The sequence below is a fragment of the Shewanella vesiculosa genome (genome assembly GCF_009994065.1).
Lineage (GTDB): Bacteria > Pseudomonadota > Gammaproteobacteria > Enterobacterales > Shewanellaceae > Shewanella > Shewanella vesiculosa.
Genome location: NZ_JAACSD010000003.1, coordinates 1 through 115,343, shown reverse-complemented (window position 1 = coordinate 115,343; position 115,343 = coordinate 1). Strand labels below are relative to the sequence as shown.

General features: G+C 41.1%; 88 protein-coding genes and 5 tRNA genes (1 of these 93 running past the window's edge). 52 read left to right on the top strand and 41 right to left on the bottom strand.

Going from position 1 to position 115,343, the window contains the following annotated elements; genetic code table 11:
- Window positions 1-1,056, top strand: the 3' portion of a protein-coding gene (locus tag GW828_RS00585) for a lactate utilization protein B (RefSeq protein WP_273057268.1). Its footprint begins 333 nt before the window's first position; only the last 1,056 of its 1,389 coding nucleotides appear in the window; its start codon lies beyond the left edge, outside the window; the stop codon is at window positions 1,054-1,056.
- A 1-nt stretch (window position 1,057) separates the two neighbouring features.
- The gene (locus tag GW828_RS00580) at window positions 1,058-1,621 is read left to right on the top strand and encodes a LutC/YkgG family protein (RefSeq protein WP_273057270.1); all 564 of its coding nucleotides are present in this window, start codon (window positions 1,058-1,060) and stop codon (window positions 1,619-1,621) included.
- Between the two features lie 229 nt (window positions 1,622-1,850).
- Here GW828_RS00580 and GW828_RS00575 read toward each other — a convergent pair whose 3' ends face one another.
- Complete coding sequence (locus tag GW828_RS00575) at window positions 1,851-2,750, bottom strand: LysR family transcriptional regulator (protein WP_124015012.1); 900 nt, start codon at window positions 2,748-2,750, stop codon at window positions 1,851-1,853.
- Between the two features lie 302 nt (window positions 2,751-3,052).
- Between GW828_RS00575 and GW828_RS00570 the strand changes: the two genes are divergently transcribed.
- From GW828_RS00570 to GW828_RS00545, 6 genes are all read left to right on the top strand, one after another.
- A complete protein-coding gene (locus GW828_RS00570; protein ID WP_371698450.1) occupies window positions 3,053-3,697 on the top strand; it encodes a GntR family transcriptional regulator in 645 nt (214 codons plus the stop codon).
- Between the two features lie 55 nt (window positions 3,698-3,752).
- Complete coding sequence (gene prpB, locus GW828_RS00565) at window positions 3,753-4,631, top strand: methylisocitrate lyase (RefSeq protein ID WP_124015010.1); 879 nt, start codon at window positions 3,753-3,755, stop codon at window positions 4,629-4,631.
- A 105-nt stretch (window positions 4,632-4,736) separates the two neighbouring features.
- A complete protein-coding gene (gene prpC / locus GW828_RS00560) occupies window positions 4,737-5,861 on the top strand; it encodes a bifunctional 2-methylcitrate synthase/citrate synthase (protein ID WP_124015009.1) in 1,125 nt (374 codons plus the stop codon).
- 129 nt (window positions 5,862-5,990) lie between these two features.
- The gene (gene acnD, locus GW828_RS00555) at window positions 5,991-8,585 is read left to right on the top strand and encodes a Fe/S-dependent 2-methylisocitrate dehydratase AcnD (RefSeq protein ID WP_273057274.1); all 2,595 of its coding nucleotides are present in this window, start codon (window positions 5,991-5,993) and stop codon (window positions 8,583-8,585) included.
- Between the two features lie 78 nt (window positions 8,586-8,663).
- Window positions 8,664-9,833, top strand: coding sequence for a 2-methylaconitate cis-trans isomerase PrpF (gene prpF / locus GW828_RS00550; protein ID WP_273057276.1), 1,170 nt, complete (start codon window positions 8,664-8,666; stop codon window positions 9,831-9,833).
- 435 nt (window positions 9,834-10,268) lie between these two features.
- Window positions 10,269-12,422: a cation:proton antiporter gene (locus GW828_RS00545; protein WP_124015006.1), complete on the top strand. Its 2,154-nt coding sequence runs from the start codon at window positions 10,269-10,271 to the stop codon at window positions 12,420-12,422.
- A gap of 133 nt (window positions 12,423-12,555) precedes the next feature.
- Here the strand turns inward: GW828_RS00545 and bcp are convergent, their stop codons facing one another.
- Window positions 12,556-13,023, bottom strand: a complete 468-nt coding sequence (gene bcp, locus GW828_RS00540; RefSeq protein ID WP_273057278.1) for a thioredoxin-dependent thiol peroxidase — start codon at window positions 13,021-13,023, stop codon at window positions 12,556-12,558.
- 83 nt (window positions 13,024-13,106) lie between these two features.
- Window positions 13,107-13,643 carry a glycine cleavage system transcriptional repressor gene (locus GW828_RS00535; RefSeq protein ID WP_182697227.1) on the bottom strand — a complete coding sequence of 179 codons (537 nt, stop codon included), beginning with the start codon at window positions 13,641-13,643 and terminating at the stop codon, window positions 13,107-13,109.
- A gap of 282 nt (window positions 13,644-13,925) precedes the next feature.
- On the opposite strand from GW828_RS00535, the gene dapA reads away from it, so the two are divergent.
- From dapA to GW828_RS00515, 4 genes are all read left to right on the top strand, one after another.
- The gene (gene dapA, locus GW828_RS00530; protein ID WP_273057279.1) at window positions 13,926-14,810 is read left to right on the top strand and encodes a 4-hydroxy-tetrahydrodipicolinate synthase; all 885 of its coding nucleotides are present in this window, start codon (window positions 13,926-13,928) and stop codon (window positions 14,808-14,810) included.
- A 4-nt stretch (window positions 14,811-14,814) separates the two neighbouring features.
- A complete protein-coding gene (bamC, locus tag GW828_RS00525; RefSeq protein ID WP_124015002.1) occupies window positions 14,815-15,912 on the top strand; it encodes an outer membrane protein assembly factor BamC in 1,098 nt (365 codons plus the stop codon).
- 443 nt (window positions 15,913-16,355) lie between these two features.
- Window positions 16,356-17,438, top strand: coding sequence for an efflux RND transporter periplasmic adaptor subunit (locus GW828_RS00520; RefSeq protein ID WP_182756513.1), 1,083 nt, complete (start codon window positions 16,356-16,358; stop codon window positions 17,436-17,438).
- On the top strand, window positions 17,435-20,530 hold the full coding sequence (locus GW828_RS00515) for an efflux RND transporter permease subunit (protein ID WP_182697230.1): 3,096 nt from the start codon (window positions 17,435-17,437) through the stop codon (window positions 20,528-20,530). Before GW828_RS00520 ends, GW828_RS00515 begins: the two co-directional genes overlap by 4 nt.
- A 308-nt stretch (window positions 20,531-20,838) precedes the next feature.
- Here the strand turns inward: GW828_RS00515 and GW828_RS00510 are convergent, their stop codons facing one another.
- Together GW828_RS00510 and fadE are read right to left on the bottom strand one after the other, a co-directional pair.
- Complete coding sequence (locus GW828_RS00510) at window positions 20,839-21,270, bottom strand: PaaI family thioesterase (RefSeq protein ID WP_124014998.1); 432 nt, start codon at window positions 21,268-21,270, stop codon at window positions 20,839-20,841.
- 93 nt (window positions 21,271-21,363) lie between these two features.
- Window positions 21,364-23,811, bottom strand: a complete 2,448-nt coding sequence (gene fadE / locus GW828_RS00505) for an acyl-CoA dehydrogenase FadE (protein ID WP_124014997.1) — start codon at window positions 23,809-23,811, stop codon at window positions 21,364-21,366.
- Window positions 23,812-24,057: 246 nt separating this feature from the next.
- On the opposite strand from fadE, the gene GW828_RS00500 reads away from it, so the two are divergent.
- Window positions 24,058-24,834, top strand: coding sequence for a class II glutamine amidotransferase (locus GW828_RS00500; RefSeq protein WP_124014996.1), 777 nt, complete (start codon window positions 24,058-24,060; stop codon window positions 24,832-24,834).
- Here the strand turns inward: GW828_RS00500 and GW828_RS00495 are convergent.
- The 3 genes from GW828_RS00495 to trhA all read right to left on the bottom strand — a co-directional run bounded on the left by GW828_RS00495 (window position 24,820) and on the right by trhA (window position 27,031).
- Window positions 24,820-25,626, bottom strand: a complete 807-nt coding sequence (locus GW828_RS00495) for a DUF3108 domain-containing protein (RefSeq protein WP_182756732.1) — start codon at window positions 25,624-25,626, stop codon at window positions 24,820-24,822. The two genes, GW828_RS00500 and GW828_RS00495, sit on opposite strands and share 15 nt — an antisense overlap.
- A gap of 229 nt (window positions 25,627-25,855) precedes the next feature.
- On the bottom strand, window positions 25,856-26,200 hold the full coding sequence (locus GW828_RS00490) for an MGMT family protein (protein WP_182697231.1): 345 nt from the start codon (window positions 26,198-26,200) through the stop codon (window positions 25,856-25,858).
- Between the two features lie 147 nt (window positions 26,201-26,347).
- A complete protein-coding gene (trhA, locus tag GW828_RS00485; protein ID WP_124014994.1) occupies window positions 26,348-27,031 on the bottom strand; it encodes a PAQR family membrane homeostasis protein TrhA in 684 nt (227 codons plus the stop codon).
- Window positions 27,032-27,285: 254 nt separating this feature from the next.
- Here trhA and GW828_RS00480 point away from each other — a divergent pair, with 254 nt between their 5' ends.
- Window positions 27,286-27,900, top strand: a complete 615-nt coding sequence (locus GW828_RS00480) for a hypothetical protein (protein WP_273057280.1) — start codon at window positions 27,286-27,288, stop codon at window positions 27,898-27,900.
- 116 nt (window positions 27,901-28,016) lie between these two features.
- On the opposite strand, the gene rrtA is transcribed toward GW828_RS00480, so the two are convergent.
- Window positions 28,017-28,646: a rhombosortase gene (gene rrtA / locus GW828_RS00475; protein ID WP_273057281.1), complete on the bottom strand. Its 630-nt coding sequence runs from the start codon at window positions 28,644-28,646 to the stop codon at window positions 28,017-28,019.
- Between the two features lie 183 nt (window positions 28,647-28,829).
- Window positions 28,830-29,537: a 7-cyano-7-deazaguanine synthase QueC gene (gene queC / locus GW828_RS00470; RefSeq protein ID WP_124014991.1), complete on the bottom strand. Its 708-nt coding sequence runs from the start codon at window positions 29,535-29,537 to the stop codon at window positions 28,830-28,832.
- 209 nt (window positions 29,538-29,746) lie between these two features.
- On the opposite strand from queC, the gene queE reads away from it, so the two are divergent.
- Complete coding sequence (gene queE / locus GW828_RS00465) at window positions 29,747-30,415, top strand: 7-carboxy-7-deazaguanine synthase QueE (protein WP_273057282.1); 669 nt, start codon at window positions 29,747-29,749, stop codon at window positions 30,413-30,415.
- Between the two features lie 86 nt (window positions 30,416-30,501).
- On the opposite strand, the gene GW828_RS00460 is transcribed toward queE, so the two are convergent.
- The 4 genes from GW828_RS00460 to GW828_RS00445 all read right to left on the bottom strand — a co-directional run bounded on the left by GW828_RS00460 (window position 30,502) and on the right by GW828_RS00445 (window position 32,273).
- On the bottom strand, window positions 30,502-31,563 hold the full coding sequence (locus GW828_RS00460; protein ID WP_124014989.1) for a PLP-dependent cysteine synthase family protein: 1,062 nt from the start codon (window positions 31,561-31,563) through the stop codon (window positions 30,502-30,504).
- Window positions 31,564-31,900: 337 nt separating this feature from the next.
- A tRNA-Tyr gene (locus GW828_RS00455) sits at window positions 31,901-31,985 on the bottom strand.
- Window positions 31,986-32,014: 29 nt separating this feature from the next.
- A tRNA-Tyr gene (locus GW828_RS00450) sits at window positions 32,015-32,099 on the bottom strand.
- Between the two features lie 89 nt (window positions 32,100-32,188).
- A tRNA-Tyr gene (locus GW828_RS00445) sits at window positions 32,189-32,273 on the bottom strand.
- 125 nt (window positions 32,274-32,398) lie between these two features.
- Here GW828_RS00445 and GW828_RS00440 point away from each other — a divergent pair.
- The 3 genes from GW828_RS00440 to GW828_RS00430 all read left to right on the top strand — a co-directional run bounded on the left by GW828_RS00440 (window position 32,399) and on the right by GW828_RS00430 (window position 35,884).
- Window positions 32,399-32,896, top strand: a complete 498-nt coding sequence (locus GW828_RS00440; RefSeq protein ID WP_124014988.1) for a VC2046/SO_2500 family protein — start codon at window positions 32,399-32,401, stop codon at window positions 32,894-32,896.
- Between the two features lie 128 nt (window positions 32,897-33,024).
- On the top strand, window positions 33,025-33,312 hold the full coding sequence (locus tag GW828_RS00435; protein ID WP_124014987.1) for a DUF406 family protein: 288 nt from the start codon (window positions 33,025-33,027) through the stop codon (window positions 33,310-33,312).
- Window positions 33,313-33,652: 340 nt separating this feature from the next.
- Window positions 33,653-35,884 carry a bifunctional diguanylate cyclase/phosphodiesterase gene (locus tag GW828_RS00430; protein ID WP_273057283.1) on the top strand — a complete coding sequence of 744 codons (2,232 nt, stop codon included), beginning with the start codon at window positions 33,653-33,655 and terminating at the stop codon, window positions 35,882-35,884.
- Window positions 35,885-36,098: 214 nt separating this feature from the next.
- On the opposite strand, the gene GW828_RS00425 is transcribed toward GW828_RS00430, so the two are convergent.
- The 3 genes from GW828_RS00425 to GW828_RS00415 all read right to left on the bottom strand — a co-directional run bounded on the left by GW828_RS00425 (window position 36,099) and on the right by GW828_RS00415 (window position 39,227).
- Window positions 36,099-37,814: a methyl-accepting chemotaxis protein gene (locus GW828_RS00425; RefSeq protein ID WP_273057284.1), complete on the bottom strand. Its 1,716-nt coding sequence runs from the start codon at window positions 37,812-37,814 to the stop codon at window positions 36,099-36,101.
- A 355-nt stretch (window positions 37,815-38,169) separates the two neighbouring features.
- Window positions 38,170-38,661, bottom strand: coding sequence for a YchJ family protein (locus GW828_RS00420; protein ID WP_182756493.1), 492 nt, complete (start codon window positions 38,659-38,661; stop codon window positions 38,170-38,172).
- Window positions 38,662-38,666: 5 nt separating this feature from the next.
- On the bottom strand, window positions 38,667-39,227 hold the full coding sequence (locus tag GW828_RS00415) for a YybH family protein (RefSeq protein ID WP_182697239.1): 561 nt from the start codon (window positions 39,225-39,227) through the stop codon (window positions 38,667-38,669).
- A 146-nt stretch (window positions 39,228-39,373) separates the two neighbouring features.
- Here GW828_RS00415 and smrA point away from each other — a divergent pair, with 146 nt between their 5' ends.
- The 3 genes from smrA to GW828_RS00400 all read left to right on the top strand — a co-directional run bounded on the left by smrA (window position 39,374) and on the right by GW828_RS00400 (window position 43,996).
- Window positions 39,374-39,976: a DNA endonuclease SmrA gene (gene smrA, locus GW828_RS00410; RefSeq protein ID WP_182697240.1), complete on the top strand. Its 603-nt coding sequence runs from the start codon at window positions 39,374-39,376 to the stop codon at window positions 39,974-39,976.
- Window positions 39,977-41,066: 1,090 nt separating this feature from the next.
- On the top strand, window positions 41,067-41,708 hold the full coding sequence (gene psrA, locus GW828_RS00405) for a TetR family transcriptional repressor PsrA (protein ID WP_124014981.1): 642 nt from the start codon (window positions 41,067-41,069) through the stop codon (window positions 41,706-41,708).
- A gap of 11 nt (window positions 41,709-41,719) precedes the next feature.
- Window positions 41,720-43,996: an acyl-CoA dehydrogenase gene (locus tag GW828_RS00400; RefSeq protein ID WP_182697241.1), complete on the top strand. Its 2,277-nt coding sequence runs from the start codon at window positions 41,720-41,722 to the stop codon at window positions 43,994-43,996.
- A gap of 250 nt (window positions 43,997-44,246) precedes the next feature.
- On the opposite strand, the gene pyk is transcribed toward GW828_RS00400, so the two are convergent.
- Complete coding sequence (gene pyk, locus GW828_RS00395; protein ID WP_124014979.1) at window positions 44,247-45,686, bottom strand: pyruvate kinase; 1,440 nt, start codon at window positions 45,684-45,686, stop codon at window positions 44,247-44,249.
- 406 nt (window positions 45,687-46,092) lie between these two features.
- Window positions 46,093-46,947 (bottom strand): MurR/RpiR family transcriptional regulator, encoded by an 855-nt coding sequence (locus GW828_RS00390; protein WP_124014978.1) that lies wholly within the window; start codon window positions 46,945-46,947, stop codon window positions 46,093-46,095.
- Between the two features lie 338 nt (window positions 46,948-47,285).
- Here GW828_RS00390 and zwf point away from each other — a divergent pair, with 338 nt between their 5' ends.
- The 6 genes from zwf (at window position 47,286) to GW828_RS00360 (ending at window position 55,991) form a co-directional block, all read left to right on the top strand.
- A complete protein-coding gene (gene zwf / locus GW828_RS00385) occupies window positions 47,286-48,755 on the top strand; it encodes a glucose-6-phosphate dehydrogenase (RefSeq protein WP_273057298.1) in 1,470 nt (489 codons plus the stop codon).
- Between the two features lie 9 nt (window positions 48,756-48,764).
- Window positions 48,765-49,463: a 6-phosphogluconolactonase gene (pgl, locus tag GW828_RS00380; protein ID WP_182697243.1), complete on the top strand. Its 699-nt coding sequence runs from the start codon at window positions 48,765-48,767 to the stop codon at window positions 49,461-49,463.
- Between the two features lie 11 nt (window positions 49,464-49,474).
- Window positions 49,475-51,301 (top strand): phosphogluconate dehydratase, encoded by a 1,827-nt coding sequence (gene edd / locus GW828_RS00375; RefSeq protein ID WP_182697244.1) that lies wholly within the window; start codon window positions 49,475-49,477, stop codon window positions 51,299-51,301.
- Between the two features lie 20 nt (window positions 51,302-51,321).
- Entirely contained in the window at window positions 51,322-51,966 is a 645-nt protein-coding gene (locus tag GW828_RS00370; RefSeq protein ID WP_124014974.1) for a bifunctional 4-hydroxy-2-oxoglutarate aldolase/2-dehydro-3-deoxy-phosphogluconate aldolase, read from the top strand.
- 205 nt (window positions 51,967-52,171) lie between these two features.
- The gene (locus GW828_RS00365; RefSeq protein ID WP_273057301.1) at window positions 52,172-55,249 is read left to right on the top strand and encodes a DUF3857 domain-containing transglutaminase family protein; all 3,078 of its coding nucleotides are present in this window, start codon (window positions 52,172-52,174) and stop codon (window positions 55,247-55,249) included.
- 34 nt (window positions 55,250-55,283) lie between these two features.
- Window positions 55,284-55,991: an aspartate/glutamate racemase family protein gene (locus GW828_RS00360; RefSeq protein WP_182742421.1), complete on the top strand. Its 708-nt coding sequence runs from the start codon at window positions 55,284-55,286 to the stop codon at window positions 55,989-55,991.
- A gap of 109 nt (window positions 55,992-56,100) precedes the next feature.
- On the opposite strand, the gene adhE is transcribed toward GW828_RS00360, so the two are convergent.
- Complete coding sequence (adhE, locus tag GW828_RS00355; RefSeq protein WP_124014971.1) at window positions 56,101-58,698, bottom strand: bifunctional acetaldehyde-CoA/alcohol dehydrogenase; 2,598 nt, start codon at window positions 58,696-58,698, stop codon at window positions 56,101-56,103.
- A 704-nt stretch (window positions 58,699-59,402) separates the two neighbouring features.
- On the opposite strand from adhE, the gene GW828_RS00350 reads away from it, so the two are divergent.
- The 5 genes from GW828_RS00350 (at window position 59,403) to GW828_RS00330 (ending at window position 65,625) form a co-directional block, all read left to right on the top strand.
- Window positions 59,403-60,086 (top strand): HAD family hydrolase, encoded by a 684-nt coding sequence (locus GW828_RS00350; protein WP_273057304.1) that lies wholly within the window; start codon window positions 59,403-59,405, stop codon window positions 60,084-60,086.
- Between the two features lie 20 nt (window positions 60,087-60,106).
- A complete protein-coding gene (locus GW828_RS00345; protein WP_124014969.1) occupies window positions 60,107-61,069 on the top strand; it encodes a sugar-binding transcriptional regulator in 963 nt (320 codons plus the stop codon).
- A gap of 286 nt (window positions 61,070-61,355) precedes the next feature.
- Window positions 61,356-63,116 carry a purine-cytosine permease family protein gene (locus GW828_RS00340; RefSeq protein ID WP_273057306.1) on the top strand — a complete coding sequence of 587 codons (1,761 nt, stop codon included), beginning with the start codon at window positions 61,356-61,358 and terminating at the stop codon, window positions 63,114-63,116.
- A gap of 59 nt (window positions 63,117-63,175) precedes the next feature.
- A complete protein-coding gene (locus tag GW828_RS00335; RefSeq protein WP_420542410.1) occupies window positions 63,176-64,705 on the top strand; it encodes a mannitol dehydrogenase family protein in 1,530 nt (509 codons plus the stop codon).
- Window positions 64,705-65,625, top strand: coding sequence for a carbohydrate kinase family protein (locus tag GW828_RS00330; protein ID WP_273057310.1), 921 nt, complete (start codon window positions 64,705-64,707; stop codon window positions 65,623-65,625). Before GW828_RS00335 ends, GW828_RS00330 begins: the two co-directional genes overlap by 1 nt.
- 124 nt (window positions 65,626-65,749) lie before the next feature.
- Here GW828_RS00330 and GW828_RS00325 read toward each other — a convergent pair whose 3' ends face one another.
- The 9 genes from GW828_RS00325 to GW828_RS00285 all read right to left on the bottom strand — a co-directional run bounded on the left by GW828_RS00325 (window position 65,750) and on the right by GW828_RS00285 (window position 73,166).
- The gene (locus tag GW828_RS00325; protein ID WP_273057312.1) at window positions 65,750-67,126 is read right to left on the bottom strand and encodes an anti-phage deoxyguanosine triphosphatase; all 1,377 of its coding nucleotides are present in this window, start codon (window positions 67,124-67,126) and stop codon (window positions 65,750-65,752) included.
- Between the two features lie 9 nt (window positions 67,127-67,135).
- A complete protein-coding gene (yfbR, locus tag GW828_RS00320) occupies window positions 67,136-67,723 on the bottom strand; it encodes a 5'-deoxynucleotidase (RefSeq protein ID WP_124014965.1) in 588 nt (195 codons plus the stop codon).
- 105 nt (window positions 67,724-67,828) lie between these two features.
- Window positions 67,829-69,043 (bottom strand): pyridoxal phosphate-dependent aminotransferase, encoded by a 1,215-nt coding sequence (locus GW828_RS00315; protein ID WP_182697430.1) that lies wholly within the window; start codon window positions 69,041-69,043, stop codon window positions 67,829-67,831.
- A 277-nt stretch (window positions 69,044-69,320) separates the two neighbouring features.
- A complete protein-coding gene (efp, locus tag GW828_RS00310; RefSeq protein WP_124014963.1) occupies window positions 69,321-69,881 on the bottom strand; it encodes an elongation factor P in 561 nt (186 codons plus the stop codon).
- A gap of 49 nt (window positions 69,882-69,930) precedes the next feature.
- Complete coding sequence (gene earP, locus GW828_RS00305) at window positions 69,931-71,118, bottom strand: elongation factor P maturation arginine rhamnosyltransferase EarP (protein ID WP_273057316.1); 1,188 nt, start codon at window positions 71,116-71,118, stop codon at window positions 69,931-69,933.
- Window positions 71,119-71,212: 94 nt separating this feature from the next.
- Window positions 71,213-71,740 (bottom strand): flavodoxin FldA, encoded by a 528-nt coding sequence (gene fldA / locus GW828_RS00300; RefSeq protein ID WP_124014961.1) that lies wholly within the window; start codon window positions 71,738-71,740, stop codon window positions 71,213-71,215.
- A gap of 51 nt (window positions 71,741-71,791) precedes the next feature.
- Entirely contained in the window at window positions 71,792-72,064 is a 273-nt protein-coding gene (ybfE, locus tag GW828_RS00295) for a LexA regulated protein (RefSeq protein ID WP_011637372.1), read from the bottom strand.
- 8 nt (window positions 72,065-72,072) lie between these two features.
- A complete protein-coding gene (locus GW828_RS00290) occupies window positions 72,073-72,294 on the bottom strand; it encodes a DUF2788 domain-containing protein (protein WP_124014960.1) in 222 nt (73 codons plus the stop codon).
- Between the two features lie 98 nt (window positions 72,295-72,392).
- Window positions 72,393-73,166 carry an alpha/beta fold hydrolase gene (locus GW828_RS00285; protein WP_182723787.1) on the bottom strand — a complete coding sequence of 258 codons (774 nt, stop codon included), beginning with the start codon at window positions 73,164-73,166 and terminating at the stop codon, window positions 72,393-72,395.
- 301 nt (window positions 73,167-73,467) lie between these two features.
- Between GW828_RS00285 and seqA the strand changes: the two genes are divergently transcribed.
- From seqA to GW828_RS00270, 3 genes are all read left to right on the top strand, one after another.
- Window positions 73,468-74,094 (top strand): replication initiation negative regulator SeqA, encoded by a 627-nt coding sequence (gene seqA / locus GW828_RS00280; RefSeq protein WP_273057327.1) that lies wholly within the window; start codon window positions 73,468-73,470, stop codon window positions 74,092-74,094.
- Between the two features lie 53 nt (window positions 74,095-74,147).
- Window positions 74,148-75,791, top strand: coding sequence for a phosphoglucomutase (alpha-D-glucose-1,6-bisphosphate-dependent) (gene pgm / locus GW828_RS00275; RefSeq protein ID WP_182723785.1), 1,644 nt, complete (start codon window positions 74,148-74,150; stop codon window positions 75,789-75,791).
- A gap of 142 nt (window positions 75,792-75,933) precedes the next feature.
- A complete protein-coding gene (locus GW828_RS00270) occupies window positions 75,934-76,341 on the top strand; it encodes a hypothetical protein (RefSeq protein ID WP_273057330.1) in 408 nt (135 codons plus the stop codon).
- A 116-nt stretch (window positions 76,342-76,457) separates the two neighbouring features.
- Here the strand turns inward: GW828_RS00270 and katG are convergent, their stop codons facing one another.
- The 3 genes from katG to dacB form a co-directional block, all read right to left on the bottom strand.
- A complete protein-coding gene (katG, locus tag GW828_RS00265) occupies window positions 76,458-78,644 on the bottom strand; it encodes a catalase/peroxidase HPI (protein ID WP_273057332.1) in 2,187 nt (728 codons plus the stop codon).
- Between the two features lie 633 nt (window positions 78,645-79,277).
- The gene (locus GW828_RS00260; RefSeq protein WP_124014954.1) at window positions 79,278-80,690 is read right to left on the bottom strand and encodes a TonB-dependent receptor; all 1,413 of its coding nucleotides are present in this window, start codon (window positions 80,688-80,690) and stop codon (window positions 79,278-79,280) included.
- A 231-nt stretch (window positions 80,691-80,921) separates the two neighbouring features.
- Window positions 80,922-82,493, bottom strand: a complete 1,572-nt coding sequence (gene dacB, locus GW828_RS00255) for a D-alanyl-D-alanine carboxypeptidase/D-alanyl-D-alanine endopeptidase (protein WP_273057334.1) — start codon at window positions 82,491-82,493, stop codon at window positions 80,922-80,924.
- A 722-nt stretch (window positions 82,494-83,215) separates the two neighbouring features.
- Between dacB and pssA the strand changes: the two genes are divergently transcribed.
- From pssA to GW828_RS00230, 5 genes are all read left to right on the top strand, one after another.
- Entirely contained in the window at window positions 83,216-84,556 is a 1,341-nt protein-coding gene (pssA, locus tag GW828_RS00250; protein WP_124014952.1) for a CDP-diacylglycerol--serine O-phosphatidyltransferase, read from the top strand.
- Between the two features lie 71 nt (window positions 84,557-84,627).
- Complete coding sequence (locus tag GW828_RS00245; protein ID WP_182741809.1) at window positions 84,628-85,437, top strand: tRNA-uridine aminocarboxypropyltransferase; 810 nt, start codon at window positions 84,628-84,630, stop codon at window positions 85,435-85,437.
- Window positions 85,438-85,586: 149 nt separating this feature from the next.
- Window positions 85,587-85,940 (top strand): hypothetical protein, encoded by a 354-nt coding sequence (locus tag GW828_RS00240; RefSeq protein WP_124014950.1) that lies wholly within the window; start codon window positions 85,587-85,589, stop codon window positions 85,938-85,940.
- 105 nt (window positions 85,941-86,045) lie between these two features.
- Window positions 86,046-88,049, top strand: a complete 2,004-nt coding sequence (locus tag GW828_RS00235) for a RecQ family ATP-dependent DNA helicase (RefSeq protein WP_273057339.1) — start codon at window positions 86,046-86,048, stop codon at window positions 88,047-88,049.
- Window positions 88,046-88,321, top strand: coding sequence for a hypothetical protein (locus GW828_RS00230; RefSeq protein ID WP_124014948.1), 276 nt, complete (start codon window positions 88,046-88,048; stop codon window positions 88,319-88,321). Before GW828_RS00235 ends, GW828_RS00230 begins: the two co-directional genes overlap by 4 nt.
- Window positions 88,322-88,520: 199 nt before the next feature.
- On the opposite strand, the gene eco is transcribed toward GW828_RS00230, so the two are convergent.
- The gene (gene eco / locus GW828_RS00225) at window positions 88,521-89,087 is read right to left on the bottom strand and encodes a serine protease inhibitor ecotin (protein ID WP_182741811.1); all 567 of its coding nucleotides are present in this window, start codon (window positions 89,085-89,087) and stop codon (window positions 88,521-88,523) included.
- 222 nt (window positions 89,088-89,309) lie between these two features.
- Between eco and GW828_RS00220 the strand changes: the two genes are divergently transcribed.
- The gene (locus GW828_RS00220; protein WP_182697419.1) at window positions 89,310-90,332 is read left to right on the top strand and encodes a GGDEF domain-containing protein; all 1,023 of its coding nucleotides are present in this window, start codon (window positions 89,310-89,312) and stop codon (window positions 90,330-90,332) included.
- A gap of 139 nt (window positions 90,333-90,471) precedes the next feature.
- Here the strand turns inward: GW828_RS00220 and GW828_RS00215 are convergent, their stop codons facing one another.
- From GW828_RS00215 to GW828_RS00205, 3 genes are all read right to left on the bottom strand, one after another.
- Entirely contained in the window at window positions 90,472-93,180 is a 2,709-nt protein-coding gene (locus GW828_RS00215; RefSeq protein WP_273057342.1) for a bifunctional acetate--CoA ligase family protein/GNAT family N-acetyltransferase, read from the bottom strand.
- Between the two features lie 305 nt (window positions 93,181-93,485).
- Window positions 93,486-96,671, bottom strand: coding sequence for an efflux RND transporter permease subunit (locus GW828_RS00210; protein WP_182697418.1), 3,186 nt, complete (start codon window positions 96,669-96,671; stop codon window positions 93,486-93,488).
- Window positions 96,672-96,676: 5 nt separating this feature from the next.
- A complete protein-coding gene (locus GW828_RS00205; protein ID WP_182697417.1) occupies window positions 96,677-97,864 on the bottom strand; it encodes an efflux RND transporter periplasmic adaptor subunit in 1,188 nt (395 codons plus the stop codon).
- Between the two features lie 148 nt (window positions 97,865-98,012).
- On the opposite strand from GW828_RS00205, the gene GW828_RS00200 reads away from it, so the two are divergent.
- Window positions 98,013-98,573: a GNAT family N-acetyltransferase gene (locus tag GW828_RS00200; RefSeq protein WP_273057345.1), complete on the top strand. Its 561-nt coding sequence runs from the start codon at window positions 98,013-98,015 to the stop codon at window positions 98,571-98,573.
- A 76-nt stretch (window positions 98,574-98,649) separates the two neighbouring features.
- Here GW828_RS00200 and trxB read toward each other — a convergent pair whose 3' ends face one another.
- Entirely contained in the window at window positions 98,650-99,603 is a 954-nt protein-coding gene (gene trxB / locus GW828_RS00195) for a thioredoxin-disulfide reductase (protein WP_124014941.1), read from the bottom strand.
- Window positions 99,604-100,154: 551 nt separating this feature from the next.
- Here trxB and GW828_RS00190 point away from each other — a divergent pair.
- Both GW828_RS00190 and GW828_RS00185 read left to right on the top strand, forming a co-directional pair.
- On the top strand, window positions 100,155-101,183 hold the full coding sequence (locus tag GW828_RS00190; protein ID WP_273057347.1) for a hypothetical protein: 1,029 nt from the start codon (window positions 100,155-100,157) through the stop codon (window positions 101,181-101,183).
- 10 nt (window positions 101,184-101,193) lie between these two features.
- A complete protein-coding gene (locus tag GW828_RS00185) occupies window positions 101,194-101,556 on the top strand; it encodes a hypothetical protein (RefSeq protein WP_124014939.1) in 363 nt (120 codons plus the stop codon).
- Window positions 101,557-101,767: 211 nt separating this feature from the next.
- Here the strand turns inward: GW828_RS00185 and msrA are convergent, their stop codons facing one another.
- Window positions 101,768-102,247, bottom strand: a complete 480-nt coding sequence (gene msrA, locus GW828_RS00180; RefSeq protein ID WP_273057350.1) for a peptide-methionine (S)-S-oxide reductase MsrA — start codon at window positions 102,245-102,247, stop codon at window positions 101,768-101,770.
- 220 nt (window positions 102,248-102,467) lie between these two features.
- Here msrA and astE point away from each other — a divergent pair, with 220 nt between their 5' ends.
- From astE to nadA, 5 genes are all read left to right on the top strand, one after another.
- On the top strand, window positions 102,468-103,496 hold the full coding sequence (gene astE / locus GW828_RS00175; protein WP_273057352.1) for a succinylglutamate desuccinylase: 1,029 nt from the start codon (window positions 102,468-102,470) through the stop codon (window positions 103,494-103,496).
- 156 nt (window positions 103,497-103,652) lie between these two features.
- A complete protein-coding gene (locus GW828_RS00170) occupies window positions 103,653-104,831 on the top strand; it encodes a thiamine pyrophosphate-dependent dehydrogenase E1 component subunit alpha (protein ID WP_124014936.1) in 1,179 nt (392 codons plus the stop codon).
- 3 nt (window positions 104,832-104,834) lie between these two features.
- Window positions 104,835-105,812 (top strand): alpha-ketoacid dehydrogenase subunit beta, encoded by a 978-nt coding sequence (locus tag GW828_RS00165; protein ID WP_124014935.1) that lies wholly within the window; start codon window positions 104,835-104,837, stop codon window positions 105,810-105,812.
- Between the two features lie 9 nt (window positions 105,813-105,821).
- On the top strand, window positions 105,822-107,459 hold the full coding sequence (locus GW828_RS00160; protein WP_273057355.1) for a dihydrolipoyllysine-residue acetyltransferase: 1,638 nt from the start codon (window positions 105,822-105,824) through the stop codon (window positions 107,457-107,459).
- Window positions 107,460-107,562: 103 nt separating this feature from the next.
- Window positions 107,563-108,630: a quinolinate synthase NadA gene (nadA, locus tag GW828_RS00155; protein WP_124014933.1), complete on the top strand. Its 1,068-nt coding sequence runs from the start codon at window positions 107,563-107,565 to the stop codon at window positions 108,628-108,630.
- A gap of 100 nt (window positions 108,631-108,730) precedes the next feature.
- Here nadA and GW828_RS00150 read toward each other — a convergent pair whose 3' ends face one another.
- From GW828_RS00150 to GW828_RS00140, 3 genes are all read right to left on the bottom strand, one after another.
- Window positions 108,731-110,647: a methyl-accepting chemotaxis protein gene (locus GW828_RS00150; protein WP_273057357.1), complete on the bottom strand. Its 1,917-nt coding sequence runs from the start codon at window positions 110,645-110,647 to the stop codon at window positions 108,731-108,733.
- Between the two features lie 467 nt (window positions 110,648-111,114).
- Window positions 111,115-112,125 carry a type I glyceraldehyde-3-phosphate dehydrogenase gene (gene gap / locus GW828_RS00145; RefSeq protein WP_124014931.1) on the bottom strand — a complete coding sequence of 337 codons (1,011 nt, stop codon included), beginning with the start codon at window positions 112,123-112,125 and terminating at the stop codon, window positions 111,115-111,117.
- Between the two features lie 229 nt (window positions 112,126-112,354).
- A complete protein-coding gene (locus GW828_RS00140) occupies window positions 112,355-113,185 on the bottom strand; it encodes a DUF2989 domain-containing protein (protein WP_273057360.1) in 831 nt (276 codons plus the stop codon).
- A 201-nt stretch (window positions 113,186-113,386) separates the two neighbouring features.
- On the opposite strand from GW828_RS00140, the gene GW828_RS00135 reads away from it, so the two are divergent.
- The 3 genes from GW828_RS00135 to GW828_RS00125 all read left to right on the top strand — a co-directional run bounded on the left by GW828_RS00135 (window position 113,387) and on the right by GW828_RS00125 (window position 115,326).
- Window positions 113,387-114,823 (top strand): glyceraldehyde-3-phosphate dehydrogenase, encoded by a 1,437-nt coding sequence (locus GW828_RS00135; protein WP_273057362.1) that lies wholly within the window; start codon window positions 113,387-113,389, stop codon window positions 114,821-114,823.
- 311 nt (window positions 114,824-115,134) lie between these two features.
- A tRNA-Gly gene (locus GW828_RS00130) sits at window positions 115,135-115,210 on the top strand.
- Between the two features lie 42 nt (window positions 115,211-115,252).
- A tRNA-Cys gene (locus GW828_RS00125) sits at window positions 115,253-115,326 on the top strand.
- Window positions 115,327-115,343 lie beyond the last annotated feature (17 nt).

Here is a 115,343-nt window from a genome sequence, read left to right as displayed (position 1 = left end):
CTGGTTAAGTCTAAGTCGATGTTAACTGAAGAATGCCATATGAATCCGTATCTAGAACGTCACGGCATTGAAGTGGTTGATACCGATTTAGGTGAACGGATTATACAGCTAGCGCATATGCCACCATCGCATATTGTGGTGCCGGCCATTCACATGAAAAAAGAAGAAGTGGGTGAGTTATTTCACCAACAATTAGGCACTAAGGCTGGTGAGTCGGATCCCTTATATTTAACCCGTGCTGCTCGTGCGCATTTGAGAGAGAAATTCCTCAGTGCCGATGCGGCCATGACGGGGGTGAATATGGCGATTGCCGATCAAGGCGCTATTGTGGTGTGCACCAACGAAGGTAACGCAGATATGGGCGCTAACTTACCTAAGCTACAATTGCACTCAATGGGCATTGATAAAGTACTGCCTGATATGGATTCTGCTGGGGTGTTATTGCGCACCTTAGCCCGAAATGCCACTGGGCAACCGATCACCACTTATTCTTCATTTTATCGCGGTCCGCAAGATGGCGGCGAGATGCATGTGATTATTGTTGATAATGGCCGTACTGAGATGATGAAGGATAAAATTTTAGCCGAATCGCTAAAGTGTATCCGTTGTGGCGGCTGTTTAAATACTTGTCCGGTATATCGCCGTTCAGGTGGGTATAGCTATAACTATACGATTCCTGGTCCCATTGGCATTGCTGTGGGGGCTAAGCATGATGATACCAACTCTATCCCTTGGGCATGTACTTTGTGTGGTAGTTGTACCTATGTGTGTCCAACAATGGTGCCATTAGATAAGATTATTGCTCATCATCGTCGTTTAAAAGCCCAGGCTAAGACCTTGCCTTACGGAAAAGGTGGCTATATGCCGTTAGTGGGGCGCTTTATGGCCAGTGAAACCTTAATGAATACCTCTATGTCGGCAGCAAGGTTAGCCTTACGGGTGTTACCGGGGAGTTTACTTAAGCCATTTAGTGGTGCATGGGGTAAGTATCGCGAATTACCAGTGGCACCAGAATCAAGCTTTGCTAGCTGGTATAACAAGAATCGGAGACGTTAATATGTCGAGTAAACAAACCATTTTATCAGCATTATCACTGTCGGCATTGGATAATCATGCCATGCCTGAGATCGATGTTGTGGCAAATAATGATGATCTTGTCGGCCAGTTTAATGCCAGTTTACAGTCTGTTGCAGCTACGCTTCACACTGACGGCGGTTTAGCCTCGCTCCAGCAAGCTGTAGATGATCTGATAAAGCAAAATATGCAGGTGATATCATTAATTGAGGGTATTAAAGGTAATCGTTCAGTGCCAACAACTGCGCATCTTTTAGCGGATATTGATTATGCTGTGATTCCAGGCGATCTCGGTGTGGCCGAAAACGGCGCGATTTGGGTCAATCAACCGAGTCATAGAGTGACTCCGTTTATTTGCGAAAACCTGATCTTGGCATTATCCAAAGACAATATTGTCGCCAATATGCATCAAGCCGTTAAACAGGTATCGCTGCAACAAGGTGATTTAGGATTATTTATATCGGGTCCGTCTAAAACGGCTGATATTGAGCAAGCATTAGTGGTGGGCGCTCATGGTGCCTGTAGCTTAAATGTGTATTTGTATTAATTTATATGAGCCAAGAGTCGTGAGTAATGTTTAACTCATGACTCATTAACACTAGCTTGCCGTGATGCCATTGACTAAGTCAGTGGCATCACTGTAACTGTTTGTCAGATTGAATCGATATCATCAAGCCATTGCAACAGCAAAAACCGCAACTCAAATCAGTAAAAATAGCCATCTACTGCCTTATAAAAGCGTTCAATCATTCCAAGTAGTTAAACCCAAGTACAGCTTAAAAATAGTCGAAAATACTCGCGGCTCGCTGCTGCAGAAACTCAATAAACAATTTTACCTTTAATGGCTGTTGTCGGCGTTGATGATACAAGATGCTGATACGGCGATGCTCGCCGGCCCATTGTGGTAATACTGTGATCAGCTCACCGTGTAAAAGCTGTTGTTTAACGAATAACTCAGGTCCGTATAAAATCCCGCCATCACCAACGGCTGCCCGCACTGCGCCGTGTAAATCACCTAAGGTTAACTTTGCCGGTCCATCATAATAATATTGCTCACCGTCGCAATGTTTTAAGCTCCAGTTAAACAATGGCCATACTTTAATTAATTGGTAATCAACCAGCTGCTGCGGATGCTGTAGTTCAATCAGTTGCTTGGCATAAGTTGGCGATGCGTAGAGTCCGTAGTTCAACACCCCTAATGATGTTGACACCCAAGATGAGTCTGGTTGCGCACCACCTACTATCGCGACGTCGACACCTTCATCGATTAAATCAATGGTGCTGTTATTCTGGGTGATATGCAGTTGAATGTGCGGATGTTGTTTTGAAAAGTCATTAATCGCTTCAATTAAGATCATCGAGGTAATAGAGACGGGTGTTGATATCCGCAAAGTGCTTTGGGGTTCATTGAGCGCTTGGCCACAAATCGTATCGAACTGTGCCACCACATGATGGTAACGGTCGAATAACGCTCCGCCTTCTTCTGTTAATCGCAGCTTACGTGTGCTGCGCATAATTAACTGAGTATTGAGGCTCTGTTCTAGTTTACTGATTTTGCGACTAACGGTGGCAATAGGTAACTGTAATTCTTGCGCAGCAGACGAAAACCCTCCGGCATTGACCACATGAACAAATAGATGGATCAATTCAAGATGACAGGCTAAATGTTGGCTCATTAAGAAACCCTTATTTTATTATTCGACTTATCCATTGTTTGCTCAGCACTGAGTAAAACGGACAGTTGGGTGAGCATCTGGGCATCATATTGATATCAGTAATGCCATTTTGGCTAATATTAGCATGGGCTGACTTAAGGCATTACCGACTGATTGCATAAATTAGTGATAGGTAACACTTTAGGAGGGGATTTCATTTATTGTCGACAAAAAGTCTATTTTGGGGTTGTTATACGCCTTAAAGGTGCTATATTGTCGACAACTTGTTTTGATTTATCCCATTTTATATTCAAGGTATGAGCATGATCCAGCCGATTACTTCAGCAGATAAGACCTTTATAGCCCTAAGAGACGATATCGTCGAAGGTCGTATTGCAGCGGGTTCTAAGTTGAGTGAAACTGAATTGTCGACAAAGTATGCCGTCAGCCGTGCGGTGATCCGTGAAGCCATTAATCGCTTAGAGTCGTGCCATATTGTTGAGCGTAAAGCGAACGTCGGTGCCAGAGTCGTAGCCTTGTCACCTCAGGGACTTATCGAATTATACCAAGTGCGTGAATCACTTGAAGGAATGGCAGCACGGTTAGCGGCAAAGAACATGACCGACGATGAAATAGCCGATTTAAACCAGTTATTGCAATCTCACTTTGACGAGGTCAAAGGTGGCGAGTCTTATTATCAAGAAGCTGGCGATGTTGATTTTCATTACCGCATCATCTTAGGCAGTAAAAATAAACACCTAATTTCAATGCTATTTGATGGCATTTATCATTTGGTACGCATGTATCGAGTGCAACTTGGCATGGCGGGTCCGCGTGTAACGACCGCTTATGATGAACACAAACATATTGTTCAGGCCATTTTAAATCGTGACGCAGAATTAGCCGAAATGCTGATGCGCCGCCATATTTTGTATTCTAAAAATAGTATCGAACATAAATTATCGTAACGACTATTCTGTAGCGTTTCGCGTTTACATTATTAATTGCAGAGAGGGAAATATCATGAGTGCAGGTAAAAAATTTCGTCAAGCATTAGCCAATAACAAACCACTGCAAATAGTGGGTGCCATTAATGCTTATTCAGCAATGATGGCTAAGCAAATTGGCCATCAAGCCATTTACTTATCCGGTGGTGGCGTGGCTAACGCCTCTTATGGTTTACCAGATTTAGGCATGACATCATTAAATGATGTGTTGGTTGATGTGCAACGTATTACATCTGCTTGTGATTTACCTTTGCTGGTGGACATTGATACTGGTTGGGGCGGGGCATTTAATATTGCCAAAACTATTCGTGATATGGAAAAAGCGGGCGCAGCCGCTGTGCACATGGAAGACCAAGTAGCGCAAAAGCGTTGTGGCCATCGTCCTAATAAAGAAATTGTCCCAGTAGAAGAAATGGTTGACCGCATTAAAGCGGCTGTTGATGCCCGCACAGATCCTGACTTTTTCATTATGGCGCGCACAGACTCATTTGCTCAAGAAGGCCTTGAAGCAGCAATTGAACGTGCTAAAGCCTATGTTGCAGCGGGTGCTGACGGTATTTTTGCTGAGGCAATTAAAACCGAAGAGCATTATCGTGCTTTTGCAGCAGCACTTGATGTGCCTATTTTGGCTAACATTACCGAGTTTGGCCAAACTGAACTGTGGAATAAGCAGCAATTAGGCGAGTGGGGCGCATCTATGGTGTTGTACCCATTGAGCGCATTCCGTGCGATGAATAAAGCAGCCGAAAATGTCTACAACGCTATTTTAGTTGATGGCGACCAAAAAGCGGTGGTTGATACCATGCAAACGCGGATGGATTTGTATGACTATTTAGGCTACCACGATTATGAACAAAAATTAGACAGCCTATTTGCCGAAGGCAAAAACAAATAGCCAGCCACTCTTAGAGTGTGGACTGCTTTTATAATCAAAATAAAAATACCCTACAATCGCGATTAAGTACTGCTCAATCGCGACAAGCATAATAAGGAAGAGATCATGGTTGACAAGAAATTATCAGGCGCAGGATTACGCGGTCAGAGTGCAGGCGAAACTAAATTATGTACTGTGGGTAAATCAGGTTCAGGTCTGACTTATTGCGGTTACGATGTATCAGATTTAGCCGATAATGCGACCTTTGAAGAAGTCGCGTATTTGTTATTTAATGGTGAATTGCCGACTCAAGCACAATTAAGTGCTTATAAAGCCGAATTGAAAGCGCAGCGTGATTTACCCGCTGCCCTTAAAGCCGTATTAAAACTGATCCCTGCTGATGCACATCCGATGGACGTGATGCGTACAGGTTGCTCGTTTTTAGGTAACCTTGAACCAGAAGTTGATTTTACTCAGCAACATAAGGCCTCGAACCGCTTGCTTGCCGCGTTCCCAGCTATCATGTGTTATTGGTACCGTTACAGCCATGACGGTGTTGAAATTGATTGCACTACAGATGAAGACTCTCTTGGTGGCCATTTCCTTAAGTTACTTCGTGGTGAAACGCCGTCAGAGCAACATCGCCGTGTAATGGATGTGTCGTTGATTCTTTATGCAGAGCATGAGTTTAATGCATCTACCTTTACTGCGCGCGTATGTGCATCAACCTTATCAGATATGTATTCGTGTGTGACTGGCGCGATTGGTTCATTACGCGGTCCGCTGCACGGTGGTGCGAACGAAGCCGCGATGGAGATGATCCAAAAATTTAGCTCGCCTGCCGATGCTAAAGTGCAAATGGCCTTGATGCTTGAACGCAAAGAAAAAATCATGGGCTTTGGTCATGCTATTTATAGCGTGTCAGATCCACGTAATGTGATCATTAAAGCATGGTCTGAAAAATTGGCTCATGAAAACGGTGATACATCTTTATATGACATTTCTGTCGCCTGTGAAGAGTTTATGTGGGACACCAAAAAGCTATTTTGTAATGCCGATTTCTTCCATGCCTCTGCTTATCATTTTATGGGTATTCCAACTAAGTTATTTACGCCAATCTTTGTTTGTTCACGTTTAACAGGTTGGGCGGCACATGTAATGGAACAGCGTTCGAACAATCGCATTATTCGTCCAAGTGCTGATTATGTTGGTAGTGAGCCACGTAAAGTGGTTGCTATCAGCCAACGTTAATCTGATTAGCCGAGTATCAATATGATGGCTCGGCTTTTTTCAATTAACGCATATCAAATGCGGTGATGTCTTAACTTAGCTGATATCAACAACCGCTCACCGATCACCAAATTTACTGTGGGTCTTACTATGAATACTGATTATCGTAAACCTTTACCCGGCACAACTTTAGACTACTTTGATACCGAAGAAGCCGTTGATGCCATTGAGGCGGGCGCTTATGCCAAACTGCCTTATTGTTCTCGCGTGTTTGCCGAGAACTTAGTGCGTCGCTGTGCGCCAGAGACGTTGACTGATTCGTTAAAACAGCTGATTGAGCGTAAAAATGACCTCGACTTTCCGTGGTATCCCGCTCGCGTGGTGTGTCACGATATTTTAGGTCAAACCGCTTTAGTTGATTTAGCCGGTTTACGTGATGCCATTGCAGAAAAAGGCGGTGACCCATCAAAGGTTAACCCTGTTGTACCGACTCAATTGATTGTCGATCATTCGTTAGCGGTAGAACATGCCGGCTTTGATAAAGACGCGTTTGAGAAAAACCGCTCAATTGAAGACCGTCGTAATGAAGACCGTTTTCATTTTATCAACTGGACTAAAACGGCGTTTAAAAATGTTGATGTTATCCAACCGGGTAACGGCATCATGCATCAAATTAACTTAGAACGTATGTCACCAGTGGTGCATGCTCAAAATGGTGTGGCGTTCCCTGATACCCTAGTCGGCACCGACAGCCATACACCTCATGTAGATGCGTTAGGTGTTATAGCCATTGGCGTAGGTGGTTTAGAAGCGGAAAGCGTGATGCTCGGCCGCGCATCTTACATGCGTTTACCGGAAATTGTTGGTGTTGAAATTACCGGTAAACCACAACCAGGCATTACCGCTACCGATATTGTATTAGCTTTAACCGAATATTTACGGGCGCAAAAAGTCGTGTCATCGTATCTTGAGTTTTATGGTGAAGGTACCACTCATTTAACTTTGGGCGATCGCGCCACCATTACCAACATGACACCTGAATACGGTGCCACCGCAGCGATGTTTTATATCGATAAGCAAACCATTGATTATTTGACACTAACCGGTCGTGAAGACGCACAAGTTAAATTAGTCGAAACCTACGCCAAACAAGCCGGTTTATGGGCTGACACCTTAACGAATGCTGTGTATGAGCGTGTTCTGCACTTTGATTTGTCATCGGTTGGCCGTAACATTGCCGGTCCTTCAAATCCGCATTCTCGGGTTCCAACCTCTGAGCTTGCTGCTCGCGGCATTAGCGGCGTAGTTGAAAACGAGCCAGGTAAAATGCCCGATGGTGCCGTGATTATTGCCGCCATTACTAGCTGTACTAACACCAGCAACCCTCGCAATATGATTGCCGCGGGGTTATTAGCACGAAATGCCAATGCACGTGGTTTATTACGTAAACCTTGGGTGAAATCATCGCTTGCGCCTGGCTCTAAAGCGGTGCAGTTATATTTAGAAGAAGCGGGCTTGTTACCTGAGCTCGAAAACTTAGGTTTTGGCATTGTCGGCTTTGCCTGTACCACTTGTAACGGCATGAGTGGCGCACTCGATCCGGTTATTCAACAAGAAGTGATTGATCGCGATTTATACGCAACGGCTGTGTTATCGGGTAATCGCAATTTCGATGGACGTATTCACCCATACGCTAAACAAGCGTTTTTAGCCTCGCCGCCATTGGTGATAGCTTACGCGATTGCCGGTACCATTCGTTTTGATATTGAAAAAGATATCTTAGGTATCGATAACCAAGGTCAAGCGGTTACATTAAAAGACATTTGGCCTACCGATGAAGAAATCGATACGGTTGTTAAAGCTAGCGTTAAACCTGAACAGTTCCGTAAAGTTTATGAGCCTATGTTCGACATCAAAGTAGAATATGGCAGTCACGTTAATCCACAATATGAATGGCGTCCACAAAGTACTTATATTCGTCGTCCACCTTATTGGGATGGAGCCTTAGCGGGTGAGCGTTCGATGAAAGGTATGCGCGCATTAGCGGTATTGGGCGACAACATCACTACAGATCATTTATCGCCATCAAACGCAATTATGCTCGACAGTGCCGCAGGCGCCTATTTACATAAAATGGGTTTACCGGAAGAAGACTTTAACTCTTATGCCACTCACAGAGGCGATCACTTAACCGCCCAGCGTGCGACATTTGCCAATCCAAAACTGTTTAACGAAATGGTGCAGGAAAACGGAAAAGTGAAACAAGGATCGCTGGCGCGCCTTGAGCCAGAAGGCCAAGTCACTCGCATGTGGGAAGCCATTGAAACCTATATGGAGCGTAAACAGCCACTGATTATTATTGCTGGTGCTGATTATGGTCAAGGGTCATCTCGTGACTGGGCAGCAAAAGGCGTGCGCCTTGCGGGTGTTGAAGTGATTGTTGCTGAAGGTTTTGAGCGTATTCACCGTACCAACTTAGTCGGTATGGGCGTGTTACCGCTCGAGTTCACAGCAGGTCATAACCGTCATACTTATCAGATTGATGGCACAGAAACCTATGATGTGGTTGGCGAGCGTAAGCCAGGTGCTATGTTAGATGTGATCATGACGCGTAAAAACGGTGAGCAAGTGACAATTGCGGTGAAGTGTCGTGTCGACACGGCTGAAGAGCTGTCGATTTATGAAGCTGGCGGTGTATTACAACGTTTTGCGCAAGACTTTTTAGCCAATGAAGTGGCTAACTAGCCTCATATTCGTCTAGCTTAATCGGTAGTTTATAACGCATAAGCTACCGATTTTTATGTTTTATAATAGGATGAAGTTATGGCACATTTACCACAAATAAAGATCCCCGCAACCTATATGCGTGGCGGCACCAGTAAAGGGGTGTTTTTCAGCTTAACTGACTTGCCAGCAGCGGCCCAAGTGGCAGGTGCAGCGCGTGATGCATTGTTGCTGCGCGTGATTGGCAGCCCTGATCCTTACGGTAAACAAACCGATGGCATGGGCGGTGCAACCTCTAGCACCAGTAAAACGGTAATCTTATCTAAAAGTACTCAAGCCGATCACGATGTTGATTATTTATTTGGTCAAGTGGCTATTGATAAACCGTTTGTCGATTGGAGTGGTAACTGCGGTAATTTAACCGCAGCAGTTGGCTCATTTGCAATCAGCAACGGTTTAATTGATCCCAGCCGCGTGCCACACAATGGCACTGCTGTTGTGCGGATTTGGCAAGCCAATATTCATAAAACCATTATTGCCCATGTGCCGATAACCAATGGTGAAGTGCAGGAAACGGGCGATTTTGAACTGGACGGAGTGACATTTCCTGCCGCCGAAGTTCAAGTTGAGTTTTTAGACCCCGCAGATGGTGAAGGCGCTATGTTCCCAACGGGTAATGTGGTCGATGAACTTGAGGTACCTGGTGTGGGAACGTTTAAAGCCACCATGATTAATGCCGGTATTCCTACCATTTTCATCAATGCTGCTGACATTAATTATCTTGGCACTGAACTACAAGATGACATTAATAATGATGATAAAGCCTTAGCCATGTTTGAAACTATTCGAGCTTATGGTGCTGTTAAAATGGGGTTAATTAACCATATTGAAGAAGCCGCTGCTCGTCAGCATACCCCAAAAGTCGCCTTTGTTGCACCGCATGCTGAGTATGTTTCTTCCAGCGGTAAAACCGTGACCAAAGATGATATTGATTTAGTTGTACGTGCGTTGTCTATGGGGAAATTACATCACGCTATGATGGGCACTGCTGCTGTTGCAATTGGCACGGCTGCGGCAATTCCTGGCACCTTAGTTAATTTAGCTGCTGGCGGTGGCGAAAGAACCGCAGTCCGTTTTGGTCACCCTTCAGGCACGCTCAGAGTCGGGGCACAAGCGCAGTTGCTTGATGGGCAATGGCAGGTTAAAAAAGCCATAATGAGCCGCAGTGCTCGAGTATTAATGGAAGGTAATGTAAGAATACCGCAATAGCCAATATGACTATGTTTTGTGTCAAATAGAAAAAGCCTTGGTCATGCCAAGGTTTTTTTTGTCGATAATTTAGCCTGTAAGATTAATCTAATATCGTTTACAGACATAAAAATTTAACAATTAAATTATAGACTTAATATGTTACTTTGTTATAGGTATAAAATGTGATGACCGTCAAAAACGCTTGATCCTACAGTTAAAGTAGTATGTTATATGCTGAATTTACGACAACAATAAGTATTGTTAGCCTGACTAGATACTATTTTGGCGCCGTGAATTAACAAGATTCAGACTTCGATTACTCGTCAACATCTGAATAACTTTTGGGTTAGGTTATAAAATATTAAGCCTGATGGATATTACAGTTCACGTATGATCGTGAAGCGCATTGCATAGATGTTATCTTGTGGTGTATCGAAAAAGAAGGAAACAAATATGGTTGAACACATTACAGGCATGCTGGCATTAATCGGTGTGTTGTCGCTTTTGTGTCAATGGATAGGTTGGAAATTACGTCTGCCAGCAATTTTACCACTGTTGTTGTGTGGTCTATTACTCGGGCCCGGATTAGGCATATTAGATCCAGATGAAATTTTTGGCGATTTATTGTTTCCTATCATTTCCCTCGGTGTTGCTGTCATCTTGTTTGAAGGTGCATTAACACTTAACTTTAAAGAAATTAAAGAACACGGACGAATGGTGACGCATCTCGTGACCATTGGCGCTTTCATTACTTGGGCGTGTATTGCCCCAGCAGCCCATTATCTGCTCGGTTTTGATTGGGCAATAGCCATGTTGTTTGGTGCATTGGTGGTCGTGACAGGACCAACCGTTATTGTGCCTATGTTGCGTACCGTGCAACCCAAATCCAATTTAGCCAGCATTTTGCGTTGGGAAGGTATTGTTATTGATCCCATTGGCGCTCTATTGGCCGTACTGGTGTTTGAGTATATTGCCGTGGCTGCCGATCCCACCACTCATGTATTAAATGCCTTAGGCCTGACCTTACTCCTTGGTTTTGGTTTAGGCGCAGCAGCAGGGTATTTAACCGGTCTGGCGATACGTAAGAACTTGTTTCCACATTATTTACGTAATACCGCAGTACTTACCATTATGCTGGGTATCTTTGTTGGTTCAAATATTATTCAGGAAGAGTCTGGTCTATTAACTGTGACCGTAATGGGTATTTGGCTCGCCAATATGCGCGGGGTTGATATTGCTGACATTCTCGAATTTAAAGAGACCCTTACAGTACTGTTAATTTCGGCATTATTTATCCTACTGGCGGCGCGTCTTGATTCTGGTGCTATGCTCGACCTTGGTTTCGGTGGCCTTGGCGTGTTGTTGGTGGTGATGTTTATTGCACGGCCATTGAGTATATGGGTTTCAGGTTTAGGCACGAATTTATCATCTAATGACAAGTGGTTTTTAAGCTGGGTTGCCCCTCGCGGTATCGTTGCGGCAGCGATTTCATCCTTGTTTGCGATAAAATTAGAGTCAGTGGGTTTAGAAGGGGCCAGTTCAATCGTGCCGCTAGTGTTCTTAATCATTATCGGCACTGTGGTTATTCAGAGTTTAACCGCGGGCCGTTGGGCTAAGTTTTTAGGGGTAAAAGAAGGTTCTAACCAAGGGTTATTAATCTTTGGTGCATCTAAGTTTTCCCGTGAATTGGCATCAATTTTAATGTCTAAAAATATTAAAGTTATTTTAGCTGATAACAACTGGGACAGTATTCGCCAAGCTCGAATGGAAAACATTCCTGTGTATTTTGGTAATCCGGCATCGGAGCATGCTTCAAATTACATGGATTTAAGCGGTATTGGCCGAGTATTAGTGATGTCACCATATCGTCAGTTAAATCCTTTAGTAACATTTCATTTTCAAGATTTAATGGGCACTGAAAAAGTATATGGTTTAAACAATGCCGACAGCGCCAGTGCGCGTCATCAACTATCTGAATCTTATCTAAAGCGTTTATGTTTATTTGGTGAGAATATTTCTTACGCTAAAATTGCTACGTTAATGGCAAAAGGTGCGGTACTCAAAATTACCAACATTACTGAAAACTTCACCTTTGAGCATTTTAAAAAACGCTATGGTGAAACCGCTTTGCCGCTGGTTTATTTAACCAAAGAAGGTAAGGTTAAAGTGCTATCAGGTGTTGAAGCAATTGTGTTGCCAGTGGGCATAGAGCTTATTAGTTTATTACCACAAGAGGCGCAAGATCAGGCGGTTATTCAACGTGCATTAGACGATGAAGCTGATCGCCAAGCGAAAGCTCTAGCAGAGGCAGAAGCCAAAGCAGCCGCTGAAGCAAGAGCTATTCGAGAAGCGCAAGAAGCTGAGCAACGTGCCATTGAAAAAGCCCGCCGTAAAGAGGAAGAACTTGCACTGTTTGAAGAACAGGAAAAAGCGCGCTTATTAGCCGAGGAGGAGGCCACACTGATTAAGCAAGAAACCTCTGAATTGGCGAAAGAGCTGGCTGCAAATGAGAAAGCCAAAGCTGCCATGGCATCGGCCTCAACAGACAAAGAGCCGCAATCGACTGACACTATGTCTGAAGAAAAATCAGATCCTAAAACTCTTTAAGCCTTAGCGCTATTTGAGTCGTCATTGAGTTAATGGTAAATACGAAAAAGGCTTAGCAATTAAATGCTAAGCCTTTTTATTGTCTACTGAGTGATACAGGCTAATGTCGATAGAGGCCTGTTAACTCAATCCACTATTCAGCAAGAGTGTCTAACACAACTTGGTGATGATCTTTGGTTTTAAACTTATTGAGTAAATGGCTAATTTTGCCATCAGTACCAACGATAAAACTCAAACGGTGAATCCCGTCATAAGTTTTACCCATAAATTGCTTTTCGCCCCATACACCGAAGGCGTCGGCAACGGCATGGTCTTCATCACTTAGCAGAGTAAAGTTGAGCGCTTGCTTTTCAGCAAATTTGGCCAGTTTCGCCACAGGATCAGGACTAATACCAAAAACAGTTACATTTAAGCCATCAAGTTGTGCTTTGATATCGCGCAGACCTTGAGCTTGTACTGTGCAGCCTGGCGTTGCCGCTTTAGGATAGAAATAGACTAAGACAGGGCCTTTGGTGAGTGTGTCTTGCAAAGAAATGGTTTCGCCAGCTTGATTTTGTAATGAAAAATTTGGTGCTGTATCACCAACTTGTAGTGTGTTCATCATGTTTCCTTTAGCGGATAAAAGTGAGCTTATTACGTCAATGTTAGTAACAAAGTTCACTACTATCTGATGTGAATATTGGATTAAGGTGCAGCAATGCCCTGCATACGCTTAATGCTGCACTCTAACGACATCGATTCTGCCAGTTCATGAATACCCTGTTCAAGTTTTAATAGGTCGACTTTTTCTGGAATATTAATGGCTAATAAAATCGACTGGGTTTTAAGACTATCGTTATCATCAGCGTGGGAGCGGACGGCCGCTAAATCGAGGCCTCTTTCTGCTAAAAACTGAGTAATACTCTTCATGGTTCCACGTTGGTCTTCGCCATTAAAAATGACTTCAATACGTGAGACAAAGTTTTTCGGCGTATGTTTTGATGTTCGTTTCATGACGGTCATGAGTTCAAGTTCAACACTCAATGCCGGTAACAAGCTTTCAATTTTTGTTATCGCTGTCCAAGAGCCCGATATCATCATAATTAGGGTAAATTCATTACCAAATAATGCCATACGACTATCTACAATATCGCAATCACATTCACTTGCTAAACGTGCTAGGCGACTCACTAACCCCGGACGGTCTGCGCCCATTGCCGTAACGACCAGGTAATTGGTCATGGATTTTCCTCACTTGTCGATATCTTTGAGCGAAAACTTACGCTAAGCATGTAAGTTTTGGTGCGGGTGTTTATGTTATCATTTTTCATTAAAACACCTCAATATACTAACCTATATCACTCACATAAATATGATTATTTTTTAGCGCAATGGCTCTAAAGATGCTAGGTTACGTGCATTAAATAGCATAAATGACTTATTTCAGTTTATGGTTACCGAAGAGCTTGTCATTAGTGGTTGGCATCAGTAACATAGCGAATCCTGAAACCGTGGGGAAGATAGATGATAAACGGAAGCATCGTAGCCTTAATCACTCCAATGAACAGTGATGGCACAGTAGATTATGCAAGTCTTGAACGACTTGTTGAGTTTCATATTGAACAAGGTACTGATGCCATTGTCGCGGTCGGTACTACAGGTGAGTCAGCAACATTGCCTATGTCAGAGCACGCCGCTGTTGTCAGCCAAACTGTTAAGTTTGCCGCAGGTCGTATCGCCGTTATTGGTGGTAATGGCGCCAATGCAACGGCTGAAGCTATTGACTTAACCAAAGCCATGCAAAAATCAGGTGTTGTCGCCATGTTGGGTGTCACGCCTTATTATAATAAGCCAACGCCTAAGGGCTTAATTGCCCATTATACGGCCGTTGCGGCAAGTACTGATATTCCTCAAATTCTATATAACGTACCAGGTCGAACTGCAGTTGATATGAAGCCTGAAACTGTGGCTGAGTTATCAAGTGTCAGTAACATTATTGGTGTAAAAGAAGCCACTGGTGACTTGAGCCGTGTGGCACGTTTACGTGAATTGTGTGGTGATGACTTTTTACTTTATAGCGGCGATGATGCCACTGCCCGCGAGTTTTTATTGTTGGGTGGTAATGGTGTGATTTCCGTAGCAAATAATATTGTTCCACATGCGTTTAAAGCCATGTGTGATGCTGCGTTAGCCAAAAATACACAATTAGCTGAATCAATCGATAAACCACTCATGGGCATCTATAGCTCGTTATTTTGTGAAGCCAACCCTATCCCTGTGAAATGGGCTGTTCATAGAATGGGTTTGATTGCTAATGGCCACATTCGTTTACCTTTAACTGAACTTTCTGAGCAGTTTCATGGTCTGTTAATAGAAACAATGAAACAAGCTCATATTGAGGTAAAATAAATTCATGTTAAAGAAAGTCACTCCGTTACTCCTTGTTGCAGCTGTTTCAGCTTGCTCTACGCCATTAGACCGCCGTCAGGCAAATGGTAATGATGATTTCATTAATGCTGAAACTGCACCATTATTGACTATCCCACAAGGGCTAAATACGCCAACTTATAGCAAGGAATATGATATTCCTGCGGTAAGTAACAAGGTCAATAAACAACTCGTTGGTAAAAATCTTGATATCCGTGCGCCATTACAAGTGTTACCTATGGCCGAAGGTACTCATATCGAAGAAAGCAGTGACAATATTCGTGTTGTGATTGAATCGATTGAAAGCACCACAGATTTAAAACAAGAAATTTATGACGTCATCAACGGTTATCTAGCGAAGAGCAATATCCCTGTTCGTAGTGAAGATATGAATGCCGGTTTTATTGAAACAGATTGGATTGAAAATGATGAAATCATTGAGTCTAATTGGTGGAGCAGTGACAAAGTGTATCAACTGCGTCAGCGTTACCGTTTTCAAATAGACGTAAAACCCCACGGTCGTTCAGGTACTGTAGCGATAGATTTAATTGAACACCAAGAGTTCTATGACGATAAAGATCAGCAAATCTTATTAAGCGGTGAAGATAAGCGTCGTTATACCACTGACATGCTTAATAATGCTATTGCTTACATGAGCATCAAACGTGATCAAGCGATTCGTGCTGCACGAATTGAGCAAAGCCTTGGTATTAAGGTCGACTTAGTCACAAATGCTGACGAAGCGGCTTATTGGTTAGCTGACGCAAGTTACAAGTCAGTATGGGATCGTTTGCGTTTAGTATTACCGGAAATGGGTTTTGATGTTGTTGATACCGATAACAGCCAAGGTTTGTTTTACATTAATCTAGAAGAAAGTGGTGGTTTCTGGAGCTCGTTGTGGAGCGAAGAGAAATTAACACTGAAAAAAGGCAATTATCGTTTATTGCTTAAAGAAACAGATGATGTCAATCAGACTAAAATTTTACTTCGTGATGCAGAAGACAAACCTCTTCCTGATGAGTCTATTACTGAAGTGTACAAAATTATCTCTGACTTAATGCAAGAAGACCGAAAAGTTCGTTAAGTTTCATGCATAGCTTGGACCAAAAAAAGAGACGCTTAAAGCGTCTCTTTTTTTTGCTCTTCACAAGCCCTCAATACCATTTTTTTGCCTAGGCGTTGGCAAGTTGTTAATTGTTGTTTTGACAGTTAACGCAGCAATTTTGCAAATTTGAGCCTGAACAATGGCGTCATTATGTTAAGCAATTTGTCACAGCATGTGTCGACAATCAGGCTGTAATACTTTTTTTACTCAAATACTGCCTAAAATATTCATAAAGCGCTTAAATCTTGGTTAAAACAGCCAATTAAGTGAATATGGAAAGGATATGATCTAATTGTTGGATATGTTCGTAATTTGTAAGCAAAAGTAAAACGACTTGATGTGGAATCATTGCTAAGTACAATCACATAAGCTCATTAATCCTATACATAATTCATTTAGCCTTTAATGGTTTTGGACTCAAAATGAAAAAGATAATCGTACTGATCGTCATAGTGCTAGCGGCACTGTTGGCGTACAACTTAATGTCTCCTGAAGAAGCTATTGTTCAACGTCCACGGCCTATACCAAACGTGGTTGTTGCTAAAGTGGCGATTATGCCTATTCGTGATGAAGTAGAAGCTTTGGGTACTGGTAAAGCGTACGAGTCTATTATCGTGACATCCAAAGTTACTGAAATTGTCACTAAGATTGATTTTAATGACGGTGATTTGGTCGAAAAAGGTGCACTGCTCGTGCAGCTCAGAAACGAGGAACATAAAGCCAAGCTGGCCGTAACCGAAATCAAGCTAGTTGAAAATTTACGTGAATTAGATCGAATCCGCTCATTGGTCACCAGTAAAACCATTGCCGAGTTAGAGCGTGACCGTTTACAAAGTTTAATTGATACCACTCGTGCAGAAGTGCAACAGGCAAAAGCGGCCCTAGAAGACCGTGCAATTAAAGCTCCATTTGCGGGTAAACTTGGTTTACGTCAAGTCAGTGTGGGCAGCTTAGTTACCCCGGGCGAGCAAATCAGTACTCTGGATGATGTGAGCAAAATTAAATTAGACTTTTCTGTACCAGAACGTTTCATTCAAGAATTACAGCCAGGTAAACTCGTTGAAGCTCGAGCTGTAGCTTACCCAGAGCAGATATTTAAAGGTGTTGTTACCTCAATAGACACCCGTGTTAATCCAGATACTCGCGCGGTAATCGTACGTGCTGTTATGCCAAATGATGATTATAAATTACTGCCCGGCATGTTAATGAAGGTGCGTTTAATTAAGCAAAGTCGTGAAGCATTATTGTTACCCGAAGCTGCTATTATCCCAATTCAAAACAAGCACTTTGTTTATTTCGTTAATGCAGAAAACAAAGTAGAACAAATTGAAGTGACTTTAGGTACACGTTCTCGAGGTTGGGTTGAAATAGCTAAAGGCCTTGACGTGGGCCAACAAATTATCATTCGTGGCATTCTCAAAGTTCGTCCTGGTGATACTGTTAAAGTGCAGCAAGCCGAAAACTTCACCTTCGCTCAAGTCGAAGGAATGGAGACATCGGCATGATATTAACTGACTTATCGGTTAAAAGGCCGGTCTTAGCATCTGTAATCAGTATTTTGCTGATTGTATTGGGTCTGGTGTCTTTTGGTAAATTACCGCTGCGTGAATATCCCAATATCGATCCACCGATTGTGTCGGTGGAAACCAGTTATCGTGGTGCCAGTGCATCGGTAGTCGAAAGCCGGATTACACAGCTTATTGAAGATCAAATTAGTGGCGTAGAAGGCATTCGTCATATCAGCTCGTCCAGTAGTGATGGGCGCTCAAGTGTGACCATTGAGTTTGATATTAATCGTGATATTGAGGCCGCAACCAATGATGTGCGGGATCGCATTTCTGGTTTACTTGAAAGGCTACCTATAGAAGCGGACGCGCCATCGATTTATAAAGCAAACGGCGGCGATGAAGTGATCATGTGGCTCAATTTGGTATCAGACCAAATGGATATTTTGCAGCTCACTGATTATGCCAACCGTTATCTAGTGGATCGTTTTTCGGTGATTGATGGCGTATCAACACTGCGCTTAGGTGGCGGTAAGGTATATGCCTTACGGATCTGGATTGACCGTCAGGCATTAGCCTCGCGTAACTTAACGGTATCAGACGTTGAAGCAGCATTGCGGGCAGAAAACGTAGAATTACCCGCCGGTTCAATTGAATCAAAAGAACGTATTTTTACCGTGCGTTTAGACAGAGTATTCAAAACCGCAGAAGATTTTTCAAACTTGGTGATAACCCAAGGTGAGGATGGCTACTTAGTTAAACTTGGCGATGTGGCTAAGGTCGATATTGGTTCTGAAGAAGAACGGATTATGTTCCGGGGCAATAAAGAAGCAATGATTGGTTTAGGTGTCAGTAAGCAATCAACAGCCAATACTTTAGAAGTGGCGCGAGCGGCCAATGCCTTGGTCGATAAATTAAATCCAACCCTGCCAGCAGGGATGCACATTAAACGCTCCTACGACAGTTCAGTGTTCATTGAAGCTTCCATCGATGAGGTGTATCAAACCCTCTTTATCGCCATGGTGTTAGTTATTGTGGTGATTTATTTATTCTTAGGTTCGGTCAGGGCCATGCTTATTCCTGCCATTACGGTACCGGTATCTTTATTGGCTACCTTTATTGTGCTGTATGCCCTTGGTTATACCATCAATTTATTAACCTTACTGGCGATGATATTGGCGATTGGTATGGTGGTCGATGATGCCATCGTCATGCTGGAAAATATTCACAGGCGTATTGAAGATGGCGATTCACCATTGAAAGCCGCTTTTTTGGGTGCTCGTGAAGTTGCTTTTGCTGTGGTGGCGACAACTTTGGTGCTGGTTGCTGTGTTTATGCCGATCACCTTCCTCGAGGGCGATTTAGGCAAGCTATTTAAAGAGTTTGCGGTCACCATGAGTGCTGCGGTGATTTTTTCCAGTGTTGTTGCATTAACACTGACGCCGATGATGTGTTCCAAGTTACTTAAACCGGCCGACCAAGATCCGTGGTTAGTTAAACAAGTCGATAAGATGATGAATATTTTATCTGGCTGGTATTTGACCACCCTGAAAATAGGCATGAAAAGTCCTGTTCTAGTATCGCTGGTTGTATTAATTGCCTTTGCATTTAGTGGTTTTTTACTCAATAAAGTGCCACAAGAGTTCGCGCCGCAAGAAGACCGTGGTTCCATGTTCTTGATGGTTAATGGTCCGCAAGGGGCGAGCTTTGAATATATTGAAAAATATATGGATGAAGTAGAAGGACGCTTAATGCCATTGGTTGAAAGCGGTGAAATTAAGCGTTTATTGATCCGTGCTCCGCGTGGGTTTGGAGGCTCCTCTGATTTCTCCAATGGTATGGCGATTATTGTTCTTGAAGATTGGGCGGAACGTCGTAGTGCAAACGAAATCATTGTTGATATTCGCAGTCGTTTATCTGACTTAGCCGGTATAAGGGCGTTTCCTATCATGCGCCAAGCATTTGGCCGTGGTGTGGGTAAACCGGTGCAGTTTGTGATTGGTGGCCCTAGCTATGAAGAACTGGCTCAGTGGCGCGATATCATGATAGAAAAAGCCAAAGAAAATCATAAGCTCATTGGCTTAGATCATGATTATCAAGAGACTAAACCACAGTTGCGAGTAGTGATAGATCGTGAACGAGCAGCAGACTTAGGTGTGTCAATCTCTCATATTGGTAGAACACTCGAGTCGATGTTAGGTTCTCGTTTAGTGACCACCTTTATGCGCGATGGTGAAGAGTACGATGTTATTGTAGAAGGTAATCGTGAGAATCAAAGCACGGCTACCGATATGGAAAATATCTACGTGCGTTCAGATCGTTCTCAAGAATTGATCCCTTTATCTAATTTAGTTTCAATTGAAGAGTTCGCCGATGCCAGTTCGTTGAACCGTTATAATCGAATGCGATCAATTACCTTAGAAGCTAATTTGGCAGAAGATTATAGTTTAGGGGAAGCGTTAGACTACCTGAATGATTTGGCTGCAACCTATTTGCCTGCCGAAGCGGTCATAAGTTACAAAGGTCCATCACTTGACTACCAAGATTCTGGTAGCTCAATGAACTTCGTCTTTTTATTGGCGTTAGGGATTGTATTTTTGGTTTTGGCGGCTCAATTTGAGAGCTTTATTCATCCCATGGTCATTATGTTAACCGTGCCACTAGCCACCTTAGGTGCACTCGTGGGGCTTTGGTTAACAGGTCAAAGTCTGAATATATACAGCCAAATTGGTATTATTATGTTGATAGGATTAGCGGCTAAAAATGGTATTTTGATCGTTGAGTTTTCAAATCAGCTGCGCGATCGCGGAGTTGAATTTCAACAAGCCATTTTACAAGCATCAACACAACGACTCCGACCTATCCTAATGACAGGTATTACGACAGCAGCAGGTGCGATTCCGTTAGTGATGGCGTCTGGAGCCGGTGCTGAAACTCGCTTTGTTATTGGTGTTGTTGTGTTATCGGGGATTTTATTAGCAACATTCTTTACCTTGATTGTCATCCCGGTTGCATACAGCTTATTTGCCCGTAACAGTAGCTCTCCTGAAGCGGTGGCCAAACAGTTGGAAATAGAATTACAAGACGATTGATCCTCGTTTGACACGATAATAAGCACAACAAAAAGCCAGTCATTTTCATGACTGGCTTTTTGTTTACTCATCTCAGAATAATCTAGTCTATTGTAAGTTGATTCAAGGTGGTTGGAGGTGCAAGCTACTGTTTTAAAAAGTGTTTTAATACTAACTTGAGGTGGCTTATTGTATTAGGTTACATTGGCTGGTGTGAACAGTTCAGTACACCTTGCCAGCATGAATATCCGCGCGGCTATAGATTAAACCCAAGTGAAGTAATATGTTGAGTTTAACAATCTGTTCATCCTAACGCGGTCAAATATTGACTATTTGCCACGAAGAATAAGGCAGCTTGCGGTGGCTGTGGCCAATAGTTTACCGTCTTCGGTGGTTAAGGTTGCTTCTGCAATGCCCAGAGATGTAGACAAGTTCATTACGCTACCTTTAGCCAATAAGCGTTGCTTTTGAGGCACAGGGCGGACCATTTTAATATTTAAATCTATGGTTGAATAACCGACACCTGCGGGTAATGCAGAGTGCACAGCACATGCTGTAGCTGAATCAAGAACCGTTGCAGCAAAACCCCCATGCACGCCGCCCATTGGGTTGAGATGGCGCTCATCAGCGAAAGCTTCAAAGGTGACACTGCCTTCGCTTACCGCAATCGCGTTCATTGGCATAGTTTGGGTGATTGAAGGGGCAGGGATGTCGCCATTAAGCATGGCTTGCATCAATTGTAATCCAGTAAGGTGTTTCATCTTAGTCCTTTAGTTATCTGAATAATTTATTACTATAAAAAAGGGTAAAGCTTATGCTTTACCCTTTTTATTTTTAGGTTTTAAACCTAGCAGCTAAGCTGCTTTCTCTTGCTTAGCTTTTGGTGCAAGTTGTGCTTGAAGCTCATTGGTATCGAAGTCATCAACGTTAATTGATTTCAAACGTCCAATTTCAGCTCGTTCAAGTAAAGCGATTTCGCTGTCGCTTAACACACCAAGCGCTTTACCTTCTGCAGCAACTTTATCTAACCACATAAATGGTAGACGTTTACCGGCAGCTTTACAGACTTTGTCATAGAGTGGTTCTGCCGCTAGGATATCTTTGAACGTTTGTTCTTGGATACCGACTGGATTGAACTCTGAAGCAGTCCAGAACTGGCCTTTACCTAAACGGTCACGACTCGCACAAGGCGTTTGCATGATCTTAGCCACTTTATGATCTAACACATCACTAGGACGCTTAATTGGGCGACCGAATGGGAAGATTACCGCACGTAGTGCAATGCCTAAACCCATTGGGAAGTTGTTAAGCAAGTCATCTAATGAATCTTGTAACTTGTATAATGAATCTTCAACAGCCCATTGCACTAAAGGTAAATCTTCAGTTAAACGGCCATCGTCCTCATAACGCTTAAGCGTGGCAGAAGTTAGATACAATTGGCTCAGTAAGTCACCTAAGCGGGCAGAAATACGTTCTTTGCGCTTTAGGTTGCCACCCAGTGTCGCCATGGCCAAATCAGATAATAGCGCTAAGTTTGCACTGAAACGGTTCATCTGTTGATAATAACGTTTTGTTTTATCTGAGTAAGGGCTATTGGTGAAGTAAGATGAGGTAACACCCATCCAGAAACTACGAATAAAGTTCGAGGTTGCAAAACCAATATGACCAAAGATAGCTGAATCAAAGTTAGCTAAGCCACGGTTTGCATCAGTATCAAACGCTGATTCCATTTCGGCCAATACATATGGATGACAGCGGATAGCACCTTGTCCATAAATAATCATTGAACGCGTTAGAATGTTTGCACCTTCAACAGTAATGGCGATTGGAGCAGCTTGATAGCCACGACCTAAATAGTTATTTGGGCCAAGACAGACGCCTTTACCACCATGAATGTCCATTGCATCAATAATACATTTCTGCATTCTGTCGGTTAAGTGATACTTAACGATGGCAGAGATAACTGAAGGTTTTTCACCTAAATCGATGGCAGTTGTGGTTAAGGTTGCAACGGCATCCATTAAATATGCGTTACCGCCGATACGGGCCATTGGCTCTTCTATACCTTCTAATTTACCGATAGGTAATTTAAATTGGCGACGAATACGTGCATAAGCACCTGTAGCAACAGCGGCAGTTTTAACGCCACCGGCTGAGTTTGAAGGTAAGGTAATACCACGACCAACAGACAGACACTCAACCAACATTCTCCAACCTTGGCCGGCCATTTCTGGGCCACCAATAATGAAGCTTAATGGTACAAACACTTCGTTACCGCGTGTAGGACCATTTTGGAACATACAGTTCAATGGGAAGTGACGACGACCGGTTTCAACACCTGGAATGTCAGTTGGAATAAGGGCACAAGTAATGCCTAATTCTTCTTTATCGCCTAGTAGGTGCTCAGGGTCGCGTAGTTTAAAGGCCAGGCCTAATACAGTCGCGACTGGTGCTAAGGTAATATAACGTTTGTTCCATGTTAGCTTCATACCAAGCACTTCTTCGCCTTGGAATTCACCTTTACACACCACACCAAAATCTGGAATTGAGCCAGCATCACTACCTGCTTCAGGGCTAGTCAGTGCAAAACATGGCACGTCTATACCTTTAGCTAAACGAGGTAAATAGTGATCTTGCTGCTCTTTGGTACCATAGTGCTGTAAAAGCTCGCCAGGGCCTAATGAGTTAGGAACACCAACAGTAGAGGCTAATTCACTGCTGACGCCAGCAAGCTTTTGTAATACGCATGACTGGGCATAAGCTGAATATTCAAGACCACCAAATTTCTTCTTGATGATCATCGCGAAGAAGCCATGATCTTTTAAGAATTGCCAGATTTCTGGAGGCAAATCGCCTAATTGATGTGATACCTGATGTTGATTAGTCATTTTACAGACTTCTTCAACAGGACCATCTAGGAATGCTTGTTCATCGGCAGTTAAACGCGCTTTAGGATAGTTGTGTAATTTGCTCCAGTTAGGGTTACCGGCAAATAAATCAGCTTCCCACCACGTTGTACCTGCTTCAATGGCTTCTTTCTCTGTAGAAGACATTTCAGGCATGATACCGCGATACACTTTTAGCAGCGGACGACTGATAAAGTTTTGTCTGAATGATTTAATATTGAGTGGCAGCGCAATAACAAGGAATACAATCCATGTAATTACACCAATAATGTCCAAGGTGCTACCGACGACTAACACAATTGCCGCAGCAATCGTGGTTGATAATAGCGATACTCTTAAGTATGCCATAGCGCCGAGCACAAAGATCATCGCGATGATCCAAAGTAGGGTGGTCACTGTACTTCTCCTTAAAGCTATATGTAGGCAAAATAGCTTATTTATTGTTGATCTCATTCACAGGAATGATCGTGGTCGGACCTGTGTCACATAAAAGTTAACCTTATGCCGCCTCGATTACAAGCCTTTTTCAAACAATTGTTTAAATATTTGTGTGTCAGAAATATTCCACTCAATTGGCTTACTCGATACAATACGCTTATGAAAAGTGTTTAGCTCAATATAGCAACAGAAAAGGCAAGGCTAATGTGTGAATTACTGGCGATGAGCGCGAATGTGCCAACGGATATTGTTTTTAGTTTTACAGGCTTAGCTGAGCGTGGTGGGGTAACGGGTCCTCATGTTGATGGCTGGGGAATTACCTTTTATGAAGGTAAAGGAAACCGCACATTTAAAGACGCTTGTCCTAGTAGTCAATCACATATTGCACAGCTGATAAAGTCATATCCAATTAAAAGTGAAATTGTCATTAGTCATATTCGCCAAGCGAATCGAGGCTGCGTATCCTTAGTCAATACCCATCCTTTTAGCCGTGAGTTATGGGGCCGTTATTGGACTTATGCCCACAATGGCCAATTGACGGATTACCACTCAAGATTCATCGTTTCTCGATTTCAACCTGTCGGTGATACAGACAGTGAATTAGCTTTTTGCTGGATTTTAGAATCTGTGGTCAATAAGTTTGGTGAGCATGAGCCAGATAATCTCGATGATGTGTTTGATTATATCAGTCAACTTGCTGATGAAATAAGACAGTTAGGCGTGTTTAATATGTTGTTGAGTAATGGCATTGATTTGATGACATATTGTACCAACAACTTATGCCATATCACGCGCCGTGCACCGTTTGGAAAGGCAACTTTAATTGATACCGATGTGGTCATTGATTTTAGTCAAGAAACCACGCCAAACGACGTGGTAACCGTTATTGCAACTAGGCCACTGACCAATAACGAAAATTGGGTTGTGTTACAGCCAGGTGAGTGGAAGTTATTTAGAAAAGGTGAGTTAATCCTCCGCTAATTGCTTTATTTCATCTAATTCTGACTCTGTGATTTGAGCACTAGTTTCAGGGTCTGTATGCAGTTCATCTACCGCCGTTGAACTTTGCTTGTTAGGGCCATCAATGAGTGTCGGTGTCATAGGTGGTAGAGGTTGCTCAAATTGGTAGCTCGCTAGCTGAATATCCAGTTGTTTACTGCCTTTTGAGAAATGGCTTAACCTCACTGGCAGATACGCTAAAGTCGGTGCCATCCAGAAAAAGGTTTGTCTTTTAGTACTGTCGCGGACAACTTCAACTTTTACGGTATCGTAAGTACCGCTTTCTATCGTGACTTTTTCTTTACCTAAGACTCGAAACTGATAGTCATCAATTTCTTTTTCTTTAACCATTTTATAATCTAGTGGTCGAATATTGGCCGCTAAATCCATTCTAAATTGTAATTGCACCATCAAAGGGTCAAATACTTTCTCTTGGTATGGCAGCTTTAATGCTTCTTGCTTGTAGATGGTGTGAATAAATTGTTGCCCTTTGACAAAGGCGGTTTGTTCAGTGTAATCACTACCTGTACCAGTGCGTTCTTGTATGTATCGAAATGGCACTAATTTACCGTTTTCTAGGGTAAATTCGCTTTTAAGGTGGCGTTGATCAGATAGCATTAATAAGCTGACATCGCTGTCGAAATGATAGCTGTAAAAACCGCTATCGGTTGCAGGTAAGCGATAATTTGCTACACCTAACTCGAAGCTACCATAAAACACCTTATAGCTAGCAGTATGGGCTGTTAAGGGCGATAAAATGGCTGCTTGTTCCATGTCACTTAATACCGCAGCTGGATTAACTTGTGCAAATTTTTCTGTTGTGACGGCGGTTTCTGACTGATGTAATTTAGGCGTGGTTTCGCTATCAGCAATAGTTTGTTGATTGTCAGTTGCGTGTGCGTGGATCACCGGGCTAATACACAAGATTAACGTGGATAAGCGAGTTAATTTATTGACCAAAGTATTGTTACCTTCAAATTTGATAATAGTTAATAGCTTGATATTAAAAGGGTAAAGTCATTACTAGGGTGGCGATATCAGGTTTCCATTGATATTGAGACAATGAAATCTTGCCTGCGTTCACTTCTATTCCATCTAATCTTAGTAATTGTTGTTGAGTTTGAAAAGCATCAGTGTTGTTAGCAAACGAGATTTTACCCTGGCTATTAATCACTCGATGCCAAGGTAAGGTTAGATTCTGTGGTGCTAATTTTAACGCCCTAGAAACGTAACGTGCTCTGCCTGGTAATCCTGCAAAGTCAGCAACAACGCCATAAGGTAACACATTGCCTTTTGGGATAAGGTTAACAACAAACCAAATGCGCTCAATTGAAGATAGGGTAGACATTAGATCCCGAATAAACCCACTATAGACACAATAGTGATTAGATGTTGAATATTAGGCAAGGATAATAAAACATTTTCAAAAGTACAATCGTAATCAAGCTGATTACGATTGTAGTGTATTTTAGTTGGCGATTACCTTAGCTCACTTTTACAGTACTGTTAAGTAGATACACAAAAAGTGACTAATCGCACCACCAAGAACAAATAAGTGCCATATAGCATGATTATATGGGATACGTTTACCTACATAAAATACCACACCTAAACTGTAAAATAAGCCGCCTGCGAATAATAAGCCCAAGCCTAAATCACTCATTTTAGTGTTTAAGTCGCTTATTATGGTGACACATAACCACCCCATGGATAAATACAGCAGCACACTAAAAGCTTTAAATCGGCCAATGAACAAGGTTTTAAATATAATTCCTCCTAGCGCTAATGTCCAAATAGCCACAAGGATAATCGTGGCCTGAGAACTTTGAAGGCTAATCAGCATCATTGGAGTGTAGGTGCCTGCTATGAGCGCATAAATGGCGCAATGATCAGCCATTTTAAAGCGTTTTCGCCACAGCGCGCTTTTACTTGAGTGATACAAGGTCGATGCTAAAAATAACGCAATAATACTGACCCCATAAATCGTTACACCTGTGATTTGTAGCAAGGTTAAATGATCTGGAGCTTTTATAAGCATCAGAATTAACCCAACAATACCTGCTATCACGCCAAGCGCATGCGATAATGCATTGGCTTGTTCTTCCCTATGGCCGTAATCTGAGCCAGAAGAAACGGTAGATGTTTGCTCTGATGTCGAGATGTTTGATAGTGAATTCATAATATCCTGTGAATAACGCTAAAAGGATTTTGAGCAAATTGAGTTTATCAGCCCTAATATTAAATAGCTATATTTAGGTGAACACGTGTAAGCTGAAATTTAAGTCTCATACATCATGGCGTAGATCGTCTTTTTACGCTTTATTGGGTTAAGCTTTATTAATTTCATTGAGGGGTTAACCGCATAAATAAGGTGCTATTCAATAAGGCGGTTGACGTTATACTTAGGCAATCATTATTGGCAGATTAGACTTTATGTTTAAAAATAACCAACAATCCCATTCGAGTATTTCAGCATCAACTCGCCACCACTCGCGTTGGGGAAATAAATCATTACCGCAAGCAGATGCTGTTAGTATTGATTTTGACAAAAACGTGACACCTTTTGTAGAGTCAGAAGATGATGTTGTGGATGAACATGAGTTACAACAGCATCGCCAGCAAGTCGCTGATGATATCCAACTGCAGTTAACGGGTGTAACAAGTTCAGTCAATCGCAACGGACCTTTGTTACAGCCTGATGAGCCAAATGCTAATGCCTTGCAACGGGCTTTGGCTGTTGTAAGTAGGAGTCCTTATCTTGCTTTACTCGTGGTATTTGTCCACCTGCTTGTGATTACACTAGTGGTGTTATTTGGACGAGTTGATATTAGTGGTATGTCAGATATTCCCGTGACTGAACCGGCGACAAAATCGTTACCCGCCTTAAAAAGTTATCTTATTACCCAAGCAGAATACGATAAATTAGTTGAGCGAGCACAAGCAAATGCGGCGAGCCAGGTGACACAACCCGATGCTGGGATAGCTGCAGAAATGGATCAATCCGAGGTTACGCCCGTATCAGAAGTTGAGCCAATAACGACACAATGAGTACCTTAGTGTACTCATTGTTTATCATTAATGTCTGATAGTGAAACGATTGTCTGTGAAACTATTGTCTGTGAAGATATTGTTAGTGAGATTATTGCAGTAAAACAGACACAAGCTTATGCCTCATTATGGTGTTTTAAGCGATTATCCATCATCGACCAACACAACACGCACAATAGACCGCTTATAAGGCCAATAAGATGTGATTCAGTGGCAACCCGTGCATTGATTAATTGAGTCACGCTGTCACTGGCACCAAATACTTGCTCATAACCGACTTTTAACATGACTCCTATCACGAGTAAGTATCCCGACTTGTAGCCTTTACGTATATCCATCACAGCACCAAATACAAATAATCCGTGCAATACGCCACTTAGACCCACATAGGCCTTTAAGGTAGGGTAGAACAGGTATAAACCTATGCCTTCAAATAAACATAAGCTTAAAAACAGTAGCAACAACTTGCCTGAATGATTTTTGTAATGTACTTCATGTAAAAAAACAATTACCCAAAATCCAGCTAAATTCATTAGCAAATGCCATAAATTGGTATGCAACAGGTTTCCAGTGACTAAGCGCCAAACCTGACCACTGGCAATTAAGTCATACTGATAGCTAAAATACTGATCAATAGGTAAAAATGCAGGAGAGGGAATATCTGCTGCAAACAGAGCAATACAAATAAGACTGATCACCACAAGAAAATGATACAGACCAATTGTGTTTGAATTATGTTTTAGCAAAATATCCTCTATATACTTCTGTTCACGACTAATTAAGCCGATTTACCTCAACACAGAATTAACTGTAGACTAAAAAGACTTCACTAGGCTAATAGTGTGTTTTCATATTGATTAAGCAATCTTAAAGAAAATAAAAAATCAGATGGTTAACTTTACACTACAGGCTAAATATCAATAATAGGCTTACAGCTTACTGTTTAACGAGTCCATCACGACTTGACTGTTTTGTAAATAATCATCTAAACCACGTTGACGAAGTACACAAGCAGGGCAATCGCCACATCCTTTGCCTACTATTCCGTTATAGCAAGTTAAGGTTTGATGTTGCACTAAAGCCAATTGGTGATATTTGTCTGCCAATGCCCATGTTTCTGCTTTATTGAGCCACATTAAAGGTGTAATAATTTTCAGGGGTTTATCCATGCCTAATGCTAATGAATGTTGCATAGATTGCACAAACTCATTGCGGCAATCTGGATAACCAGAAAAATCGGTTTCACATACGCCAGTAATAATGTCATTACAGCCTAATTGATACGCGTAAATTCCTGCTAAGGTTAAAAATAAAATGTTACGGCCAGGAACAAAAGTATTTGGTAAACCATTGTTCATCAATTCATGTGAAACCGGAATTGCATCACGCGTTAGCGCCGAAATAGCTAATTCGTTTAATAAGCTAGTATCCATGACTTTATGACTGGCTAATTTCAACTCAATTGCCAATGATTTTGCCACTTCTATTTCTTGTCTATGACGTTGGCCATAATCAAAGGTGATCCCATGTACTTCATCGTACTGTGATAATGCTTGGATAAGACAAGTGGTTGAATCTTGACCACCACTGAAAACAACAAGGGCTTTAGTCGGTGTGTTTAGCTTTGTATCTGACATGGATATACTCTTAACGTACTGAACTGACTTGCAAGATCGGGGTGATCAACGCCCAGTGGTTCAGGAAATAGAATGGATATTTTACCTAAGGCAGGCTCAACTGCAAAGCCATAGCGGTAAATACTTGCAGCTAATGGCAAAATACTCTATAAATGCCGGCCCGTAATTCGTCAGCCGGTTACTGCTGGTCACTACAAGTAAGGTAAACAATGAAATATCCCGTTAACGAAGTATTTGAAACCATACAAGGCGAGGGTACATATACTGGTGTTCCTGCGCTGTTCGTTCGCTTGCAGGGTTGCCCTGTTGGGTGTTCATGGTGCGATACCAAGCAAACGTGGGATGTATTACCTGAGAATAAGGTGACCGCAGAGCAAGTGATTCAGGTCGATGGCACCATAGGACGTTGGGCTGATCATAATGGTCACACATTACTGCAAGCATTTCGGGACAAAGGTTTTACCGCAAAACATATCGTGTTAACTGGTGGTGAGCCGTGTTTGTATGACCTAACGGAATTAACTAACGATTTTGTTGAGGCGGGTTATCAGATCCAGATTGAGACCAGTGGTACGTTTGAAGTGAAATGTCATCCTGATGTGTGGGTGACGGTATCACCTAAAATTAATATGAAAGGTGGCTACAAGGTACTTGATCAAGCCTTAAATCGTGCTAACGAAATTAAACATCCTATTGCGACAGAACGGCATATTGAAGAATTAGATGAGCTGTTACAACACATAGATATCAGTGCCAAAACGATTTGTTTACAACCGATTAGTCAAAAGGCGCGGGCAACCGATCTTGCAATGAAAGTGTGTATTGCGCGTAATTGGCGTTTATCGATTCAAACTCACAAATATTTGAATATCGACTAATGTGTATTTAGCAACGTTTCCCCTTGATGCTGAGCCAATAATGAAAGCCGTTGAATCCAGATCCAACGGCTTTTTTTAATGTTTAGTTAACTGATTAAACCACAAACATTAAAGGCAGACAGTTTCTCGCGATAGTGCTGAAAACAACCGATATTATTTTCGATCCACTCGGGGTTGTAGTAGGTATCGAGATAACGTTCACCAGCATCACAAATTAACGTCACAATTGAACCGGTTTGGCCTGCATGTCGCATCTGTGTTGCCAGCAATAACGCCCCATACAAGTTTGTGCCAGTGGACGCGCCCGTTTTACGACCAATTAATTGTTCTAGCCATTGAATGGTTGCGATTGACGCGGCATCTGGGATTTTAATCATGCTATCAACCACCCCTGCAATAAACGATGGTTCAACCCGAGGTCGGCCAATACCTTCAATTTTACTGTATTTATCACTCACAATCGTTGCATCACCACTGTGAAAATAATCATAAAAGACTGAGTTTTCTGGGTCAACGACGCACAGTTGGGTTTTTTGTTGTTGATAGCGAATATAGCGACCAATAGTGGCACTGGTGCCGCCAGTTCCTGGACTCATCACAATCCAGCTTGGGATTGGATGTGGTTCGCGTTCCATTTGGTTAAAAATAGAATCAGCAATATTGTTGTTACCCCGCCAATCTGTTGCACGCTCAGCATAAGTGAATTGGTCCATATAGTGACCTGTTAACTCAGCAGCCAATCTTTCTGATTCTGCGTACATCTGACTGCCATTATCAACAAAGTGGCATTTAGCCCCATAAAATTCAATTTGTTCAATTTTCTTTTTAGCGGTGTTTTTAGGCATTACCGCAATAAAAGGTAAACCGAGTAATCGAGCGAAATAGGCTTCTGAAACGGCAGTGCTGCCAGAGGATGACTCAATGATTGGGGTATCTTTTTTTATCCAGCCATTACAAAGGGCATATAAAAATAATGATCGAGCCAAACGGTGCTTTAAGCTGCCTGTAGGATGTGTACTTTCATCTTTTAGATAAATGTCTATGCCATCAAGTTGTGGCAAGTCTAATTTGATTAGATGTGTATCAGCAGAACGTTGATAATCGGCTTCTATTTTTGCAATGGCCTGATTGACCCAAGATGATGACATGCAATAATACTCGTTATTCCAAAAAGGAATAAATAATAACTAAAATACAAAGTTAAGAGTAGTGTTTATCGACCCATATAGGTATTTATTGTTCAATAATGGCAGTAAAGGATGAAATAGAGCAGATAAAGACAAAATACCGTAAATAATGGCATCAATAATGTTGACCGGCTAAATAGCCAATTAACAGCAGCAGAAAAGATTAAGCAAAAAATAGTACCGTTAGGGGGTAAAACTTGTCGTGTAGGAATTGAAAAAATCGATGCTTGATAACGAGGAATTATGGACAGATATTTAGCTAGTATCACGATATAAATTGATAAAACAAAATGTAAAATGGTGGAGGGAGAAGGATTCGAACCTTCGAAGGCTGAGCCGTCAGATTTACAGTCTGATCCCTTTGGCCACTCGGGAACCCCTCCACAGCAAGATAATATGAATAAAAGAAAGATGGTGGAGGGAGAAGGATTCGAACCTTCGAAGGCTGAGCCGTCAGATTTACAGTCTGATCCCTTTGGCCACTCGGGAACCCCTCCACATATTTTCTTTTTTTCTTACTCTCTTTTTACATTCTAACGCTTTACAATTTTAACGCTTCACAACAAACACTTTATAACAACGCAAATGGTGGAGGGAGAAGGATTCGAACCTTCGAAGGCTGAGCCGTCAGATTTACAGTCTGATCCCTTTGGCCACTCGGGAACCCCTCCTCAATTGCGGTCGCCATAGTAGTCAGAAACCTTTTGTATGTAAAGTGTAAAGTTGAATAAATTACTAAAGTTTATGACTGTTTGGTCGATAAAATAGCATCGAGCAGTAGTTGTGATGTTTTTATATGCAAATTGAGTCAACATTAGTCAATGAATTACAAATAGGGAACCGATTAAACGTCGCGATTGAGCATAATCGTCGCGGTGAATTTGGCTTGCTATTGGCTATGCTGTCTGTAGATGCTCGTGATATGGCACAGTTTCAATTAGAAACTGACACTGATAACACGCAAAAGTTACGCAACAAATTTTCTGTACCGCAACCGCAGTTATTAGTTGATGATATTTCTGTCCATCCAGACACCTTTGATCACGCGATGATATTTCAGCAACAAGGTGCCAGACAGTTTCAACTGCAACAAGCATTAACACCTGAAGCTCTGGTCATCAGAGGGTCGCAATCTGATGCTATGGTCGAAGTATTAAGTAACTGTGATTATCTCACTAAAAATAAAGCGATTAATGCCTACCAGCAACATACTCCCATAGAAGACATGCATTTTTTAGATCAACTCAGCACGCAGCGTAAGATATCAAACACGTTAGCACTTCAGCTAGCATAAGCCTGTAATGCGGTGATCTTGTTTAGATTAAGTGAATACTTTTAGGATTTGTGAGCATGGCAAATAAATGGCTGCTTGATCTACGTTATATTGATAAGTGACCGTTAAATTAACTAGTGGGTGAAGTCATGATTAAACAAATTAAACAGCAGCAAGGCCTTGTAAGCGATAGTTGTACCGAATGCGGAAGTTACGTCGATATTGGTGCCGTAGTTGAGGCAGAAGATACATTATTAGTGCTTAGTTTTGCTGGTGATGATGCATTGTCACAAGCTCAAGCGATGCAGGAAATTGCTCAGCAACGTTTTGCTGATACAAAAGCTGTCATTATTGATGCCGATAATACCATTGAACTCAAGCTTGATTTCGCTTTTAGTGTAGAGAAAATGATTTTTCAACTTGAAAATCAACTGTAGATCTTTCTGCAGTGTAATGAAAAGAAATATTGGTTATATGTTTGTTGTTAAAGATTTTTATTCGAGTATACCTCGCGTAATATTAATCCTAGTAAAGCGTAACAATGTATTACCAAAGGATTGCTGTTTTTAAGTATCGCGTGTAATCTGCGTTACTTAACTAAAGACATAGTAGCTTTTGCTAATGTAACTTTATGATGCCTTTAACGCGAGTTTTGCTCTCTAAGTATTGCTATAACATGTTGACTCACACTCAGAATACCAGAACCAATAATGATAAGTATTTTGAGTTACAAACGTTATAGATTTAGGAAATGAAACCATTTTTTTCGGGATGTAAATGAGTCGAAGAGAACACCAGCACTTATTGGAATTAATTGTAAATTCCAGTGCAAAACAACAAGGTGATTTCACCAAAACCGCAGAGCTGGTTTGTCAATTGCTGCGGGATTATTTTAAAGCATCATTTGTGTCTGTTTGGTCATTACGACATAAAAATAATGATGGCTTGCTGGTTGATGAATGCCTTATTTCTGAGCATGCATTGGTTGCAAGTGATGTGGACCAGACGCTGGTGTATACCTCCCATTTGAAACAAATGACCATTGATCCACAGTACATCAACGAACTACGTTGTCATCGCTACATATTATCTACTGACAATGCTCATATTAACCTCGTCGACACTTTTTCTGATTACTACCAACACCACAATATTGTTACCAGTATTGATATTGCCATCCGAATTAATGGCCATATCGAGGGTGTATTATCGGTGGAAAGTTGCCAACAGACTCAATGGGGTAAATTAGACATTCAGCTTGCAATCCAATGTGCAGATCAGCTGGCGTTAGCCTTGTCTACACGTTATACCTATGACAGTAATGAACAAATTCATTTGTTACGCAATGCCACAGAGCAATCAGAACATGTTGTTATGCTGGTCAATATCGATAGTCGTATTATTGAGTACGTGAATAGTGCTCATCAAAAAATGACTGGATTGCTTCGCAATAACGTTGAACATCATAGCGTTTCTAATCTCGATATTTTTAGAAACGCTCCTAAACTACTTGATCATATCATCGAAAAATTACGCGCTAGTGAAGTTGTGGAAGGCGAACTTAAGCTGACACGCACCGATGGCAGTGAATATTGGCTAAAGTATCATATTAAGCCGTTTGTCACTGAACAAGGTAAACATTATGCGCTAGTTTCCAGTTATGATAATTCCGCAGCATTTTTACATAAAGTGGCATTAGAACGTTTGGCTTGGCATTGTGCGTTAACCGGTTTGCACAATCGTAGCCATTTTACCCCTATACTTGATCGCGCTGCTGATGGCATATTAATCCTCATTGATTTATTGGGCTTCAAGCGTTTTAACGATACTCATGGCCATGATGATGGCGATGCTTTACTGATTGAGATTGCACGACGATTAAAACATTTTGCAACGTCTGCCAATGCGATTGATGTCGCAAGGATCGGTAGCGATGAGTTTGCTGTGTTACTGCCTCCAGTGACTTCTGAAATCGAAGTCGAAGCCATTATTAGCCGTTTGTATATGAATTTGGCGGCGCCATCAATGATCTCCAGAGCGAAAATACAACCTAACCCCGCCATTGCCGTGGTAGACATCAAGTCTGTTGTGGGCTTATTTACTCCGTTATCCTGTGCGGATATTACCTTGCAATATGCCAAGAAGAAAAACGATAATAATTACCAATTTTTTAATGAAGCGTTACTTGAAACATTTACCACTAAAGCGGAAATTGAGCGAGATTTGCAGCATGCGATTCGCGGCCGTGAGTTTGAGCTGTACTATCAACCTTTGATGGATCTCCAGCATCATCAATACATTGGTGCTGAAGCATTAATTCGCTGGAATCATCCTAAAAAAGGGGTGCTGTATCCAGGCACGTTTATTGAAATAGCAGAACAAACCGGGATGATTAATCAAATTGGTGAATGGGTATTAGAGGCGGCCTGTAAGCAATTAAATTTATGGCAACATAAAAACGTTAACATTACCATGCATGTCAACGTGTCAGCGCGACAATTTTTTAGTGGCAATTTGTATGAACTCGTATGGCTATTAATCACCCGCTATCGAATTAAGCCCAATACATTGATCCTTGAAATCACTGAGACTGAACTCATGGGTGACATTCGCTATGCGATTAATTTATGTCATGAGTTGGCAGAATTAGGTGTTGGCTTAGCGATTGATGATTTTGGTACTGGTTACAGTTCGATGAAATACCTTAAACAGTTTCCTATTTCCAAATTAAAAATTGATCGCTCATTCATTATGGATATATCTTCCAGCCGCGAAAGTCGTGAGATTGTCAGTGCCATCATCGCTATGGCGAAAGCACTGAACATTTCATTAACAGCTGAAGGGGTGGAAACGACAGAGCAAGAAGCCTTTTTAACCCTAAGCGGTTGTCATCAAGCCCAAGGATTTTTGTATAGCCCTGCAATACGGGTGAATGATTTTGGTTTATTCATTAATAACCACCAGTCTGCGACTACAGTTAACATGCAACCTGAATCATTTATCGCTTAGTTTTGAGATTTTGTTAGTGTTTATCTTTCATGTGACATTAAGACATTTTCTAGTTCAGTAACACATTAAGGTAAGTTGGAGAGCGTCTTTTTTACTTATACACTAGGGCGGTTCCAAGCGATGTTTGAATTAAAGCGGTGAACGATTTGCATGAATTAAAAAAGGAAGTCATGCATCTAACTAACTTCCTGTTATTTAACCAAGTCGTTAAGCCTTAAAGTCTAAATTTTTCAATTTCTTCTTTCATCGTTTCGGCTAACTTAGCTAATTCATTACTGGCGGCACTGCTTTGTTCCGCTCCGGCAGCGGTTTGATTGGAAATGTCACTGATACTCGTAATGTTGCGGTTTATCTCTTCTGTCACCGAACTTTGTTCTTCCGCTGCAGTGGCAATTTGTGAATTCATGGCATTAATTTGATCAACACTGTCAGTTATTTCAGCTAATGCATCACCCGCTTTTTGTGCTTCCGTTGCCGTTTGTTGTGCATTTTCAGCCCCTTGCACTAAACGTTGAGTCGCATCGCGGCTAGCTTTTTGTAAGTTTTGAATCGTTTTCTGTATTTCTTGGGTAGACTGTTGTGTACGACTGGCTAAGGTTCTAACTTCATCTGCTACCACAGCGAATCCTCGACCCTGCTCACCAGCACGAGCCGCTTCTATGGCCGCATTTAATGCTAATAAATTCGTCTGTTCAGAGATGGCTTGGATCACGTCGACAACACTGCCAATATCTTCAGCATGTTGTGCCACTGATTTCATTGCTGAGACTGACTCTTGCATTTCAATCGATAAGCGTTCAATTCTGGCAATACTCTCTTTAACCACCTGTTGCCCTTTAGACGCAGCATTATCTGTATGTTCAGAAGCTTGAGCAGCTGAACTGGCACTCTGGGCCACATCATGTACCGTTGCGGAAAACTGATGGATAGCGGTAGCAATACACTGAGTTTGTTGTTGCTGTTCGAGAATGTTTAGTTTTGTTTGCGCCGCAACTGCCGAGTTTTCTTCTGATGCGCTTGCCAACAAGAATGTAGATTGGTGCATTGATTTAACGATACTTTGAAAACTATAAACAATCTGATTTACGTAAGTAGCTATGTGGGTAAATTCATCGTTCCCCGTCAAATGAATTCGTTGGGTCAAATCACCCAAGGAAATTTTATTCGCGCTATCTTCTAAATGCTGTGATGCTAATTTGATGCGTTTAATAATCACTAAGGATAAAAAGGTGATAATTATCATACTCAACAGCACTGCTATGATTACCTTTATCCGGAACGTACTAATATTCTCCTCTGATTGTTCAAAATTAGCTTTTGCTTCAGCAATTTGTATATCCAGAAAGCCTTGGGCCTCTGCAGAGACTGATTTGAAAACAGGATTAATATCCTTTAATAGAATCATATTTGCTTGTCTGAATCTGCCCGCATTTAATTCTACCAATGCCCGATTAAAACCGTTATCTGTGATGACATCAAGTTGATGAACCAATCTGTTAACTTGGGCTCTTTCATCGGCATTTAAATTGGAGCTTAGAATTTCATTATCAATAATATCATGGAGTATTTTCAACGATTGATTAATATCATTAATGTGTATGTCAGTTGGGTGATCATGGAGTTTGGCAAATTCTGATGAGGGATCATGCTGCAAGGATAACAACAAGGCACTTCTTGCATTGCCTAACTCATCTAATACTTTGCCGGCTCGAATGGTATGTTGCATGCCCTGCGAGTATAGGTCATCAATTGAGTTTGTGGCTTGTTGCATACCTGATATACCTTGATATGCTAAAAATAATAGTGCGCCTAAAGTGATTAACATGCTCAACGTCAAGCGAGCACTAACTGATTGCAGTTTTTCAGTAAACTTGGATGGTTTAGCTTGGCTTGAATCTTGGCTAGGCTGTTGGCCAGATAATGATGTCATAAAATATCCTTTATTTTCGACACAACCTAGTGTGCTCAATATAAATAAGGTAAATAAAATGAATATTACACATTAATTAAATTTATATATGAGAGCTAGCTAACATATTATCAACAACAGCTAATCAACGCTGCCTGACCGATAATAATTAGACTTTTTAAACTGAGTTAATGACGAAAAGACAAGCGTGATCAGATAAGATTTATTGAGTATGAAGGCGAGGTCATTTCTAGCATATTGGTTACATCTCGAACAAATAGATCAGGTTATTCATCAGCTAAAAAAGTGCATCTATGCACTTTTAGCTGATGATATGTCACAGTGATCGTTAAGCGGCATTATTGGTTTTGCTGTTTTAACTCATGAGTTTGGCACAGCACTGTTTAAACTTTTTGCCGCTATGGCAAATACAAGCATCATTTCGACCGGGTAAACGATTGTGCATTTGTGTTCCACTAGTATAAAACCAATGGCCATCTTGTTTGATAAACGATGAACGCTCATATATCGCATCGATCTTTTTATCTTCGATAAACCATGCTTTAAAAATCACTTCACCTTTTTCAGCGCATTGTGTCGAAGAAAGCACTTCTAATCCCAACCACTGCGTTTTAAATTGTGCCAGCTGCTTCTCGGTTAATCCCTGTAAATGATCCGCATGATGAGTCACAATTAAATAATGAAATTGCTTTAACACAAAGGCGCTATAACGAGAGCGCATTAATCGCTCTGGTGTATCAGCCACAGCCTGATTTAGATGAAATGGCTGACAACATTGAGCATAGTCGACGGCGCTGCCACAAGGGCAATACGTGCTGTTAGTGTCTATTAAATCATTATGGTTCATTGAGTTTATTCTTTTGCTGCGGTAATAAATTGGCGACCGTAATAAAGATTGGGGACGGGTTTGGCATCATAGTAAAAATGGGGCGCAGCATGGGTGTTCGAATCAACACTAATTTTCCATTGCTGTTTATTATCTTTACTAAAAACAGTCACAAATTTACCAGCAAATTCACTGACAGGTTCTCCAGAATCTTTTCCTGGATGAAAACGCACTAAATAATAACCCACATCAGTTGCGCTATTGGGCTCGTTGTGTCGTACCAGTACTCTGAAGTCGACTTCAAGTTTGGCATTTTTTCGTTTAATTTTGTTAAAAAATTGGCTGTACAGGCTAAGAATATTTTCTTTACCGCTAATGATACCTCGGTCTTGTGTTTCAGAGATATATACAGCATCGTCGGTATATATTTGTTCTATCGCGGCAAGATCTAATTGTTCAAATGCCTGCGTCAATTTTGTAAAATTAGCATTCAACGTTTTATGGGGTATAGATTCTGTTGCATAAACGTTCATGGTGCTTAGGCACACACTAACGGTTAGCAATATCAATAACCTGAGCGTATTCATTAAGGACAATATTCTTTTCAAGGAATGGTTCTCTTTTTTATCTAGTGTAAATCAATAATGGCAAGCGATACCGTAACGATAACTATAAATTAATCATCCACTTTGCTAAAGCATAGAATCTTTACAAAGTATGTTGGAGGTGGCACATGTCGTTAAGTGATGACGAATTATTTTTACAAGAAATGGCCGATGTTAGTCCTCTTAAGCAAGAACATCAGTCGCATACAGACCCAAGATGGCTTAATCCGTTAAGTGTAACAGATGCTCAATTGGCAAAGCGAGCAGCAGCGGAACAACATGAGTTGTTACAGTTATTGCCTACCGATCCTTATTTATTTACAGCGGTTGAGCCCGATGATGTGGTGAGCTACAAAATGGATGGGATTCAAGATGAAGTATTTACCCAACTGCGCCTTGGTAAATACCGATTTAATACCGTGTTGGATTTACATCAATACAGGCTACCGCAGGCCCGTGAAAGTTTACTTAGTTGCGTGCTAGGTGCTTATGAACGCGGTGAACGTAATATTTTGGTTATTCATGGCAAGGGTTATAAAAGTAAACCTTATCCAGGGTTAATGAAATCAGCGGTATGCCATTGGCTAAGATTTATTGAACCCGTTACCGCGTATCATTCAGCCACAAAAGAATGTGGTGGAGTAGGTGCGGTATTTATCATGCTAAAAAAATCACCGCAAAAAAGAATTGAAAATAGTGAACTGAATAGAAAGGGTCGTGGTTTTAGGTAGGTTTTATAGGGTTTATGTTGCATCGAAAAAGCCAGTCATATTATAAAAGCAAATAATAATGCCACAAAATTTTACTGCCGATGTTATTTGGTTGAAAAAATTTGATGGCAAATAACTTTTTCAACTAAGCACTAATTAGCGCTAACATTTGTATTTTGACGATATTTTTTACTCATACTCATACTCATACTCTTAGTCGCTCAAGTCAGCATTACCAATTGCACTGTTGGCTAGCTTGTGTATTTTGCATATCTAGTGATATTTGTAGTGGAGCAAAGCCATATCGTTAAGCTTTGCAGTCATGTTATCTCACCTGTCACTACTGAATGCTTCAGGCCAAGGTTAACAGGCAGCCATTTTGAACACATACTTGTGTTTGCCTCAAGCGTCTTTACTTCTATAAATACTAACGTAATGAATGGGCTAGAGTATTGGCAATATCACACTAGGTTTGTATAACGGCAATGTATGGACTAAGCGTTACATAGGCTCTGCGTTGGAATTAATCTCTGCTTAACACTGCTCCGTTGGTTCTTTAACACCTCGATGCTTTTCTTCTAGATCCCAGCAATCTTGGTTTTATTTCTACGGTTTAGTGGTATCGGTGAATACTTGTCTGTGCAATAGAGCTATCAATAAACTCACAGGCCTAAGGCAATGTTATTTCTAATCGTTTTCATCATAAGCCAATGTCTTTGACGTAGTGGGCAGCGTTTAGAGTAAGCCCATTATCTGTCAGTACATAGTGGTATTAGAAAGTGCAATAATGGCTTGATTAACACTGTCTATGGTGGCGTTTTTTCAAAGTAAATCCATTTGTGTAATTACAGTGACCGAATTCTCATGTCATAAAGGCGCAGGATCAATTTGAGACGGTCGTTTTAAAGGCAAGTGTATCTAGTGTGTGTCCTTTCTAACTGTTGATGTCTGCCAACCACAAAATAGCAAACTTTGTATAATAGTTAACAATTTGGCAGGTTTATTGCTGTTTGTGATGTTGATGTTGTTAAAGAAAGCTAACAATTTCGATTGACATCTGTTCGCTCAATGATTAATTTAAACGGGTGTTTAAATTAACTTGGGTCTTGGAATGGCAAGTCGTACTGATACAAAAACAAGAATACTCGACGCAGCTGAAAAGTTGTTTGCTGAAAGAGGTTTTTCTGAAACGTCGTTGCGACTGATCACCAGTAAAGCTGAAGTCAATTTGGCATCGGTCAATTACCATTTCGGTTCGAAAAAAGAATTAATTCGCGCAGTACTCGCAAGATACTTAGATGTATTTATGCCAAGCGCTGCGATAGAAATTAAACGCATACATCATGCGCCTGAAGATGCGTCACTAAATGAAATTTTTTCTGCTTTAATTAAGCCATTACTCGAGCTTAACAAAGTGCGCAATGGCGGCACGATTATTTTCTTGCAGCTGTTGGGTCGTGGTTACATTGAAAGCCAAGGGCATTTACGTTGGTTTATCACCACGCATTATGGCGAACACTTAGCGACTTTTGTGCAAGCCGTATCGGCCAGTGCACCGCATATTCCCGCAGCTGAAATGTTTTGGCGTTTGCATTTCACCCTCGGGACGATAGTATTTACCATGGCTTCTGCAGATGCGTTAAATGAAATTGCCGCTGCTGAGTATGGTGAACATAACAACATTGAAGCGATTCTTCGAAAAGTCATCCCCTACATGGCAGCAGGTGTTGCTGTTCCTGTGTTAACAAACTAAGAAGGTATAAAATGAGTATCGTCATATTGCTAGTTATAGCGATCATTGTCCTCTTTGGCGTACGTAATATCAGGATGCAATTTATTACGCGTCCAGTATTTTCGTTCTTCAAAAAAGTGTTACCTCCTTTGTCGAGTACCGAGAAGGAAGCAATGGAAGCGGGTGATGTTTGGTGGGAAGGTGAGTTATTCCGTGGTAAGCCAAACTGGAACACCTTACACGGTTACGGTAAGCCAACGTTAAGTGCTGAAGAGCAGGACTTTATAAATAATCAAGTTCAAACCGCATTAACCATGATCGACGATTTTGATATTGTTCATAATCGCAAAGATTTACCGCCAGAGTTGTGGCAGTACTTTAAAGAGCAAGGTTTTTTTGCGTTAATTATTCCTAAAAAATTCGGTGGTCGTGAGTTTTCTGCTTATGCAAACTCAACCATAGTAGCAAAAATTGCTACGCGCAGTGTCAGTGCGGCGGTTACCGTTATGGTGCCTAATTCTTTAGGCCCTGGCGAGTTACTAACGCATTATGGTACTAAAGAACAAAAAGAACGTTGGTTACCTTCACTGGCTGTGGGTAAAGATATTCCATGTTTCGCATTAACAGGCCCAGAAGCGGGCAGTGATGCTGGTGCTATTCCTGATGTCGGTATTGTGTGTCGCCGTGAGTTTGAAGGCGAAGAAACATTAGGCTTAAGTTTAACTTGGAACAAGCGTTACATTACTTTGGCTCCTGTCGCGACTGTTTTGGGATTGGCCTTTCAAATGCGCGATCCTGACGGATTGTTAGGTGATGTTAAAAATATAGGGATCACCTGTGCGCTTATCCCAACAGATCATCAAGGTGTTGAAATCGGTCGTCGTCATAACCCATTAATGATGGCGTTTATGAACGGGACAACCAGTGGTGAAGATGTATTCATTCCATTGGATTGGATTATTGGTGGACCACAGTTTGCCGGCAAAGGTTGGCGTATGCTGGTTGAATGTTTGTCTGCTGGGCGCGGTATTTCATTACCTGCACTCGCTACGGCATCTGGCCATGTGGCGACCAAAACGACCACTGCTTATAGTTATGTTCGTCAACAGTTCGGTATGCCAATCGGACATTTTGAAGGCGTACAAGAAGCTACAGCGCGAATTATCGCTAATACTTACCAACTTGAAGCTGCTCGTCGTTTAACTACCCAAGGTATCGACTTAAAAGTGAAACCTTCTGTGGTGACCGCGATTGCTAAATACCACATGACCGAGTTAGGCCGTGATGTATTAGAGGACGCGATGGATGTTCAGTCTGGTAAAGGTATCCAATTAGGACCTAAAAACTATCTAGGTCATGCGTATATCGCCACACCTATTTCAATTACGGTAGAAGGTGCAAATATCCTGACTCGTTCATTGATGATTTTTGGTCAAGGAGCAACGCGCTGTCATCCATATGTTTTGGCGGAAATGGAAGCCGCAGCAATGGAAGATGAAACATCAGCTTTAGATCGTTTCGATTCATTGTTACTGGGTCATATTGGTTATGCCATTGGTAATGCATTACGCTCATTTGGTTATGCATTAACCGGAAGTCGTTTAGGCAGTGCACCAGTGAGTGGTCCGACTCAACAATATTATCGTGATATGACGCGGATCTCTTCATCGCTTGCGATAATGACTGATTTGTCGATGTTGATTATGGGTGGCGATCTTAAACGTAAAGAAATGATTTCTGCGCGAATGGGTGATGTATTAAGCCAGTTATACCTAGCATCTGCGACATTGAAATTGTTTGAAGATAATGGCCGTCAGCAAGATGATTTACCTGCTGTACATTATGTGATGACAGAGCGTTTACATCTAGCGGCAAAAGCACTTAATGATGCTATTCGTAACTTCCCGAGCAAAATCGCTGCGGTATTGCTACGAGTATTGATATTCCCATTAGGAAATCATTTCAATGCACCAAGTGATAAATATGCGGTTGATTTAGTTACTGGTATGCTCAAACCTGGACCTGCTCGTGACCGTATTACCTTCCTTTGCAGTGATGTTGAAGGTGATGAAAGTGGTATTGCTGAAGTCGAGCAGGCTTTCTTGGCAAAATATGCTGCGAAAGATTTGTATAAGAAGCTAAAGAAAGCGCAACGTAGTGGTCATTTAAAATCTAAGCTGCCAATGCTTGAGTTATTTGAGCAAGCACTAGAAAAAGACATTATCACCAAAGCGGAACATAAACAGCTTGTTGAAGCAGATGTATTGCGTTTAGCGGCTATCAATGTTGATGATTTTGATAAAATTTAATCAGAATTAATAAAACCCTTTAATGGTTTTATAAAACCTTTGTGTAAATAGCCCTGACTCTGTCGGGGCTTTTTTTACTATGGCAAACTAAATTAACAAGTTATTGGTCTGAGAAGGGAAATACCAAAGTGCATAACGCAGAATATCTTAAAATACACCCATAAAAAAGCCAATCCGGAGATTGGCTTTCAAGTGCCGAGTCTACTGCAATATACCTGCTATTGAGTATGCCTCATACATGCAATATCAATTAAGCAACGATCAATACTTTGCAAGTGTTAGTGCCACCAATGGTTTCCATCGCGTCACCTTTAGTCATCAGGACCATATCACCACTGACCAAATAACCTCTGCTAACCATACAGTTTAATGCTTCTTTAGCGAGCTCATCTGCAGGATATGCTGTTGAGTCAAACTCAATTGGCTGTACACCACGGTACATTGCCATGCTGGCCAATGTCTTTTGATGACGAGATAAAGCAAAAATTGGTAAACCAGAGCTGATACGTGACATTAATTTTGCTGTCGCGCCAGATTCAGTTAACGAAATAATGGCTTTAACGCCAGGCAAGTGGTTAGCCGCATACATGGTTGAAAGCGCGATAGTTTCTTCAACTGAAGAGAAACGCTGATCCATACGGTGCTTAGACACATTAACACTAGGGTGTAATTCTGCACCTAAACAAACGTTCGCCATTGCCATAACCGTTTCTTCAGGGAAGTCACCAGCAGCGGTTTCCGCTGACAGCATTACCGCATCGGTTCCGTCTAACACAGCATTCGCCACGTCCATGACTTCAGCTCGTGTTGGCATCGGGCTTGAAATCATCGATTCCATCATTTGTGTTGCTGTGATCACGGCTTTGTTTAGTTGGCGAGAACGCTCAATTAAGCGTTTTTGCACAGCAACGAGTGCTGCATCACCAATTTCAACACCTAAATCACCACGAGCAACCATGACAACATCTGAAGCGCGGATAACGTCATCCATTGCTTCATCAGTTTCAACCGCTTCAGCACGTTCAACCTTAGCAACGATTAATGCGTAGCTACCGGCTTCTTGTGCAAGCTTACGTGCTAGGTCTAAATCAGCACCTGTACGAGGGAACGACACAGCAAGGAAATCAACATTGATCAATGCAGCCGTTTTGATGTCTGCCATGTCTTTTTCGGTAAGGGCAGGAGCGGTTAAGCCGCCACCTTTTTTGTTGATGCCTTTGTTGTTCGATAACGGGCCAGCGACAGTAACAGTAGTAAAGACTTTATGTCCTTCAACACGGTCAACCTTCAGCTGCACACGACCATCATCAAGCATTAAGATATCGCCAATGACAACATCATCAGGCAGTTGCTTATAATCAATACCCACTTGATCCTGGTCGCCTTCGCCTTTAGCTAAGTCAGCATCGAGGATAAAGTTATCACCCAAGTTAAGTTTGATTTTTTTGTTATCTTTAAAGGTAGAAATGCGAATTTTAGGACCTTGTAAGTCTCCTAAAATAGCGACATGTTTACCCAATTCTTTAGCAATTCTACGAGTATCCGTAGCACGCTTTAGATGATCTTCTGGTGAACCGTGTGAGAAGTTAAGTCTAACGACGTTAGCGCCTGCTGCGATAATTTTTCGTAAATTGTCATCGCGGTCAGTTGCTGGCCCAAGTGTTGTAACGATTTTAGTTCTGCGGAACATGAGATACTCCGTTAATGATAAGAAAGATTTTGTGTTAAATAGAATTCGGTTATTAAAGTGCTCTTGTGATGTTGGCACTAAAATGATGTCACTATATTAACAGACATTCTCAGTAAATGTAGTAAAGTTACCAACAAAAAGATCGTTTTTAATGTGTAATTTATGTGACAGTTTCGCGGTTTTTATAATAAAAAAGGCCAAACAGAATAAAGTGTTTGGCCTAGTGAACAATAATTGATGGCTATTTATGAGCATTTACGCGATCAAATAGAACTTAATTGTGTAATTATTTACCAGTTCTTTGGTAATCTTGGTGCAAAAGTCAGTTTAAAAGGTGGTTATTGTTGTTCAAACGAGCATAAAAATGACGGCTGTACATGAGTGTTAATGCTAACAACCCATCAATTTAGATAGTCATATCCTTGTTTACCCGAGATTCTTTCAATACTTCTTTTACGCGTTTTAAATTATCACGGAAACGCGGACCACGGCGTAAGGTAAATCCTGTCGCGAGTACATCTATGGTAACCAATTGCGCTAAGCGTGACGCCATAGGTAAGTACATGTCAGTGTCTTCTGGTACTTCCATAGTGACAGGCAATGTACATTCAAAAGACAGTGGCGAGTTACGTGCCGTAATACCGATGACTGCAGCACCGTTTTCTCGAGCAATACGCGCTATTTCAATCAGTGATTTAGTTCGGCCAGTATGCGAAATTAATACCACTACATCGCCTTCATTACAGTTAATGCAGCTCATTCGTTGCATTAATACATCATCAAAACAAATCACTGGCACGTTAAAACGAAAGAACTTGTTTTGCGCATCATGGGCCACAGAAGCCGAGGCACCAAGGCCAAAAAACGAAATAGTCTTGGCTTGAGTGAGAATATCAACCGCTTTATTAATTGCAGAAGTGTCTAAACTCTGACGAGCCGTATCCAGCGATGCCATTGAAGATTCGAAGATTTTTGTTGTGTATGACTCTGGAGTGTCATCTTCTTCAACGTGTCGACTAACATAAGGTGTGCCGTTAGCAAGACTTTGAGCCAAATGTAACTTAAAATCAGGGAATCCCTTAGTGTCTAATCGACGACAAAATCGATTGACCGTAGGTTCACTAACATCTGCCATCTTTGCTAAGGTGGCAATACTTGAATGTATCGCTGTTTGCGGTGAGGCTAATATGACTTCGGCAACTTTACGTTCAGATTTACTAAATTGGGTAAGGCTTTTTTGAACCTTTTCAAGGGTATTCATAAGCAAGCATCCGCTAGAAAGTAGCTAAAAAGTAGGTAATGTAATTTTATATCATAACTTACAGGAATTACGTGAATTAAGTTATTTATTTACCGTTGATTATCAACTGTAGTTATTTTTCACGACATCGATCACGATTAAATGATTTGTAAGCCTTGGTGTTGGTGGAAAATCATAGCAGATAATAGATACTTGTGACTAGGTTAACAACAATACAAAAATTGCAAATTAAAGATGCAATATTCAAATTCTGTTGTTATATTACAACAAAAGTGTGCTTTTATTCATCTACCGAATTCGAACATGACACACACATATAATTAGGAGAGCTTTCAGCAATGGGCAAATCAATTGGAGCTAAGGCTTGCGACTTCGTACTTTTCGGTACTAAAGGCGATTTAGCTAGGCGTAAATTATTACCTTCTCTATATCAGTTAGATAAAGCAGGATTGCTTGATAAAGAAACCAAGGTAATCGGAGTAGCAAAAGACGCATTCACTCAAGAAGAGTTTGTTGCCCTAGTTACTAAAGCATTAAATACATTTGTTAAAGACGAACTTTGCCCCACCACGTTAGCGCGCTTCCTGAGTCGTTGTCATTATATCGGTACTAATTTTACAGATCCTGAAGGTTATAGTGCCTTCCACGATTTACTTGAACCAAGTAAACGCGTCATGGTGAATTATTTCGCAACTCCTCCTTCTATTTTTGGTGCTATCTGCCGTTGTTTACACGAGCAAGACCTTATTCAATCTGATACCCGTGTTGTGCTCGAAAAGCCAATTGGTACTGATTTAGAATCATCGCATGTGATTAATGACCAGGTTGCCGAGTTCTTTAACGAGAATCAGGTTTACCGAATCGATCATTATCTTGGTAAAGAAACCGTTCAAAATCTCATTGCCCTGCGTTTTGCTAACTCTTTATTCTCTTCTAAATGGGATAACCGCACCATAGATCATGTCCAGATCACGGTTGCTGAAGAAGTGGGTATTGAAGGTCGTTGGGGTTACTTTGACGGTGCGGGTCAAATGCGCGACATGATCCAAAACCACTTATTACAAGTGCTGACCTTGGTTGCCATGGATCCTCCCGTCAATTTAGATGCTGACAGTATTCGTGACGAGAAAGTGAAAGTGCTTAAGTCACTGCGGCCAATTAACCAAGACAATGTGTATGAAAATACCGTTCGTGGTCAATACAGTGCTGGTTTCTTAAAAGGTTCACCTGTTCCTGGCTATCTTGAAGAAGAGGATGCCAACACTCAATCCCACACAGAGACCTTTGTTGCTATCCGTGTTGATATTGATAACTGGCGTTGGGCTGGAGTGCCATTCTATTTACGCAGCGGTAAGCGTATGCCCTTTAAGAGTAGCGAAATTGTGGTGTACTTTAAAAATCCACCTCATAACTTGTATCGTGCAAGTTACCGCAATCTGCCACCGAACAAGTTAACCATTCGTTTACAACCTCATGAAGGGGTTGAAATTCAGATGATGAACAAGGTTCCTGGGCTTGAGCAAAAGCAGCGTCTACAAACGACTAAGCTCGATTTAAGCTTCAGTGATACCTTTAAAAACGAACGTATTGCAGATGCATATGAACGTTTGTTGTTAGAAGCCATGCTCGGAAACCAAGCACTGTTCGTTCGTCGTGATGAAGTTGAGCAAGCCTGGAAATGGGTTGATGGCATCATTCAGTCATGGGAACAAAGTGGTGAAAAGCCTAAATCTTATCCTGCTGGCACATGGGGGCCTGTGGCATCGGTCGCATTAATAACCAAAGATGGCCGTTCTTGGGACGAGTAGGGAGCTGACATGATTAAAGATACTGTATTTAAATCCTTCGACAATCCAGCAGATTTAGAAGCCAAACTAGCTGAGAAAATTGCCCAGCAACTACAAAATGCTGTGGATACTCGGGGCAAAGCCAGTTTAGTTGTTTCTGGTGGTTCCACACCATTGAAATTATTTGATTTACTTAGCCATAAAGTAGTCGACTGGGCTGATGTTTACGTCACTTTAGCTGATGAGCGCTGGGTTAATGCTGATGAAAAAGATTCAAACGAAAGGTTGGTTCGCCAGCATTTACTGCAGAATCGTGCCTCCAGTGCCAAATTTCGCGGCTTAAAAAATATGTTTGCAACCCCTGAAGCGGGTTGTGATATGACCAGCGAGTCGTTAGCTAATTTCCCGCGTCCCTTTGATGTGGTGATATTAGGCATGGGCACTGATGGGCATACATGCTCTTGGTTTCCTTGCAGTGCTGAACTCGATAATGCATTAACTACCAAAGATTTATGCGTTGCAGTCAATCCGACAACTGCTCCTCATGCACGTATTAGTTTGTCTAAAGATGCCATTTTAAATAGCCGTCAGATTTATTTGCATCTTGTCGGAGAACCAAAGCTAACTGTTTATCATCAGGCTCTTGAGAATGATGATGTTACCCAAATGCCCATTAGAGCCGTATTAGCGCAGCGTAAAACGCCCGTTGATGTGTTCTATAGCGCGTAAGGAGTTTTACCATGCACTCAGTAGTACAAGCCGTCACCGATAGAATTATTGCACGCAGTAAACAGTCTCGTTCAACGTATTTAACGGCCTTAAATGATGCCAAAGCAAAAGGTGTTCATCGTAGCGCCCTAAGTTGTGGCAATTTGGCTCATGGATTCGCGGCCTGTCAGCCAGCGGACAAAGACTCTTTACGTCAACTAACGAAAGCCAATATTGGTATTGTCACCGCTTTTAATGACATGTTATCAGCACACCAACCTTACGAAACCTACCCAAATATGCTTAAACAAGCGTGTATGGATGTCGGCAGTGTTGCACAGGTTGCTGCAGGTGTACCTGCTATGTGTGATGGTGTGACTCAGGGCCAACCAGGCATGGAGTTAAGTTTACTGAGCCGTGAAGTTATTGCTATGTCTACCGCGATCGGCTTATCGCATAATATGTTTGATGGCGCGCTACTACTGGGTATTTGTGACAAAATTGTACCGGGACTATTAATCGGTGCCTTAAGTTTCGGCCATTTACCTATGCTATTTGTGCCTGCTGGTCCAATGAAGTCTGGTATTCCGAATAAAGAAAAAGCCCGTATTCGTCAGCAATTTGCTCAAGGTCAGGTTGATCGCGCGGCGCTACTTGAAGCAGAAGCTAAGTCATATCATAGTGCTGGTACTTGTACCTTCTACGGTACGGCTAACTCTAACCAGCTAATGCTTGAAATAATGGGCTTACAGCTACCAGGCTCATCGTTTGTTAATCCTGACGATCCATTACGCGATGAATTAAGCAAAATGGCTGCGAAACAAGTGTGCCGTTTAACATCTATGGGTACACAATATACTCCAATAGGTGAAATCGTTTCTGAGAAATCAGTAGTTAACGGAATTGTGGGAATTCTTGCGACAGGTGGTTCAACGAACCTGACTATGCACATAGTGGCAGCTGCTCGCGCCGCAGGCATAATTGTAAACTGGGACGACTTTTCTGACTTATCTGATGCCGTGCCACTGTTAGCGCGCGTGTATCCTAATGGTCATGCTGATATTAACCACTTCCACGCCGCAGGTGGTATGGCGTTATTAATCAAAGAGCTACTCGATGGTGGTCTATTGCATGAAGATGTGAATACTGTCGCCGGTCAGGGCCTACGTCGTTACACCCAAGAGCCTCGCTTACTTGATGGTCAACTTAAATGGGTTGATGGCGTGACAGAAAGCTTAGACAAAGAAGTGTTAACACATCTTGATACCCCATTCCAACAGAACGGTGGCTTGAAATTACTCAAAGGTAATCTTGGCCGCGCAGTGATTAAAGTGTCTGCAGTACCCGATAAAAATCGTGTGGTAGAAGGACCTGCGATTGTCATTGATGATCAAAACAAGCTTGATGCGCTATTCCAGGCCGGTGAGCTTGATCGAGACTGTGTTGTTGTCGTCAGAGGCCAAGGCCCTAAAGCTAACGGTATGCCAGAGCTGCACAAGCTCACACCATATCTTGGCACTCTTCAAGACAAAGGTTTTAAAGTTGCATTAGTGACCGACGGCCGTATGTCTGGTGCCTCAGGTAAAGTTCCTGCAGCAATTCATTTAACTCCAGAAGCGCTTGACGGTGGTTTGATAGCCAAAGTTGAAAATGGCGATCTGATCCGGGTTGATGCTTCAACAGGTGAGTTAACCCTGTTTGTTGATGAGAAAACACTGGCAAGCAGAACAGCAGGCGTGGTCGATTTACACCATTCAAGTTATGGCATGGGCCGTGAATTATTCGGTGCATTACGCAGTAGCTTAAGCAGCCCTGAAACAGGTGCCCGCAGTACACATGCTCTTGATGAATTATATTAAAAATAAAGGAAGTCGGTATTATGATTGAGCCTAATAACTGGTTACTCCAGCCACAAGATGTATTTAAACGCAGCCCGATTGTTCCTGTGATGGTGATTAATAAAATAGAGCATGCAGTGCCTTTGGCTAGAGCCTTAGTTGCTGGCGGTATTAGCGTACTTGAAGTAACACTTCGAACACCTTGTGCGCTTGAAGCCATTGCTAAAATAGCTAAAGAAGTGCCAGAAGCTTTAGTGGGTGCGGGAACTATTTTAAATCAGACCCAATTACAACAAGCAATTGATGCTGGTTCACAATTTATTATCACTCCAGGTGCAACAGTTGATTTGCTAAAAGCGGCTAAAAAAGGCACGGTGCCATTAATTCCTGGTATCGTTAGTATTTCAGAAGTTATGGTGGGAATGGAGTTGGGTTATACTCATTTCAAATTCTTCCCTGCTGAAGCTTCTGGTGGCATTAATGCACTTAAATCTTTCTCTGGTCCACTGTCGGGTATTCGTTTTTGTCCAACAGGTGGCATTAGCCCTGCGACGTATAAAGACTACCTTGCACTGTCGAATGTAGATTGCATTGGCGGTAGCTGGATTGCCCCGACAGATGCAGTTGAAAATGAAGATTGGGATCGCATTACCCAACTGTGTAAAGATGCTTTAGCAGCGCTTTAATCTTTACCAATGAGTTTACCGTTGAAAAACCAGCTTATGCTGGTTTTTTTATGTCTTAAATTTGGCAGGGGTTAGTTTGTAGGTGATATAGACGAGTTGAACGACTAAAAATTGTTAATTGTAAGTAACTTGTAATAACATAGCGCTACTTAAAAATGGGCGGAACAGCCCGTTAAATGACTTTTGTTAGCACAAGGATATTTTTATGGTGCGCTTTTTAGATCATATGGCCCATGGTCATCGTTTGTTGTTGTCAGCAGCATTGGCGTTATGCAGTATTTATTTTATTACTTTTTACTCCCCCCTTGTAGCTGCTAGCCCAATCCATGCTGAATTACCGAGACAATCTTTCAATTCTCAATGGCACCTTGGGGATCATCAAAACCAAGGCCTATTGGTTGACAATGTGCCTAATTGGGTTACACCAATAGCGTATGATTTACCAGATAAGGTTCCATCTTCAGAGCTTGCCGATGGGGTGTATTACTTGCTTATTGATGAGCAGTCCAAAGTCACCGCCGATGGCAGTCTAACTCAGTTTAATCATTATGCGACCAAAGCGATGACGCCCAAAGGCTTAGAAGCTGTCTCGCAAATTAGCATTACGTTTGATCCCGCTTATCAGAAAATTATTTTCCATAAGATGAATGTTATTCGGGATGGGGTGGTCATTGATAAAAAAGCAGACAGTGAATTTAATTTACAACAAGTCGAAAGTGGGCAGCGATTAATTTACGATGCCTCTAAAACGGCGAGCTGGTTTTTACATGATATTCGTGTCGGCGATATTGTTGATTATCAATACAGTATTGTTGGCACTAATCCTGTTTACCAAGGGATCTATTCAGATTCTCGACGTTTACAATGGGATGTTCCCGTACATCAACAATTTTTACGTATTATTTGGGGGAAAAAGCAACCGCTTAATTTTTCTGTAAATAATACTGAGATGAAATTTACGCAAACGCAATTAGGCAATGAAATTGATTATCAGCTGATGTTAAAAGACATGCCCGTGAGTAAGTATTATTCAGACGCTGCCAGTTGGTTTCATCCTTATGCTAGCGCTTATTGGTCTGAGATGGATTCTTGGCAACAGGTTAGAGAGTGGGCTCAGGCGCTCTTTGCGCCACAAATAGATCAAAATCAAGCAATTCAAGAATTGGTTAATCAATTCCGAAGTGCTGATACCCAAGCCGAACAAATCATGCTTGCGTTGAATTTTGTTCAACAAGATATTCGTTATTTGGGTATTGAAATTGGAGCCAACAGCCATTTACCCGCTAAGGCGAGCGATACATTGGCCAAGCGATATGGCGACTGTAAAGATAAATCTGTGTTATTAATTGCGCTACTTAGAGGATTAGGCATTCAAGCATCACCTGTTTTGGTTAATACCAAAGAGGGCAAGATCTTACAAGACTCCTTACCTCGAGCATCAGCATTTAATCACATGATAGTCAAAGTCAGCTTAGATAATAAATTTTACTGGTTAGACCCTACACTGCTGAATCAAAATGTTGCTTTACCGGTTGTGTTTCAACCCAATTATGGCTTCGCCCTTGTGGTTGGAGACAATACTCAACAACTTGAATTAATGGATTCAGCAGCAAGTGGTTCTCTTGTAGAGTTTCATGAAGTGTATGATTTTACACAAGGAGTTCATGGTGAGGGGAGTCTACATGTCACAACCACTTATCAAGGAGATCAAGGTACTCGTATTCGTGGACGATTAGCTGATATTGGCTTACAGTCTCTGTCAGACAATTATCAAAATTATTATAAAAATTCGTTTAATGATCTTGAAGTTGCTACGCCTATGTCTGTAAGCCAAAATACTCAAACCGGCACGACAATTTTTAAAGAACACTACGTAATCAAACAACCTTGGATAAAAGCTGACAATGGTAGTTTTGGTCTTAGCGTTTACGAAAGCCAAGTATCCCCCTACATTTCCATGCCAGAAAGTCATGGACCAAGAGTGTTGTCTTTGAGTCATCCCATTACTTTATCGGGTGATATTAAGCTTAAATTATTGGATCAGAAATGGACATTTGATAAAGAAGTTTTGAACGAAACTAACCCCTTTTTTGATTTTAATTACAAAGTGACATTCGATGACTCTATAAATGAGCTGACATTAGCATATCATTATCAATCGAAAGTTGACCGTGTCGAAGCCAATGAAGTTGATCAATATGTTGCAGCATTACGAAATGTCGCTGATGTGGGCAGTTTTGGTCTGGTTGATTATGGTACTGCTAATTCCACGACGGCCTCAGATAATAATTTTATTGATGATTTAGACACAGATTCACGTATTTTACTCAGCTATGTTGTTTGCTTTTTTATCGGTATTTCGTTTTGTTTAGTTTCCTGGCTGCGAGAGAAAGCTCCTGCTGATGATGCCCAGTTCTACCCAGTATCCACGACCAAAATGTCTGTGATGATCTTTATGACTCTTGGTGTGTATATTTATTATTGGTGCTATAAAAACTGGCAATATATTCGCACGCTAGAGCAATCGTCAATTTGGCCGAGGGCAAGAGCCTTTTTTAACGTAGTCTGGTATTTCCCATTGTTTGCTAAGTTAAAAGCAAACAATGATGCTAGAGAGCAGCCCAAAAAACTGATCTCAGAAACTACCGCCATTAGTTTATTCGTTGTTTATGTGATTGTGTCGATAACCTATTCAATGCGTGATGACTTTTATGTAGATGTGTTGATCCTTATTGTTACTTTTTTGCCATTAGCGTTATACATTAACCGGATTAATGACAAAGCAGGAGCCGCATATCAACATAACTCTCGCTGGCGACTGCGTCATCTCGTCATAGGGCTGTGTGTTTTACCACTCTATTTGGTGAGTATTGCGTCAACTATTGGCTTGTCTAGTCAAGATGAGGTCATTGAAGGACAACAGTTGTGGAGCCGAGATATTGCATTTTTACGCCAACATCAATTGATCAGTGAACAAGAGCTACCGGTATTATTTTACAGTCATCATTGGTTTAATAATCAAGTTGAAGGAAATGGTTTTAGTGCCACGAAGGTGTTTTCATATTGGACTGAAAATGGCAAGTTTATCTCGTATTCAGTGGCAATTGCTGATATCAAAGATATCAGCACTGAGTTAAATCAACAAAAGGATCAATTATCCACCATCATGATAGAGCCTTTGCAAGGCGAAGCATTTAGGCTGGTTGTTTCCAATTCTAAAAACAAAGACAGTCAATTTGTTGAACAGCTCACTGCGTTGTGGAAAACGAGTCAAAATGAATAATTTGAATACATCGACTGTTTTAAGGTATTAGCACATGAAAACTATTGGCATGATCGGCGGCATGAGTTGGGAGTCGACACTCAATTACTACAAAGCCATTAATCAAGGAGTAAAGTCCGCGTTAGGTGGCTTACATTCAGCGAAAGTGTGTTTATACAGTGTCGATTTTGCTGAAATTGAAACTTTACAACATCAAGGTTTGTGGCAACAAACAGCATTGTTATTGACCGATGCCGCTAAAGCTGTTGAGGCCGGTGGTGCTGATTTTTTGTTAATTTGTACCAATACCATGCACAAGGTTGCCGATGAGATACAAGCCGAAATAGGCATCCCAATTTTGCATATTGCAGATGCCACAGCCAATGCGCTACTTGCCGATGGTATTAGCAAAGTGGGCTTGCTCGGCACCCGTTTTACTATGGAGCAAGACTTTTATAAACACCGTATTAGCGACAATTATCCTATTGAGGTTATGGTGCCGAATACGGCAGATCAGACCATTGTTCATGATGTAATTTATCAAGAGTTATGTTTAGGGCAGATTAATGAACAGTCTCGTCAGGCTTATTTATTGATTATTGATAAGTTGTTTGCCCAAGGAGCCGAGGCGGTTATTTTAGGCTGTACCGAGATTGCATTATTGGTGCAGCAACAACATACCCCAGTGCCTTTGTATGACACGACGCTAATCCACGCTAATAGTGCAGTGAAGTTGGCTTTAGATAATCATGATGAGACCTAATATCTGATTATGCTCGAAAGCTAGTATCGGTTGCCTCGTTTAATATCGATAGATAAAAAAACGCCTTACACTAGTGTAAGGCGTTTATCATTTCTAATAGCGCTTTTGGTTAGTCTTTGTAAGCACGGCCATAGAAGCTATCGAGTAACACTTGCTTAATCTCGCTGATTAATGGGTAACGAGGGTTAGCACCTGTACATTGATCATCAAACGCGTCTTCTGCAAGTAGATCCAGTTTTGCAATAAAATCTGCTTCATTAACACCGGCTTCTTGAATCGATGCAGGAATACCAATGATCTTTTTCAGCTCTTCGATTTTATCTATTAGTTTGTCTACTTTTTGCTGATCCGTTTTGCCGCCTAGCTTTAAATGATCTGCAATTGCAGCATAACGGCATAATGCTTTAGGGCGGTCGTATTGACTGAAGGCCGCTTGTTTAGTTGGCATATCTGTCGCGTTAAAGCGGATAACGTTAGAGATTAATAATGCATTAGCTAAACCATGAGCCAAGTGGAACTCTGCACCCAGTTTGTGCGCCATTGAGTGACAAACTCCTAAGAATGCATTGGCAAAAGCAATCCCCGCTATTGTCGCACCATTGTGTACTTTTTCACGAGCGACAGGGGCTTTGGCACCTAACTCATAGGCATCAGGCAAGTATTTCACCAATAAATCGAGCGCTTGTAATGCTTGGCCATCGCTGTATTCGTTTGCCATTACACTGACATAAGCTTCTAACGCGTGAGTTATTGCATCAATACCACCAAAAGCGGTTAATGACTTGGGCATGTTCATCACAAGGTTAGGGTCAATAATCGCGATATTAGGTGTTAATTCATAATCTGCAATAGGGTATTTCTTGCCTGTGATCTCATCGGTGACTACTGCAAACGGAGTCACTTCAGAACCGGTACCCGATGTGGTAGGTATCGCTACCATTTGGGCTTTAAGTCCCATTTTAGGGAACTTATAAATACGTTTACGGATGTCCATGAATCGCAATGCTAAATCAGCAAAGTCGACATTAGGGTGTTCGTACATTACCCAAATAATTTTAGCTGCATCCATTGGTGAGCCACCACCTAATGCAATAATTACATCAGGTTGGAAACTTTGTGCCACTTTAGCACCTTGGCGCACGATGGCTAAGGTTGGGTCTGCTTCTACTTCATAAAACACTTCGGTTTCTAGGCCCTGTGCTTTAAGGATTTTTAATGTCTCGTTGCAATAGCCGTTATTAAATAAAAACTTATCAGTAATAATTAATGCACGTTTTTTGTCGCTTAATTCTTCTAATGCGATTGGTAAGCTACCACGACGGAAGTAAATTGATGATGGAAGCTTATGCCACAACATGTTTTCAGCCCTCTTAGCGACCATTTTTTTATTAATTAAGTGGCTTGGGCCAACGTTTTCAGAAATTGAGTTACCGCCCCATGAACCACAGCCTAGGGTTAATGACGGTGCTAATTTGAAGTTGTATAAATCACCAATACCACCTTGAGAAGCAGGAGTGTTAATCAAAATACGTGCAGTTTTCATTCTAAAACCAAAGGTTTTAACACGTTCTGTCTGAGTGTCTTGATCGGTATACAAGCCTGAGGTATGACCGATACCACCTAAGGTCACTAAGGCCTCTGCTTTATCCATTGCTTCGTTAAAGTCTTTGGCTTTATACATACCTAACAACGGAGACAATTTCTCGTGGGCAAATGCTTCCGCATCATCAATATCGTTAACCTCCCCAATTAGTACTTTAGTATTACTGGGGACTTCAAAGCCTGCCATGGCCGCAATAGCTACCGCACTTTGACCAACGATATCAGCATTAAGGCCACCATTTTTAAGAATGACATTTTGCATCGCCGCAGTTTCAGCTTTAGATAAAATATGACCACCGTAATGAGCAAAACGTTCTTTAACTTGCTTATATATACTGTCTACTACAATCACAGCTTGTTCAGACGCACACACAACACCATTATCGAAGGTTTTTGACATTAAAATAGAGCTAACAGCACGTTTAATATCAGCGGTTTCGTCGATCACGATAGGAGTGTTACCCGCACCAACGCCGATAGCAGGTTTACCAGATGAGTAGGCGGCTTTAACCATGCCTGGACCACCAGTGGCTAAAATTAAATTAACTTTTGCGTGGGTCATTAATTGGTTTGATAATGCAACACTGGGTTGATCTATCCAGCCAATAATATCCTTAGGCGCACCAGCCGCTACTGCTGCATCTAATACTATTCTCGCTGCGGTAGTCGTTGAGTTTTTGGCTCTTGGATGCGGAGAAAAAATAATCCCATTACGAGTTTTTAAACTAATAAGCGCTTTAAAAATAGCGGTCGATGTTGGATTAGTGGTTGGCACAATACCGCAAATAATGCCGACAGGTTCGGCAATGGTGATGGTACCAAAGGTGATATCTTCGGAAAGAATTCCGCAGGTTTTTTCATCTTTATACTTGTTATAAATATATTCAGATGCGAAGTGGTTTTTAATCACTTTATCTTCTAATACACCCATACCCGTTTCGATTACCGCCATTTTAGCCAATGAAATACGCGCATCTGCAGCAGCAAAAGCAGCGGCTCTAAAAATGGCATCTACTTTTTCTTGGCTAAAGTTTGCAAATTCAGCCTGAGCCTTGGCAACGCGTTCTACTAATAAATCAAGTTCTTGTGTATTGGTGACTGTCATAGTGGTTTCCTTTAAAAACATTCAACAAAGCAGTTTTGCAAAACATTCTTTGTAAATAAAATTACATCTTCTAGGGGCTGTTTGTTGTGATGATGACCACAAAATCGTAATAATTGGTAATTTTATTACGGTTTAGGTGTTTTTAAATCAGTAATATCGCATCTCAATAAGGCTTTGATTTCACTATCACTTAAAACACCCTAGTACACAATACTATGGTTATTTATGTTAATTACAGCATGAAAGCCTTGTTTACATAACGAATTAACAGGCCTTCGTTGAGTGAAATTGGTTGGTATTGAAGCATTAGTCATTGTTTTATATTTAAAACGGTATGTTTCTTGTTCACTTTTATAAGTGACTCTGAAGCAAATTATTAACCAATGTAAAAATACAGCATTGAAATTTAATAATATTTTATTCCTTGCTAGGCTACATAAGCAATGCCTAAAGTTTGTTTAGCTTATTTAATTGAAGATTTGTGATTGACATCAATATTTATAAAAGGGAATATGCTCAGTAGAGGGGCATTTGCTCATTATGTGTTTTTAGAGCAATTGAATAGCTTTAGTGATCTATACACGCCTTATGCAGCATTAGTGGGCCTATCAACTATGACGATATTGGATAAATGATTGTTATTTGATGTCCAACAAGCTGTAAAATGGATTTATAGTTCTGATTTATAGCGTTAAGGCGGGTATATGAACACTGATACACAATTGATTATTTTTGACTGTGATGGCGTGATTATCGACAGTGAAGTCATTAGTGCCAAAGTGTTAATCGACAAACTCGCCGAGTTGGGCTGCACCATTGACATGGCGTTTGTACAAGAACACTTTTTAGGTTGTCAATTTACAACTGTAGCAGACAAGGTGAAGCGTTTATTGTCTACCAGCTTACCTCAACATTTTGAGGAAGAGTATCGACAGCAATTACTTGTAGAATTTGAAAAAAATTTAACGGTAACAGATGGCATCAAATCAGTATTGTCTAGCTTGAAAGTACCATATTGTATTGCAACCAGTAGCAGTTTACCCCGAACAACGAGAGCATTAGAGGTGGTGGGATTAACCGAGGTGTTTGGCAGTCATATCTTTACTGCAAGCCAAGTTAAACAAGGCAAACCTGCTCCCGATTTATTTTTATATGCAGCAGACGCAATGGGCGTAAAGCCTCAGCATTGTTTAGTCATAGAAGACAGTTATTTTGGTGTAAGTGCTGCAATTACAGCCAATATGGACGTGATTCATTATGTTGGCGGTGGTCATATTATCGATCGCCTTGATAATGAATTACACCGAGTATCACAAGTATTTCCAACAGTGCCAGTATTAAGTCATTGGCAGAATTTTGATCGTTTAATGCCAGCATTAGTGCGTTGATAGTGCATAAAAGGGATAGCATGGATACCAAATCAAACTCTGAACTCGCAAGACTAGAGCAAGCTGCACGTGCTGCCTGGCTATATTATGTTGCTAAAAATACTCAAGATGAAATCGCTCAAAAATTAGAAGTATCAAGACAGTCTGCACAGCGTTTAGTTGCTTTAGCCGTGAGTGAGGGCCTAATTCAAGTCCGTTTAGACCATCCAATTGCTAAATGCATGGAATTGGGACATCAACTGACTCAGGCCTTTAACCTACTAGAATGCGAAATTGTACCAAGCGATCCCGCTGACAGCAGTTCGGTTCATGGATTAGCACAAGGTGGCGCGAGTGTACTAGAGCGTTATTTAAAGTCCGAACAGCCAAAAACGTTAGCTTTTGGCACTGGCCGTGCACTTAAAGCGTGTATCGATGAGTTACCTTCAATGCAGTGCCCACAGCATAAAATCGTATCGTTATTGGGCAATATGATGCTCGACGGTTCAGCATCTGCTTTTGATATCGTAGTGAGTATGGCCAATAGAGTACAAGCTAAGCACTACCCAATGCCGTTGCCCGTTATTGCCAGCTCGGTAGCTGAGAAACAGCTTTTGCATGACTTGGCGCCGGTAAAAAGTATTTTTGAATTAGTCAAACAAGCTGATGCGACTTTTGTCGGAATAGGCCACATGGGCATAGAGCCACCATTACTACTTGACGGTTTCATTAATCAGTCTCAGTTAGATGCATTAGTTAATAATGATGCTATCGGTGAAATCATTAGTTGGGTTTATAACCAACAAGGACAATTACTTGATAACTCAATCAATCAACTGGTGATGAGCTCACCGTTAAATATTGACTTAACCAATCCTGTCTATGGTATCGCGGCAGGGCAGCAAAAAGTGGATGCGATATTTGCTGCATTACAAGGCCGATTAATTAATTCATTAATTACCAATGAATATACTGCTGAAAGATTATTGGCTAAGCTAAAATAATTATAAAAAATATAAAAATACTTATAAAATAAATATAAAAACACTTACATTGAGATTTAAATAATACTCAGCGAGTAAGTTAGCATCCATAATCTTACTAATACTAATACTAATACTAATACTAATACTAATACTTTAGTCATTAATAAGGACGATAAAAATATAAATGGGGTTATTATTTCTACTCAAGCGAAATAATAAATAGTCAGTAAAGGTTATACAGTATCACTTTATCATCGTTTTTAGGTGAGGGTTTTACTTATCTCCTAAACAGGAAATAAAAATAATGACAATAAGTCAACATGAGGCTTCATTCAAACTGATGAATGAAGAGCAACTTCCCGTTGCCAAAAATAAATTGCACGGTTGGAAACATTTTGCAGGTTTGTATGCTGGGGAGCATGTTGCCGCAACTGAATTTGTTATTGGGGCAACGTTTGTCGCTTTAGGGGCGTCGACCATTGATATTCTTTTAGGCTTACTTATTGGTAACCTACTAGCCATGTGTTCATGGTGGCTATTAACTGCACCAATTGCGGTTGAAACGCGTTTAAGTTTATATAATTACTTAAATAAAATTGCCGGCGATTCGATGACTAAGCTTTATAATTGGGCAAACGTGGTAATCTTTTCGGTGATATCGGCAGCAATGATCACTGTATCATCCACTGCAGTTCGCTTCTTGTTTGATATTCCCGCACAGTTAAATTGGTATCCCAGTAGTCTATGGTTTGTGATGATTGTATTAGCCGTTGGCTCAATTGTTGTTGTGGTCGCCATGTATGGTTTCTCGACTGTGGCAGATTTTTCTAAAATCTGTGCGCCTTGGTTATTTGTTATCTTCATCGCGGGTTCTTTTTCGTTATTCCCAGCGTTATCAAATCATGTGATTGGTAGCACCACTCTCAATAGCTGGCAAGATTTTATGACGATAGGTGATAGTTCAATCTGGACGGGCTTAAATGATAAAGGCGAGCCTGGTATTGGCTTGCTCGAAGTGATTGGTTTTGCATGGGCCGCCAATTCAATTACTCATTTTGGTTTGATTGATATGGCAATTTTTCGTTTCGCTAAACGTAAAAGTTATGGTTTATTATCAGGTGTCGGGATGTTCTTTGGTCATTACTTAGCGTGGATCTCCGCAGGTATTATGGGGGCGGGGACTGCCGTCATACTTAAGACCACTATTAGCCAACTCGATCCCGGTGATGTGGCATATCAAGCTCTAGGTTTTTCTGGCTTTGTGATTATTATTATTGCCGGTTGGACTACTGCTAACGCCAATCTCTATCGCGCAGGATTAGCTGCACAGTCGATATTTGTTAAACAATCTCGTGAACGTACTACTGCGATAGTCGGTCTTGTGACCATGGTGATTGCCTGTTTCCCGTTTGTATTTACTCAGATGTTACCCTTATTGACTTACGCTGGTTTATTAGTCGTTCCAGTGGGAGGCATAGTGTTTGCTGAACACGTGCTATTTCCTAAGATTGGTTTAACCCGTTATTGGGCTAAATATCAAAATTTAACCAAGAGCACTCCGGCAATTACATCTTGGGCATTAGCACTCGTGTTTGGTTTTGGCCTAAATACGCTTGATATTATTTCATTTTATTATTTGTTTATTCCTACGTGGATATTCACCATTATTATTTATACTTTATTAGCTAATAAATATGGTGCAGGTTTGGATTATTCTGAACATATTAAAGCTGATGAAATAGAGCAAAAGCAAATTGCACAGTATCAGGATACTATGGCCAAAGGTGATAATCCTCACGTTGAAGACAATAGTAAATTAACAAAATTACTCAATGGTTTTGCATTTTTCTCATTAGTTATGATTAGCATTTTGGCGGCAAGAGTGATGTTTTATAGCCCAACGATGGAGATCTATGCCGTTAATAAATCACTGTTTGAAACCATCTGCCTGGTTTGTACTGTTATTTATTTTAGTTGTTCTTATGTCGCATTAAGAAGACATAAAAAATTAAATTATCATACTGCTGAACCAAGACTTATACGAACAACGGCAAATGAGTCTTAGTCTGAAGTGTTATTTAATTGAAATAACATTCAGTTCCATCATTTATTATTTTATGAGGCATGTATATGCATCACGCTCAACAAGTAAACGTTCCACTTAAGACCTTAAATCAACAATGTTTATCCACTTTACCTAGTGATGTAGATGTACCTAGGTACGATCGTAGTAAGTTAACAGCAGGTATCGTTCACATTGGTGTTGGCGGTTTCCACCGTGCTCATCAAGCGGTATACATTAATGAGTTATTAAAACAGCCGGGCTCTGAATCTTGGGCTATTTGTGGCGTTGGTTTATTAGAAGCCAATCGTAGTTTACGTGATGTGTTGGTTAAACAAGACTACTTATACAGTTTAACCGTGCGTCATCCGAATGGTCAGATTGATCATCAAGTGATTGGTGCTATGATTGATTTTCTGTTCGCACCAGAAAATAAGCAAGCCGTGATTGATCGATTGATACATCAACATACTAAAATTGTATCACTGACAATTACTGAAGGGGGCTATAACTTTAACCCTGCTACGGGTGAGTTTGATTACTCTAACCCAGATATTATTCATGACATGAGTCATCCAGAAGATCCTATTACCGCATTTGGTTATCTAACTGCCGCATTGAAGCAACGTAAAATCAAAGGGATGAAACCTTTTACGGTGCAGTCTTGTGACAATATTCAGCATAACGGTGATATGACTCGTAAAATGCTGTTGGCCTTTGTGAATAAAAACGATATTCAATTAGGCAAATGGATAGCAGATAATGTCTCGTTTCCTAATGCGATGGTAGATCGTATCACCCCAGTGACCACCAAAGCCGACATTGATTATGTTGCCAGTACCTTAGGTATTAATGATCAATGGCCGATCACGTGTGAAGCGTTTAGCCAATGGGTCATTGAAGATAATTTTAGTGATGGTCGTCCGCCGTTAGATAATGTCGGTGCACAATTTGTTGCTGATGTTACTCCGTTTGAAAAAATGAAGATCCGCTTATTAAATGCTGGCCATTCAGTATTAGGTTTATTAGGATCTATCCAAGGCTTTGCCACCATTGATGAGTCAGTATCTGATCCACTATTTGCAGGCTACTTACGCCGCTTTATGGACGATGAAGTCACGCCGTTAATTGAACAACTTGAAGGGATTGATTTAACCCAATACAAAGACACCTTAATTGAACGTTTTGCCAATCCGAACATTAAAGACAGTTTGGCGCGTATTTGCTCAGAAAGTTCGGCAAAATTGCCTAAATTTATCATTGCATCGATTAATGAAAATATCGCCTTAGGCCGCGATAGCTCATTGGCGACTTTAGTGATTGCGGCATGGTGTTTATACAGTGATAAGCGCGTCGATCAGCAGGGGCAGACATTAGCGATTAGTGACCTAATGGCACCGCAATTACACGATTTTGCCAGCAAGACGGCGCAAGATCCGTTGGCTTTTTTACAGTTAAGCGATTTATTTGGTGATCTTTGTCATCAAGCAAGCTTTTGCCAAGATTATCGCCAAGCGATTGCGGCCTTATATGCACCAGAAAGTGAGATTAAAACCATTATGCAAGCAAGATTAGACGCTAAGGAACAGTGATGAACAGTATATTAATCAATCATAAAGCCACCGAAGATATCAATATCAGCTGTTTTGGTGAGGTATTATGGGACTGTTTTCCTGACGGTAAACGAGTTGGCGGCGCGCCGTTAAATGTCTGTGTGAGACTCAACGCCTTGGGGATTAAAGGGGCAATGATCAGTGCGGTTGGCGACGATCAATTGGGTCATGAATTATTGGCTTTCATTGATGAACGCGGCGTTAATCGGAATTGTATCGCCATTGATACCGTAAAAAGTACCAGTACAGTGCAAGTGAGCTTAAATAAAAGTGGTTCGGCGTCTTATGACATCGTCGCCGATACTGCCTGGGACAATATCGCATTAACTGACGCTATCATAGATCTTGTTCATTGTTCAGATGTGTTGGTGTTTGGCAGTTTAATCGGTCGAAGTGCGGTGTCACTTGGTACATTAACCGCGCTGGTAGATTTAGCCAAATTTAGTGTGTTTGATGTCAATCTTCGTGCGCCACATTATCAACTTGAGAGTATTGTCGAGTTAATGAAGCAAGCAGATTTTATTAAGCTCAATGATGATGAACTCTACGAAATCGCTAAAGCCATGGGCTCGCCATTTAATTCACTTGAGCAAAATCTCGAGTTTATTGCTGTCCAAACCCATACCGATTATTTATGTGTCACCAAAGGCAGTCATGGTGCATTACTGAGTATTGCTGGGAAGAAGTATTATAATTCAGGTTATTTAGTCAATGTAGTTGATACCGTTGGCGCCGGAGATTCTTTTTTAGGGTCGTTACTGTATCAATTGTGCACTGATACTAATCCACAGTATGCGATTGATTTTGCTTGTGCAGTGGGTGCTATGGTTGCTCAGTCTCATGGGGCTACGCCACTGCTGACGTTAAATCAAATCCAAGCGTTTATGTACCCAAAGTAAACAGTCCGATGTTTTTTTGTGTGAAGTGTGAGAAGTGTGGGTTATTTCCCCTTATCTAACCCGTTAGCGCTTGGTCGTAATGACCAAGCGCTTTTTTATGGAAACTTAACGGCGGCAATTAATTTTATTGCTCGCTGCTTAACTCCATAATACCCGCTGCTTTTGAACCAAATAGTTGCTGATGTAAGCGACTTGCAAATCCATCTGTCATGCCAGAAATATAATCGGCAATCACTCGCATTGAATTATTCCCTTCATTACGCTCCGCTAACCATCGCTCACGAGTATTGACGGGTAAAAGACGTTCAGGATCTGAGGCAAATGCTTCAAATAATTCCATCACAATTTGTTGGCCTTTGTATTCCAGCATTTGGATTTCCGGTTTACGAATAACGTACTTGAATACTAATTGTTTCAGTACATGCAATGTTGCAGCAAAGTCTGGCTCCAGTTCGGCATTATATTTTAATAAGTCTTCGTCAAACTGCGGATTGGCACTAATACCAATCGCGGTGACGAAACCGTTGACTAAGGTACCGATAGCATCTTTACGTAAATGATGCTCATGGGAAAACAGTTTGCCACCAATGCTAGCCATTTCCGATATCAGCCATTGATCTTTGATTTCAGTTAATTGATCGACCACATCGCGTTGCCACTGATGTTGGTTGACAATCCCCATGACAATGGCATCTTCGAGATCGTGTACTGCGTAAGCTATGTCATCAGCCAACTCCATAATCGAGCAATCAAATGATTTATAGCGTGTTTTTAAATGGGGATAATCAAGGTGCGTATGGCTTTGTTCACTGCTGATAAATAATTGCCTGTCAGACTCGGATAATGGCGCTAATACCCAATCAATAATGGGCTTGTCATCATTAAACAATCCTTTTACCGGCGGCCATTCTGAGGGTTTTAATTGACGGTGATTAACGATATCTGGTCGTTGTTGATCCACAAATAACTGCCCATGAGTTGCGGGATATTTCATTACCCCGAGTAACGTTCGGCGGGTCAGGTTCATTCCCCATGAAGGCGTGTAGGGTTCTAAACGAGTTAAAATCCGAAAGGTTTGCCCATTGCCTTCAAAGCCACCATGATGGCGCATCATGTAATTTAATGCCACTTCACCGCCGTGTCCGAAAGGAGGATGACCTATATCGTGGGCTAAACAAATTGATTCAATTAGGCTCATTGAATTGAGTAAATACCGCAGTTCTGGATATTTCCGCCGTAGTTGAGCAGTAATGCCGGTACCAATTTGTGACACTTCTAATGAATGTGTCAGCCGAGTGCGATAAAAGTCATTCATACCAACGCCAAGCACTTGTGTTTTGGCTTGAAGCCGACGAAATGCAGCTGAATGCAGAATACGGGCGCGATCACGCTGAAATGGACTACGATGATCATTTCGGCGTTGTTTATCTTCACCGAGTAAACGCTGCAGCCAACGACTGTTCTGTTGTGTATCACTGGACTCGATGGTGTTATCAGGCATAAAATTCCTTTACAGCATTTGATTAATTTCGTCTAAATTCAATGTGAAACTTGGAATAAAACACTCACGGAAATAACCTACAGCAGGGTTAGGGTTGTCGTCTAACATTTGTTCTAAACGTTTACGGGCACTATTAAATTCACTATTACCGGCTTTTTGTTCTTCTAAACACTTTAAATATGCGCAAAGTGTATCCGCCGCTTTTACAATGGCCTTATATTGTGGGTCGGCTTCTTCACTGATAAACAGACTGCGATAATCTTCTCTAAACTCAACAGGGACCATTTCCAGCATACGCTGTTCTGCTATAGCTTCTATTTTTTTATATTCAGCTTCGATTTCTTTATTAAAGTACTTTACTGGTGTCGGTAAGTCGCCGGTCAAAATTTCACTGGCATCATGATAAATGGCAATCGCAGCCGCTTTATTAGCATCTAAATCAGTGGCGAATTTTTTATTACTGATGATCACTAAAGCGTGAGCGACCATCGCCACTTGTAGCGAATGCTCTTGAACGTTTTCACGGCGCACGTTATGCATTAACGGCCAACGTTGGATCAGTTTCATCCGTGATAAATGGGCAAATAAATGACTCATGAGACTCCTTACTGCGCTCAATAGTTTGTCTCAGCTTACAGCAGCTTATCGATAAAAAAAAGCGACTGTTCAGTCGCTTAGTATTTTATGGCAGAGATATTGTGTCTATTGACGATAATCTTCTAAGAAATTGCCAAATTCAGTCATTGCTTTAGTTAGATCTTCTTTATACGGTAAAAAAACCACGCGTAAATGATCCGGTTCTGGCCAATTAAAGGCTGTGCCTTGAACTAGCAAAATCTTTTTATTTCTGAGTAAATCTAATACCAAGCGTTCGTCATCGCGTAAATTAAACTTTTTCATGTCTAATTTCGGGAATGCATACAAGGCACCTTGAGGCTTTTTGCAACTGACACCAGGAATTTGGTTAAGTAATTCATACACAGCATCACGCTGAATCGTTAAACGGCCATTAGGTAATATCAGCTCATTAATGGACTGATAGCCGCCCAATGCGGTTTGAATCGCATGTTGATTGGGTACGTTGGCGCACAAGCGCATTGAAGCAAGCATTTCTAAACCTTCAATGTAGCTTTTAGCGGCTTTTAAATTACCCGATAACATCATCCAACCCACACGAAAGCCTGCGGCGCGATACGCTTTTGATAAGCCATTAAAGGTGATAGTTAGAATATCATCAGACAAACCTGCTGCAGGAATATGTTTAGCTTCGTCATAGAGAATTTTATCGTAAATTTCATCAGCAAATAAAATCAAATCGTGCTGGCGACATAGCTCAATAACTTGCAACAACAACTCTTTACTGTACACAGCACCAGTAGGGTTGTTTGGATTGATTAATACTATCGCGCGGGTGCGACTACTAATTTTACTATTAATGTCATCTAAGTCAGGAAACCAATCCGCTTCCTCATCACACCGATAATGCACTGCTTTGCCGCCAGCGAGGTTTGCAGCTGCTGTCCATAACGGGTAATCAGGTGAGGGGATAAGGACTTCATCATCAGTATTGAGCAATCCTTGCATAGCCATGACGATAAGTTCTGACACACCATTACCAATATAGATATCTTCAATATCAACCCCAAAAATACCCTGTGCTTGATAATGTTGCACAATTGCTTTGCGGGCAGAAAATAAGCCTTTTGACTCACAATATCCTTGAGCACTCGGCAGATTTAAAATAACGTCACGCACAATTTCTTCTGGCGCTTCAAATCCAAACGGGGCCGGGTTACCGATATTAAGCTTTAAGATACGATGACCTTCGTCTTCTAAACGGCGGGCTTCTTTGTGCACTGGTCCACGGATATCGTAGCAAACAGAGTCAAGTTTATTGGATTTGATAATGGGTCGCATACTACTCTCAATAACTAAATACGGCTTAAGTTAGCGAACCATAACGAATTTATCGTTATTGTGAAAGGGGCAAATGGGTAAAAATGATAATAATATCAGTCAAAAATACTGTTTTTTGGGCTAAATTAGGCTTTGCTTCAGTGTTTTATGCTATTTACGACGCTGTTTTTAGCGGTGATATAGGGTTTAATAACAAAAAAGCCAGCACGTAGTGCTGGCTTTTAATGAGTTGACTTGTGTTATTACTATTTTACTAATAACCCAAGTTAACTGGCGATTAAACGCGCTTTTTGAACTCGCCTGTACGAGTATCAATTTCGATCTTGTCACCCACTTTAACAAAGTCAGCTACCGTAATAGTACCACCACCAGTAATGGTAGCTGGCTTCATTACTTTGCCTGAAGTGTCGCCACGAGCTGAAGGCTCGGTGTAGATAACTTCACGTACAATGTGAACTGGTAATTCAACAGAAATTGCTTTCTCGTTGTAGAAAGTCACTTGGCAAACGTCTTCCATACCATCAATGATATAGTCAGCAGCATCACCTAAGTTGTCAGCTTCTACATCATACTGGTTGTATTCTTCATCCATGAATACATACATAGGGTCAGCAAAGTAAGAGTAAGTACAATCAAGACGTTCTAAAATGATATCGTCTAACTTGTCTTCACCTTTAAAGGTTTGTTCAGTACCAGAATCTAGCAATACGTTCTTTAATTTTAACTTAACGATTGCAGCGTTACGGCCAGAACGAGTTGTTTCAGTCTTCTGAACAACCCATGGGCTGCCATCTAACATGATCACGTTACCAGGACGGATTTCATGAGCAGTTTTCATTTCACTATTTCCTATATATTTGGACTTTTTTTATTTATAGAGCAGTATCTTAGCAATTGTTAACGAATTGAACGAGTCGACTCGCAAGATCTGCATCATTTAAAGCGTTAATTGGCCATTTAATCGCATGGTGCGTTAAAGGCAAACTAACAGAATTTAACTGTTGCCAGTGCATTACTACCGAGTTTGTATCACCACAGTTGAAGGCCGAATTCACCTCAGACCAAGTGGTAGCAATTTCTGGAGCAAGATTATCGCAGTAAATTTGCATAAAAGCTTGTAATTTTACCAGGTGATAATCATCTTCTTGAGGATAAATGTGCCATATAAAGGGTTTTGCGGCCCATTGAGCACGTAAAAACGAATCTTCACCCCGCACAATATTAAAATCACAGCTCCATAGCAAGCGATCAAAGTCATTTTGATCTGTCATAGGTAATATATGTATGGTTAGGTTGCCAAGAGTAAATTGTTGACCGGGCATCAAATCTGTAATGGCGCAAGGCAATAAACTGGATAAACTATGTAAACTACGGCCTTTAGGGATAAGCGCATGGATGGGCGTTGACGATGCTTGCCATAATTCACACAGCGCAGTTAACGCGGGAGTTTCATAACTGAAAACACTGATTACCCTATCTTGAGCATTAATACCCTGCAAACCTAGTTGCTCGAATAATGCTAATTTATGTTTAGGATCGGCTTGCCATTGATCTCGTTGCTTGAACAATTGTGTTTCACAAATCAGTCCGCCAGTTTTAGGGCTAAATCCTGGAAAGTAAAACCACTTCTTAACACCATTGGGCTGTGTCGATGGTAGTCCATGACAGCCATCAACCCATTTTTCAGCGCTTAAATATTCAAGGTTTAACCAAATAGGCGTCTGAGTATCTGGCTGAATATGTAACTGGCCAATAATAGATTTAACCTGTGATGGTAATTCACAAGCAAAGGCTTCTATTATCACGGCACCAGCTTCATACTCTATTTTAATTGGGGTTTCCCAGTGAAAAATATTCACGCCATTAAATTCCTGCTGGCTTTTTGCAGGATTGAGCAAGGGTAAAATATGAGAAAAACTCAATAGATCGTCGACCCATAAATTAATGGGTATGCCATATTCGCTTGCCAATTGTTTAGCTAAACGCCAAGTTACACCTATGTCGCCGTAGTTATCAACCACGGTACAAAAGATATCCCAATGAGGGGATAATGGGTTTGAATGATGGACTGACATATTAATAGTTACTTAATCGTTAAACCTAAACTATAGGTATAAAAAAGCGGCAATAAAGCCGCTTTCAAGCACAAAACTAATCTGATGATGTGGGTTAGTCTTCTAACTCAGCTAAACACATTTCTTCATATATCTGCTTAACCCAACCGTCAACACGTTCTTCGGTAAGTTCTGGCTGACGATCCTCGTCAATCCCTAAACCAACAAAGTGCTTGTCATCAGCCATGCCTTTAGATGCTTCAAAGTTATAACTTTCTGATGGCCAATTACCAATAATAATGCCACCACGAGCTTCAACGATGTCTCGTATCATGCCCATAGCATCAAGGAAGTATTCAGCATAATCTTCTTGGTCACCACAACCAAAAATAGCGACTAGTTTATCGGTGAAGTCGATTTGCTCAAGTTCCGGGAAAAAATCATCCCAATCACACTGTGCTTCGCCGTAATACCAAGTTGGAATACCAAACATAAGCAAATCGTATTCAGCAATTTGCTCTTTAGTACTCTTGGCGATGTCTTTGACATCTAACATGCTTTTACCCAGTTTTTTCTGGATCATTTTGGCTACAGCTTCGGTGTTGCCAGTGTCGCTACCGAAAAAAAGACCTACAGTTGCCATTGTCTATCCTTTAAATATCTAGTTCGCGTTGTGCGATGTTCTAAAAACGTCTCAGTTGTCGAGTTGCTGTTGCAGAATAAATTCGATTAACTGGCTACGGCTGATGTTACTGTTCAAAGCTTGTTGGTTCAAGGCATCATATAAATCTTGTGACACCTTTAACTCTATTCGTTTTAAACCGTTAGCGCGATCACGCTGAATTTGGTTACGCTTATTGATCTTTAATTGCTGCTCACGAGACAGTGGGTTACTTCTCGGACGCCCACGGCGAGTTTCTGCGGCAAAAAGGTCAATAGTCGTTCTATCTGTTGTTTCTTTTGCCATTGTACTCTTTAACCGATCCCAGAGCCTTCCCAGGTCATCTGAATAATACCTTTTGCAATAAACCCGGCGCAGCCGAGGAATAACACTGCCCAAACAATATATCGACCAAATTTGGGGACGTCACCCTGTTTAAGCACATCATGGATAGCCATGCCGATAAAAAAGAATATCGATGCAAAAAACAGGTTTAAGCCAACCGCTTCAATTTGATCCATGTATTGGTTTAACATACTTCTACCTTCGCGATTAAGTGTCTGGCGAAAAGAGGGCGCGAATATATCACATCAGGATACGATCGGCTATGTACAAAAGGGGAAATATTAAAAATTTACCCTTGGTTTTGTTCAATAAACTCAGACACGATACGGTTAAATATCTCTGGCTTTTGGGCATGTAACCAATGACCTGTGCCATTTAGTGTTTTCGCGCTGGCATGTGGAAATTGACGCATGATCTCATCGCGATGTTCAGCCGTGACATAATTTGACTCACCGCCACGGATAAATAATGCAGGCTTATCGAAATGATTGTCGTCTGTTAACGGTAATGTCCAGCCAATAATACGATCATAAGATTCAATTAGCCCAGTTAAATTCATTTTCCATTCAAAACCGCTATCAGTGCGTTGCAGATTCTTAAGTAAAAACTGCGATGTTGGCTCATCAATACCGGCAGACGTTAAATGTGATAAGGCTGATTTGCGTGTGGTATTGGCGTTTAATTCTAAACTGGTTAGGCCTGCAAACACGATTTGATGTCTTGGGCTGTAAGCAACAGGTGCGATATCGGCAACAACCAAGCTTATAACTCGCTCAGGATGTAGCAGTGCCATTGCCATGGCAATTTTACCACCCATTGAGTGGCCAACCACATGGGCTTGTGTAAGATGTAATTCATCGAGAACATCTATCATGGCATCAGCCAACTGTGGGTAGTCCATCTGATCCCAATGCTCACTTAAGCCATGATTGGGGACGTCAACCCGAATAACTTGATGTTGTTGCTCAAGCACACTACCGAGATTTTTTAGATTATCAAGATTGCCAAATAGCCCGTGAATAAGTAGGACGGCTTCACCTTGACCAGAAGATACGAAATGCATAACGCAATAAGCTCATTGGGACAATTTGTACGGCAGATTTTGCTGTAATGAGCCAATCAAATCAAGTCATCATAACGATAGTGACCATTGTTGATGATATTTTACCCGCCTTTTGATAAATTTTTAAGAATATAGGCCATTTAATGATTTTGTGACTTTATTAGTTGGTTAAGCTTGGCTTACACTGAAGCCATAATTTTTGATCGCATTAGTAATAGGCGATCTGCGCTCCCGAATTACCAAGCGCCAGTCAAATAATGGCGACAGTAGTACAAAGACCGATAGAAAAAGGATGACTCTGATGAAATACATTGAGATTGACGAAGAACTTTATCGCTTTATTGCCAGTAAGACTGAACGCATTGGCGAAAGCGCTTCGGATATTTTACGTCGTTTACTGAACTTGTCAGTTGAAAATGTCGATATAAGTTTACCCGCTTCCATCAGTCAGCCTAGTTTAGAATCTGAATCAGCAGCTAGTCATCATCCGGTTTTTAACCAAGCAAAAGCTGCTGTTGAAAAAATCATTGCTGAACAAAATAGCACCGGCCAATACAATCCTGCAGATGAACAAACATCGTCATCAGCAACGATTGATTTTGATGCTATTGTTAGTCAGCATTTGTTGAGCCAGCAAAAAGGTGCAGTAGGGCGTTTTATGCACTTATTAGCCAGTCTTGAAACCACAGCTCGCAGTGACTTTGATAAAGTACTGAATGTACAAGGGAAAGGGCGCTTGTATTTTGCCCGTTCTAAACAAGCGCTACTCAATTCTAGTCAATCTTCTAATCCAAAAGAAATCGCTGCTAGCGGGTTTTGGGTGACAACCAATAACAATACTGCCAAAAAACAAACGATATTAACTGAAGTATTAGAGCATTTAGGTTGCGATAGTGAACGTGCCAAGAGTATCGCTGAACACATTTAATGTTTGAATTTTGTTGAGAATTATATTTTTCATTTACTAACAGGAGACCATTCGTGGCCATTCACACACGCGCAGGGCAGCAAGCTTTACAAACGGATTTAGTGAATATTCCTAAATTAATGAGTCATTATTATCGCATTATTCCAAACGTGGAAGACGTGCAGCAAAAAGTGACGTTTGGCACTTCAGGCCATCGTGGTTGTGCCTATACCGCTAGTTTTAATCAAAACCACATATGGGCTATCACCCAAGCTGTGGTTGATTATCGTATTTCTGCCAATATTACCGGTCCAATGATTGTTGGTTTTGACACTCATGCACTGTCTTATGCGGCGTTTATGTCAGTCATTGAAGTGTTAACGGCTAACCAAGTCAAAGTATTAATTCAACAAGATGACGGTTTTACCCCGACACCTGTCGTATCTCAAGCAATTGTTCGTGCCAATTCGTCTGCACCTGCTGCCTTAATCGATGGCTTAATCATTACACCTTCGCACAATCCTCCACAAGATGGTGGCATTAAGTACAATCCACCTCATGGTGGACCTGCTGAAGGTGAAATTACTAAAATCATCGAAACAAAAGCTAATGAATATCTAGCCAATCAGCTGTCAGGCGTTAAAAAAGTCAATTACGGTGTCGCGGTTAAATCCGGCTGGATTGATGAAGTCGATTTTATTGCACCTTATGTTGAATCTCTTGCTGAAGTGATTGATATGGAGGCGATTAAAAAAGCCAATATTCGAATAGGTGTTGATCCTTTAGGTGGGTCAGGTATTTATTATTGGCAACATATTGCGACACAATATGGTCTTGATATCACCTTAGTTAATGACAAAGTTGATCCTACTTTTGGCTTTATGCCATTAGATAAAGACGGCAAAATCCGCATGGATTGCTCCTCTCCTTATGCGATGGCAGGCTTATTAGCCTTCAGCGAAGATTATGATTTATGTGTTGGTAATGACCCAGATTATGACCGCCACGGTATTGTGTGCCCGGGATTTGGTTTGATGAACCCGAATCATTACCTAGCTGTTGCGATAGATTATTTAATGACCCATCGTCCGCAATGGTCAGAGTCGTTAGCTGTTGGTAAAACCTTAGTATCAAGCGCGATGATCGACAGGGTTTGTAATGCCTTAGGCCGTCATTGTTTAGAAGTACCAGTTGGTTTTAAGTGGTTTGTTGATGGCTTAGCCCAAAGCACCATAGCATTTGGCGGTGAAGAAAGTGCCGGTGCCGCTTTTTTAAAGCGTGATGGCAGTACTTGGTGTACCGATAAAGATGGTTTTATTTTAGCCTTGCTTGCGGCGGAGATTTTAGCCGTAACCGGTAAAACACCCGCTCAGCGTTATCAAGAGTTAACGACCAAGTTTGGCGAGAGTTTTTATACTCGTATTGATAGCCCTATTAGCCTTAAGAAAAAGGCCAAGTTTGAGCAATTAAATCGTGATAGTTTCACTGACACTCAATTAGCGGGTGAACCCATTACGGCTATTTTAAGCCACGCACCTGGCAATAATGCCGCCATTGGTGGCATTAAAGTCACTACCGAAAATGGCTGGTTTGCTGCGCGTCCATCAGGTACTGAAGCCTTGTTTAAAATCTACGCCGAAAGCTTTATTAGTCAGCAGCATTTGGATGACATTATTACTCAAGCACAGACTATGATTGACCAAGCCTTAAAAGGCTGAGTTTACTGTAAGTTGTTTATTAAATATAAAAAGCACTGATTTTCAGTGCTTTTTTTGCTTCTATTGATGCGATTTTTTTGTCAGTATGGCTTAACTGCTGGTTGTTAATAATTAATGTTAAGTCATTTCAAGGAAGATATTAATGAATAAATATATGTCACTACTTTTTTTACCGGCGATGATGTTAACGGCTTGCCAAACTCAACTTGAAACTGTTCAAGTACCTCAAGCCGTGTTTAATACAAAGGTAATCACTATTGAAAATTCTCAACTTAATCAATATTGGTCATTGGAGCAGATTAAACCTGTAATGTTAAACAAACGTCCTGATTGGTTACCAAGAGGTGCAGGTAAGGGTGAATATTATATTACGATTGACTCAAACGGTAACGAAGTCAGCAAAGAGCTTATTAGCTCGCAGCCAGAGGGCTGGATGACGCAAGCATTAGTCAATAAGATGCCAAAACAGCAGTATGTGCCAGCGGCATCGAATATTAAGCGAGTACCAGTGAAAGTGAAAATGGATTTTGAAGTAAAGCGTATGAATTGATCTTGAGGTTACTTAACCTGTATTGAGCGATTTAACCCAATATAACAACAGGGTAGAATAATACATTCTGCCCTGTTGTTATTTTACAAACTAAACATTATTACTGACGATAGTCACTACGCTAAGTCAAATCGATCAGCATTCATGACTTTAGTCCATGCTTTAACAAAGTCTTTAACAAACTTTTCTTTTGCGTCATCTTGAGCATAGACTTCTGCATAAGAGCGTAAAATAGAGTTTGAGCCGAAGACCAAATCAACACGCGTCGCAGACCACTTCATCTTGCCTGTTTTGCGATCGATGATGTAATACAGGTTATCGCCGGCAGGTTTCCATGTGTATGACATATCGGTTAAATTAACAAAAAAGTCATTCGATAATACGCCTACATTATCGGTAAATACGCCGTGTTTAGTATTGTCATAGTTAGTACCTAGCACTCGCATACCGCCGACTAAGACCGTCATTTCATGAGCGGTTAGGCCCATTAATTGAGTACGGTCGAGCATCATTTCTTCTGGCTGAACAATGTAGTCCTTCTTTTGCCAATTACGATAAGCATCGTGTAATGGCTCTAACACTTCAAACGACTCAATATCGGTTTGCTCTGCAGTGGCGTCACCACGACCGGGAGCAAATGGCACAGTAATCTTAACGCCTGCTGCGTGAGCTGCTTTTTCAACCGCAGCGGTTCCGCCTAGGACGATTAAGTCGGCCATACTCACAGGTTTTGTTAGCCCAGCTTGAATATCAGTTAGGGTATCTAACACTTTATTTAATCTTGTGGGTTCATTGCCTTGCCAGTCTTTTTGCGGCGCTAAACGAATACGCGCCCCATTGGCTCCACCGCGATAATCTGAACCTCGGAAAGTTCGGGCACTGTCCCAAGCTGTCGCCACCAGTTCAGCAATGTTTAATTCACTGGATAAAATTTTAGCTTTAAGCTCAGTGATTTCTTGTTCACTTAAGCTGTAATCGACTTGTGGAATAGGGTCTTGCCAAATAAGATCTTCAGCAGGCACATCAGTTCCAAGGTAACGACTTTTAGGACCTAAATCACGGTGAGTCAGTTTGAACCACGCGCGGGAAAACACCTCTGAGAAATAGGCAGGGTCTTGATAAAAACGGTCTGAAATTTTGCGATATTCAGGATCCATTTTCATCGCCATATCAGCATCGGTCATAATTGGACTTAAGCGAATAGATGGGTCTTCAACATCAACCGGTTTATGCTCTTCCTTGATGTCGATAGGTTGCCATTGCCATGCACCAGCCGGACTCTTTTTCAGTTCCCACTCGTAGTTAAGCAGTAATTCAAAGTAGCCGTTATCCCATTGAGTAGGATGGGTTGTCCAGGCACCTTCGATTCCACTGGAAACGGTATCTCGGCCTATGCCTCGACTGGTTTTATTTAACCAACCAAAGCCTTGGTCTTCTAATTCAGCACCTTCAGGTTCGGCTTGTAAATTGTCGACATTGCCATTACCGTGACATTTACCAACAGTATGTCCACCCGCGGTTAACGCGACGGTTTCTTCGTCATTCATTGCCATACGTTCAAAAGTAGTGCGAATATCATGGGCGGTTTTTAATGGATCAGGATTACCATCAACACCTTCAGGGTTGACGTAAATTAATCCCATCATTACGGCTGCTAATGGATTTTCAAGATCTCTTTCACCAGAATAGCGGCTGTGCTCTGAACCGCTTGGTGCAAGCCATTGTTTTTCAGATCCCCAATAAATATCTGTTTCTGGATGCCATATATCGGCGCGGCCACCAGCAAAACCAAATGTTTTTAGCCCCATAGACTCATAAGCTACGTTACCGGCTAAAATGATCAAATCAGCCCAAGAGAGTTTATTGCCATATTTCTTTTTGATCGGCCAAAGCAGTCTGCGCGCTTTATCGAGGTTAACGTTATCAGGCCAGCTATTGATTGGTGCAAAGCGTTGATTGCCAGTCCCTGCGCCACCGCGACCATCAGCAATTCGATATGTACCTGCAGAATGCCAAGCCATGCGGATCATTAATCCACCATAATGGCCCCAATCTGCTGGCCACCAATCCTTACTGTCTGTCATTAAAGTGGTTAAATCGTGTTTTACAGCAGCGAGATCGAGGCTTTTGAATGCTTCGCTGTAATTAAACGTCGGATCCATTGGATCCGTCTTTTTGTCATGCTGATGGAGAATATCGAGATTGATCGCTTTAGGCCACCAATCCATGTTATGGCTATCGTTTGAAGTATTGCTGCCATGCATAACAGGGCACTTACCTTGACTATGTTGTACTTTGTCCATGAGATTTCCCTTTATCACTAGAGTAGCTTAATTTTGATATATCATTGGATGACAAGCTCAGGCTAACTGACTGTGGTTACTAATTAAAGCGACTTTTTCCGGTTCAGTTAATCGCTTTTATTGATACATAAAAGTAAGCCGTTGATTCAAGTTTGCGCTAACGTAATAAACTCAGTCTAGTTATCAATACCATAAATGCACCAGTAAATAACATCATGATGGAAATATACCGTCGGTTTTGCCAAGTCATAATGTTTACACTGTTTATCAACAAGCCCTAATGAGAGCCAAGATTAACACCATTAACCTTTTTTAAAGCCGCTGTGACTGACATGTTTTATGCCAATGCCATTTAGTGGGTAGGTTTAAATACATCATTAGCCTTAACGATAAGCATTGTTAAGGCAATTATCTGGATGTAGAACCAGTTCTTATTGCATTGAGGAAGTAAAAATAGATGAGTTTTATTAACGGCTAGCGCATTGTCTAGGTGATACACATAAAAATGGCTAACCCAATACAGGTTAGCCATTGAAGCGATAATACACTATAGCAGTTGTGCCAAAAGGTTGTTGCTTTACAGTGATCAATAATCTTTAAATCAAATACTTAAGGGTGACTGTTGGTAGGATTTTATCCACGATAACCAAATAATTTTTGTTCCATGATTGCTTTGCTTACGGCTTCCGGAACGGCGTTAATCCAATCGCCTTGACCGCGGCAAATTTGTTGTAAAATTTCTCGCGAGAAAATATTAAATAAATCAGGGTTGCTCGACTCAATACTGGTGATAAAGCCATTATCGAGAACATGACGGAATAAATAGCGCAGATTATTGGGGACACTAATGGTCGTTAAGTTATTTAGATCACCTTTTTCATCTCGTTCAGGGTAAACGAACAAGCGCGTGTTATCGGGGAATAATTTACCGAATGCTTCGAGTATTCCGCCTTCCATTCCACGATAATATTCTTCATCAAAAATTTGTTTAATATTAACCATACCGACCACAATGCCGATTTGTAATTGGGTGTATTGGCGGAAATAGGCTCGTAACGAGAAATATCGGGTATAGTCGGACACCATGACATTGTAGCCGAGTAAATTAAGTAACTTGACCCGTTCCATAATGTCTTTTTCAGACATGTTGGCATCTTTACCGCTCAAGTCATTTAAGGATATTTCAGCAATCAATACGGTACTTTTATCTGTTACACCATCGAGTAAGGAAAAGGCTTTATAGCCTTGTTCGATCATATCGACATTAAGTTTTGTTACTGGCTTAAATGAACCTCGAATGGTTAATACGTTCTTTTTGTAAAGCATGTCAGCAGGAACTGCGACACTGCCATCCGCTTTAAACATAATGGCGCGCGTTTTCCAACTGCGAATAAGATGAATATTCTTGGCTTGATTGTCGACATCTTCAAAGTAGGGCCCTTGAAAGTCGATACAATCAATCTCTATTCGATTAGCTTTCATGTTATCGGTTAATGAATCGATAATCATTTTCGGATCTTCAAAATAGTAATAACTGGCGTAAATGAGGTTGACCCCTAAAATCCCTAATGCTTGTTGTTGTGCTTCAGCGGTATCGTCAAACATACGCACATGAACAACAATATTAGACGGCTCTGCCCCCGGGTACATTTGAATTCGCACACCACACCATGCATGACATTCATTTTTACGATTAAAGCTCTTGGCTGAGACAGTTGCTGCGTAGGTAAAATAACGCGAAGACTTAGAACGAATGGCACCAACACGGTCAACAACGAGATCAAACTCTTGCTCCATCATTGCCAATACGCGTGCTTTACTGACATAACGACCATCTTCTTGAACACCATAAATAGCGTCAGAAAATTTCATATCATAGGCCGACATGGTTTTCGCTATCGTACCCGCAGCAGCACCAGCGACAAAAAAGTTACGTGCGACTTCTTGTCCTGCACCAATTTCAACTATAGTGCCGTACTTTTTTTCGTCTAGGTTTAAACGAAGAGCTTTTTCTTTTGTGCCACGGGAACTGACTTGCTTATCCATAATATCTCCACACGATAAAACATTGGTATCTTAAGATTACTGCTAACAATGTTATAGCAAGTTAAAATATCCGCTAGTGCTGAAAGGATATTTGTGGCGATAAATTAATAATTTAACCTTTTTGAATAGCTTATAGATGTTTATTGCGACACTTTTGAGCATCGTCAACCGTGAGGAGCGCGTTAATAGCATGATTGCCGCAACCATACACGTTGCGGCTTTATAACTTTATTATCTAGGTACATCCATCATGGTTTGTAAAAATACTGCAGAAAAGGGGGCTTTTTGCTGTTTTTTAATTTGAGGACTTAAGCCATTTTCAAACAACACAAATAAATAGTTATGACCATTACTCACATTCACTCTACCGGCCAAGTTTGCAATTCCTAGCATACTGCCGGTTTTTGCAAATACATGATGTTTGAGTGGTGATTTATTAAAATAACGTTTGTAGCGTAAGGTGCCACTGACACCTGACTCTGGAAGTAAATCGAGCAAGAATCGGTATTCTGGTTGTTGATATATGACGGTGAGTACACTTAATACGTGTTCTGGTGTGAGCAAGTTATAGCGTGATAAACCTGAACCATCGGCAATGTTTGCCGTCGATAAGTCGATACCTATCGAGTACAGAATGGTTTTCAATGCCTGGCCACTGCGAGCAAAGTCGCTTGGGGTTTGATAATACACCTCACCGAGTTTTTTTAATAAACTGTCGGCAATTAAATTATCTGATTCGAGTAACATGGTTTCTAGCAATTGCGGTAAAGCATCAGATTGGTGGCTGGCAATAACTTGTCGTTGCGCCATAAACTTGGGCTGCTTGTTCATCTTAATTGTCGTAATGGGGTGGTTATAGCGAATTCCTAAAGATTCGAGTTGTTTAGCTATGATGTGCTGAGCGTAAATTTGCGGATCGCTAATGGCTATTGCTAAAGGTAATGACTTAGCTCCGACATGACAACCGCTTAGGTGATAGCGATTATTATCGAAACGACTTAAGGTTAACTGACACTGGGGTACTGACTCAGTGAGGTATGCAGGCAGAGCATTGGTCACTGGTAATGTAACAGCGGGCTTTACCACTGGGTTGTCTATGGTAGGTGAAACAAAATATGCGTCATTAGTGATGTCAATTGGGCGATTTCCCATCATGGTGATTTTCGCCACTTTATTGTAACCATTGGTGGATAATCGACCATAGACGCAATTTTTATTAATGATAAAAGGTGAGATTGGCGCAGCGTAGCAAATTCCTAAATCGTCCCATACCCAGCCAGGTGCCTGTAATTGGCTGTCTTGTTCGCTCGCCAACATAATATTCCCGGTAAGTTTTGTGATCCCCAACGTGCTTAAGGAACCAAGAAGTTGATGTAAATCTTGGAATGTTAAGGTTGGATCGCCACTGAATTCGATATAAATGTCACCAGAATAAATCCCATTGTTAATCTGAGTTTTATCCAGCGGTTGATCGGCTAAGGTTGTGAGTTGGGTTTGATAGCTAAATTGTTTACCGAGTTGCTTGGTTGCTGCCAATGCGGTTAACAGTTTTTGAACACTAGCAGGTTGCATTAATGATTGATTATTATATTGAAATACTGTCTTTTGACTGGTCATATCCCACACGGTAATGCCCAGCTGTGAATGTATCGGTTTTAATAGTTGCAACATATTATCAAGATACAGGGCTGTGGGTTGTTGATTAATATTCTCTAGGGGTGAAGAAGGTATCTGTGGTTGCACCACCGCTGGTTGAGTAAGCGGCTCGACTGCGCTGACGGTATTTGGCAGGCAGATGATCATCAAAGACCCTAATAGAAATAAACTACGCCTCAGCCATAAAGGTTGTTGCCTATGAGATGAATGAGGCCGTGGGAGATGGAATAGTATTGAAGTCATATAAGTCTACATCTAGGTATCACTAACGATAGGTTATGGTAGCTGATGCTAACCTTGGCTGATACGAATTTGATAATGTTTCGTCCTTTTTGATGACATGCTTATCCCTTTAGTGTGATTATCATGTTTCTATAGCTGACCATAGGCTGGCTAGTTCGCAAGCAATATGGCATTAAAGTATTAATTATCGGCAAAAAAACACACTAAAACGGCAGCTAAGTAAGAAAAATCTTGCTCATCACCTTGTTAATCGGTAATTTCTATCAGCTTAAGAGGACGCCAATCTCAACTATCTGCCAAATAACAATGCTACAGTGCTGCAACAGCAGTATTTGATTGCATATTGTGTCTTAGCAAAAGCAGATTTGAGTTTGATAGACTGGCGATAATTTATCGTTAAACAGTATTGTTTTTACTGAGATGTTATTTTGTCAGTATTATCGCAATCGCGTTGTAAGAAACATCATCAGTTGAGGTTGGTTATAAAAACGGCCTTTATGTCGAGACAAACATAGCGTGTGCTTAAACATGCAACCTTATGCTTGTTAAACAATTGAACAGCGTACTCACAATTACAATATATCGCTGTGATGTTTTTGAATTTGATCCCATTACTGATAAGCGTAATGGTCACCCATTTTAAGGAGGATGCCTTGCTGGATAAGCTAGGTGGTATTGCCCTAAATGCAGATGCTGTGTCTTGGTTGCTTAACCCGAAAGATTTTAAGCAAGCCTTGCTAACTAAAATCGCAGCGGCAACATCTTCAATTTACATCGCGGCATTATATGTTGAAGATGATGAAGCAGGTCGTGAAGTATTGCAGGCGTTATTAGACGTCAAAGCCCAAAATCCACAAATAGATATTAAGGTATTAGTTGATTACCACCGTGCACGCCGCGGCTTAATTGGTCAAAAGGGCGACAGTGGCAACTATATTTTATACCGTAAATTAATGGCTGAAGCGTCACACCCATTTGATATAGTGGGCGTGCCAGTAAAGTCGCGAGAATTTATGGGCGTGTTGCATCTTAAAGGTTTTATTATTGACGACGCCGTGATTTACAGTGGCGCGAGCATTAACAATATTTATTTACAGCAACAAGAAAAATACCGTTTCGATAGATATCATGTTATTGACTGTCCAGAGCTTGCTCGCAGCATGCGTGACATGATCAAACAAGATATCGTCAGTGATCCTGCTGTAAGCATATTAAGTCAATCTGGCGATATTGAAGAAAACCCTGAAAAGAACGACATCAAAAGTTTTAAACATCGTTTATCTCAGGTGCGCTATCAGTACAAGTCAACCACAGTCGGTAACCGTATTACACCGTTAGTTGGCCTTGGCAGAAAGAACAACCAATTAAACGACACTGTGATCAACCTGGTCGATTCCTCTACAAAAGAGCTGTTTATTTGTACCCCTTATTTCAATCCACCAACGATTTTGACTCGCGCATTAGCTAGACACCTGCGTGAAGGGAAGAAAATAGACATCGTTGTGGGTGATAAAACCGCCAATGACTTTTATATTCCACCGGATCAGGATTTTTCAACCATTGGTGCATTGCCTTACATGTATGAACAATCACTGCGTAAATTTGCCAAGAATCAGCAGTGGGCGATCGAGAATGGACAACTTAATATTCATTTATGGAAAGATGGGATTAACAGCTTTCATTTAAAAGGCATTAGTGCCGATAATCGCAAGCATCTGATCACCGGCTCTAACTTAAACCCGCGAGCTTGGGCGTTAGATTTAGAAAATGGTTTATTGTTGCATGATGAGTCGGGGAGTTGGAAAGAGTCGTTCATCAAAGAGCAGCACTATATTTTACTCCACACTGAACGATTATTTCATTATAGCCAAATTGATACCTTGCAGAAGTACCCAAAACCAGTGAAAAAAATTATGAATCGAATTCGCCGTTTAAAAGCAGACTTTTTATTGCGGCGTATCTTATAATTACCTCATCAGTGTCATATCCGTTCATCACCAAATTTGGTGATGAATTTTTTTCACCTCAGAGTTCTTTAATGTCAGAGTTATCAATAAAATCAATTAAACCGCCTATTCATGCAGTCCATCGCTTACATGAATACCGAAAGTCATTATCGACTAAGCCGTTTGGTGCCCGCGGTAAGAAGCTGATTAGGTGTAATCTTTGTCTCTTAGGTGAATTATTTTGTACCTGTGAACATCGGCAATATTTAACCACTAACGTTAGCTTTATGTTGATGATGTATAACGACGAAGTCTTAAAGCCCACTAATAGCGGCAGGTTAATTGCTGATTTAATTCCAGATACCCATGCATTTTTATGGACTCGAACAGATACCGACAGCGCAATGTTAGCGTTACTCGATAATCCTCAATACCAACCCTTTTTAGTGTTTCCACAACAATATGTGCAGAGCGAGCAAATTATTGTTGAGCAAATAACCCCAGCCTTGCTAACTTCGGAGCAGGGGCAAGCTAAAATTCCTTTGTTGGTAATGCTTGATGGCAGTTGGCGCGAAGCAATCAAAATGTATCGTAAAAGCCCGTATTTACATCAAATGCCGGTATTATCATTTGCGCCAGAAACCTTAGCGACTTATGCACTACGTAAAGGCAGTCATGATTTTCAGTTAGGCACAGCTGAAGTTGCGGCGCTGGCATTAAGCGCTGCTCAAGAGCCTCAAAATGGTTTGGCACTATCGACCTGGTTTGATTTATTCGTAGAATCTTCATTGCTGGGGCGTAATCGCCGCGCAAAAGAAACCTTAACCCCAATTGCTGTGTATATTGATGCGTTCAAACTCGCATTAAAAGTCAGTCATGAGCACATAAAACGCAGTATTTAGGCGGCTGAATCGACGCCAAACGGTTGCATATTGTGACTAATTACGAGATGCTAACAGACGTTTATTACTTGAGTTATATTGCTAACAAATGAGCGAAGCTAAGGCTTTACGCTAATGTCAGGTTTTCATTAAGGACTGTTTTATACGTTATGGAAGAGTTGATCAACAGTGCTAAAGCGCTAAATGCTAAGAAATTGGTTGTGTTGTGTCGTCTTGAACCGGGTTGTTTAGGCCCTGATGGCATCGATCATATTGACGCTTTTTGCCAAGTTGCAGAACGTGCATTAGTGAATTTTAATGCCGATATATGTCATTGGTGTCTTGCGCCTCGCTTAGATAAAAGTTTGATTGAAATACAATACAGCCTTGCAGGAAAAGTCTTATCTCGTGATAAAGCAATTAAGTTTATCAGCTCTTTTGAACAAGACCTTGATGTCATAGAAGAACGCTTTGAAGATAAACTGACTCAATTGATCAATCAGTATATCGCCCGTAAACGTTAGATTGAGCGTAGCGTGCTTTAGCTTTTCCTCCATGCTACTGATGCTCGATCTCATATCGTTAACAGTTTAATCCTATGTTATTTGGGGTTAATAATAGGATTTATTATGACTCCCTTTATAGATTCAGCCGCCGCTGAAGCCTGCCCAACATCTTCCGAAACTCAGATATTGCACCAACAATTACAACAGCAATTTGGTTTTACTCAGTTTAGAGAAGGCCAACAGGCGGTTATCGAAACCATTTTAGCGGGCCATTCTGCGCTAGCCATATTTCCTACCGGTTCGGGTAAATCCTTGTGTTATCAATTTTGCGCTCAACAGTTACCTAAGCTGACTTTGGTTATTTCACCGTTATTAGCGTTAATGAAAGATCAATTGGCCTTTTTAGCGAGTAAAGGCATAGCTGCAGCGAGTATTGATTCAAGTTTAACTTATGATCAAACTCAGCAAGTGATGCGCGATATTCGTGAGCAACGTACGCGGATTTTGATGGTATCGGTTGAGCGTTTTAAAAATGAACGCTTTAGGCAATTTCTCAAGTCGGTTCCCATTTCTTTGCTGGTGGTTGATGAGGCGCATTGTATTTCGGAGTGGGGACATAATTTTCGCCCCGATTATCTGAAAATCCCTCAGTACTGCCAAGAGTTTTCCATACCGCAAAGTTTATTATTAACCGCGACAGCCACTGAACAAGTTAAATTAGATATGGCTAAGCGTTCTGGTTTGTCCGCGCAACACATAGTACAAACCGGGTTTTACCGAGCCAATTTAGATTTGGCAGTTGTTGCAGTGAGTCAGCAACAAAAACTTACTCAGCTTACACGTACCGTAAAAGACTATTCCGGTAGCGGTATTTTTTATGTCACCTTGCAGCAAACTGCTGAAGATGTAGCCCAGCACCTAATCGCTGAGGGTATCAATGCCGCGGCTTATCATGCGGGAATGGATCAAATACGACGTCAACAAATTCAACAGCAATTTATGGATAATCAAATCCAAGTAATTGTGGCAACCATTGCCTTTGGCATGGGCATTGATAAATCCGATATTCGTTTCGTTATCCATTTTGATTTGCCCAAATCGATTGAAAACTACAGTCAGGAAATTGGCCGAGCAGGGCGTGATGGTCAATTATCCCATTGTGTGACACTCGCTAACTTAGACGGCTTAAATACTGTTGAAAATTTCGTTTACGGTGACACTCCTGAACCACAAAGCATTGGCCAGTTATTAGAGACCATTGCCTCAGAAACCGACAATGGTCGCTGGGAAGTACAAGAATATCCTTTATCAAGCGCATGCAATATTCGCTCATTGCCGCTAAAAACTTTATTTGTCCAATTAGAGCTATTGGGCGTGATCCGTCCAAGTTATGCTTATTTTGCAGAATTTAAATACCGCTTTGTTGAAGAGCAGGATGTCATTCTCAGCCGATTTAACCAACAACGTCAGCAGTTTCTTCGCCAAGTGTTTGCTCATACACAGTTTAAAAAGATTTGGGGACAGTTGGATTTTGATACTTTATATCAACAACATGGCTGTGAACGGCAGCGTGTTGTGGCTGCACTAGATTATTTAGCAGAGCAAAATTTGATTATTCTTGAGACAAAAAAAATCACTCAAGTGTATGATGTACAAGAGCAGGCATTAGCGACACCGCAACAATTGCACCATTTGACTCAGCAACTCGGTCAATATTTTAGTGACAATGAACACAAAGAGATTGTGCGGATTGGTAAGCTAGTCGAATTTTTTGAACTTGATCGTTGTTTAAGTGCGAATTTAGCTCAATATTTTGATGACCACTCAGTGCCACAAAATTGCGGTCACTGCAGCGTTTGTCGTGGGCAAATTGCCATCTTATCCAAACAAGCTGTGGCTCCGTTACCAGACTCGGCCACAGTGACAACATTGCTTGAACCGTTAATCTCAGTGGCTCAAGCAAAATCGTTACCCACTCCAACCATTGCTACGCAAGCTAAATTCCTTGCTGGTATGATAATGCCAATGTTTAGTCGTTTGAAAGTTAAACAATTAGAGGGCTTTGGACGTTTTAGTGCTTATCGATATCAAGATATCCTGGATACTGTTAAGAAGGTAAATTCATGAAACCGGTTCCTAAAATATTGTTAGAGCGACACGGTGAGTTAATACAAAGTGAAGGTGTGACAGTCGTGTCCCATATTCAACGTCAAGTTGGAGACTGGGTGGTACAAACGTTAATGATTAAAGATTGTGATGTGCCATTTAAATACAAGCGACCTCAACGTTTCAAGAGCTTGTTAGATCATAAAGTCAATTTGATTTATTACCCATCGAAAGAGGTCATTGGTGGCTTTGAAATTGAAATAATGCAAGTAGTAAGGGTGCGCCGTTACTAAAACCTATATTAAGCTCAGCTCACCAAGCTTTCGGTGTGCTGAGCGCAATATCAGAGAGCTTGAGAACTTGAACCCCCCAGTATGTTTATCATCTCTATCTGCACCGTTATTGGCTGCTTGAATGCGATGCCCCCACAAAGTCAATCAATAGTCGATGATTAAAGACTCAAGAATTACTTAAGTCCTTTATATCTAGAGCTTACTGCCCACTAAACACAAACTCATTTGCGGTTTTCCATAATCTATAGCGTAATTCTGTTCCTTGTGGCAAATAAAACACTTTTGGTTGACGACTGTCATAGCTGAGTGTCAGGGCTTGATTGAGAACAATAAATTTGGCTTTTTTCGCTTCAGTACACATCATTCTGGTCGTCGGCCCCTGCATGACCTGATCGACTTGATAATAGACATATCCCCAACCAGGTAATGATAGGGTGTTAATATCGCCCATCAGTTGAGTTTTATTACAGTCAACGACTTTATTTTGGCCTATTTGCACTTCAAGCATGTAATCTTGTTCATTTGTCAGAGCAGGCAATGTCAGGATGTGTTGCACCATTCCAGAAGTGGGGGCTGGATACATTTTTGTGGACTCTTGCGCTTGATAGTCACGGGTATCCATCACGCTGCTACTGATGTTTATGCTGTTTAAGTGATTGTTGTCAACTGGGTTGGTCGCACAAGAGCTAAATGATAATGCACTCGCTATGACAACGGTAAGTGTGAGAGATATTTTCTTTGCATAAGCAAATGTTTGCTGGTTCATCTTGTTTCCTTATGGAGTAAATATTGCCAATAATGAGTGGCTGGTTGGCTTATCTATTTACATTAAACGTGCTGTAACTTAAAAAGGGTTAAATAAATAAAGTTAATTTTCCCATGTTTAATGGTTAACATAACGAACAATAATTGAGTTTAGTTCATAAGTATGACATAACATACTGATAACCTTTAACACATTGTATTTATCAAAAAGGTATCGTCGTCGATGCATAATACCCAAAATCTTGAGCAAACCGCGCATATTCTGAATTTAGCGTTACCTAAAATGGCGTCTTTAGCTATTCCTGTAACGCCAGAAAATTATGCTATTTGGTTTGAATATTTTGCTGAGACGAACCTTAATTTAAAGCGCTCTATTGATGGCTTAATTGCTAATGGTGTTAAATTCACACCCGAAGTTAATCTAGGCTTATATAATCGCTTTATCGAAGAACGCTCTCCAGAAATCATTGAAAATGTGCAAATTGAAACGCATATTTTGATCAATAGTTTGCTGAGTAAGATAGAGCAGCTTAATGAAGGTACAGAAAAATTCTCAAGTAATCTCAATCAGTACGGTGAAAAACTGCAAACCAACCCTAATGTCGATGATCTTAATCTTATTGTGATGAGTATAGCGGCTGAAGTTGAACAAGTCATTGCCAAAAACCGGCAAATGTCGGCGAGTCTAGAGTCGTTGTCGACAGAGATCCTTCATCTTAAAGATGAAATGGACAACTTAAGTAAAGTCGCCATGATGGATGAACTCACCTCATTAAAAAATCGCCGTTCATATGAACTGTTTGCCGCGGAGCAGGTGACTAAGTTTGTTGATACTCAAACCGTATGCAGTCTGTTAATGATTGATATCGATGATTTTAAGCAATTTAATGACACCTTTGGTCATTTAATTGGCGATAAAGTGTTGGCCTATGTCGCCTTAGCGATGAAGAATACGGTTAAAGGTGACGATTTAGTCGCTCGGTATGGCGGTGAAGAGTTTGTCGTGATGTTACCTAATGCCAAACTTAATGATGCTGTGAAAGTCGCCGAAAAAATCCGCGAGCGAATTTCATTAAAGCAGCTTTCTATCGGTAAAGAGAAAAAACAAAATCTGGGCCATATTACCGTTTCTATTGGTGTGGCAACCATTAACACTGGCGATGATGTTGATACTTTATTATCGCGAGCAGATGAACAACTCTACAAGGCTAAAGCAGCAGGCAAAAATTGCGTTAAGTTCTCTTAATGCCAAACCGCTTTATTCACGAATGTATTTATTCCCTGATTTATGGCTATACACTTTTAGCCGAGTACTCAAATGTTCATGAATTATTTTAGGTTTGTGTTTAGCTGCCGTTAATCATTACCTTTTGATCATCATAATGTTATTTATCTTCAGCCTTAGTGCGTAAATCCATGTGCATTTTTATCAGATGTTCTTCCATATCAAACGACACAGTAAAACCAAGTGATTTAGCCAAGTTGGCCATGTTACGGTTTTCAAACATGGTAAAGCCCATTAAGAAAGGCGTGTTATTGGTTTTGTAATAGGCAATCAGTTTTTCGAGTAATAACTTCCCTAAACCTATCCCTTGATAGTTACTGCGCACAGCCATTGCAAACTCAGCTTCGGTATTATCTGGGTCTATAGAGGCTCTGACGGCGCCTAAGGTGAGCTCTTCACCGTCTGCAGTCATTGTGGTTGCAATAAACGCCATTTCTCGCGAATAATCAATTTGAGTTAATACCGCCATCTCTTCGTGGGTCATGCGCGAGCGCACCCCAAAATAGCGTTTATATCTGTCTTCATCACTTAATGAATTATCAAACTCTAAATGCCTGGGTTCATCTTCTGGCAAAATAGGTCGCAACATGACGTGTAGACCATTTTTTAAGGTGGTGGTTTGTTCTAATTCCTTAGGGTAGGGCAAAATAGCTAATCTGTTCAGATTATCTTGTGGGGTGTCATGCAGACGGATATTGACGTCTAATAAGGTGATTCTTTCGCCCGCAGCCAACACGGGGTTTATATCGATTTCGGCGATTTCTGGACAATCTATAATCAAGTGTGAAATTTGAGTCAGCATCACACACAAGGCATTCATGTCTAGCCCTAGGGGTAAATGACGGTCACGCAATTTATGCGTTTTAAGTGCTTGAATGACCATATAGCGTGCCAACGCCATATTTAATGGTGGCAGTGCCACAGCAGCATCGCGAGTGGGATCCCATTCAGAGCCACCTTCACCTAAACAGATCGCAGGGCCAAATACTGGGTCATTAATCACCGAGACTCTTATTTCTTGTGCGCCTGCCGTTAAGGCCATTTTTTGAATGATTAATCCGTCAATTTTGGCTGTAGGATTAATTTGATGAACCCGTTCAATAATAGAGTGGGCTGCATGGCTAACTTCTTCGTCTGAGGTTAAATTTAATACCACGCCATGTACATCTGATTTGTAAAGTATGTCGGGTGATTGCACTTTCAGCGCAACCGGATAACCTGCTTGATTCGCGACATTAACCGCTTCATCAACATCTTTTACAAACCAAGTTTCAATGGTGTTTAACCCGTAAGCCCTTAAAATATCAACCGCCTGATGAGTTTCCAGTACCGTTTGACCGTTTTCTAAGCTGTGTTGCAATAATGCCCGTGCTGCCTTGCTGTCAGTGGGGATGTTATCAGGTATTGATTGTGGTACTTCTTGGAGTAGCTTTTGGTTACGTCGAAACTCAACCATGTGCATAAAGGCTCTTACAGCACCTTCTGGAGTTCGATAGGTAGGAAGACCCGCAGTGGTAAAGCGTTTACGACCGAGGTAGGCTGAATCTTCACCGCTCCAATTGGTGAGCATATTAATTCGATGTCGGTTGGGATGTTGGTTAACCGTATCAATAATACTATTGGCAATTTCGACACTTTCACCCAATATAGACGGCGAATGCAGCACTAAAATAGTGTCAGTGTCGTTACTGCTCATAAGCACTTTTAATGTATCAGCGTAGCGTTGACTGTCGGCATCACCAATCATGTCAATAGGATTTTGTTTCGACCAGGTACTGGGTAAAATAGCGTTAAGTTGTGTGACTGTTTTTTCGGATAATTGAGCTAGTTTACCGCCTTTGATAATTAACTCATCCGCAGCCAGTACCGCAGGACCGCCGCCATTGCTCATTATCACTAAACGTTCTCCCTTAAGCGGGGTAGAATGCGCCAGACTTTCAACTGCAGCAAATAATTCAATGAGATCATTTACCCTAAGCATACCTGCACGTCTAAAAGCGGCTTCATAAACGGCATCATTGCCACCAATTCCGCCAGTATGCAGCATTGCCGCTTCAATGCCTTCTCGGCTGCGGCCTGATTTGATCACAAAGATAGGTTTGTTTCTTGAGGCTGCGCGGGCGGCAGACAAAAAATGGCGCTTTTCATTAATGGAATCAATGTACAACATAATAGCGCTGGTTTTACTGTCACGGCCTAAGTAATCGAGTAATTCATCAAAATCGATATCGGTGGCATCGCCTAGTGAAATAAACGATGAAAAGCCAATTCCCTTGTTGTTCGCCCAATCAAGAACCGTGGTACAAATTGCAGCAGATTGCGATACAAAAGCAATTTTACCTATGTTAGCTCCTGCATGCGCTAAGCTGGCATTCAATCCCATTGGCGGTAATATCATCCCCAGGCTGTTAGGGCCTAACAAACGCATGCCGTAGCGTTTAGCATATTGCTTGGTAATTTCGAGTAAATTGTTACCTTGCTCGTCGGTTTGCGATGCCATCCCAGAGGCCATAATAATCGCCACTTTGCAGCCAAATTGAGCTAAGCGTTCGACAATACTGGGAACCTTTAGCGCATTGGTGCATATAATGGCTAAATCAGGTTTGATGGGTAAGGCTTCAATGTTCGGGTAAGCTAAGACTCCCATGACTGCGGTATATTTAGGTGTTACCGGCATAATTGGACCCGAAAAACCACCCGAAAGTAGGTTCTTCATCACCGCTTTTCCTGCACGTTTATTGCCGTTAGATGCGCCGATAACCGCCACTGACGTTGGCTTAAATAGCGCATTAATGCTGCGTTGACTCATAGAATTTGACCTTAGCTGGCTGGCAATAAACACTGTGATTATGCTTAGATTAGCATAAACTTTTATCAAATAACGATAAACAATCTATTTTACTTGATGAGATATTTTATGAATAAAACCAATTACTCAGAAAGTTTTTACAATTAATTGTCACATCTTAAAATTGTATACTGGCTTACACTTTAGATTAAAAATCAATGTTGAATGAATAATAGATAAGGCTCAGTAATGCAACAAAGTAAAAGGGCCATTAAGGCCCTTTTTTATGGTTGATACTCATTATTGCAAGTCGAAGTTGCCCGTGACTAGTGTTGCTCGGTGACTGTTGTTGCAGACGAGGATTTAGGGGCATAAATATTGATAAGCTTGCGCATCATGTCTTTACCGTCTTCAATTGCAATGTATAAGCAAGGGATGAGACACAAGGTCACCACAGTTGCAAACAGTACCCCAAAGGCCAATGATACCGCCATTGGGATCACCATTTGAGCTTGCATACTGGTCTCGGCCATAATCGGTACTAAACCAATGAATGTAGTCAATGAGGTTAGCATGATGGCTCTAAAGCGGCGGCAACCTGCATTTAAGACAGCTTCTTTTATTGGTACCCCTGATTTTCGCGAAGTATTGACATAATCGACCATCACTAACGAATCATTCACAACCACACCCGCAGCAGCGATAATACCAAACATAGATAGCACACTTAAATCGATACCCAGGATAATGTGTCCCATTACCGATCCAATGACACCAAACGGGATCACAGACATGATCATAATCGGTTGAATGTATGAGCGTAGTGGAATTGCCAATAAGCTATAAATCAGCAATAACGATAAAATAAAGTCACGCATTTGGGTATCTGCGCTGTCTAATTGCTCTTGAATACTACCTGATACTTCACTGTGTACCCGCGGATACTTAATTAGCAACTCTGGCATAAAGTTATCACGGATATCTTTAGCCAATTTAAAGGGTTCAGTTTGATCGGCATCCACACTGGCCCATACGTTAATCGTACGGTTTCCATTTTCACGGCGGATGCTGTTAACCCCTTGAACCACTTTAATGTCTGCCACTTCGGATAAAGGTAACTCTGTCCCTTGTGGAGTGTTAATCATCACATCTTGTACCAGTGCGATAGAATTGCGCTGTTCTTCTGGATAGCGAAGCATTACTTTAATTTCTTCACCATTTCGAATAATTCGCTGTGCTTCTAAACCGTAAAAACTGTTACCCACTTGCGAGGCAATATTGGCCAGTGTTAGGCCTAATGCATTGGCTAACGGTTTTAATTGGAATTGCACTTCTTTAACACTTGATTGGCGACTGTCATTAACGTCACTGACACCCTTAAGTGAATTAAGCTTTTGTTTAAGCTCTAGTGATGCAGCAACTAATTGGCTCTCATCTTTTCCCTCAAGTCTGAAGCTAATGTCGCCGTCTTCACGACCGCCACCCATTAAACTGTCCTGAATGCTAAATGATTTTACCCCAGGAATTTGCGGCATCGCCTTACGCCATAAATCAGCTAAAGCAAATGTATCCATTGGTCTGAGTGACGGATCGACTAGTTTAGTCATTACTTCTGCAGTCGTTTGATCTTTGAGATCAACCTGCATATCAGAAATCATTTTTTGGCCGTATTGTCGCTCTATTTTTTTATCGACATCGTATAAGGTTTGCTCAATCGCCAATGCCGCCGCAAGTGTCGACTTCTCTGAGGCATCTACGTTCATTTCAACTGTGACTCTAGGGAAGTCATGAGGAATTTTTGGTTGACCAATAAAGCGCACCAAACCACCCATATACAGACCAACACAGATCAGGATCAAGCTGATGAACAACATGATCACGGCATAGCGATACTGAACCGCTAATTCAAGCGAAGGGCGATACATAGAAGTAATGAATATATTCAAGCCACGATCAATTTTGCCTTGAATAAAATTGACCCCGTTACGCAACCAATCTAATGGATTTTTTGAACCGGGTTTAACGATTTTAGGTTTTTTCATGTGCGCCAAATGCGCGGGTAAAATCAGCTTTGATTCTATTAATGAAAACAACAAACATAAAATAACGATATAACCAATAGCCTGACCAAATGCTGATGACGGGCCATCGTCCATAGTGATGGGGAGGAAAGCAGCAATAGTCGTCAGTACCCCAAAGGTTGCTGGCATGGCGACTTTTTTGACCCCACGGATAACACTGTCGATGCTTTGGCCGTGCTCTTCAGATTCGCTGTGGGCACTTTCGCCCATCACAATCGCATCGTCGACCACGATCCCCAGCACCAAGATAAAGGCAAACAAGCTAATAACGTTGATGGTGACATCGATAAATGCCATTGGCATAAACAGTAAGGTACCTAAGAAACATACTGGTAGTCCCATCATTACCCAAAATGCTAATCGAACCCTTAAGAATAGCGCTAGCATAATAAATACCAGTACGGCACCACTTTTCATACTGTCGAGCATCAGCTGTAAACGCCCATCTAAGTAGTAAGTCATGTCAACCCAAGGTTCAAGCTTAACTCCTTGGGGTAATATTTTTTGCTGTTTTTCGACAAAATTATTAATTGTTTTCGCTACATCGGTAATGCTCTGATTTTTAGCCGCACCAATAAAGAAGGTAACCGAATTCTTGCCATTAAATTTTGAGTATTGAATACCTTCTTGAAAGCCATCATTGACGGTGGCGATATCACCCAATAAGATCTTAGTGCCATCATCTAATGTTAATAATGGTAGCTGTTCAAACTCATAACCTACATAGGCTTGGTTCTGGACTCGTAAATTAATGTAACCATTTTCTGCTTTAATTTGTCCTGCAGACATATTTCGTGAATAACCACGCACCGCACTAGCAACATCGTCAAAGGTTAAACCATATTCACGTAAGCGATCTTTGCTGACTTCAATACCGATTTCATATCCAAGACCGCTATAGTATTCGCTAATATTGACACCAGGCAGTTGCATTATCTCATCGTTAATTCGCTCGCCTAAATCTTTGAGCTGTATTTGGTCTAAATCGCCATACAGACTTAAATACATCACCTCTTGTCTGAATTTAATCCGTTCAACTTTAGGTGGTTCCATACCACCTGGAAAGGTTGAAATAGAGCCAATTTCGGCTTTAACTTCTTCAAGTACTACTTGAGGATCATATGATTCCTCAACTTGAAAATACCCTTGAGCCATATTACGGTTTGAATAGGTAATGACCCGTTTTAATCCTTGAACACTCTCTAAAGCTTGTTCAATTTTAATGGTAATGCCTTCTTCCACTTCTTGTGGTGCAGTGCCTGGGTAGACTGCGCTGAATTGGATCCAGTTAATTTCAACCGCTGGGAAGAATTGCTTGCGGATAGTATTAGCAGTCAACAGACCGCCGAGTAAAATAATGATCATCAGCAAGTTTGCCGCGACACTATTACGGGCAAACCAAGCGATGATTCCTTTATTCGTATCGTCCATGATGTTTATTTACCTTCCATAGCGATTTCAGTTTTATCGGTTTCTATCGGCTCGTCCTGAAGGATTTTATCTACCGGCAACGCCAGCTTCATACCTTCTAATGGGTAATCAAGCGCTGATGTGATGACTTCCATTCCAGGATCCAGACCTTCAGAAATAACCACATTGGCGCCTTCTTGGCGAATAATCTTTACGGGTTTATAGCGTAAGGTGTTGTCGCTATCCATTATTGCGACTAAGCCATTTACAATTAAATGACGTGGAATAACGGCGACATTGCCAGCATTACTACCTTGTATGTTTGCAGTAACATAGGTGCCGAAACGTAATTCATTTTTATCGGTTTTCAGTCCATATGGGTCTTCAATTTCAGCAACCAGATAGGTCATGCGACTTTTACTGTCAACAACTCCTTCACTGCGAACTATTTTCCCTTGCCACTGTTGTTTACTACCGGCGAAGTTACCCATTAATGTCACTTCAGAATGAGTGCCTTTTTGATCCAAATATTGCATTTCTTTATCGGCGAGAGGTAAGCGAATTTCAGCCGTATCGGTATTATAAATGTGTCCGATTTTACTTCCTGTGGTGACATAAGCACCTAAACCAATTTCACGGCTAGAAATAAGTGCATCATAAGGGGCGCGGATCACAGTCCGTTCTAGATCTCGATGTGATCGGAGTAAATCGGCTTCTGCACTTTTTAGCTTAGCTAATTCTTGAGCGAGTTGTGGTTTACGCAAACTGAGAGCGGTAGGCTTACTATTGGTAATTTCTGCCCATTCACGTAAGGCAACTTCACCATTAGCGCGTTCTTGAACCATGTTAGCTTTTGCTGATGCCACATTAGCCTGAGAATCTAATAAGCCAGCTTCGTAATCACTAGGATCAATCTTAGCTAAAATATCGCCTTTTTTAACAAAGCCACCTTTGACGAATTTATCCGCTAGATAAATGATTTCACCACTGACTTGTGCAACCAATTCGGTATCGTACTTGGCTGCGACGACACCGTATGAACTGACCGAAAAGGTCATGGGTTTGTACTCGATGGCTTCCACTGACACCAGAGGAGTAGTATCAACGACAGGCTTTTCCTCTGGGGGCTTTTTTAACGCAGAAATCCCAACTAAACCAGCTATTCCAATTGCTAATACTATTATCGGTAGTATGATTTGTTTTTTAGTTGCCACGATCTTTCCTTATAAAATAATGCGTTATTTTTGCAGTAAGCCAAGTCAATACTGCCAATAGTCTTTTTTGTCATTTATATGTTAATCGAAATGTTTAATCTTTGGTGTTTCATTGTGTAAACTTGTGTGTCAACCCAAGGAGAAAACAATGCAAGTCGCCAATACATCTAGATTACAATTATCATTAATAACCCTTGATGACAGTGCATTATTATTTGAACTCGACCAGGACGAGCGAGTCATGCATTTTCTCAATGGTGGAATTAAAACCACACAGCAGCAGATTGATACGGTGATGATGCCAAGATTAGCTCAATATTTACATCCTGCTAAAGGTTGGGGGTTATGGAAAGTCCAAGCGCTTGATTGTGCTGAAAATGAGCAACACGGCTTAAGCGGCGAGTATTTAGGCTGGGTATTAGTCAGACCGATGCACTTTTTTACCCAAGCACAGCCACATAACTTGGAATTAGGTTGGCGGTTTAAACATATCAGTTGGGGTAAAGGCTATGCTACCGAAGCAGCGAAAGCGGTAATAGAGGCTGTGAGTGCCTCAGCTGAAGTAACCCATGTCAGTGCTATTGCAGTAGAAGACAATCTAGCTTCAATTGCAATAATGAAAAAACTCGGTATGACTTTTCAGCATAAGAGTATTCACCGCGATCCTTTAGGTGATACCGAAGCGGTGTTCTACCAAAAAATGGTGTAATACTCATTCGATTCATTTTGATAACAGCTATAAAAAAGAGCAGCCTGAGCTGCTCTTTTTGATTAAATGTAATCAATTACTTTTTTGCGTCTAGGTAACGTTCAGCATCAAGTGCAGCCATACAACCCGTTCCGGCAGAAGTGATGGCTTGACGATAATGTTGATCCATTACGTCACCACATGCATAAACACCTTCGATGCTAGTTTGTGTTGCATTGCCTTGTAAGCCACTGTTAACTTTTAAGTAACCGTGATTCATTTCTAGCTGATCAGCAAAAATGCCAGTATTTGGGCTGTGGCCGATCGCAACAAACACACCAGCGACTTCTAAGTCGGTAACTGAACCATCTTTAGTGCTCTTTTTCTTAAGACCTGTCACACCCATGTCATTACCCGTCACTTCTTCCAGTGTTTGGTCTAGGTGTAAAATGATATTACCGTTAGCGACTTTATCCATTAAGCGGTTAATCAAAATCTTTTCTGAACGGAAACTATCACGACGGTGAATTAAGTGAACTTCAGACGCGATGTTGCTTAAATAAAGTGCTTCTTCAACAGCAGTGTTACCGCCACCGATAACCGCAACTTTTTGGTTACGGTAGAAGAAACCATCACATGTTGCGCAGGCAGAAACACCACGGCCCATGAACGCTTCTTCAGACGGAAGGCCTAAATATTTAGCCGATGCACCGGTCGCAATAATTAATGCATCACAAGTAAACTCGCCGTTGTCACCTTTTAAGCGGAAAGGGCGCTCAGTTAGGGTCACTTCATTGATATGATCGAAAATAATTTCAGTATCAAACTTTTCAGCGTGCTTTTGCATGCGTTCCATTAATGCTGGACCAGTTAAGTCTTCCGCATCGCCTGGCCAGTTTTCTACTTCCGTAGTGGTCGTTAATTGGCCACCTTGTTGCATACCTGTGATCATCACAGGATTTAAATTTGCACGCGCAGCATAAACAGCAGCGGTATAGCCGGCAGGGCCAGAACCTAAAATTAGTAGGTTAACGTGACGAGCTTCACTCATGATTTTGATCTCCGATAACATGCCTTAAGCAATTTGCATGGGATTGTATGGAATTTACTGCGGCGGGTAAAGTGAAGTTGAGTGTAGGAAATCGATTGGGGTTATCTATTATGTAAATATTCCGTTTCAAGTGAACGAACTGACCTGACATAAATCAAAACTACCCAGCACCTGTTGAACTTCATTCGATATAATAATCAATCGTTATAATTTGCTTAGGTAGAAGCAACCACAACGAGAAAATACACCAAATGAGTACTGACGAACAATATAAGTGATATGAAAAATTTTTATTATGAACAAATTATAACTGGTGTTCAAAAAATCGTTTTTAAAATAGCGCCTGAATAATTGCTGTGTTTAAAGCATACCTTGGATCAGAAAAATAACATTTATTCCAATGAAACGACATTGCTAATAGCTAAGGCCTTATATTACTTTAAGAATTATACATCGTTTTTTTTTAATGATAATATAAGCATTACTCACGGAATGAAGTTCAAACGATTCATCGTAGCTTCAATAGGATTGATTTTTTAAAGGACTAAACTATGTCAAATGATATAGAGCTATGCTACAGCAAAAGTAATACCTATCCAGTAAACCCAAATAACGAGCCAGCTTTTGCTACGTTTCAACAAGACAACCCACATATTAATAGTGCCTTTGTCTCTGCGGGCACTCCATTTATTATGCGTAATGGAGCTAGCAATGGTTCTAATTGGCGAAAAGAACGCCCTGAATTAGTTTGCACACTTAGTCAAATACAATCTTTACCGCAACAAGCAAAACGAAATATTGCTTTGATGGATGATATGTTTGGAGGCGAAAACCTACAAGCCCTCGCTGATTTTTATCAAGCTGAATTAGCACCCATGGTGCGCAATGAAAGCATCGGAGCCATAGGTGCAGCATCTACAGCTTTAGATACAAGATTAAGTAACTTTGCTAAAGCCGCTCATAAACTTCAAGATGCATTAGAGAAAGTTAGAATAGGCGCACAAGCAAAATATCCTAAAGCCAAAATGATGATGTTAGAACAAAACGCAAGGGAACTTGGGAAAGACTTCAATCAAAAATTCCAGACAGAAATCAATAAATACATTGGTCGGGTCAAAAGCAAAAGAGGTACTGTTTACAGTAATGCTGATCGTGGTATCAATAAAGCAAAAAGCGGTAGGTCCATAAAACCGATTCAATTTACCTCTACAGTTGATTTTCAAAATTTACGCGCTTTTGAAATGGGAGCAAATCTTCTCGGTAAAGGATTAATTGTGCTTGATGCTGGGATCCGTGCGGGCAATGTACATGTTGATTATTTAGCTGGAGCTAATTGGCAAAAACGTGCCGCGGTTGAAACAGCCGGCTTTGGTTTGAGTACTGCGGCAGGCTTAGCTACAGGTGCTGCAATAGTTGAAGCAGGATTAGGTATTGCTCTATTAGCAACCCCTGTTGGCTGGGTAATTATTATTGGTACAGCTGTAACTGTTGGGTATGTTGCAGCTAAAGGTGGTGATTCTATCGGGCAATGGGTTGCCAATGAAGCCTATAATATTGGTGACTGGTTAAATAGCCTATAGCGAGGGATTTATGGAAGAGTTATCCACTGAAAGCTTGATGGCTGTAGTGTTTTTTATTGTATTGCTTATATGGGGTACTGCCATATTTTTATTTGGCCGCATTACTATTAAACATCTTGAGCAAGAAATGTTGAAAGAAGGGATAGAGCCCCCTGCTTGGGATAAAGGTATTGGTGCACGAATGGTTGCTTACGCTGGGGTTATTGCTTGGCCCAACCTCAAACGTCATGCTTCTCTTGTTAATATTGAAGCGACAAAGCGCTTTAGTCGAAGCAAAGACAAAAAACTTGCGTGGTTCTACATTATTTCTTCGGTAAGTATTTTTACTCTTGGATTATTTATTTACTATTTATATATCCATAAGAGTTACTAGTGTGAATGGATGATTGATTTAACATCGATGAGTAATATTAAGTAAAAGCTAACAAAAAAATCTATCCTCTGCCGTTGCTTAAATAGGGTGTGTTTGTTTCATTGTTGAAATAAGGACATCCCTCTTATTTCAACAATGTGTCGTAAACTCAAAAATATCAGTGATTTTGGTTGATCACGTAATAAGAAAAGTATTATTTATCTCAATCCAATTAGTAAACCAAGTGACAAGTTGGTAGGTTATTTTTTTCTAAATAATTCTGGTGATATTCCTCGGCTATGTGGAATGTTTGTATCGGTACAATTTCAGTCACAATATGACGCTGTCCCCATTTACCGCAGCGTGCTAATGCCAGCTTTGAGGTTTCAGCTTGGGCTTTTTGTTCTTTATCGTGAAAAAATATCGTACTGCGATATTGAGTGCCAATGTCGCCACCCTGCATGTTTAACATGGTCGGGTTATGGTTTTTCCAAAACACATCCAGTAGGTCGTTAAAACTGACCACTTCAGGATCAAATTCAACTTGGACAACTTCAGCATGGCCAGTGGAACCCGTCTTCACTTCTTTATAAGTTGTTGCAGTGTCTTTGCCACCCATGTAGCCACACGTTGCGTTACTGACGCCGTTAATTTCACGGAAAAAATATTCAACACCCCAAAAACAGCCTGCACCAAATGTTGCTAACGCCATGACATACCCTTAAAACATATTATAGAAGTCTAGATGGCTGTAATTGTGTTGAATATTGTGATGTTTTGCAAGCAAACTTTTATTAATAAATAAAACTAACATATGCCTGCAATAAAATAGTCTTTGGCTATGATAGAATCTGTGGCAATAAGCATCTTAGTTAACAGCCGTTTACGTCAAGTTTAACTACGCCATATAATAATGAGACAAGGAGTTGATAGTGTTATCTGACCTGATGATAAACCACGATTTTTTAGCCTATACCTTAGCAAATCCGACTCGACTACCAGCAGCGTATGACTTTATGTTAGCCCAACATACTCGGGTTGATGTATTAGATACTGGGGTGATTGTATTTACGCCAACAACTGCCACTAAAGACATTGTGTTGTCATGTGCCGTGCACGGTAATGAAACTGCGCCAATTGAAATATGCAATCAACTGATTAAAGATTTGCTGACTCAACGTATAGTGGCCAAGCAGCGTGTAATGTTTTTAATCGGTAATCCCGCTGCGATCATTAATAAAACCCGTTTTATTGATGAAAACATGAATCGCCTATTTAGCGGTGCGCATTCAAAGGGCGAGGGTTTAACTCACCCTGAGCGCCATCGAGCTAAAGCGTTAGAGCAATACGTGGCTGACTTTTTCAATGCCAATAGCGACAATCAACGCATTCATTACGACTTACATACTGCAATCCGTGCTTCAAAGCATGAAAAGTTTGCCATTTACCCATACCGTCCAGGTCGTGCTTTTAGCGGCGAGCAAATTATGTTTTTGGAGGCATGTGGTGTTGATACCATATTATTCCACCATGAACCGACAACTACGTTTAGCTACTACTCCTCAGAGCAATTTCAAGCAGATGCATTTACAGTTGAATTAGGAAAAGTGATGCCATTTGGTCAAAACGACATGAGTCGTTTTGCGCAAACTCATACTATGCTTGAAAAACTGGTTACTGAGCCTCAGTTAGCGCCTGTTGAGTTTGACGCAAGTAAGGTCAACTTGTATAAGGTGTCTAGGTCGATTAATAAACATTTCGATGACTTTGAATTTAGCTTTGCTGGTGATGCAGAAAACTTCAGTGCTTTTAGTCAGGGGGCTGCGTTAGCGACAGAAGGTGGTAAAGCGATCACCGTCGAACAGCCACAAGAGGCCATTGTATTTCCGAATGCAAATGTACCCATTGGGCAGCGTACAGTGCTATGTTTAGTACCTGCACCGAACGAGTCAATCTTATAGTCGTAAAGCAATATATACATGTCAATCGTGAGTAAAATACGTTTACAGTGAGAGTAAGTATTGATAGGTAGTTTACGTTAACGTAATGTCTACTCGCATAGTATAAATAGAGCCATGTTTATGTTGAACATGGCTTAACAATAACAAGAGCATAATATGAGCAACGCACCACTGACCAATGAAACAGTGCACCGTGTCAGCTTCCTAGACAAAGCGTCATTGCACATCCCCATTTTGCGTATTTTGCAAGCTGATGGCACCACATATGAAAATGCGGTTTTACCAGTAATCGACAAGGCTCTGGCCGAAAAAATATTTGATACCTGTGTTTTTACACGAGTATTAGACGAGCGTATGTTGGGTGCGCAACGTCAAGGACGAATTAGTTTTTACATGACCTGTACCGGTGAAGAAGCCTCAATTATCGGCAGCACAGCTGCGCTTGATAAAGACGATGTCATTTTGGCTCAATATCGCGAACACGCCTCATTGCGTTATCGTGGATTTAGTACTGAACAATTTATGAATCAAATGTTCAGTAACGAGAAAGACTTAGGTAAAGGTCGCCAAATGCCGATCCATTACGGCAGCCGTGAACTCAATTACCAAACCATTTCGTCACCACTGGCAACGCAAATTCCGCAGGCGACTGGTGTTGCTTACGGTATGAAGTTACAAGGCAAGCGTAATGTGGCCATTTGTTATTTTGGTGAAGGCGCTGCATCAGAAGGTGACTTCCATGCTGGTTTGAATATGGCCGCAGTACTCAAGTCTCCTACCATCTTTTTCTGTCGCAACAATGGTTATGCTATTTCTACCCCAACCGAAGAGCAATTTGCCGGTAACGGTATTGCCAGTCGCGGCGTAGGTTACGGTATGCATACCATACGTGTAGACGGTAACGACATGCTCGCAGTGCTAGCCGCTACGCAACAAGCTCGAGCTCACGCATTAGAGCACAATGCTCCGGTATTGATTGAAGCGATGACATATCGTTTGGGTGCGCATTCTTCATCAGACGATCCATCTGGTTATCGTTCAAAAGAAGAAGAAGCAAAATGGCAACAGCACGACCCAGTAAAACGTTTTAAATTGTGGATGATCAACAAAGATTGGCTTACTGAAGCCGATGAAGCCAAGTTATTTGAACGTTATCGCGAAGAAGTGTTAGCGGCAGTTAAAGTGGCTGAAAAGTTGCCGGTGCCGAAACTCGACGAAATTATCGAAGATGTGCTTGATAAACCAACTCCAGCGCTTAGAAAACAGCTTAAAGAGTTGAAAGAGCATATCGCTAAGTATCCAAAAGCCTATCCAAAAAGCGCAGGGAGACTCTAAATCGTGGCTCAAATGAATATGTTACACGCCATCAATGAGGCGTTATCAATAGCCATGACTGCCGATGAGCGCATGGTGATTTTTGGTGAAGATGTGGGTCACTTCGGTGGCGTTTTTCGTGCGACTTCTGGTCTGCAAGAACAGTTTGGTCGTGATCGTTGTTTCAACACACCACTAACAGAGCAAGGCATTGCAGGTTTTGCTAATGGCTTAGCATCTTATGGTATGACTGCGGTTGCTGAAATTCAGTTCGCTGATTATATTTTTCCAGCATTCGATCAAATTGTTAATGAATCAGCAAAATTTAGATACCGTAGTGGTAATCAATTTGATGTGGGTGGATTAACCTTCCGAACCCCTTATGGCGGTGGGATAGCAGGTGGTCATTATCACTCACAATCTCCTGAAGCCTATTTTACCCAAACACCAGGCCTAAAAGTGGTGATTCCACGCAATCCAGAACAAGCAAAAGGATTGTTGTTGGCATCTATTCGCGATCCAAACCCGGTTATTTTCTTTGAACCTAAGCGTTTATACCGCGCATCTGTTGGCGAAGTGCCAGCCGGTGACTACGTTATCGAATTAGGTAAAGCACAAGTGGTTAAGCAGGGCAGTGATATTACAGTCCTGGCTTGGGGCGCACAGATGGAAATCGTTGAAAAAGCCTGTGAGCGAGCGGAAAAAGAAGGTATTTCATGTGAAATTATCGACTTACGTACTATCGCACCATGGGATGTTGAAACCATCGCTAAATCAGTCACCAAAACCGGTCGTTTACTGATTAACCATGAAGCCCCTTTAACCGGTGGTTTTGCTGGCGAGATTGCCGCAACGATCCAACAAGAATGTTTCTTATCGCTTGAGTCACCAATTTGTCGAGTGTGCGGCTTAGATACGCCTTATCCATTAGTGCATGAAAAAGAATACATGCCAGATGAGTTAAAGACCTTCGAAGCTATCAAGGCCACAGTTGCTTATTAGGAGTAAGATATGATTAAAGATTTTATTTTACCTGACATCGGCGAAGGTGTAGTGGAATGTGAATTAGTCGATTGGTTAGTCAGTGAAGGTGACATGGTTACCGAAGACCAACCGATTGCTGATGTAATGACTGACAAAGCCTTAGTACAAATTCCTGCGCCACATGCCGGAAAAATCACTAAGCTTTATTATGCTAAAGGCGAAATAGCCATAGTGCATCAGCCATTATATGCGGTTGAGATGGACGGTGATGACAGCTCTAGTGTTTCTGAGACTCCTGTAGCTGCTGTCACTCCGGTTAAAGAAGCTGTTAACGATACATCGGCTAATCACGATCCTGTTGATCGGGATAACTCTGTCGCTGCGACAACAAAAAGTTCATCAAATATTGAAGAATTCTTACTACCCGATATTGGTGAAGGAATTGTTGAATGTGAGCTAGTTGACTGGTTGGTAGAAGAAGGCGATATGGTGGTCGAAGACCAACCAATTGCTGATGTGATGACCGATAAAGCGTTAGTGCAAATTCCGGCGATGAAAGCCGGTAAAATAGTTAAACTGCATTACCGTAAGGGTCAGCTTGCTAAAGTGCATTCGCCTCTATTTTCCATCGAAGTCGAAGCTGATGCTGATAGTGCATCTGCTAGCGTTGACGTGGTTCAACAGGCTCAAGCCGCTGCACCACATGTTAATCTAGAGCCCGTTGCCCAAGGTAAAGCGTTAGCCAGCCCAGCTGTTCGCCGTATGGCGCGGACACTCGATATAAATATCGCAACTGTAGTGGGTACGGGCAAAAATGGCCGTGTTTATAAAGAAGATATTGAACGTCATCAGCAAGGTGCAAGTGCCTCTCAACCCGCTGCAAATACAAATGCTGCTTCATCGTCTGCTGATCAAGTGACAAGTCCTGTCAGTGGTCAATTAGTTAGCCCTGCTTCAGCAAGTGATCGTGTTGAACCTATCAAAGGCGTCAAAGCTATTATGGCTAAAATGATGGTTGAGTCAGTATCGACAATTCCACATTTTACCTATTGCGAAGAATTTGATTTAACTGAATTGGTTGCTTTGCGTGAAAGTATGAAGCAGCGCTACTCAACCGACGAAGTGAAGCTCACTATGATGCCATTCTTTATGAAGGCCATGTCATTAGCTATCAATGAATTTCCGATCTTGAACAGTCAAGTAAACGCTGATTGCACTGAACTCACATATAAGTCGCGCCATAATATTGGTATGGCAGTTGATTCAAAAGTGGGTTTATTGGTTCCGAATGTTAAAGATGTACAAAATAAGTCTATTTTAGATATTGCCGCTGACATTTCACGCTTAACCACAGCTGCACGCAGCGGCCGTGTGTCACCAGCCGATTTAAAAGATGGGACTATTTCAATTTCTAATATCGGTGCATTAGGCGGCACGATAGCAACACCTATCATTAATAAACCTGAAGTGGCGATTGTGGCATTAGGTAAGTTACAGATACTGCCTCGATTTAACGCCAAAGGTGAAGTTGAAGCACGTAAGATTATGCAAGTTAGCTGGTCTGGCGATCACCGCGTTATTGACGGTGGCACCATAGCTCGCTTCTGTAATTTATGGAAACACTACCTAGAGCAACCACAAGAAATGCTCTTAGCCATGCGTTAATAATGATTAAGCTATCTTATGCAAAAGGACGCTAACGCGTCCTTTTGTTTTAAGTGGCTTTTTCGTATAATACACAAACAATGTAAATCGATTGGAACTTTGTATGAGTCTGTCGGCACCTAAAATTGAAACTATTGAATATCCGTTTCCGCCAAAACCTGCCGTGTTGTCTGACGCTGAAAAAGCACAATATAAAGCACGTATCAAACAGTTATTGATTGATCAAAATGCAGTCCTTGTTGCCCATTATTATACCGATCCTGAAATTCAAGCATTAGCTGAAGAAACTGGTGGTTGTGTGTCAGATTCTTTAGAAATGGCTCGCTTTGGTCGCGATCACCCAGCAAAGACATTAATTGTTGCTGGGGTTAAGTTTATGGGCGAAACCGCTAAAATCTTAAGCCCTGAAAAAACCATTTTAATGCCCACTCTGGAAGCAACCTGTTCGTTAGATCTAGGTTGTCCGATTGAGCAATTTAATGAGTTTTGCGATGCCCATCCAGATCATACTGTTGTGGTGTATGCCAACACCTCTGCAGCAGTAAAAGCTCGTGCAGATTGGGTGGTCACCTCAAGCATTGCTTTAGAAATTGTTGAGCATCTCGATAGCCAAGATAAAAAAATTATCTGGGCACCCGATCGCCACTTAGGCTCCTACATCAATACACAAACTGGCGCCGACATGTTGTTATGGCAAGGCGAGTGTATTGTGCATGATGAGTTTCAAGCTAAAGCATTGCGCGAGCTTAAAAAGCAGCATCCTGGCGCAGCCATTTTGGTTCACCCAGAGTCACCAGCTAGTGTGGTTGAGCTTGCTGATGCTGTAGGTTCTACCAGTCAGTTGATTAAAGCGGCGCAAACCATGGCCAACGACACCTTTATTGTTGCCACGGATCGCGGTATTTTTTATAAAATGCAGCAAGCTGCTCCAGGTAAAACCTTGCTCGAAGCCCCAACCGGCGGCAACGGTGCCACCTGTAAGAGTTGTGCCCATTGCCCGTGGATGGCCATGAACGGCTTGCAAGCTATCGAAGCTTCACTAGTTGATAGTGATAAAACTAATCATGAAATATTTGTTGATGATGAACTGCGCATCAAAGCACTCATCCCACTAACTCGCATGCTCGATTTTGCCAAAGAATTGAATATGAAAGTGAAGGGCAACGCATAAGTAAATAGCTAAGTTTGCGAATCAATTACTAGCCTTATAAAAAACCGACTCCATGTCGGTTTTTTATTCTCAATTGTTATTGTTGTGGTGCAGTATTCTGTTAAATTTTAAATTGCCCAACTAAGGTATTAAGTTGCTTAGACAAATCAGCAAGGTCCTCGCTTGCCTTGGCTGTTTGCATTGCACCATCCGTAGTCTTAGTAACGATATAGTTGATGTTATTGATGTTTTTATTAATCTCATTTGATACCGCACATTGTTCATTTGCTGCACTGGCGATTTGAATATTCATCTCAGTGATAGTATTGACCGCTGCAAAAATGTCATCGAGCGCTCGGTCGGCATTATTTGCCTGTGCTACACAAGAATCTGTGACCTTACTACTTTCTTTCATGACTTGAACTGCTTTCGCTGCACCACTTTGTAATTGTTCTATCATGGCTTGAATGTCTTGGGTTGAGGCCTGTGTTCGGCTTGCTAAGGTTCGAACTTCATCAGCAACAACAGCAAAGCCTCTGCCTTGTTCGCCAGCGCGAGCAGCTTCGATTGCGGCATTCAGAGCTAACAAATTAGTTTGATCAGAAATATTGCGGATTACTTCCAGTACACTATCAATGGCTGTTGTTTGGCTTTGTAAATGTGAAACAGTTTCTGTCGCAATGTTGATTTCTGATGCTAATTGATTAATTTCTGATGACACTGCGCTGACGACAAGTTTTCCCGTTTCTGTTGCTTCATTGGCTTTTTGGGCAGCATCAGCTGCTTGAGTAGCATTTTGTGCAACCTCTTGAACGGTTGCACTCATTTCATTCATCGCGGTCGCAACCTGCTCAGTTTCCTGTTGCTGTTGAACGGTATCAGCTCGTGTTTCAAGTGTAATATTAGATAAGCGTTCAGCAGAGTTATTAAGCAGCTGAGTAGCTGACATCACTTGGGTAATTGTGCTATGAACCTTGGTAGCAAATTGGTTGAATGCTTTGGATAGCTGAGTAATTTCATCGTTGCCGATAACGGTTAAACGCAGGGTTAAGTCGCCATCGCCATCTGCAATATTATTCATCGTGTTAGTGGTAGTATTAATTGGCTTTGTAATACTTCTGCTTACCACCCAAGCAATGGCTATCCCTAATAATAACGCAATAATACCTACAAAAATCATAGTTAAAGATACTGTCTTTAGTGCACTCGTATTATGAGTACGATCCATTGCGATTTCTAGGACGCCAATAGGTTGACCAGAAAAATCTTTTATTTGACGTAAGTAGATAGCATAGGGGGTGTCGTTTAATGTTGACTGGCTATTAAGCACTTCACCATTAAATGCTTGCGTTAAATCGGCATTATTTGAAAAACTATTAGGTTTTGTTGTGGTTCCAAAAGCTTCAAATCGTCCATTTTTCTCAGTGTAGAGAGCAATATCGACGTTATAATCTTTTTTAAATTCGTCAAAAAATGTTTGTCCAAAAGACATACCAAACTCAACAGAGCCAATATGTTTGTTTTGATAATTTATCGGCATAATTCCGCGAATGCCTATCCCAGCGACTCCTTTTTCTAGTCCTTTAACCGCTTTTTTGTCTCGATTTGCGACAACGATGGTTTGTCTAAAAGAGGATAAATCATCCCCAAACTCCTCTGGCTTGTGAACCCTTAAAAAGGACGTCGCAGGAGGTAAGTGGAACTGGAATTGACGAACGCCATAACTAGTTTTTAATGAGTCGAAAAGCGGAATAGTTCTAGCCGCTAATTCATTTCTATTGCCCTCACTGAATAGCTTTTGTAATTCTCTATCGCTAGCAATGACAGTTGCTAAAGCTTGAGCCAATTTCCCTGTTGATTCAATATCAGCTGTAGCCGTTTCATATAGCTTGTGTAGCTCGCGTTGCTCGGCGCTATCGATAGTGGCTGAGAATTCAGATAGTACGAAAGGAATAACGGTACCCATGACTAAAAACAATACAATGGCAATACCTAAGATAATACGGTTGCCGATAGTTAAATTAAATTTGCTCGCCATTTTTAATTCCTTTGACCTTTTGTAAATAAATAATATTTAATGATTTAAAATATCAGCTATAAACAGAAAATAAACAAGGCTCTATTGGTCGAATTTTGTGCTCTATGTTGTAATTACTTACCTTTACTCATAATTCATTTCATTACTTTCATTCCATTTTGTACGATTAATAGACTAGTGAACGAATTGAAATAGAAGGAGAGTCGAATCTGTCTTACTTTATTTAGTGTTATTCGACTTCGTCACTTATAAGCAATAGATATTGGGTAATAGGATATAACAGCTAACAGTGTATGTATGATTTTAGCGTGTTGATAAAATTGTAGGCGATGAATTTAATGATAATAGAAAATTGCAGTATTATTTGAATCCCAGAGCGATGAACTAACTTTTTAATAAATAAAAAAGCCCCGCAAATGCGAGGCTATTAAGTTTACTTTAAATTAGATAGCTAATTTATAGTTTAATTACTTAGCGTTCATTAACGCAACAGCGTTGTCTAACATGCGGTTACTGAAACCCCATTCGTTGTCATACCATGACATTACTTTCACTAATCGACCGTTAACACGAGTTTGTGTAGCGTCGAAATTAGAAGAGAAAGGATTATGGTTGAAGTCGATAGACACTAATGGCTCTTCATTAATCGCTAATACTTCAGACATTGGTGATGTTAGTGAAGCACGGGTAATGATGGCATTCACTTCTTCAACAGTGGTATCTCTAGAGGCTAAGAATGTTAAATCAACTAAAGACACGTTGATTGTTGGCACTCGTACCGCTAAACCGTCAAATTTACCCATAAGCTCAGGAACCACTAAACCTACTGCAGCAGCTGCACCGGTTTTAGTTGGGATCATCGACATTGCCGCAGCGCGAGCACGGCGTAAATCTGTATGGTAAACATCAGATAGACGTTGATCATTGGTGTAAGAGTGGATCGTGGTCATTAAACCAGATTCAATACCAATTTCATCATTTAACGGCTTAGCAATAGGTGCAAGGCAGTTAGTGGTACATGATGCACCAGAAATCACTGTCATGTCTGAAGTTAATATATCGTTATTTACACCATATACGATTGTGGCATCAACATTCTTACCAGGAGCTGAAATAATAACTTTCTTAGCACCAGCAGTAAGGTGTGGTTGCACAGATTCTTTAGATGTGAAAATACCCGTACATTCAAAGACAACATCAATTTTTAATTCTGCCCAAGGTAACTTTGATGGGTCACGTTCTTGGAAAGTTAAAATTTTGTCGCCATTAACATAGATAGCTTCATCGTCATGATCAACTTTCGCGTTGAAACGACCATGTACAGTATCGTACTTAGTTAAATGAGCATTAATAGAAGCATCACCTAAATCGTTTAACGCAACGATTTCGATTGGGTAATCTTTGTCGCTTTCGTACAGTGCACGTAGAACGTTTCTACCGATACGGCCATAGCCGTTAATTGCTACACGGATAGTCATCTCATATCCCTCAAGTTAAAATAATTTGGTGGCATATCATTCGCCTGGTTGTAAAATTACCAAATTGGCCGTAATAATCAAGTTAAATCACCCAAATATGCCGAATTAAGCCAATAATATTCGTATTTTTTTTACATTTAGCACATTTTGAAGATATTTTAAGCACAGTTTTGTAAGTAATAATAAATTTAATAAGCCAAAAAATGGATTCAAAGTTCACAATCCTAGCTTATTTTAATAATGCTTCACTGTGACTATTGGCAAATTGTTCGCTCATTACCACTGAAACGAGTTCAATGGCTTGACGGTCTAATGTCGATGCAAGCGCTTGATCCCCCTTAATGATAGCTAATAACTGTTGTTCATCTGCTTGGTTTTCACTGATCAATAAGTTGGCTCTGGTCAACAGGTATTCTTTTTCACTATCTTGTTGTTGGCGGTAAATAGAAGCGAGAGCTAAAAACCAGTCAGGATCAATATCTGCTGGCTTGGTGGTAGCAAGCAAATGCAAATAAAGCGTTTTGGCATCATTAGGCGAAACTCTCACATAATAGGCTGCTAGTTGAGTAATGATATCGTTATCGACAAGCAATCCTTGCTTATAACTGTTTTCTACAATCGCTAATCCTGCTTGATCGTTAAAACGCATCCAACGATAAAAAGCTAAATGCACTTCGTTATTTACACGGGTTGTTTCTTGAAGTTCGCTGAGTGTCTGAGTGCTTACCGCAAAAGCGCGTTCTCGATCACGGGTTCGGTCAGTATTGATTTTATGTTGTACACCAGCAGCCAATTCGATGCATTTACTGTATTTCTCTAAGTAAATAAGTTGCTGGTAAAGTTGTTTACCTGTAGGCGATGAGCTCTGTTTTAACGCATATCTGTGGCGGATCAGGTCACCTTTCTCAAATCGGCACCAACTATCTTTGTGTAAATCACTACAAAGTTCAGGATTATTTTTACAAATAAGGTCGCTGTTTCGGTCATTATCACAGCCAAAAAGGCCAAAACAGGCCCCGATAACTGTAAATGATGTAATTAATACAAAATTATGGCTCAAAAGCGTCTCCGAGCGGTAAATTGTCTAATAAAATTACACATTTACCGAAAATTTGTTACTAGCGAAATCGGCTGTATTTCTTTACAATGTCGGCGACCAACAGGGGGCCACCCCCATACAATATACTAAATTATTGGTCTTTTCTTTTTGTTACTCAAACCTTTCTGAAAAAACGAGAAAAGTGAGATAAAGGATCCCTACATGAGCGCAGATAAACATTTACAAAGCTGGCAAGAACGTTTCGAAATGGCAGAAGCAATGCAACCGTTGCTTGGCAAGTTGTATCGTAACCAAGGTATTGAGGTTATGGTATATGGTAAACCACTACTCAATGCATCAACCATCGAAATCATTAAGTCACACCGTTTAGTACGTCGTCATGTCGGTGAAAAATTACGTCTTCGTGAAAGTTTCCCATTTGTTGTAGCACTTAGCAAATTAGCCATCAAGCATTGCCGAGTCGATATTGGTAAATTAGCGATTAATTACTGGCGTGATAACAAGGATGCAAGTGGTATCGAAGTTTATATGGCACAGGAGTTGTCAGAAGCAGTTAATCATGGTGATGACACCCCAGCTCGTGATGTTGTACTTTATGGCTTCGGTCGAATAGGGCGTTTGTTAGCTCGTTTACTCATTGAGCGTACTGGTAAAAGTAATAAAATGCGCCTTCGTGCCATTGTATTGCGTGGTGGTAAAAAAGGTGATTTAGAAAAGCGTGCCAGTTTATTACGTCGTGACTCAGTACACGGACCATTTAATGGTTCGGTTGAAGTTGACGAAGAAAACAACGCAATTATTGCCAATGGAACTTACATTCAAGTCATTTACGCTAACTCACCAGATGAAGTTGATTACACTAAGTATGATATTAACAACGCGTTAATTGTTGATAACACAGGTATTTGGAAAGATGAAGCTGGTTTAGGTTTACACCTTAAGAGCCCTGGAGCAGCAAAAGTATTATTAACAGCTCCAGCCAAAGGTGCGATTAAAAATATCGTTTACGGCGTTAATGAAAACGATATCCTTGATTTAGACACCATAGTGTCAGCGGCAAGTTGTACAACTAATGCCATCACACCAGTGTTAAAAGCGGTTAATGACAAATATGTGATTGAAAATGGTCACGTAGAAACGATTCACTCATATACCAACGATCAAAATTTAATTGATAACTATCACAGTGCAGATCGCCGTGGACGTAGCGCTCCGCTTAACATGGTCATTACCGAAACAGGCGCGGCTAAAGCTGTTGCTAAAGCATTGCCTATATTAGCGGGTAAACTAACCGGTAACGCAATTCGCGTTCCAACGCCTAACGTCTCTATGGCTATCATCAGTGTTAATTTACAACACGAAACTAATCGTGATGAACTGAATGAATACTTAAAAGATGTCGCATTGCAATCTGGGTTACAAAATCAAATCGATTTTACTGAATCGACTGAAATTGTTTCAAGTGACTTAGTGGGTTCACGTTATGCAGGTGTTGTCGATTCACAAGCAACGATTGCAGAGGGTAAACGTGCCATTTTGTACGTATGGTATGACAACGAATTTGGTTATAGCTGCCAGGTTGTTGGCGTTATGCAAAAAATGCTTGGCTTAACCACATTATCACTACCTAAAAACTAATATTTAATTAGTACCAAGTTTGCTGACAGTGGATGTTTAACAAGGTTTGCAAAGTTAATATCGCTGTTTATTGAGTACTTACCCAGTATGTAGTCTTGAAAGCATCTCTTTGGAGATGCTTTTTTATCCGCCTTGTAATATATTTAATCAGAATGATGATTTATGCATCAAACAGTCATTTTGTTGCAATAAATCTGTTTTTATTGATTGACTATCAGAGCTAAAACGGTAGAATGCCATTCCGCAGTCAGGGGAAACATCCTCTTGTTGCAACGTCCTAGTTTTAAATAGAGCGTTAAAGAGATACAAATGCGACATTAGCTCAGTTGGTAGAGCGATACCTTGCCAAGGTATAGGTCATCGGTTCGAACCCGATATGTCGCTCCAATTTCTTATCTCCTCCGATGGATTTGATTTTGGTTAAAGCATGGCGCGATGGCAGAATGGCTATGCTACGGATTGCAAATCCGTCTATCTCGGTTCGACTCCGGGTCGCGCCTCCACAAAATTGCGTTTAATG

Coding starts and splice junctions, on each gene's coding strand:
- GW828_RS00290 (WP_124014960.1), bottom strand. CDS start 72,294: ATGTTAAACCAATACATGGATCAAATTGAAGCGGTTGGCTTAAACCTG.
- GW828_RS00260 (WP_124014954.1), bottom strand. CDS start 80,690: ATGGATAAGCAAGTCAGTTCCCGTGGCACAAAAGAAAAAGCTCTTCGT.
- GW828_RS00425 (WP_273057284.1), bottom strand. CDS start 37,814: ATGACATCATTATCTGGCCAACAGCCTAGCCAAGATTCAAGCCAAGCT.
- eco (WP_182741811.1), bottom strand. CDS start 89,087: ATGAACCAGCAAACATTTGCTTATGCAAAGAAAATATCTCTCACACTT.
- GW828_RS00190 (WP_273057347.1), top strand. CDS start 100,155: ATGTCAAATGATATAGAGCTATGCTACAGCAAAAGTAATACCTATCCA.
- GW828_RS00480 (WP_273057280.1), top strand. CDS start 27,286: ATGTTTAAAAATAACCAACAATCCCATTCGAGTATTTCAGCATCAACT.
- GW828_RS00135 (WP_273057362.1), top strand. CDS start 113,387: ATGAGCGCAGATAAACATTTACAAAGCTGGCAAGAACGTTTCGAAATG.
- GW828_RS00570 (WP_371698450.1), top strand. CDS start 3,053: ATGATCCAGCCGATTACTTCAGCAGATAAGACCTTTATAGCCCTAAGA.
- GW828_RS00215 (WP_273057342.1), bottom strand. CDS start 93,180: ATGAGTCAACGCAGCATTAATGCGCTATTTAAGCCAACGTCAGTGGCG.
- pssA (WP_124014952.1), top strand. CDS start 83,216: ATGGTCACCCATTTTAAGGAGGATGCCTTGCTGGATAAGCTAGGTGGT.
- bcp (WP_273057278.1), bottom strand. CDS start 13,023: ATGAACACACTACAAGTTGGTGATACAGCACCAAATTTTTCATTACAA.
- dapA (WP_273057279.1), top strand. CDS start 13,926: ATGATAAACGGAAGCATCGTAGCCTTAATCACTCCAATGAACAGTGAT.
- GW828_RS00545 (WP_124015006.1), top strand. CDS start 10,269: ATGGTTGAACACATTACAGGCATGCTGGCATTAATCGGTGTGTTGTCG.
- GW828_RS00435 (WP_124014987.1), top strand. CDS start 33,025: ATGATTAAACAAATTAAACAGCAGCAAGGCCTTGTAAGCGATAGTTGT.
- smrA (WP_182697240.1), top strand. CDS start 39,374: ATGTCGTTAAGTGATGACGAATTATTTTTACAAGAAATGGCCGATGTT.
- GW828_RS00440 (WP_124014988.1), top strand. CDS start 32,399: ATGCAAATTGAGTCAACATTAGTCAATGAATTACAAATAGGGAACCGA.
- bamC (WP_124015002.1), top strand. CDS start 14,815: ATGTTAAAGAAAGTCACTCCGTTACTCCTTGTTGCAGCTGTTTCAGCT.
- GW828_RS00270 (WP_273057330.1), top strand. CDS start 75,934: ATGAATAAATATATGTCACTACTTTTTTTACCGGCGATGATGTTAACG.
- seqA (WP_273057327.1), top strand. CDS start 73,468: ATGAAATACATTGAGATTGACGAAGAACTTTATCGCTTTATTGCCAGT.
- GW828_RS00315 (WP_182697430.1), bottom strand. CDS start 69,043: ATGCGACCCATTATCAAATCCAATAAACTTGACTCTGTTTGCTACGAT.
- trhA (WP_124014994.1), bottom strand. CDS start 27,031: ATGAATTCACTATCAAACATCTCGACATCAGAGCAAACATCTACCGTT.
- GW828_RS00340 (WP_273057306.1), top strand. CDS start 61,356: ATGACAATAAGTCAACATGAGGCTTCATTCAAACTGATGAATGAAGAG.
- adhE (WP_124014971.1), bottom strand. CDS start 58,698: ATGACAGTCACCAATACACAAGAACTTGATTTATTAGTAGAACGCGTT.
- GW828_RS00200 (WP_273057345.1), top strand. CDS start 98,013: ATGCAAGTCGCCAATACATCTAGATTACAATTATCATTAATAACCCTT.
- GW828_RS00400 (WP_182697241.1), top strand. CDS start 41,720: ATGAGTATCGTCATATTGCTAGTTATAGCGATCATTGTCCTCTTTGGC.
- msrA (WP_273057350.1), bottom strand. CDS start 102,247: ATGGCGTTAGCAACATTTGGTGCAGGCTGTTTTTGGGGTGTTGAATAT.
- GW828_RS00230 (WP_124014948.1), top strand. CDS start 88,046: ATGAAACCGGTTCCTAAAATATTGTTAGAGCGACACGGTGAGTTAATA.
- GW828_RS00245 (WP_182741809.1), top strand. CDS start 84,628: ATGTCAGAGTTATCAATAAAATCAATTAAACCGCCTATTCATGCAGTC.
- GW828_RS00575 (WP_124015012.1), bottom strand. CDS start 2,750: ATGAGCCAACATTTAGCCTGTCATCTTGAATTGATCCATCTATTTGTT.
- GW828_RS00220 (WP_182697419.1), top strand. CDS start 89,310: ATGCATAATACCCAAAATCTTGAGCAAACCGCGCATATTCTGAATTTA.
- nadA (WP_124014933.1), top strand. CDS start 107,563: ATGAGTCTGTCGGCACCTAAAATTGAAACTATTGAATATCCGTTTCCG.
- GW828_RS00500 (WP_124014996.1), top strand. CDS start 24,058: ATGTGTGAATTACTGGCGATGAGCGCGAATGTGCCAACGGATATTGTT.
- GW828_RS00170 (WP_124014936.1), top strand. CDS start 103,653: ATGAGCAACGCACCACTGACCAATGAAACAGTGCACCGTGTCAGCTTC.
- GW828_RS00160 (WP_273057355.1), top strand. CDS start 105,822: ATGATTAAAGATTTTATTTTACCTGACATCGGCGAAGGTGTAGTGGAA.
- GW828_RS00210 (WP_182697418.1), bottom strand. CDS start 96,671: ATGGACGATACGAATAAAGGAATCATCGCTTGGTTTGCCCGTAATAGT.
- GW828_RS00430 (WP_273057283.1), top strand. CDS start 33,653: ATGAGTCGAAGAGAACACCAGCACTTATTGGAATTAATTGTAAATTCC.
- fldA (WP_124014961.1), bottom strand. CDS start 71,740: ATGGCAACTGTAGGTCTTTTTTTCGGTAGCGACACTGGCAACACCGAA.
- GW828_RS00360 (WP_182742421.1), top strand. CDS start 55,284: ATGAAAACTATTGGCATGATCGGCGGCATGAGTTGGGAGTCGACACTC.
- pyk (WP_124014979.1), bottom strand. CDS start 45,686: ATGTTCCGCAGAACTAAAATCGTTACAACACTTGGGCCAGCAACTGAC.
- prpB (WP_124015010.1), top strand. CDS start 3,753: ATGAGTGCAGGTAAAAAATTTCGTCAAGCATTAGCCAATAACAAACCA.
- katG (WP_273057332.1), bottom strand. CDS start 78,644: ATGGACAAAGTACAACATAGTCAAGGTAAGTGCCCTGTTATGCATGGC.
- gap (WP_124014931.1), bottom strand. CDS start 112,125: ATGACTATCCGTGTAGCAATTAACGGCTATGGCCGTATCGGTAGAAAC.
- GW828_RS00460 (WP_124014989.1), bottom strand. CDS start 31,563: ATGTCATCATCTTGGGTCAATCAGGCCATTGCAAAAATAGAAGCCGAT.
- ybfE (WP_011637372.1), bottom strand. CDS start 72,064: ATGGCAAAAGAAACAACAGATAGAACGACTATTGACCTTTTTGCCGCA.
- dacB (WP_273057334.1), bottom strand. CDS start 82,493: ATGATCATCTGCCTGCCAAATACCGTCAGCGCAGTCGAGCCGCTTACT.
- GW828_RS00350 (WP_273057304.1), top strand. CDS start 59,403: ATGAACACTGATACACAATTGATTATTTTTGACTGTGATGGCGTGATT.
- GW828_RS00580 (WP_273057270.1), top strand. CDS start 1,058: ATGTCGAGTAAACAAACCATTTTATCAGCATTATCACTGTCGGCATTG.
- zwf (WP_273057298.1), top strand. CDS start 47,286: ATGGGCAAATCAATTGGAGCTAAGGCTTGCGACTTCGTACTTTTCGGT.
- GW828_RS00390 (WP_124014978.1), bottom strand. CDS start 46,947: ATGAATACCCTTGAAAAGGTTCAAAAAAGCCTTACCCAATTTAGTAAA.
- GW828_RS00370 (WP_124014974.1), top strand. CDS start 51,322: ATGATTGAGCCTAATAACTGGTTACTCCAGCCACAAGATGTATTTAAA.
- GW828_RS00285 (WP_182723787.1), bottom strand. CDS start 73,166: ATGCATTTCGTATCTTCTGGTCAAGGTGAAGCCGTCCTACTTATTCAC.
- pgl (WP_182697243.1), top strand. CDS start 48,765: ATGATTAAAGATACTGTATTTAAATCCTTCGACAATCCAGCAGATTTA.
- GW828_RS00495 (WP_182756732.1), bottom strand. CDS start 25,626: ATGGAACAAGCAGCCATTTTATCGCCCTTAACAGCCCATACTGCTAGC.
- prpC (WP_124015009.1), top strand. CDS start 4,737: ATGGTTGACAAGAAATTATCAGGCGCAGGATTACGCGGTCAGAGTGCA.
- GW828_RS00490 (WP_182697231.1), bottom strand. CDS start 26,200: ATGTCTACCCTATCTTCAATTGAGCGCATTTGGTTTGTTGTTAACCTT.
- GW828_RS00515 (WP_182697230.1), top strand. CDS start 17,435: ATGATATTAACTGACTTATCGGTTAAAAGGCCGGTCTTAGCATCTGTA.
- yfbR (WP_124014965.1), bottom strand. CDS start 67,723: ATGAGTCATTTATTTGCCCATTTATCACGGATGAAACTGATCCAACGT.
- queC (WP_124014991.1), bottom strand. CDS start 29,537: ATGTCAGATACAAAGCTAAACACACCGACTAAAGCCCTTGTTGTTTTC.
- queE (WP_273057282.1), top strand. CDS start 29,747: ATGAAATATCCCGTTAACGAAGTATTTGAAACCATACAAGGCGAGGGT.
- prpF (WP_273057276.1), top strand. CDS start 8,664: ATGGCACATTTACCACAAATAAAGATCCCCGCAACCTATATGCGTGGC.
- GW828_RS00330 (WP_273057310.1), top strand. CDS start 64,705: ATGAACAGTATATTAATCAATCATAAAGCCACCGAAGATATCAATATC.
- GW828_RS00235 (WP_273057339.1), top strand. CDS start 86,046: ATGACTCCCTTTATAGATTCAGCCGCCGCTGAAGCCTGCCCAACATCT.
- GW828_RS00335 (WP_420542410.1), top strand. CDS start 63,176: ATGTATATGCATCACGCTCAACAAGTAAACGTTCCACTTAAGACCTTA.
- GW828_RS00150 (WP_273057357.1), bottom strand. CDS start 110,647: ATGGCGAGCAAATTTAATTTAACTATCGGCAACCGTATTATCTTAGGT.
- GW828_RS00240 (WP_124014950.1), top strand. CDS start 85,587: ATGGAAGAGTTGATCAACAGTGCTAAAGCGCTAAATGCTAAGAAATTG.
- efp (WP_124014963.1), bottom strand. CDS start 69,881: ATGAAAACTGCTCATGAAATCCGTCCTGGTAACGTGATCATGTTAGAT.
- GW828_RS00510 (WP_124014998.1), bottom strand. CDS start 21,270: ATGAAACACCTTACTGGATTACAATTGATGCAAGCCATGCTTAATGGC.
- GW828_RS00520 (WP_182756513.1), top strand. CDS start 16,356: ATGAAAAAGATAATCGTACTGATCGTCATAGTGCTAGCGGCACTGTTG.
- GW828_RS00415 (WP_182697239.1), bottom strand. CDS start 39,227: ATGAATACGCTCAGGTTATTGATATTGCTAACCGTTAGTGTGTGCCTA.
- GW828_RS00535 (WP_182697227.1), bottom strand. CDS start 13,643: ATGACCAATTACCTGGTCGTTACGGCAATGGGCGCAGACCGTCCGGGG.
- earP (WP_273057316.1), bottom strand. CDS start 71,118: ATGTCAGTCCATCATTCAAACCCATTATCCCCTCATTGGGATATCTTT.
- GW828_RS00185 (WP_124014939.1), top strand. CDS start 101,194: ATGGAAGAGTTATCCACTGAAAGCTTGATGGCTGTAGTGTTTTTTATT.
- GW828_RS00325 (WP_273057312.1), bottom strand. CDS start 67,126: ATGCCTGATAACACCATCGAGTCCAGTGATACACAACAGAACAGTCGT.
- GW828_RS00365 (WP_273057301.1), top strand. CDS start 52,172: ATGGTGCGCTTTTTAGATCATATGGCCCATGGTCATCGTTTGTTGTTG.
- GW828_RS00345 (WP_124014969.1), top strand. CDS start 60,107: ATGGATACCAAATCAAACTCTGAACTCGCAAGACTAGAGCAAGCTGCA.
- trxB (WP_124014941.1), bottom strand. CDS start 99,603: ATGAGTGAAGCTCGTCACGTTAACCTACTAATTTTAGGTTCTGGCCCT.
- psrA (WP_124014981.1), top strand. CDS start 41,067: ATGGCAAGTCGTACTGATACAAAAACAAGAATACTCGACGCAGCTGAA.
- GW828_RS00420 (WP_182756493.1), bottom strand. CDS start 38,661: ATGAACCATAATGATTTAATAGACACTAACAGCACGTATTGCCCTTGT.
- edd (WP_182697244.1), top strand. CDS start 49,475: ATGCACTCAGTAGTACAAGCCGTCACCGATAGAATTATTGCACGCAGT.
- acnD (WP_273057274.1), top strand. CDS start 5,991: ATGAATACTGATTATCGTAAACCTTTACCCGGCACAACTTTAGACTAC.